Origin of the sequence: Lachnoanaerobaculum saburreum DSM 3986 (assembly GCF_000185385.1) — a bacterium.
GTDB classification, from domain to species: domain Bacteria; phylum Bacillota; class Clostridia; order Lachnospirales; family Lachnospiraceae; genus Lachnoanaerobaculum; species Lachnoanaerobaculum saburreum.
Genome location: NZ_GL622296.1, coordinates 205,530 through 291,030 on the forward strand (window position 1 = coordinate 205,530; position 85,501 = coordinate 291,030).

Here is an 85,501-nt window from a genome sequence, read left to right on the forward strand (position 1 = left end):
AATTTTATTGTTTTATTGCGAAAAGTTTTTATTCCTCACCGCTGATATTATGCACAATAACAAAAATATACTGTTATTTTTATGCTATATTAATATTTATTATTTTAATTACAGCTTATTGTATAAATTAAAAATTTTAATTTAAAAAAGGCATACCTTGTTTCCAAAGTATGCCTTTTATAATCTTTATTATAAAGTTTTATTATTACATCATTCCCATTCCGCCGCCTGCAGGCATTGCCGGAGCATCTTCCTTAATGCTTGCTACTGCCGACTCTGTTGTAAGAAGTGTAGATGCTACCGAGTTTGCATTCTGAAGTGCCGATCTTGTAACCTTTGCCGGATCCAAGATACCTGACTTAACCATATCTACATACTCTTCTCTGTAAGCATCAAAACCTACACCTACACTTGACTCTCTTACTTTATTTACAACAACGCTTCCTTCAAGACCTGCATTCTCTACTATTCTGTATAGCGGAGCCTCAAGAGCCTTAAGAATAATCTTTGCACCTGTTCTCTCATCACCTTCAAGTGTAGCTACAAGCTTTGAAACTTCCTTGCTTGCATGGATATAAGCAGAACCGCCTCCTGCAATAATACCCTCCTCAACTGCCGCTCTGGTGGCATTAAGTGCATCTTCCATACGAAGTTTAGCTTCCTTCATCTCTGTCTCTGTAGCCGCACCTACTCTGATAACTGCAACACCGCCTGAAAGCTTTGCAAGTCTCTCCTGTAGTTTCTCCTTATCAAAGTCTGATGTGGTCTCAGCCAGCTGACTCTTAATCTGAGCAACTCTCTTCTCTATATCAGCCTTTGCACCCTGTCCGTCAACGATAACTGTGTTCTCTTTTTGAACTTTAACACTCTTTGCACGACCAAGATCTGCCAAGGTGGCATCCTTAAGGTCAAGTCCGATTTCCTCACTGATAACTGTACCGCCTGTAAGTACCGCTATATCCTTAAGCATATCTTTTCTTCTGTCACCATATCCGGGTGCCTTAACAGCCACAACATTAAATGTACCTCTAAGCTTATTTACAATAAGAGTTGTAAGAGCTTCACCTTCCACATCTTCAGCTATAATGAGAAGCTTCTGACCTGACTTAACAAGCTCCTCAAGAAGAGGCAAAATATCCTGAATATTTGAAATCTTTTTATCTGTAATAAGGATATAAGGGTCATCAAGGTTTGCTTCCATCTTCTCCATATCTGTACACATATATGCAGAAACATAACCTCTGTCAAACTGCATACCTTCTACCAAATCAAGCTCAGTCTTCATTGTCTTTGACTCTTCGATAGTGATAACACCCTCATTAGTTACTTTCTCCATAGCATCTGCTACCAGACCGCCAACCTCATCATCACTTGCAGAAATAGCGGCAACTCTTGCAATCTGCTCCTTGCCCTTTATAGGCTCACTCATCTTTGCAATAGCCTCTACAGCAATATCTGTAGCCTTCTTCATTCCTTTACGTAAAACGATAGGGTTTGCTCCTGCCGCAAGGTTTTTCATACCTTCATTAATCATTGCCTGTGCAAGAACTGTAGCTGTTGTTGTACCGTCACCTGCCACATCATTTGTCTTTGTAGCAACTTCCTTTACAAGCTGTGCACCCATATTCTCAAATGCATCTTCAAGCTCTATTTCTTTAGCAATAGTCACACCGTCATTTGTAATAAGCGGTGTACCGAATGACTTATCAAGTACAACATTTCTTCCCTTAGGTCCTAATGTAACCCTTACTGTATCTGCCAGCTTATTTACACCGACTTCCAATGCTTTTCTGGCTTCTACGCCATATTTAATATCCTTAGCCATATTTACCTCCGTCTAATCTATCTAAAATTTTATTCAATCACTGCTAAAATATCATTCTGCTTAACAACGATATACTCTTCCTTGTCAAGCTCTACCTCTGTGCCGGCATACTTTGAATAAATTACCTTATCGCCAACCTTAACCTGCATTTTTATTTCTTTTCCGTCTACAACTCCACCGGGACCGACAGCCACAACCTCCGCCTGTGACGGTTTCTCCTTTGCCTGACCCGGAAGCACTATACCGGATGCAGTTGTCTCTTCGGCAACTAGCTGCTTTAAAACCACTCTATCAAATAAAGGTACTAACTTCATTTTGTATTCCTCCTAATAATTTATAAAATCAACTATGTAGTTTTATACCACTTTTTATTAGCAGTGTCAAGACTTGAGTGCTAATTTTCTAAATAATTTAAAAACAGCCATAACTTTAACAGTTAACGGCTGTTTTAAACTATTTCCTATTTAAAAAATTTATCATATATTCCAAACACAAATATAAATATAACTATAATCGTAAGTATATAGGTAAGATAAAATCTCATCCAATTCTTCATCTTCATACCCTCTCCCTTATCACATTCTTTGAGATAATTATCCCATCCCCAGCCATATCTGCTGACACAAAACAGTAGATATACCAAAGAACCCAGCGGCAATATTATATTACTTACCAAAAAATCTTCAAGGTCAAGTATTGTACCCCCAAAAGGAGTAAGCCATCCAAAACTCCATATATTAAATCCGAATACACATGGAAGTGAAAGTATTATTATTAGGATTAAGTTAAAAAGGCTTACCTTTTTTCTGGTTTTCTTTGTAAGATCCATACCACAGGATACTATGTTCTCAAATACTGCAAGCACTGTAGAGAATGCCGCAAATGACATGAATATAAAAAAGAAGCTACCCCAAAGTCTTCCAAGAGGCATTTTATTAAAGATATTCGGCAATGTTATAAATATAAGAGCCGGACCCGATGTCTGATCTACACCATATGTAAATGTTGCCGGAAAGATAATAAGTCCTGATACTATAGCTACAAATGTATCAAGTATAACTATTGTAACAGATTCTCCAAGCATACTCCTGTCATTACTTATATAGCTTCCAAATATCAGCATTGCTCCTATTCCAAGGCTAAGCGTGAAAAATGCCTGATTCATCGCACCTGTGATTACATTTCCGACACCGGTTTCTTTGATTCTGCCTATATTCGGTACCAGATAATACTTAAGCCCTTCTGCGGCACCCTTTAAAAAGAATGAGTTTACAGCAAGTATAATCATTACTACAAGAAGTATAACCATCACTATCTTTGTGATATTCTCCAAACCTGCTTCAAGTCCTCTTGATACTATGAACATTCCTAATGCTACTACTACCACCATCCAAAATATCATTATACCCGGCTGTTTAAGCATAGTGTTGAATGCATTTAACACTCCGTCAGAATCAAGTCCTTCAAATCTGCCTGTTACTGTCAGGTAGAAATAATGCAGCATCCATCCTGTCACTGTAGTATAAAACATCATCAAAAGATAATTACCTATAAGTGCCACTATTCCATGTATATGCCACTTAGTACCTGCCGGCTCAAGTTTTTGATATGCCAACACAGGACTCTTTCTTGCCGCTCTTCCTATTGAAAACTCCATTGTCATTATGGGTAGTCCAAGCATTACCAAAAATATCAGATACAGCAGTACAAATGCACCGCCACCGCCTTTTCCTGTCATATACGGAAACTTCCATACATTACCGATACCTATCGCACATCCGGCTGAAATGAGTATAAACCCAAGCCTGGACTTTAACCTTTCTCTTTCCAAAATATCCTCCTACTATTTACATTCTTTATAAATAACTTGAAAACAAGCCTTTAATTAGATGAAATCCGTAGGATTATAGCATAATTTATAAAATAATTCTATCTTATACATTAATATACCTGCTGATTTAATGTATTTCATATTTTTAATGTATTCCATATTGATGATAATAATATCAATATAAATAAATATATCGGAGTAAAGGATAATACAAACCAAAATATTCCATAGCTTAATTTTCTTCTATTCATTGCTTTAAATCTTACTATATTGAATAAATAAAACGGCACTATAGCCATCATATAACTAAAAATTATATAAATCATATGACTACCATTATCTATAGGCAATCTCTCAAATGGAAACCATGCAAATATTGCAATAAAAAACATATACGCAAAAATTATGTTGGCAATTATACTTACCGGAACAGACATAATTATTTTATATATAATAAAATCAAATATACTACTCTTCATCCAAACTGCCTCCTGTACAAAAAATTTCTTCTTATTATTTTACCGCAAAAAGGGTTTTTTGGCTTAACATTTTAATACACATTTCAGATCTTATAAATAATCTTTAATTCAAAGTATTGACTCTGACATTACGTCATAGTTTATACTTATCCTTGTTAGGAGGTTCTCAAATGTTTTTAATTAAAAAGGTTAGTGAAATAAGCGGTGTATCGGTGCGCACTTTACACCATTATGATGAAATAGGTTTACTTTCACCTAAAAAGCATGAAAACGGGTACAGATATTATTCCGAAGATGATATGTCTTTTTTGCAAATGATATTGTTTTATAAATATCTGGGATTTCCTTTAAAACAGATAAAAGAGTTATTAAAACAGGAAGATTCGGAAATACTCCATCATCTAAAGAAACAGCTCGCTTTGATGCAAAAAGAAAAGCAAAAACTCTTAACACTTATTGATACATTGGAAAAGACTATTGAGTCAAGAGAAAGGAGAATTACTATGTCAACAAAAGAAAAATTCAAGGGTTTTACATATCAGGACAATGAAAAATATAAACAGAAAGCAATAGATATGTATGGAGAGAAAGTTATTGAGGAATCCGTTAAAAAGCAAAAGGGAAGAGAACAGGAAATTGCCGACGGTTTTAATAATATCTTTTTTGCCATATCCGATAATATGTCAAAGGGACTTAAGGCTACATCAAAAGAAAATACCGAACTGGCTAAAAAGCTTCATAAACATATTTGTGAATACTCTTTTGACTGTAGTGCGGATGTGTTTTCAAGCATAGGCTATGGATATGTTAAAAATCCGGAATTTAAAGATAATATGGACAAATTCGGAGAAGGTATGGCACAGTATCTGTGTGATGCAATTCAACAGTATGTAAAAGAGATTTAATTGATAATTTTTTAATATATTTTCACCTCTAAGTATTATTTTATTGGACTTAGAGGTGAGAATCAAGCATTTTTATATACTTAATCCTAGATTATTCACGGTAACACCATGAAAGTGGCTGAAAGCCACATTATTACTATGTTATTACTAAATATTACCATTCACTTATCAAGTGAATAAAAAAAGAGCGTCCATTTGTGGTAAAATTAAGGTGCTTTAAACTTAACAAAATTACACAAAGGAGCCCTCTATGAGTATAGTAAACACCTTATCACTTGAAAGCAATATAAAAATTAAAATCAATTTCGACGGAGGCGATTTATCCTCTGATGCCGGCTTACTTCTTATAAAAGAATTCGTAAGTAAACTTGGCATTGATAAACTTTTCGGTCAATCATTTAAAACCAATGATTCTGCATTATTTTGTTATCATACTGATAAATAAAACCTTCTTCAGATGATATATATGATCATTGCAGGCTATTTTGAAAATGACACTTCAGATGAACTTACAAATGATCCTGCGTTTAAAGCAGTGCTTAATAAAGATACTTTAATCACAACCGACCATTTCAAGATTTCATAATCGAATGGATGAGGATTCTTTAAATCAGTTCCTTTCAATAAATCAAATCCTTCGAAAGAAAGTTTATAGCATTCAGATGCCTGAAGCTATCATTTTAGATTTGGACTCAACACTTCTTAATGCCTATGGCAAACAGGAAGGTAGAGCATTTAACTTCCACTATCAAAGTAAGGGTTACCATCTGCTTGTTTGCTATGATGGAATTACCGGAGATTTGATTAAAATTCAACTTCGCGATGGAACTCAGTATTCAAGTACAGGGGTTGTGGACTTTCTTCAGCCTATACTTGAAGATTTTCCGGAAGTTAAACTTCTTCTTCGTGGTGATAGCGGTTTTGCAACACTAAGTTTTATAAACAGTGTGAAGAAAACGATACAGACTATGTAATTCGGTTGAAAGAAAATGCTGTACTTCGTGCTAAGGCATCTTACCTTGTATATGAACTTGATGAAATTACAAAAAACAACAAAGTAGATTATGCTGTAGTTTATGGTGAATTCATGTATCAGGCAGGTCCTTGGCCTTGTGAAAGACGTGTTGTCTGTAAAGTTGAAAAGCCTGAAAACCAAATGACTTACATGTATACATTCATTGTTACAAACATGGAGTCATCCCCTGAATATCTTATCAAGTTCTATTGCAAAAGAGGCTTAATGGAAAACTTCATAAAGGAAAGTAAAACAGGTTTTGACTTTGCTTCTGTCAGCGGTCATACAAGGATTGTAAATACCAACAGGCTCCAAATACATGCACTTGCTTATAACATATTTAATTGGTTTAGACGACCCTCATTATCTACAAATATGAGAAAACAACGTATTGATACTGTCCGTCTAAAACTGCTAAAGATTGCTGCAAAAGTAATTCGTTCAACAAAGTATATAACATTCAAGCTGTGTAGCAGTTGCCCATATAAGGATGAGTTCTATGAGACCCTATCCAATATCGGCAAGCTATGTATACAGCTTGAATAACAACTAATAATGAACCTTGGCAGCTTGATAACTACTTATAAACCTTACCTAGGGGAAGTCTGCCCATTTTTAGGTGTATTAAGTCAATTACAGCGTCATGGGTTAAGTTTAAATATTTATAGCACGGTACTTAATTTAATTATTGTACCGTGAATAATTCAGGTTTAATTATTTTTGAATCTGATAATATTATAAAAAAATCTATGAATAATATAAATTATATTCATTGATATTCATCTTTATTAGGAGTATAATATCTATGAATAAGTATAAATATATTCATAGAATGCCAAATTTTAAGGAAATGTATGGGAAAAGCATTTAGTGAGGAAGAAAAGGAAAAAATAAAAGAAAATATTATGAATACTGCCATTGAGCTGTTTCATAATAATGGATTGAAGTCTTTAAGTATTTCGGAATTGACAAAAAGAGTCGGTATTGCACAGGGAAGCTTTTATAATTTTTTGGAAGGATAAGGATTCACTTATCATTGACCTGGCGGCATATAGATCCGGTCAGAAATTAAAAGCTCTTGAAGAAAAATTTTCAAACTCAATTAAAGATCCTGCAGGATTTTTAACTGAGGTCATATACAAATATTCTTTGGATTTGATGCAAAAGATAAAAACGCAGCCGGTATATGAAGAGGCATTTAAAATACTTAAGACAAAGAAATCTGATGAGATGAATCAAATAGAAAAACTGTATGGGGAGTTTTTAAAAAAGCTTGTAATTTACTGGAAGGAAAACTCTGCAGTAAAGACTGCCGATGAATGTGGTCTTGCAAATGCCTTTATAGGCAGCTTCCTACTCTGTACAGATTACTATCTTTTTGATGAGAAATATTTTGAAGATATACTAAAAACTTATATATCCGCAATAGCAACCAAGTATATAAAGGTTTGATATTTTAAGTTTCTAAATCTTTACAGGCTTTTTGCATACAACAATTTTTAATGAAACAAGGGGGAGATTATGGTACTTGATTTTATTGATATAAAAAAAGAAGATGTATCACTTGCCGGAGGAAAGGGAGCAAATCTTGGAGAGCTTATCTCTGCCAATATAAATGTTCCAAAGGGCTTTGTAATTGCCGCAGATTCCTATAAAGCTTTCCTAAGAGAAAACGGCATAGAAGAAATTATTAGAAATAAGCTAAAAGAAGTATCGGGTGATGAAAGGCAAATTTTAAAAGCCGCAGACTGCTTTCGTGAGCTGATAATGTCAGGTGATTTTTCCACTGAGACAAAAAAACTTATAGAAGATAAATATAAGAGTCTTGGTGAAAATATAAGAGTTGCCGTTCGCTCATCCGCCACTGCAGAAGATCTGTCTGATGCCAGTTTTGCCGGGCAGCAGGAAACTTATTTAAATGTAGTGGGCATAGATAATGTTCTATTACAGATTCGCAACTGCTATGCCTCTCTATGGGGTACCAGAGCGGTAAGTTACAGATTTCATCAGGGCTATGATCAAACTTCTTTAGCCATTGCGGTAGTGGTACAAAAAATGGTGGAGAGCGAAAAGGCCGGAGTTTTATTTACTGTAAATCCACTAAGCCAAAACGCAAATGAAATGCAAATAAATGCAAGCTATGGTTTGGGAGAAAGCATTGTAAGCGGCAGGATAACTCCGGACAGCTATATTGTCGACAAAAGCAGCAGCCTTCTTGAAACAACTATAGGCTCTAAGGAAACTAAGATAATATATGGAAATAAGGATACTGTAGAAATAGCTGTAAATGAAGAGGAACGAAAAAAGAGAGTTTTAGATGATAATGAAATATCTAAGCTTGTAAACTGCGGACTAAAAATAGAAAAACATTATGGTATGCCTATGGATATTGAGTGGGCTATCAAAGACAGTATTATCTATATTTTACAGGCAAGGGCTATAACCACATTAAAAAAAGATACCGGTAAGGATGCCATTATAAAAAATTACATAAAAGGCACAAAGCCGACTAAGAGTATGCGTAAAAACCTGGCATTTCAACTTGAAAAAATGCCCTTTGCCTACAGAGTTTTGGATTATGATTTTATTATGGCAATCAATGATCAAAAATCAAAAATATTTGCTGAAGCAGGCATAGTCTTTGATTCTGATCCTCAGATTGATAATGACGGCATACAGACTCTTCCAAAGGGCAAAAAGGGAATTAATAAAAATATTTTCCATTTCTTTAAGATACTGAAACAAATCAAAGCCTTTGATTCTTGTGCTGCTATATGTGAGAAATTTATGTGCAAATATAAAGAAGAGATTTCAATGCTTAAAGCCAAAGACTTTGAAAATATGAGTCTTCACGAATGTAGAGATTTTTTAGAGTACAGCTATAAACTTACCAAAGATCTTTCCTATGACAGATTCAAATATGCCCTCTTTCCGACAATGCTAGTATTTGATAAATACACTAAATTACTTCAAAGGATAAACCCAAAATATACCGCCTTTGACCTTTATAAAAATCTGGATAATAAAACCACAACTGTAAACACTGATATATCTGATATGGCAGAGAAAATATCAAAACACAGCAAATTAAAAGAAGCTATACTTTCCGGTGATAGCTATAAAAACTTATATACTAAGTTTGATGATTTCAAAACAATGGCGGATAGATTTTTGCAAAGCAACGGCTTTAAATCAGACTATAACTGTTACTGTCTGGAAGCAAAGACATTTATTGAAGATCCTGACAGACTTATAAATATTTTAAAACCGATACTGCTTTCATCTTCTAATCAAAACAAAAATTCAGAGAACTTTGACGATTTAATGAAGGAATTAGAAGTTGTTTGTGGCGGAAAATACAAGTCTATAAAAGCTGATATACAAAACTTCAGATATTTCCATATAGTTCGTGAAGAAAGCCAGTATTTATGGGAGAGTTTGTTTTACTATGTAAGAAAATGTGTACTAAGAGCAAACATAATCCTTATTGAAAATGAAGACTATAAAAGCGGCATAGCAAATCTTTTCTTTAATGAACTTATAGAAGTAATGAATAGAGGGTATCTTGATAAATCCGACCTTAAGAATATCAAAAACAGAAACGAAAAATTTCCACTCTCAATAAAGGTATGGGAAGCATCAAAGCTTCTTGTATTTGAAGCAGAGGGCGATATTTTAAAGGGTGTAAGCGGAAATTTTGGCAAGGCAGTAGGAAGGGCCTGTATTATTCACAGTCCGAATGAATTTTATAAAATGAAAAAAGGTGATATCTTGGTATGTCATCTGACAGATCCTGAATGGACTCCACTTTTTAAACTGGCAAGTGCGGTGGTGGCTGATACCGGAGCGGCACTAAGTCATGCTGCGATAGTTGCAAGAGAATATGGTATTCCGGCAGTACTTGGAGTAGGATTTGCAACAACAAAATATAAAGATGGTGATATGATCCAAGTAGACGGTGATAAAGGAACAGTAAGAGGTTTATGATATGGATAAAGAAATGAAAAGAAAGGCAATTTTAAATGATGCTCTTCTACCACTACTTATAAAGACTTCCATACCCACTATTATAGGAATGCTGGTAATGGTCATTTACAATCTTACCGATACCTTCTTTGTAGGTATATTAAACAATAAGTCTATGACTGCCGCAATCGGTATAGTATTCAGCTTTATGAGTTTTATACAGGCACTGGGGTTTTGGTTTGGCTATGGAAGCGGCAATATAATGTCAAAAAAAATTGGTGAGCAAAATGATAAGGAAGCTAAAAATATGGCTTTCATAGGGATATTCTTTGCAGTATCAACCGGATTAATTATCGCCTTTTTATCACTGATTTTTATTATTCCGCTCTCAAAGTTTTTAGGTGGCAATGCTTCAGATGATTTGCTTAAATTTACTGTAAAATATTTGCAAATAATTACTCTAAGTATACCCTTCGATATTTATTCACTTACGATTTATAATCAACTGAGACTATGTGGAAATGTGAAAGAAGGGATGACCGGACTGCTTTTTGGAATGATCACAAATATGATACTTGATCCTGTAATGATGTTTACTTTAAAACTTGGCTTCATCGGAGCCGGCTATGCTACTCTTACAGGGCAGATAGTAGGCTCTTTTGTACTGACATATTTCTCTTTAAAATCTGGAAATATATCTTTTAATTTAAATTTTAATAAAGAGAGAATATATCATATTCTGGCCGGAGGTATGCCGAACTTTTTAAGGCAGTCCATTACAAGTATTGCTCTGATTTTACTGAATATCACTGCTGCAAAATATGGTGATTCCCTTTTGGCGGCTTTGACAGTAAGCTCAAGAATATCCGCACTCGCCTATATGATAATGATAGGCTGGTCCCAGGGATTTCAACCAATTTGTGCAATGAATTACGGAGCAAAGAAATATACCAGAGTACAAGAGGCTTTTAAGCTTACTGCCATTATAGGCAGCATATTTTTGGTTTTTTCTGCTATACTTTTATATGTCTTTTCAGCTGAGCTTGTTAAGACGATGACCTCCGATATTGAGGTTATATCTATAAGTGTGTGGATTTTACGTATGCAATGTATAACTATGCCTTTTGTAGGCCTCTTTGCTGTAAGCAGTATGCTTTTACAAAATATAGGAAAATACCTTATGGCTTCCATACTCTCCGTTTCACGCCAGGGAATCTTTTTTATACCTTTACTTTATATTTTATCCTGCCTATTCTCTCAATATGGAATATATCTGTTGCAACCTTTTTCAGATATACTCTCCTTTGCTTTGTCTGTTTTTATGGTAAGAAGTGTTTGGAAATCTTTTATTAAAATAATTTGATATATACAAGTCTGTGATATAAATTAAACACTTAAAAACTATATTTATGTTACAATACAAATATAGTTTTTTAAGTTACGGCATATGAGGTTTTATATATGGATAAAATCAAGAAGGAATATGAATGAATATTTTAGTAATATTTCAAAGACTCTGTTCCTTGAAAAAATCTGGAGCTATGACAGTGATGCCACTGAAAATAATGTGGAGGTATATATCGGATTTTTAAGAAAAAAGCTTAAGACATTGTCATCAGATATATCAATCGTGGCCAGCAGAGGGCTTGGATATCATTTGGAAATAAGAGGTGATGAATGATTGAGAAATTACAAAAAAAACTTACATTACTTTTATCTTATGTAAGTATTTTTTTACTTGTTTTCATGCTTATATTCCCTTTTCTTTTTAACAGAAACGGCATTTACAGCGATATGAGGTCCACTCTTGCCTCCGCTATAAATACTCCCATGTATCAGGATTCCGTATCCGGATCCTATGCTGTTTTTCAAATGATGTTTGACTCTGACGGAAATATCATAGATACAAATAGAGCTGATTTTTTTTCTTGATAGCAAAATAAAACAGGATCTAATATCAGATACATTAAACAAAGTAAATAGAAATTCAAGCAAATTTTATTCATCAATAAATGGTGGAAAGCTTCAATATATCTGCGAAGTCAAAGCTCCACCGGATCGCTTTGATGATGAAGAACGGAATAAATCAAAGCCGTACAACCTTACCGGACCACCCACTTTGTATCGTGTTGCAGTGACGGATTTCAGTACGGAAATAAAAAACTTAAACAATCTTTTAGTTTTGCTTGTACTGCTGTTCTTTGTGCTCTCTACTGTGATTATACTTTTTTCAAAATACTTTGTTAAAAAGAGTATAAGACCGGTAAGTGATGCTATTACTTCGCAGCGTCAATTTATCTCCGATGCATCACATGAGCTGAAAACTCCTCTCACCGTTATAATAAATAATGTTGGAAATATTCAAAAGGCAATATCAAAGAATTTTATTCAAACAGAAAATATGGAATTGCTGAAGAAAAATATCAACGGTATTGATGAGATGAGTGAAAGGATGAAACATTTGACACAGGATTTGCTTGACTTAAGCCGCCTTGAAAACTGGCATGATAGAAAAGAACAAATGGTAAAAATAGTTTTATCAGATATTGCAACCAAAGAATGTCTGTATTTTGAACCCGTATTTTTTGAGAATAACAAGGAACTTGATTACAATATAGAGGATAATATTTCTGTTTTGGGAGATGCAAATAAAATAAAAGATCTTATCTCGATACTTTTAGAAAATGCTATGAAATACTCACTTTCACACACTACACTTACTTTAAATAAGAGAAAAAAGGATATTGTTTTATCTGTTGAAAATGACGTGGAAAAAGAACTTTCAAAAGAGGATACCGTCAATATATTCAAGCGCTTCTACAGACTTGATGAATCTCACTCAAGTAGCGGCTATGGACTTGGGCTTCCTATCGCAAAGGAAATAGTGCTTATGCATAAGGGAGAAATTAAGGTATTAAGCAAAAATAAAAAAGTATGCTTTGATATATATTTTCATATATAGTTTTAATTTCATATAATACTTACAAAATCTGTAAATAATAATAATTTAGGAGGATATAAAAGTATATTATATCCTCCCGTTTATTTTAAAAATTAAATATTATTCTCTCTTCTACACTTATATTTGCCCTTTTGGAAGCTTCAATTGTAGTTAATATACCATCATTTACCGGTGAAACAAGAGTGCTTATAATTCCTTTAATGCTTCTGTCATATCTTCTCCCTTACTATGAGCTGCTTTCACAATCTTTTTACACTCAAAACTATCATCAAACCATCCTCGTACCTGCAAGAAATAGCCCGGAATTATAAGAACTATAATAGGAATAATACTTTCAATTGAAGTTAAAAAAACATATTCTATACTACTTCCTAGTACTTTGGATACCACTTAAGTTCACTGACAGCTTTCTTCATATCGGTTTCTTGACTTTGTGCCAATCCCTGCTCTTGAGCTTTTTTAGCAACCGCTTCCGCTACTTTACTTGAAACTTCTGCCACATAAGCAAATGGCGGCAAGACAGGTGCACCCGGTTTACCTGAATCAACTATACCACTCAATGAATGTGCAGCTGCACCAATCATTTCATCTGTCAAGAGCTTAGCTTCTGAAGCAAGCATTCCAAGTCCCAGACCGGGATAGATGAGAGCATTATTAGCCTGACCAATCTGATAAGATACCCCTTTATAATCCACATTGTCGGAAGGTATTCCTGTCGCTACAAAAGCCTTTCCATCAGACCACTCAATCAAGTCTTTAGCACTTGCTTCTGCCAGCTCAGTTGGATTACTCAGCGGGAAAATAATTGGACGCTCAGTGTTTTGACACATAGCCTCAACAACCTCTTTTGTAAAGGTATTAGGCTGTGTTGATGTTCCTACCAAGATTGTCGGTTTAACCGTCTTTACAACTTCAAGCAAGTCTGTTAGCTTGTCAGCATTAGCAAAGTCAGAACGCTTCTTTGCAAATGGACGTTGCTCAGGTGTCAAATCATCCATATCATCAAAAAGAAGACCTTGTTTATCTACCATAAAGAAACGTTTGTAAGCCTCTTCTTCTGAGAGTCCTTCTGTAATCATTTCACTGAGAACACGTGATGCAATTCCTGCACCTGCTGTTCCACCGCCAAAGCAAAGATAGATTTGGTCTGTTAATTTTTCACCACTAATATCTAATGATCCGTAAATACCACCCAGTGTGACAATACCTGTTCCTTGGATATCATCATTGAAAGTAGGAATTTTATCCTTGTACTTGTTGAGAATATTGGCAGCATTTAGACGACCGAAATCTTCCCAGTGTAAGTATAGCTTAGGGAAAAGTCGTTCAGCTGTTTGTACAAACTGATCAATAAAATCATAATAACGGTCTCCACGTACACGCTCATGGCGGTTCCCAAGATAGTTAGGATTTTCCAGCAATTCTTTACGGTTAGTTCCGGCATCAATGACCAAAGGTAAAACAGTTGCAGGGTCAATACCGGCCGCTCCTGTGTAAACCATAAGCTTTCCAACTGAAATATCCACACCATTGGTTCCCCAGTCACCAATACCTAAAATTGCTTCCGCATCTGTCACAACAATAAGTCTAATATTACGGTCTCCGGCCGCATTCTTAAGGGTAGCTTCTATATTTTCAGGGTGGTTAATATCTAAATAGCCTGCATATTGCGTATCAACAAACAAATCACTGTAATTTTCAATCGTAGTTGCAACCGTTGGATCATAAACAATCGGATTGAATTCGGCAATATGTTGGCTAAAAAGATAGTAAAACAAGGTGCGATTAGTATTGAAAATTTCCATCAAGAACAAACGTTTTTCCAGGTTTGTTGCTTTTTTAGAAAAATGAGCATAGGTTTGTGCCGCTTGCTCCTCCAAAGTTTGCACATAAGGTGGCAAAACTCCAACTAAGCCAAGTTCTTTACGCTCTTCAAGTGTAAAGGCAGTTCCCTTATTTAAAAAGGGATTATTCAAAATATCATGTGCATTCATAATGCAACCTCCTTTAATTTTGTGTGCTCATTATAACACAATTGTATATAGAATATAATATCTTGTATCAGATAAAATTTTATGCCTTTTTTATAAAATCATTATTAATTCCATCTGTAACATAGGAGTTAAGCTTCCATATTAAGATATTATATAATTTCTTTAACAATTCAATCGTAATATCTACATCTATTCTAATATAAACTCTTTTTCCATACTTTAACCTAGATTATTCATGGTAACTCCATGAAAGTGGCTTAAAGCCACATAATTACTATATTTTAACAAAATATTGCGTTCACCTATTAAGTGACCCGTCTTCCGTCGAAGTACTATGAAAGTTCCGACGTTTTAAATTTCTAATAAGCTATTTAGTTTTATACAATTCTTTTAAATCCCTTATTTTAAAGGCTTTTCTGGCATAAAAAATATTTCAAAAAATTCGAAAATTTTTTTTGAGCATGTTATAATCATAGTACTTCATAGCACTTTACTTTTAGAGGTGTTTATGGCTTATTTTTTGAGAAAAGAAAAGAAGAAAAAAGGTACTTATCTCCAGATGTATGAATCATTTTGGGATAAGGATAAAAAGCAACCAAGAACAAGAAATGTAAAATCTTTTGGTTATGTTGAAGATTTGATTTCAGATGAGATTCCCGATCCGATTAAATTTTATAGCGATTATGTAAAAGAGCAAAATGAGAATAGAACAAAAGCTCTTTCTGAAGAATCACGTCCTCGTGCATTTTCAAATCCTGTTGAACTTAATATAGGACACTTCTTACTGTCCTCGATAATTGATGAGCTTGATGTTAAGGAAACTATTGATATACTTGCTTCTCAAATGCGTTTTCAGTTCTCTGTATTTGACTTAATTACACAACTTGTTTATGCAAGGATTATATCTCCATGCTCTAAGTCAAAGACAGTCTCTCGTGTATTTCCATACCTTTATGGCAGCTCAACCATCTCTGAAGACCAAGTATATGACGGGTATTCTTTCCTAGGAGAGTCCTATAAAAAGTATATTGATTTGTTTAATCACTCTTATGAAAGGTATTTTAAAAGAGATTTAATTGATAAATCTTTTTAATATATTTTCACCTCTAAGTATCGTTTTATTGTACTTAGAGGTGAAAATCAAGCCTATTTTTTCTTTATTTTAAAGAACGCTTATAAAGTTCTACAATAATTACTCAACACTTTTAATTATTTTCGACTTGCAATTTTACATATTTTGATATAGTATCAATATATGTTATATGTAGTTTTCGAAACTATGTAAATCTACATTAAGGAGGTATTTATGAAAGCAAAAAATAGAGAAAAAACAAGATTTGGTGTACTGCCGGGTACTATATCAATACAAATAAGGGAACCCGGATCTGCAATCACTCACTTTGTGGGACTTATACTTGTTTGGATAGGTGCATTTCCATTGATGCAAAGAAGTATAGAACATGGAGGCTTTATCACATCCCTGTCTATGCTTGTGTTTATTATATCCACTACACTTTTATATACAGCCAGCACACTATACCACTCTGTAGTGCTGGATCTGAAAAAAACGATGATATTCAGAAAAATAGACCATACAATGATTTCCGTATTGATAGCAGGAACTTATACACCTGTATGCCTTACAGCACTTAAGGGCTTTACAGGATATATGTTACTTACAGCCATATGGGCACTTGCTGTCGGAGGAATTTTTCTAAAAATCTTCTTTGTCAGCTGCCCAAAGTGGTTATCATCTATTATATATTTAATAATGGGATGGCTTTGCGTGTTTGCCTTAAAACCACTCTATAAGACGTTACCGCTTTCAGGATTTTTATGGCTGCTGTTTGGAGGTATTTCATATACACTCGGAGCTGTAATCTATGCATTTAAACTGAAAGCATTTAATGAAAAACACATCTACTTCGGTTCACATGAAATATTTCATGTGTTTATAATGCTTGGAACATTCTGCCACTATATGCTTTTATATACCACACTTTCATTCTATTGACAAATATTACTGCAAAATATATCAATTACTAAATAGGGCTGTTTATCAGCCCTATTTTATATTTATTTACTATAATTTCTATTTACTATTTTTTGTGCATTATAACAGAATTCATCAAGTGTTATTTCATCCAACAAATACTTTTGAAACAGCTTACCCATTTCTGAAATATCTATCATTGAACCGGAAGTTAAAGGTCTTGCCTTTAACTCAACATCCTTGACATATTCTCTTATAGTATCAATATCCGGAACATTTATATCTTCATTCAATATAACATCTACTCTTGCCGGAATCTGATTCATGGCATTGCTGTATTCTACGCATCCCTCTTTACTTGAAATATATTTTAAGAAACGCTTTGCAGCGGATTTATTCTTTGAAGCTTTATTTAATACATACTGCCATGTCGCAATATTTGTAGTCAAACTTTTTATCTTAGGAAGTTTGGATAAATGTATCTCATCTTTACCATATTTCCCGGAATTATAAAATACATTCATTGCACCGCTATACATGAATACACTCCCATACTTTCCGTCTATAAACTTCTGCTCCATTTGTTCATATCTGTCTATCATTTGACCTTTAGATGTATAGCCGTTTTTTAACATATCATGTAAGAATATTACGGCAGCTCTTGTATCACTGTTATTCCAATTATAATAATCTCCACCAAACATATTTATAAACTGTGATAAATCATTGTATATATATGTTTCTTCCCAAGCACCGCCATAAGCATATACAGCTGTACCATAATCATAATCTAAGAATAGTGAAAAATCCTCAATGTTTTTAATATCTTGGATCTTAGATTGTCCGGCATACTTTTCATTTACCCAAAACATCATAATATCCATCATATAAGGTACAGAAAAGATACTGTTCTTATACATTGATACTGATTCTACATAGTCCTTAGGATATAACTGTAATACATCTTTTGTTATAATATCATCCAAAGGCTCCAAATATCCTTTTGATTTAAACTCACTGACCATCTCGTCATTTACTGAAATCAAATCTATATCAGTGCTTCCTGAATAAAGTTTAGTTGATATTTCAGCTTGTCTGTTATTTGCATCTTCCGGACAAGGTACTACATTGATTTTTATATTTAATTTCTTTGAAATATTATCAATATACTTAATAAACTCGGGATTATCAGCCTCTATATGCATTATATTTAATTCTTCAAAAGAATCTGATTTGACTTCTTTTTTATTTTCTTTATTATTCGTGCATGACATTAAAAATAAACAAATGCATAAAATGATAATATATAATGTTTTTTTCAATTCCACACCTATCTTGGACGCCTGTACTCCCTGCTTAAAAGTGGTGAAAATGGTGTATGCGGCTCACTCTGATACCAATAAGCAACGCTTGCAACATCATCTTGTCGCTCAAACAGACCTCCATGTCCGACACCGATTTGTTGTATAGTAACCCTTAATTCCTCATCAAAACATATGGGATCCTGTATATGCCATCTATAAAATCCCCTCATAGGCAAGCAATCATCATTGTGATAATCATTGTGAATAAGTTCGTCATGTGAAGAATAATAAGGATAGCCCATATATGCAGTATTATAATTCTGTTCCACAGTCTTGCCGTCTATTTGCTTTGCAAAACTCCAAGATCCTCCAAAATAATCTTCAGTTCCGGTACCGCATATTGTTGGATATTCTATATCTCCGTCTATATAAAACTTCACTTCACCTTCACCCCACCAGTATCTTTCCAATGTTGTCAATGCTAAATATGTACCTACATAATGCCCTCTACCTTTAACATTATCAAGTATTACATAGTCCTTACCTATTGTGGTAAATCTCTCTCTTCTCCACTGTGCATGAAAATATGCCGTATCTTTTGGAAGATCATCAACCATACAGTAGTCTATTTGATAGAAGAAAGCCGGTATTGGGTTCACATGCTGATTTTCTAAGGTAATTCTTGCTCTTTTTTTAAAAGGCATCTGGAAATAGCTGTTCAATCCTCGATTCGGAATAACTGCTATAGGTATGGAGTTTACTGTGCATTCTCTTGCAAATCCACAGCAAAATAAATCTCCCAACGGACTCTCTACAGAAGGTACTTCCTCATCATCCCAATACATCCTTATTACCAGGTCACTTAAAACAAAGCAATCCGCTTCTGTAGTCTTATTCGTAACTGTAATCCATATATGATTTATGATACCGGGTCCTTTTATATCTGCAAGTGTTACTGTTGACCCGCTTGGTATATCTCTTAAACAGGGGCTTCCTTTTCTTGAAGGTCCGAGATTGCTTGCCGCCATCCCGCCTTTACCCTTTTCTCCTGTAGGGTTTTCTGCATTTATTGCCCTACTTTTTCTATTCTTTAAAATAGCTAAATTTCCTAAACTTCCATATAAATCGTTCATAAATTCTCCTCCAAATATAAACTATGATTTAACACCGCCTGCCATAATTCCGTCCATAATTTGTTTTTCAAAGATTGCTACAAATATTATTATCGGCAAAAGTATAATCCATCCCATAGCACTGACCAAATCCCATGGCACTCCGTACATGTTATCTCTTAAAGGAAGTTGAACAATTGCTACCGATAACACCTGAATTCCGTTTGAGTAATATAAAGGTGTAAAAAAATTATTTAAACAATTTATAAAATTGATAATACATACAGTTGCAATAGCAGGTTTCATTAAAGGTAAAACTATATAAAAAAGTATTTGTATAAAGTTTGCACCGTCTATTGAGGCCGCTTCTTCAAGAGAAATAGGAATCTTACCAACAAAATTATTTAATATCAAAACTGTAAAAGGAATCACTGAGCTTACATATAATAAGATCAATCCTTGATAAGTATCAAACAGCCCAACCTTTTTCATAAATTCATATAGAGGTCTTGCAGTTACCACTTCAGGAATAAGCAAAGTTGCAAGTATAAACGCAAAAGCTATACTTATCCATTTTGACTTAAATCTTGAAAATCCATATGCAGCCATTGTGCATAACATTGTACTTATTATTAATGTACTGCCTACAATCAGTATTGTATTTCCTATTTTACTCAATAATCCTACATTTTCAATGAGAAATTTATAACTGTCAAGTGTAGGATGATTCGGTAGATAATCTATAGGCTTCTTAAATAATTCTCCTGCCGGTGTAATTGATGAAATAAAAATCCAATAAACAGGAAATAGGATAAAAAAAGCAACTACAATAAATAATAACCATTTACACATAATGATACATTTCTTATATATTCTATACTTTATATTACTTTTCATATCACACCTCTTATTAATCATTGTATTTATTCATAAATCTGATGTTAACCCAACTAAACAATGCCATCAAAACAAATAACATAATAGCTAGAGTTGATGCATATCCTATATTTAAGTTGGTAAACGATTCCATAGCTATACGGTAAGCTATTAGAGATGTATCCTCACCCGGACCACCTGATGTCATAGCATATACCAAGTCAAATGATGTTAATCTCCACAATGTAAATGGAATACATAATGTAAGTATATTCTTAATTATCAGAGGAAGAGTAATTTTGAAAAATATTTGAACACTGTTAGCACCGTCCACCTTAGCTGCTTCATACACATCTTCTGATATGAATTGGAGTCCGGATAAAATAAGTATTGCAAAAAAAGGTAAATCTTTCCATAAATCCATGGATATGACTGCTCCCCTGGCAGAGCCTGTATTTATTAGCCAATTAAATTGAAAATCCGGTACAAATCTTCTTATTAAATCATTAATTAAACCATAGTCATTATTAAATCCCCATTTTGCCGCCATGCCGATAACAACTGCCGGCATAGCCCAAGGTATTAACACTATGGTTCTCAAAAAGCGTCTTCCTCTAAACTTCATATTGAGAATCAAAGCTAATACAGTACCTAATAAAACATGAAAAAGCATAGATACAACAACAAAAATTACTGTAAACTTTATTGATGAAATAATCTTATCATCCTTAAATACATCAATATAATTTTTAAATCCTATAAACTCATGTATCCCTGATAATACTTTAATATTATATAAACTGTTTATAAATGTTATTACTATAGGATATATTGTTGTAAAACCCCTTATTACTACTATAGGTATTATCAAAATTACAGGTATATATTTTTTTATCTTATTGTTAGTATTCAAAATGATCCTACCTCCACTTATATAAAAACAAATGCTACAGCTTACATTATGTTAAATCAAAATATACTGTAGCATTTAAAGTATTCTATTTATATTTGTTTACCAGTTCCTGTGCTTTCTTACAGAATTCATCAACGGATATTTCACCCTTCATACACGACTGATATATTGTTCCCATATCTGTAATAAATTCCATAGTTTGAGGTAACATAGGACGACCCTGCACATTGCACTCTGATGCGTATCTGCTGTACATCTCTTTTGCCGGATCTGTATCAGGCACAACCTTCTCGGCAACATCCTTTCTTGCAGGATAACGATCAAATGCCTTATATGATGCCTCCATTCCTCCTTCAGATGCCATATACTTTAAAAACTTTATTGCTGCATCCTTATTCTTGGAAGCAGTATTCAGTACATAGCTCCATGAATCTGTAAATATTGCCCTCTTACCGTCATCAGTCATTGAAGGTACCATAGCCATATGTATCTTATCTTGTCCTAACATACCTGCTTTTTCATAATCTGTTCCAAGTCCCCACATAAACCAACATCCATACTTTCCGTCATTTGCCTTTGGGTTCATCTGCTCATACTTATCAGCAATCTGATCAATAGGTGTCTGTTTATTCTGTACCATATCATATAAAAACTGTATTGCTTCTTTATTCTCCGGCCTTGTCCAATCAAAGTAGTCTCCACCGAACATATTTACAAATTGTGCAATCTCATTAAATACATATGTCTTTTCCCATGAACCGCCATATCCGTATCTTCCGTCTTTTGAAACAGCAAGCATATATTTCTTAAAATCTTCCTTTGTATCCAACTTATCTATTCCTGCTTCATCCAATATCTTCTGATTTACCCAAAATGCCAGATAACCTGCATAACCCGGAACTCCGATAATATTTCCCTGTTTATCTGTAATCATCTGATCTAAATAGCCCTTTGCAAATTCACCTCTGATATCCTCTGTCATAACAGTATCATTCAATCCGTCAAGCCACCCGGAATTTTTAAATGATGCACTCATCTCATCATTTATCTCAAGTATATCTACACTTGAATCACCTGTAGAAAGAATAGTTGTTATTTTTTGCTGACGAGTATCGGAGTCTGTAGGTGCTGCAATTACATTTATTTTTAAACCTGTAGCATCTTCGACATTCTTAAGCCAATCTCCAAAATCTGCATCTGTAGTATTTATACTATAAAGTGTTAAATCATATTTATTACCACTGTTATCACTGCCTGAAGATTCTTTTGCATTACCGCCACACCCTGATAATATACCTGTTAAAAACATTGTGCCTAACATTATTTTTGCGATTTTCTTCTTCATTTTCCCTCCATTTATTGTTATATATTGATTTTGATATATAAATAATAATAAAGTTTTTCATCTAAAAAAATACAATATATTACGAACCGTTTATATTATTTTTGTTTGTATTGTTTTATATTTTCTCTACGTCTATAATAATTTCTAGGTAAACAAGGAGGTATTTATGTATATTATAAGATATCTGAAATCTTTTATATTTTCAAAATATCATCATAGATTGGTATTCTCATTTTTAATATGTACATTATTACCACTTATTGTAATGGGATCTGTACTATACAGTATTACACATAAAATCGCAGGTGACAGTATATTAAATTCAATTATTCTTGCAGATGACCAGCTTAACATAAGAATAAATAATAGATTAAATCAAGTTCAAAAGGTATCAGATGCTATCAGATATGATATGTACTCATTGATGCAAAGAATGTCACATACAAGTGAGGACTTCTCTATACTTACAAATGTAAGAGATAATATATATCTACTGAAATCAACTTTTAATCTTTATCATATAGATATTTTCCTGGATGAAAAAAATATTGCTTCTTCAGAAGGATTATTCTTTCACCCACTATACAATTTAAAAGAATATGGGCTTGAAAATATTGTAAATATGGACTCTAAATGGATTTATAAACCGAACTATCAGTTACCCTATGTTTTAGATAACAGCAAAAAATCACAAGATGTAATAGGCTATGTGCATACACTAAATGATCAAGTCACCAAAGAAACTGAATATACATATATAGTACTGATAAACACAAGTGAGTTTTATGATATGTTAAATGAAAGTTTTGAGGGGGTTGATCTTACAGGATTTATTATGGATGCTAACGGTAATATTATCTCACATACAAATAAGGAACTTATCGGTAAAAAATTAGATGATGTTATACTAAATTTCATTTTAAGTAATACGAAAAAAATATATGCTGATAAAAATTTATATTATCATGCAGTTGCTCTGGATAATGGTTGGTATCATGTTACTGAAATTCCAAAAATATATGTCTATAGGAATATATATACTATACTTCAGACATTTTTTCTGATTATATTTATATCTATACCTATAATACTATTTGTAATTTTCCTTACATCTGCAAATTTAACAAACAGAATCAGCAAGCTTTCATCTGCTATGGATAATTTTAAACTTGGCAAAAAAAGTATCAGCTTCAGTTATTTAACAAATTTAAATAACTCTAATTATTATGATGAAATAGACAGGCTCGGTTTAACATTTTTAAATATGCAGAAATCTATAAATAGAAATATGCAATCCATACTTGATTTGACTGTGTCGGAGGAGAAACTTAAATATCAGCTGCTACAATCACAGATTAACCCTCATTTTTTATATAATATACTTGGTACAATAAAAACCTGCCAAACTATCGGTAAACCTGATATAGCCAATCAAATGATAGATAATTTAACAAGATTTTATAGAATGTCTCTTAGAAAATCAGGAGAAAAAATAACTATAAAAGATGAGCTTGAAATCTCAAGACTGTATCTTGAGATGGAGCAACTCTGTCGTAAAGATACGTTAAGTTGGAGTATAGACGCGGAAGATGGTATAGAGAATTATCTGATATGTAAATTTACATTACAACCGTTCCTTGAAAACTCTATTCTACATGGTTACTCTGCCGAACATCAAAGCATACATATATCTGTATCTGTATGTTATGGTGACGATGAAATAATTATTGTTATAAATGATAATGGATGTGGAATTGAACCGGATAAGCTGTCAAAAATCAGATACCAATTAAAAAATCATATAGTGGACTATAACCAACATTTCGGTATTTGCAATGTAAATAAAAGAATATCCAGCACAGAATTTGGTTCCGGGGAAATTACAATTAAAAGTTATTTAAATGAGGGTACTACTATTACTATAAAGTATGCCCAGATGGAGGAAAACGATTGAAAAAGGTAATTTTAATTGATGATAATTATATTGTCTCTGAAGGTATTAAAATGAATATTGACTGGAATTACTTAGACGCCGAAGTATCTTTTACCGCACAAAATGGTAAAGATGCTCTTGAATATGTAAAAAATGAACATATAGATCTGATAATTACAGATATAGAAATGCCAAATATAGACGGCATAACACTAAGCCATGAGATATTAAAAATAAATTCATATATAAAAATAATACTTATAAGTGCATATGATAAATTTGAATATGCAAAACAAGCTGTGAGGCTTGGAGTATGTGACTATATTGAAAAGCCTATAGACTATGTATTTTTAACTGAAAAAATAAAAAATGCTTTTGATAAGATAGATAGAGAACATAAAAATCTTTCTATTTTAAAAGAGAGTAAGCAACTTATGATAACTAAACTTTTTCAAGATATATTATATTTCTCATCAAATAAACCTTCAAAATATTTTGAAAAATATATTAGTTACCTTGACCTTAAAATAAATTATTCATTCTTTAATATAGTAAAATTGGAAATTGAAAGTCCGATATTGTTTGAAGAAGATGATGGCGTATTGACATTTCAGATGGAACTTTTAAATATATCAGATACTTTTAAAAAAGCATGTGAATTATTTGATAATATTTATTGCATTCAAGATTTAAATAACTTAATATTTATAATTGCACAAAACAGCAATACTCCTTCTCATTTTCAATATGTCATTCATAAAACTGTCTCAGCTTTTTTTGATTCCTACAAAAACTCTGTATTCAATATAAGCATTGGAATCGGAACTATTGTAGATAGTATATGGAAATTAAATATATCCTATGAAAATGCTTGCCACGCCTTAAAATATAGATTTTTTTACCCAAATAAAAATATATTTGATGCATTGGAAGCTACAGGTAAAGAATTCAGCTTACTGAATAACTCGGATTTTATTGAAGAGGAATTTATAAGTCTGCTATGCAAAAAAGATAATACTGCTATTGAGGAATGGCTTAGGCACTTCTTTGATGAATTATCTAAGAAATATGAAAATAAAAATATTATATTTATTCGTATATACTCATTGCTTGGAAAAATATTGAAATTCCTATATGAAATAAATATTGATACAAGCACTCTGGAACAAAAAATAATCTCGGTATATAGCGGATTTGATACCTTTCATACTTATGATCAATTCTTTCTGTGGATGAAAGAAATCTGTAATTTAGTATGTGATAAACTAAGTCTGTCTTTAAAATCATACCATGACCAAACTTATGAGCTTGTTGATAATTATATTAAAAATAATTTTGAAGATAATTCACTAAGCCTCAATGATATAGCCAGATATGCAAATATGAGCCCTTCATATTTAAGTGCATTATACAAAAAAAATAACAATAAAAGTATAAGTGATACAATCACTTCATATCGCATTGAAGCAGCTAAGGAATACTTAGTAAACAGTACCCTTTCACTAAAAGAAATAAGTATAAAATGCGGATATGCCAATCAGTACTATTTCAGTACTAGCTTTAAAAAACAACTTGGTATCTCTCCGTCAGTATACAGAGAAAAATACTCATCCCTACAATAACCCTTTTGTATAGACCTATACACTTGACTAATACCTTGGCTTTGTGATACAACTTAGATGTTTCATTGGAGGTAATATGAATCAATATTTAATAATTTCCTTTCAAGCTGTTGTACTGTTTCCGATAGTGGTGGCTGTTTTTACATTGCCTTATATTGCTTATAACTACCACAAATACGGATCTATACTCAGCTTAAAGGTTGTAATAGTTTACTCTTTTATATTTTATTTACTATGTATGTACTGCTTAGTTGTTCTTCCCCTTCCTACACCAGAAGAGGCGGCTGCTCTACATGGTCATAGGATGCAATTAGAACCTTTTTTATTTGTTAAGGATATAATAAAAAAATCTGATGTTATTCCGGGTGAACCGAAAACCTGGCTGACTGTAGTATTGAATAAGGCTTTTTTGGTTAATATCTTAAACTTATTTTTGGCAGTACCGTTTGGAATGTATCTTCGCTACTATTTCAAAAGATCATTTTCACAGACATTGATACTGTCATTTCTACTGTCTTTATTTTTTGAAATAACACAGTTAACCGGACTTTATTTTATTTACTCCGGAAGTTACAGACTCTTTGATGTAGATGACCTTATTGTAAATACTATAGGTGGAATATTCGGATATATACTTGTAAGACCGCTTATGATAATACTGCCGTCCAGAGATGAACTTGATGAGGTAAGCTATAAAAGAGGTAGGGAGATATCACTATTTAGGCGGGTTATTTCATTATTTTTTGATATAGCTTCGGTAAGTATAATCACTATATTAAACAGACCGCTGTTGCAACATTATCATATATTCAGAGCATTTGAAATAAACCTTTTACTGTATTTTTCTATTTTGCCGATATTTACTAAAGGCTTTACTCTTGGAAGTTTTATTACAAGTACAGCTGTAGTTTCAACTGACGGAGGTCATCCAAGATTTTTTGCATACTTTATACGCTATGGTTTATTCTTCGGAGTATACTTTTATATTCCTTTATATATACGCCGGATATTGGATAATTTTATCTTGATAAATACTGATGCTTCAAAGGATATGGGTGTTATTACAATAGAGATTTTGCTTTATCTGTTGTACTTCTTATTCTTGCTTGTAGCTGTAATAAAAGCCGCACTGCATAGGAGTCTCTTCTATGAAAGGTGGTCAAAAACAAGGATTGAAAGTACGGTAAAAGTAAAATAATACTGCCTATAATATGAAATATATCAAAAGCAGGATCGGCACAAAACACCGACCCTGTTTTTTTATACTGTGATTACTTTTATTTATAGTTTACAATCTTTCCGAAATCAGGCTTAAGACTTGCTCCGCCTACAAGACCACCGTCAATATCGGCCTCTGCAAATAACTCTGCGGCATTGCCTGCATTTACAGAACCGCCGTACTGAATTCTAATCTTCTCGGCTACATCATTTCCATAGACTTCTTTGATGCAATCTCTGATAGCCTTACATACTTCTTCGGCCTGTGCTGTTGTAGCAGTCTTACCTGTACCGATTGCCCAGATTGGCTCATAAGCGATAACTGCATCAGCTGCATTGTCTGCACTTACATTCTGAAATGCAATCTTTATCTGAGTTCTGATAAAGTCTATTGCAATGCCCTGTTCCCTCTGTGTAAGAGTCTCACCGCAGCAGATAATAGGTATGATACCATGCTCAAACGCCTTAAGTACTTTCTTGTTTACAGTCTCATCAGTCTCTGCAAAATATTCTCTTCTCTCTGAATGTCCGATAATCACATACTTTACACCTACATCTGTGAGCATATTTGGAGCAATCTCACCTGTATATGCACCGCTCTCTTCAAAGTACATATTTTCGGCACCGATTTTTATATTGCTTCCTTTAGCCGCCTCAATAGCAGGAATAATATCAATTGCCGGTACACAGAAAACAACATCCACATCAGTATTTGCAACCAAAGGCTTTAACTCATTTATAAGTGCGGTTGTTTCTGAAGGAGTCTTATTCATCTTCCAGTTTCCTGCAATAATTTTTCTTCTTGACATAAAGCTCTCCAATCTGTTTATCTATTGTCGGCAGCTGCAACACCCGGAAGTTCCTTACCCTCAAGGAATTCAAGTGAAGCACCGCCACCTGTTGAAATATGTGTCATCTTGTCTGCAAATCCAAGTCTCTTAACAGCATTTACAGAATCACCACCACCGATAACTGTTGTAGCATCTTTCAGATCTGCTACCGCTCTACAGATTTCAAGTGTTCCTTCTGCAAACTTCTCAAACTCGAATACGCCCATAGGTCCGTTCCATACTACAGTCTTTGCACCCTCAAGTGCTTTCTTATAGTTTGCAACAGTCTTAGGTCCTATATCAAATCCTGACCATCCTGCATCTATAGTATCTACTACCTTGGACTCGGTATCATTTGAGAATTCCTTGCCTTCTACATGATCTACCGGAAGTAAAAGATTAACACCCTTTTCCTTTGCCTTATTGATCATCTCAAGTGCGTAGTCAAGCTTATCCTCTTCACAAAGTGAGTTTCCGATTTCCTCACCTTTTGCCTTAAGGAATGTATATGCCATACCTCCACCGATAATAAGTGTATCTACCTTATCAAGCAGATTATTGATAACATTTATCTTATCTGAAACTTTAGCTCCGCCAAGAATTGCCACAAACGGACGTACAGGATTTTCTACAGCTTCTCCAAGGAACTTGATTTCCTTCTCCATAAGATATCCTACTACATTCTCCTTACAGAACTTGGTTACACCGACATTTGAGCAATGTGCTCTATGTGCCGTACCGAATGCATCGTTTACAAAGATATTGTTATCACAAAGTGCTGCAAGTTCCTTAGCGTACTCAACAGCCGCATCATCCTTGCCATACTTTGTCTCTTCAGCTCTGTAACGAGTATTCTCAAGTAAAAGAACTTCTCCGTCTTTAAGCTCACTTGCAAGTTTTCTTGTCTCTTCACCTGTTACCTTAGAATCTGAAACAAACTTTACCTGTACGCCAAGTCTCTCTGAAAGTGCAGGAGCTACAGGTGCAAGACTCATTTCAGGAAGCGGCTCACCCTTGGGCTTTCCAAGATGTGAGCAAAGTATAACCTTGGCACCGCCATCCAAAAGTTTTTTTATTGTCGGTATTGCACCGTCTATGCGGTTATAGTTCTGGATAACTCCGTCTTTTAGGGGAACATTGAAATCACAGCGAACTAATACTTTTTGTCCTTTCAGGTTCTTTAAATCATCTACTGTTTTCTTGTTAAGCATAAGTTTCTCCTTATTTATTAAAGTAGTGTATATCTGCCACACTTAATCCTATTTTACAAAAAACGGTCCGATCCAAATGACCGGACCGCCTTGGTCTCTTTATCTTTTATATTACTTTAACTCAGCGAAGTACTTGATTGTTCTAACCATCTGTGATGTGTAAGAATTCTCATTGTCATACCAAGATACAACCTGTACCTGATATAAATCATCAGCTATAGGTGCTACCATTGTCTGTGTTGCATCAAATAATGAACCGTACTTCATACCGATAACATCAGATGAAACGATCTGCTCCTCATTATATCCGAATGACTCACTTGCGGCAGACTTCATTGCGGCATTGATATCTTCTTTTGTAAGTCCTGCCTTCTTTACAACAGCTGTAAGGATGGTTGTAGAACCTGTAGGAACCGGAACTCTCTGTGCAGATCCGATAAGCTTACCGTTAAGCTCAGGAATAACAAGACCGATAGCCTTAGCAGCACCTGTTGAGTTAGGTACTATATTTGCAGCACCTGCTCTTGCTCTTCTAAGGTCACCCTTTCTGTGCGGTCCGTCAAGGATCATCTGGTCACCTGTATAAGCATGGATGGTACTCATAATACCGCTCTGAATAGGAGCAAACTTATTAAGTGTATCAGCCATAGGTGCAAGACAGTTTGTTGTACATGATGCGGCACAGATAACTGTATCACTTGCCTTAAGTGTCTTCTCATTTACACCATAAACGATTGTAGGAAGATCATTTCCTGCCGGAGCTGAAATAACAACCTTCTTGGCACCTGCGTTTATATGTGCCATAGACTTATCTTTTGATGTATAGAATCCTGTACACTCAAGTACAACATCTACACCGATCTGTCCCCAAGGAAGTTTTGAAGCATCAGCCTCTTTATAGATTGTAATTTTCTTTCCGTCAACTGTTATAGAATCCTCACCGGCCTCTACTGTATGCTTTCCTTCTCCGATACGGCCTGCAAAGCCGCCCTGTGTTGTATCATACTTTAACAGATGTGCCAACATCTTAGGATCTGTAAGATCATTGATTGCCACTACTTCATATCCGTCAGCCTCAAACATCTGTCTGAAAGCAAGACGACCAATACGACCAAAACCGTTAATTGCTACTTTTACCGACATTTTAGTTCCTCCTAAAATTAGTATTTATATGATGTTATCTCATTTGATAATTATTCATCGATCAATGTCAATTGTACAAAATTATAAACATAATTGCAAGTATATATTTGAAACTTCTTATTATATTTCATTTTTTAAATATCCTGCAATATTTGTAGCGTGGTCTGATACACGCTCCAAATTGCTTATAATATCAAGGAATGCAATACCCGACTGCGGCTTGCACTCTCCCTTTGTCAATCTGTCAATATGCTTTTCTCTCAACTCGTCTTCAAGCATATCCACCTTATCTTCAAGTTTGTTTACTTTTCTTACTGTACTGAGTGCATCAGTTCCGCCTGTATTTATAGATATTTCAAAGGCCTCTATAGCATCCCTTGCTATCTCTGCCAAATCTTCCTTGGCAAGTTCACTGAACTCCAGATTATTATCAATCATATACTTGGCATTTTCAGACAGGTTATCTGCATGGTCTCCGACTCTTTCTATATCGGTTACCATATTGAAAAGATTGTTTACATGCTTTTTCTGACTCTCACTTAGTGAAAGGTTGTCTACCTTTATAAGATACTCCGTCAGTGCTTCCTGCATATCATCTAAAGTCTGCTCACACTGTGCAACTGTTTTTAAATCATCCAAACTCTTAGTATTAATGGCACCCATTGCGGCATTCAAACTCTTTAGTGCAATACTTCCCATACGTGCCACCTCCACACTTCCTGATTGTACTGCAAATGCAGGTGTAAGGAGTACTCTTTCATCCACCTGTAATACAGGCTCTTTTTTAGTCTCCACTACCTCTTCATCCTTGCCTCTTACAAGCATTCCTGAAAGTTTTACAAGCAGATTTGCAAAAGGATACAGTAGAGAGGTCATTGTAAGATTGAAGAATGTATGAAATATTGAAATCTCTACAGCATTTATAGTGTGATTTGCAAGTTTTGTATTCACTGTAAATACGATAAATCCAAGTATACCGAAGACTATTGCACCTATTGAATTGAAGAGAAGATGTATGGCGGCCGCTCTCTTTGCCGTTCTTGAACTTCCTACACTTGAGATAATTGCTGTAACGCAGGAACCTATATTTTGTCCAAGTGTGATATATATTGCCGCCGCTGTATTTACTACACCGTTAAATGCAAGTGTCTGTAAAATACCTACCGACGCAGATGAGCTTTGCATCAAGGCGGTTACTACAATACCTACTATAATACCAAGTATCGGATTGCCTCCAAGTATTCTGAATGCTTCCGAGAATATCGGAGCGGTGGTGAACGGCTTTATATTTCCTGCCATAAGGTCAAGTCCCAAAAATAACATTCCAAGTCCCAGAACTATTTCACCAATGGTCTTTTTCTTATCGGCTTTTGAAAACAGTATAAATATTGCACCTATACCAATCATTAACGGTGCATAGAATCCGGGCTGAAAGAGCTTGAGCGAATCTCCTATTGTTCCAAGTGATACTATCCATGCTGTAATTGTGGTACCGATATTGGCACCCATGATTACACCTACAGCCTGTACAAGGCTTAACATTCCGGCACTGACAAAACCTACCACCATTACCGTGGTAGCACCTGAGCTTTGTATTATGGCTGTTATTACCGCACCTAATAAGATAGCTGTAAATCTGTTATCGGTTATCTTACTGAGGAACTGTTGCATCTTTCCGCCGGCAGTCTTTTGCATTCCGTCCGCCATTATATGCATTCCGTACAGGAACAGCCCAAGACCGCCTAAGAATCCAAAGAGATATGATATCTTATCAATCATTTCCATTCTCCTCTTAAAAATATATATCAAAAGATATAACTTAAAACATCTTGTACATTCTATCAATTTCTTAAATTTTAAGCAAGGTATGATTTTAAGATACATTTGAATAACACTAAAAAAGCACCCGACTCGGGTGCTTTCTTAAGGATTTCTATATATAGGATTCATTGTAAGTGCTTCTTTATGATGATGTAATCTTATCACACTTCACCGTAAAATAATTGAAATACTGTTAAACTTATTATGAATTATTTCTTAAATATATAAACAGTTTTAAATTAAATTTACTCCTTTGAGACACTCTCATCCCAGCTTCCGTCCGCTTTAAGTAGATAACCGTCCGGTGTTCTCCTGCTCTTAAGCATTCTTCCCTGTGTACCGTCGGAAACTGTATTAAAATAATACCACTTATTGTCGATTTGATGCCATCCTACACGCATAGCACCCTTGGTACCGTCAGATATATGATTCAGATAATACCATTCCCCACTCGCATCTTTAAGCCATCCGCTTCTCATTGCGCCTGAACCGTCCATAAAATACCATCTTCCGTCAACATTTGCCCAGCCGGTCACCATCTCTTCTCTATCGTTTAAAAGATACCAATTTTCTAAGATATATGCCCATGCGGATTTTGCCCGTGAACCGTCAACTTCAAGTCGCCATATGTTTCCTTCCTTTTTCCAACTGCCCTGACTATATACTTTACCGCCTGTTTGAATATAAGAGTAGGAATTGGATGAAGCACCACCATTCTTTAGCCCGGTACTTCTGCGACTATGTGAAGAAGATCCTGAATCTCTGCCACCTGAGCTTCCTAAACTGTCTCTTTTGCTGCGTTCCGGTACAGACGGTGTTGAGACACCGGTATTGTTTGTTACTCCGTTATTATTTGCTGCTCCGGTGTTATTAGTCGCTCCGTTATTATTTGCTGCTCCGGTGTTATTAGTTGTTCCGTTATTATTTGCTGCTCCGGTGTTATTAGTTGTTCCGTTATTGTTTGCTGTTCCGGTATTATTAGTCGCTCCGTTATTGTTTGTTGTTCCCGACTGTACCTGCAAAGTAAAGTTTTCTGTACAGACCCAGCCTCCTGAATCAGTCGCCCTTACCTGCAAATAGATACTTGACTCTGTAGCGGCATCTACACTCACACCCTCTTTTAACTTAAGCATACCGTCAGAACTTACTTCAAAACGTGAATCACTTAAAGTATAGGTATGTGTATCGCCTACATTAAGATCAATAGTTGTAAGCTTTCCTACAACTTCACCGGGAATACCTGATGTAACTGTATTTTTGGAAAGAGTAATCTTTTTTGGAGGTTGATTCTTAGGTTTTGTCACCTCTATTGTAAAGGCTTTTGTAAAAGAAGCACCAAGTGCATCTGTCGCCGTTACATTAAGAGTTATTGTTCCTATGGAACCGAACGGTATATAGTTGTCTCCTTTCAAACGCAAGAGATTATCATATACAACTTCAAAGCGCTCATCATCAACAGTATATGTGTGTGAATCTCCGGCATCAGGATCTGTGGTGCTCAAACGTCCCACTTCCGCCAGATATTCATTGCTGTAGATAAAAAGAGGATTGAGTGTGATATCTGTAGGTGCATGGTTTGCATAATTCACCGGCAGTGTAGGAGAACTTAGTGCATCTTCCGCATTTCCGGCTTTATCAGTATACTGAACCCTCACAGTAATCTTTTTTCCGGAGTCTGCTGCTGTAGGAATATAGCTTGACCCTGTTGCACTGTCAATTGCTGTTCCGTCTGCATACCACTGATAGGAAGAAATTGAAGATGCCGGAACAAGTATGGAATTATGAACATGAAGTTCTCCATAATCGCCGTCATATACCTTGGCACTAAGTGTTTTTCCGGCATGTGCTATACCGAGAATATATACCGCAGACTTAAAGGTATTGTTTTGAACTGTATTACTGCTCTCTCCTGTGCTGTCAACGATATTTCCTCCATATACAGTGTTTTCGCTGACTTTGACATTACTTGTTGAATAGCGTCCGTTATTGCGAAGCCTGATACCCCAATGTATATCGATTTCTGTTATGGTTTGATCATTATAAACTTTATTACCTGTAACCAGACCGCCTTTTAATCCTACCAGATTTACTCCGTATATATTATCACGAACAGTATTGTCGGCAAATGTAATATTTGCTGCAACACTGTTTGCATACTGATTGCTTACCACAAAGCCTGTAGTGTTCCCTTCAAATAAACAGCCACGTATTTCAATATCTTTTGCAATCGGATAATCTCCCTCAGGCTCAATATCAATTCCCGACTTTGGAGGTGTACCGTCAGAACGTTTAAACTCAGATTCAAGTATTTTAACATTCTGACCGCCTACAATCGACATTCCCTGACGACGGTTATGATCACAAATAACTTTGTAAATAGTAATATTTTTACTGTTTTCTCCTAAAAATACTCCGTCTCCCCAAAATTCACCGGCATACAAATCTTCAATAACCACATTTGTAGCATCAGTGATTCGGACACCGTATCCGGTCTGTCCAAGATTTCCGATATGATTATCACGGTCACCGATTAATCTACCCCCTATTATATGTACATTGTCAACATGTGTGATACTGAACATCTGATAGGACTTCTCTCCGTTCGGAATCGCATAAAGTGTTGCACCGCTTGCAATACGTACAATAATATTGCTTTTAAGTACCAGTCCGGCTTTCTCATAGCTGTTTCCTGTCTGATACAATGTGTTAATCATATAGTTTCCTGCCGGAATGTCTACGATTCCTCCACCTGCCGCAGAAACCGCATCAATAGCCCTTTGTATCGCCGCAGTATCATCACTGACACCGTCTCCTGTTGCACCATAGGCTGCATCCTTAACATTTGCCACAAAACTTGTTACAGGATCAGGAACATAAACTCCTGTTGATGCCGATGCTTTTTGTGAAAAGATAAACAGAAAACAAACCACTATTGACATAAAGCATACAGACCGATTTCTTTTAAAGATCATATTAACTTATCCCCTTTAATTTCTTATATTTCTAAAAAATATGCAGATCTTATTTTAAATATTTATCCATTATATTACAAAAATCAAAGGTTGCAAAATAGTCTTTATCGGTCTCCGCTCTTCTTATCATCTTCACACTTCCATCCTCCTGTAAGAGTAACTCCGCAGACCTAAGCTTACCGTTGTAATTATATCCCATTGCAAAGCCATGTGCTCCCGTATCATGAATATAGATATAATCTCCCTTTTCTATCTTCGGCAACTTCCTGTCTATAGCAAACTTATCATTATTCTCACAAAGTGAACCCACCACATCATAGACCTCACTTGCTTTCTCATTTTCCTTACCGAGAACTGTAAGATGATGGTAAGCTCCGTACATAGCAGGACGCATCAGATTACTGGCACATGCATCCACACCGATGTAATGCTTATATATATTCTTCTCATGTATCGCCTCTGTTATTAAAGCACCATATGGTGCAAGCATATATCTTCCAAGCTCTGTAAATATGGCTACATCCATGATAGCGTTTGCCTCAAGCACTTCTTCATACGCCTTCTTTACACCATTTGATATTTCAAAAATATCATTCGGCTCACTGTCGGGAGTATAAGGTATGCCGATACCTCCTGACAGATTGATAAACTCCACATTGATACCTGTTTCATTCTTTATCCTTACTGCAAACTCAAACAGCTCTCTTGCAAGTTTGGGATAATACTCATTTGTTACAGTATTGCTGGCAAGAAATGCATGAATACCGAAATGCTTTACACCCTTTGACTGCATTATCTTAAAGGCCTCTATAAGCTGATCGGGAGTCATTCCATACTTTGCATCTCCCGGATTATCCATTATACCGTTTGACATAGTAAAGACTCCACCCGGATTATATCTTGCACACATAGTCTTGGGCAACTTGCCGCATACCTCTTCCACATACTTAATATGTGTTATGTCATCCAAGTTTATTATCGCTCCAAGGTCGTTTGCAAACTTAAACTCCTCAATAGGGGTCTCATTTGATGAAAACATTATATCTTTGCCGCTAAATCCACAGGCATCCGACATCTCAAGCTCAACCATGGAAGAGCAGTCCACACCACATCCATATTCCTTTAATATATTCATTATAAAAGGATTCGGAGTGGCCTTCACCGCAAAATACTCTTTAAAACCTTTATTCCAGCCAAATGCCTCGTTTAATCTCTTGGCATTTTCTCTGATTCCCTTCTCATCATATATATGCCATGGTGTAGGATATGTCTTTACAATTTCCTTTACCTGTTCCAATGTCAAAAATGGTATCTTTTGCATTTTACTTCCTTTCTATTCATTGCTCTCTTCATCAGATTCGGTATTTTTTTCTTCTCTGATCTTTGCAATGCTTGCAATCTTGGTATCACTTTCTCTGTCTACGTTCATAAGCTTCACTCCGCTGGCTGTTCTGCCCAGTATTGATATTCCGCTGACCTCTATTCTGATAATAATTCCCTCAGTAGTTATCAATAAAATCTCTCTGTCTTCATTTACCAACTTTGCACCGACAAGCTTACCTGTCTTTTCATTATCCTTATAACATATGATACCTTTACCGCCTCTGTTTTGGACTTTAAACTCAGATATCTTTGTTCTCTTTCCATATCCATACTCAGAAACAAGAAGCAAATATTCCCCTTGAGATGCCAGTTGCATTCCTATGACTTCATCACCTGTATTCAGTCTCATACCACGAACACCTGTTGCACCTCTACCCACAGCCCTTATATCCTTGTCATTGATTCTGATGCACATACCGTACTTTGAAACAATGATAAGATCATCATCACCATGAGTAACTTTTACTTCTATCAGCTCGTCATCCTCTGTGAGGTTGATAGCCGCAAGTCCGTTCTTTCTAATATTGTCAAATAAGTTTATTTGACATTTCTTTATAGTACCGTTTTTTGTAACCATAAAGAGATAGCCGTCATTTGATTTTGCTTCACTTGGGATTATCGCGGAAATCTTCTCATCAGGCTGTAACTGCAATAAATTTACTATTGCAATACCTCTTGCGGTCCTTGAAGCCTCAGGAATCTTATATCCCTTGATAGTATAAACCCTACCTTTATTGGTAAAGAAGTATATATCATTGTGAGTGGTTGACATAACAATATCTTCAATAAAGTCATCATCAATGGTCTGCATACCCTTGATGCCCTTACCGCCTCTGTTTTGAACATTGAAATTGTCAGGACTCATCCTCTTTATATATCCGAGCTTTGTCATTGCGATGATAATATCTTCTTTTTGTATAAGATCCTCATCCTCCATATCATCATCCTGCATAAAGCCTGTCCTTCTGTCATCCTTGTACTTATCTTCAACTACAAGGATTTCTTCTTTTATAAGTGTAAGCAATTTTTTCTCATCTGCAAGTATTCCTTCAAAATACTCTATCTTTGCAAGCAGCTCATTGTACTCGGATTCAAGTCTTTCTCTTTCAAGTCCTGTAAGAGCTCTCAGACGCATATCCACTATCGCCTGTGCCTGTACATCAGAAAGTCCGAATCTCTTTATAAGCTCTTCCTTGGCAATATTTACATTTGCACTGCCTCTGATAATCTTTATGATTTCATCAATATTGTCAAGGGCAATCAGCAGTCCCTCTAAGATATGAGCTCTCTCTTTTGCTTTGTTTAACTCATACTTGGTTCTTCTGGTAACGACATCTTCCTGATGAGCCAGATAGTACTGAAGCATTTGCAAGATATTTAATACTTTAGGCTGATTGTCAACCAAAGCCAGCATATTTACACCGAATGTATCCTGTAACTGTGTATGCTTATACAATCTGTTTAATATAATATTGGCATTCACATCTTTTCTAAGTTCTATTACAACTCTCATTCCTTCACGGTTTGACTCATCTCTCAGATCTGTGATACCGTCTATTCTCTTATCTTTTACAAGTTCTGCAATCTTTTCAATAAGTTTTGCCTTATTTACAAGGTATGGAAGCTCACTGACCACAATCCTGCTCTTGCCGTTTGACATAGACTCTATTTCAGTGACCGCTCTTACCTTTATCTTTCCTCTACCTGTAGTATATGCCTCTTTAATACCTCTAAGCCCTAATATATTGGCACCGGTAGGAAAATCCGGCCCTTTTATAATGCTGATTATCTCATCAATAGTGGTATCTTTATCTTCTATCTTATTATCTATCAGCCTTACTACCGCATCTATCACCTCTTTAATATTATGTGGCGGAATATTTGTAGCCATACCTACCGCAATACCTGTAGTACCGTTTACCAAAAGATTTGGAAATCTTGACGGCAACACTGTAGGTTCTTTTTCAGTCTCGTCAAAGTTCGGAGCAAAGTCTACAGTATCCTTATTGATATCGGCAAGCATCTCCATAGCAATCTTTGAGAGTCTTGCCTCCGTATATCTCATGGCGGCCGCACCGTCACCGTCCACAGAGCCGAAATTTCCATGCCCGTCCACAAGAGTATATCTCATAGACCAGTCCTGCGCCATATTTACAAGTGCCCCATATATTGATGAGTCTCCATGCGGGTGATATTTACCCATTGTATCTCCGACAATACGAGCACATTTTCTATGCGGTTTATCAGGTCCGTTATTCAGTTCTATCATAGAAAACAGCACTCTTCTTTGAACCGGCTTTAATCCGTCTCTTACATCCGGAAGTGCTCTTGCTGCAATAACACTCATTGCATAGTCAATATATGACTTTTCCATGGTTTTCTTTAAGTCGATCTCATTAAACTTGTCGAAAACATTTGGTTCCATACTTTAACCTACCTTTTTAAATATCCAAATTCGATACGTATTTTGCATTTGCTTCTATAAACTCTCTTCTGGGAGCCACTTGATCTCCCATCAGAGTACTGAATACAACATCAGTTTCTGAAAGCATGGACTCATCAAGTACTACTTTCTTTAATACTCTACGTTCAGGATCCATGGTCGTTTCCCAAAGCTGCTCCGCATCCATCTCACCCAAACCTTTGTATCTTTGTATCTTATTATTCTGATCTCTGCCGACTTCCTTTAGAATATTGTTTAACTCCTCATCGGAATATGCATACCAAACTTTCTTATTCTTCTCAAGTTTATACAGTGGAGGCTGTGCCAGATATACATGACCTTCCTTTATAAGCTCAGGCATAAACCTGTATATGAATGTAAGCATCAGTGTATCAATATGTGCTCCGTCCACATCCGCATCGGTCATTATTATTATCTTATTGTAACGAAGCTTTGTTATATCAAAATCATCATGTATTCCTGTACCGAATGCGGTAATCATTCCCTTTATCTCGGCATTTGAATATATCTTATCAAGTCTTGCCTTCTCTACATTAAGTATCTTTCCTCTAAGCGGCAGTATAGCCTGTGTATCTCTTCTTCTTGCACCCTTTGCCGAACCGCCGGCAGAATCCCCCTCAACTATAAAGATTTCACATTCTTTCGGATTCTTGCTTGAGCAATCCGCCAGCTTCCCCGGTAAGCTCATATTATCAAGAGCTGATTTTCTTCTTGTAAGATCTCTTGCCTTTCTGGCAGCCGCCCTTGCTCTTTGTGCCGTGATAGCCTTCTCACTGATAATCTTAGCCACAGTCGGGTTTTGCTCAAGAAAATATGTGAGCTGTTCGCTCACTATAGAATTTACAGCCGTCTGTGCCTCTGAATTTCCAAGCTTTTGCTTAGTCTGTCCTTCAAACTGAGGATCCTCTATCTTTACCGATATAATGGCAACAAGCCCTTCTCTGATATCCTCACCCGATAGATTCTCATCACTGTCCTTTAAAAGTTTATTGCTTCTTGCATATTCATTAAATGTCTTTGTCAGTGCATTCTTAAAACCTGACAGATGCGTTCCGCCTTCAGGAGTATTGATATTATTTACAAAGGTATATATGCTTTCCGAGTAATTGTCATTATGCTGCATTGCAACTTCAACCATTACCTTTTCTTTAGTACCCTCACAGTATATTACATCCTCATATATCGGCACCTTTCCCTTGTTGAGATAGGTCACAAATTCCTTGATACCGCCTTCATAGTGAAAGGACATCTTTCTTTTTTCTTCTCTGTTGTCAATCAGGGTAATCTTTAACGCTTTAGTAAGGAATGCAGTCTCACGAAGTCTTATCTTTAGTATATCAAAGTCATATACCGTTTCTTCAAATATACCGGCATCCGGTAAAAAGCTCACCTCCGTACCTGTTTTTTGAGGATCGCACTCGCCTATAACTTCTATCTTCTCTACAACTTTTCCTTTTTCAAACCTCATATGATAGACTTTGCCGTCTCTATAGACTTTTACATCAAGCCATGTAGACAGCGCGTTTACTACCGAGGCACCTACACCATGCAGACCTCCTGAGGTCTTATATCCTCCACCGCCGAATTTTCCTCCGGCATGCAATATGGTAAATACCACCTCTAAGGCAGGTATCCCCGCTTTCTTTTGAATATCTACAGGTATACCTCTGCCGTTGTCCTTTACAGTTATAGAATTGTCTTCATTGATACTGACTTCTATCTCAGTACAAAATCCTGCAAGAGCTTCATCTACAGAGTTATCTACTATCTCATAAACAAGATGATGAAGACCTCTTGATGATATTGAACCGATATACATCCCGGGCCTTACTCTCACCGCCTCTAATCCTTCCAGTATTTGTATTTGGGATGCTCCATACTCTGTATTCATACTACACTCCTTTAATTTATCTTTAGGATCGCTCCTCATCTGCAATAAAAAATTTCATCGCTATATTATAACATTTTTTTTTGAAATATGAAACACCATATAATAAGAAAAAAGAGGTGCCGCGCACCCCTCAAATATACATTATTACAAAGCTGTTATAAAAGTCAAAAATCCGAAAACTACACCTGCCGCATTCGGTATAATAAGTATATAATCTATTTTATACTCATTGGTTAATCCGTATATAACCCATAATAAACAAGATACAGCCGCTACAAGCGGTTGTAGCGGCTGAGATTTTGCACCGCCTATATTTGCTATAATCTGTGGTATATAAGATAAAAATACTAAAACTCCGATAAATGCTCCGATTGATCCTATAAATGTATTAATCTTCTTTTTGCTCATTAAAAATATAACCTCCAAAATCAGTTTATAAATAGACCTATGTAAATCTATGGGCAGTACTATATCATAAAATTTTTAACGATGCAAATTTTAACTGAATTTTACAAAGATTTTAACATTATTTTTTATATATTACTTTAAAAAAAATTGTATAAATATATTAAAATTAAACAATTAATATATTTTCTCACTTATTTTGTATCTGTATAAAAATACATAAAGAAAAATGCATTTATGACTAATACAATTCTATTTACAAAATCTTTGTATACAATATTATTTATATTCAGATTCTTTTACAATACCGTTTGTTACATTAAACACCTTGCCGATATCCAAAGATTTATTCAAAAAATCTTCAACACCGGTACAGGTAATAAGGGTCTGTATATGCCTTATAGACTCAAGCAGATGACTTTGACGCTTGCCGTCCAGCTCTGATAACACATCATCAAGCAATAATACCGGAAACTCACCGTATCTGACCTTAATAAGCTCTATCTCGGAAAGCTTGAGTGACAGTGCAAGGCTTCTTTGCTGCCCCTGTGAACCGAACTTCTTCAGATCCATTTCATTATTTAAAAAAAATGAAAAATCATCTCTATGCGGTCCGACATTTGTAGTCTTATACTTTATATCATTTGTCCTTGATTTTCTCAACTCGGCTTCAAAATTATCTTTTTCTATATTTTTCTCATAGATTACTTTTATCTTCTCACCACCTGTAAGTCTTGAATGTATATCAAAAATAACTTCATTCAGCTTTTTTACAAACTCTTCTCTGTAAGAAATCAAATCCGTACCATACTTTATAAGCTGCATATCCCAGATGTCTAAAGTATCCTCCAAACCGGTCTTAAAACCTATTTCTTTAAGCAGTTTATTTCTTTGCTCAAGAACCTTATTATAAGTTACCAAGGTGGACACATAGACCTTATTCAGCTGACAAAGTTCCATATCTACAAAATTTCTTCTCTCCTTAGGACTTCTCTTAATAATATTCAGATCCTCCGGTGAAAAAAACACTACATTACAGGTACCGAAAAGCTCACTCAGCTTTCTGATTGGAATGCCGTTAATGGCCACTCCCTTAGCTTTGTTTTTCTTTATATGCATATCCATTCTGACAGACGCATCCATTCTCTTTATCATCAGTTTGATATGTGACTCACCTGCACCAAATCTTATTATATCCTTATCTTTACTACCTCTATGAGATTTTGAAGTGGTGGCAAGGTATATCGACTCCAAAATATTGGTCTTACCCTGTGCATTGTCGCCATAGAATATATTTACCCCGGTTGACAGTTTTATATTTAAATTCTCATAGTTTCTGTAGTCCTTAAGCTCCAATGATTCTATAATCATTGTTTTCGTATGTGAAAATATCGCCGTTTCTAAGCTTTTTGCCTCTTCTAAGCTCCACTTCGGAGTTTACCAAAACCTTACCGGCCTGTATTACCATCTTGGCTTCAGATCCCATAGATACGGCACCTGCAAGCTTCATAGCCTGTTCCAACTTTATATACTCATCTCTGATTCTAACTTCCTGCATAATACCTCTATCCGATAAAATTAACCGGCAATATAAGATATGTGTATGTATTCTCATTATCTCTTATAAAGCAGGGTGACTTTGCATTTGTAAAATATATATCTACAAAATCATCATCAATAACCTTAAGTGCATCTACAACAAACTTCGGATTGAAAGCAATCTTTAAATCACTTCCGCTTTTTTCAATATTCACCTTTGTATCCATAAATCCAAGTGATGAATTTACAGATATTTTGAGCATTCCGTTTTCAATATCAAGTATCATCGGCTTATGCTCATTCTCTCTGATAAGTATCATAGACTGCTCAATAGCACTCTGAAACTTAAGTCTGCTTACAGTCACCTTGGTGTCATAATCTCTTGAAAGCATACTCTCAATCCTGAAAAATTCACCGTCTAAAATCCTTGACAGCACCAAAGTTCTGTCAAATTCAAAAAGTATATGATCCTTTGAAAAATATATATTAACATTTTTTTGAGTATCACTGCCTATTATCCTCATAATCTCCTGCAAGGATTTTACAGGTACCACACATCTATGATCTTCATATTCGCCTATCAGATTAATATTTCTGATGGACATTCTGTGACCGTCCAATGTAACAAACTTTGCTACATTGTCCTTAACATCTATAAGCTCACCGCCCATCATTCTGTTTATATCGCTTATTGCTGTAGAAAACTCAGTCTGACGTATAACCTCCTTTAAACTGAACTGTGACATCTTGATAGAATCATCTCTTTTAATGTTCGGCATCGGAATAAATTCTACCGGGTCGATACCCATAATATTAAATACCGCCTGTTCACATTTGACTGTAGTTTTAAAGTCTTTGTCAACATCCAGTTCTATCAGAGATTCATTATCCTCAAACTTTCTGACAATTTCAGAAAAAAGCTTTGCATTCAGTACCACACCGCCTTCCTCGACTATTATTGCATCAACTTCTGTCTGAATTGATAATTCATTATCTGTAGCGTCTAAAACAACTCTGTTATCTGTAGCATTTATAAGTATTGATTCTAAAATAACACTTGCTGTTTTGGTAGATACAGCTTTCATAACTATACTGAGTGCATTTACCAATTGTGTTTTTTGAAATTTTAAATTCATTTTCCCTCCGGCTACAGCAAAAAGTCTGTGTGGCTTCGCCATAGCAAATATTTAAATATATTTTAGTATTAGTATTATTATAGGGTGTGGATAAGTGTAAAAGTCTTAAAACCCTTGTAAACACTGGATTTTCGGTCGATTTTTGTAAACATGACTATGTTTGCCGACTACCCGTATAATTTGGATTATTGTGGAGAAATCTTTTTTTTGATAGTTTCAATCGTTTGATTTAACTCACTGTCGGCAGTAATTCTTTTAGTTATTACATCCTCGGAATTGACTATTGTAGAGTGATCTCTGTCTCCTAAAAATTGACCTATCTTTGTCTGTGTGTCATTAGTCATTTTCCTGCAAAGATATACTGTAATATGTCTGGCAGTGGCTACAGGTTCTTTTCGTCCTTTGGCTTTCAGCTCCGCTACAGTGATATTGAAGTGATCCGCGACTACGGTAGCAATGTATTCTGAAGTAATTTTGGTAGGCGCATCCGGTGTAATCATGTCTTTAAGCACTGATTTTGCCAGATCTATATCTATTTCCTGGTTTTTGTTTAACCTGCTCATAGCATATAGTTTGTTAAGCGCACCCTCAAGCATTCTTATATTGCTCTTTATATTGGTAGCAATAAATTGTATTACTTCATTGTCTATGTTTTTGCCGTCTCTTTCTTCTTTGCTGCGAAGTATTGCCATTCTGGTTTCAAAGTCCGGAGAAAAAATCTCTACCGCCACACCCCAGGCAAATCTTGATCGAAGTCTTTCCTCAAGATTTTTCAGTTCCATTGGAGGTTTATCTGAGGAAAGTATAATTTGTTTTTTTTGTTCGTACAGTGCGTTAAAGGTATGGAAAAGCTCCTCCTGTATAGCATCCTTACCGCCGATGAACTGAATATCGTCTATCAAAAGTACATCAACATTGCGATATTTTGCACGATACTCCGCCAAATTGCTGTTTTTAAGTGCATCAATGTATTCATTTAAGAATTTTTCACTGCTGACATATAAAATATTGGCATCAGGGTTATGCTCCAATATATAGTGTGCAATGGAGTGCATCAGGTGAGTTTTTCCAAGACCGACACCTCCATATATAAAGAAAGGATTATAGTGTTCACCGGGATTTTGGCTTCCGGGTGATTCGGCTACAGCTATAGCGGTTGCATGTGCCAGATCATTACTTTTACCTACGACAAAGGTGTCAAAGGTGTATGCAGGGTTTAGATTGGAGCTTAAAAGCTTCAGATCGTTTACAGGATGCCTCTTGTTGTCTATTAACTTTTTTTGGACTTTTTTTGATTCCTGTTCTTTTTTTTCTTTAAAAACAACATTACACCTGATAAAGGTAATTTCCTCTATAGCAACTGCTAAAGATAAGGAATATTTTTTTGTAACATAAGTTTTAAAAGGCATCGAAGGAACCGTGATAATAAGTGTGAAATTTCCCCTTGAGTCCTTCTCAATAGATGTAGGAATCATGGGTTTTATCCACGTATTGAATGATACAGGGGAAAGTTCATAATCATCTCTTAAAAAAGTGATTATTTTTTCCCAACCGGATTTTATCTTATCTATCATCCTTTTTACTCCTTTAGGATACTTCTAACTGATTAAAGTATAGCAAAAAAATGTTATCATATCAATGTAAATCACAGCCGAAAAATAAAGTTATCCACATAAATGTTCACAAAAATATGGATAACTTAGTTTATAAATATATATCCTCAAATTATCCATAGTATTTTGTGGTTAAAAAGTGGGTGTAAATATACTTATACACAGAGTGTGGAAAACAATGTTGACAACATGAATGGCTTAAAATAAGCCGTTGGAGAGGATATCAACATAGCGATGAGCAAAGTTATCCACAAGTTATCAACAAAATGTGGATAACTAAGTTATTAACAGTTAACTGTGGAGAGCGATTTTAAAACTTGTAAATGTGGATAATTATGTTGAAAAGTTTTTTTATGTGGATAAATTTCAAACTTTTTTCTTCCTATTATATGGTGAAAGATACATATGAAAGAGTTGATATTAAAAACTGCCCGGTATCAGGTAATAATACTTGCTGAATTATAATAAAATTATTGATAACAAGGAGGTTTAAAGTTATAATATTAAGTGCATTATATCCAATAGGAGTAGTAGCGAGAGGAGAAAAAAATGAAGAGAGATTCTTATCAAAAGACAAGGAAAATGGTGATTATGGCTATCTTTATAGCAATCATTATAATTCAGACACTGATACCTATTTTAGGGTTCATACCACTTGGAATAATGAATGCGACAATCATTCATGTCACTGTAGCTATAGGTGCCATTTTGCTTGGTGTAAAAGAGGGTGCGGGACTGGGATTTGTATTTGCACTTGGCAGTATGTGGAAGAATACATTTATGCCGAACCCTACATCATTTTGTTTTTCACCGTTTGCACCGGCGATAGCAGGATATACAGGCGGAATAAGATCAATTATTGTATGCTTTGTTCCAAGAATACTTGTAGGTGTGGTGGCGGCACTTGTATTTAGTGCTGTCAGAAAAACCGGAAAAGTAAAGTTGGCACTGGCGGTATCCGGAGCTATGGCGGCGGTTACCAATACTATTTTGGTAATGAGCGGTATTTACTTCCTATTTGGACAACACTATGCTTCTGCAACAGGTAGAGAGTTGTCACAGCTTCCATATGTGATAGTAGGTATTATAGGCACACAGGGAGTGGCTGAGGCAATAGTGTCAGCAATTTTGACTTTAGCAATAGCAGGAACATTATTAAAAATCAGTGAAGAAAGATAAATCTATTGACTTGAGAGGCTTCTTTTAATATAATACTAGGGTGCGTTCTTTAGAAAGTGAAGAACATAGACTTGAGAAAGACTAGAAAATGAAAAGAAGTAAGGAGGTGCCGGATCATGAAAATGACATTTCAACCTAAGAAGAGACAAAGATCTAAGGTTCACGGTTTTAGAGCAAGAATGAGTTCTGCCGGTGGTAGAAAAGTTTTAGCTGCCAGAAGAGCAAAAGGAAGAGCCAGATTATCAGCTTAAAAAAATAAGGCAATAGCCAAAACAGATAGTGCTACTTTGTAGCAAAGGGTTTATCTGTCGAAGATTACGTAGGGATAGTCTTATGACTATCCCTTTAGTTTACGGCAGTATCAGTTTGGGATTAACAAATTTTAACCCAATATCAGTATATAGTTATATATGATGCAGATGCATTAAGGAGTTTGTGTGAAGAATTTTCCGTCTTTAAAGAGTAATACTGATTTTCAAAGGGTGTATAAGAATGGAAAGTCATATGCCAATAAAGCTCTTGTCATGTATGTATATGAGAATGCTCTTACCTATAACAGAATAGGTATATCAGTTTCAAAGAAAAACGGAAACAGTGTGGTCAGACATACATTTGTAAGAAAGCTTAGAGAGATTTTTAGGCTGAATAAGATAGAGAAAAAGGGATTAGATATAATAGTAGTAGTTCGAGTAGGTGCAGATGTGAAGGATTATCATAAACTTGAAAGTGCCTATTTACATTTGCTAAAATCACATAGACTGGATAAAGAAGATGTTGAAGAAAATAAATAGTTTAGTAAAAACAGGAATGATTAAGCTTATTAGGTTCTATCAGATATTTTTGTCACCTCTGAAGGTCAGAACACATTGTATTTATACTCCTACCTGTTCACAGTATGCTATAGAAGCTTTAAAAAAGCATGGCATAGTCAAGGGGACATGGCTTGGTATTTGGAGAATTTTAAGATGTAATCCTTTTGCAAAAGGTGGTTATGATCCTGTACCATAGAAAATAATAAGTTTATTTTAGAAAATCTAATAAATATTGGAGGTATTAGCTTGGACATTGTACTATTAACAAAGTCAAGTACGCCTATTATAGGTTGGTTTGCTGAAATACTTGGATTCATAATGAATCTGATATTTGATATAGGAATAACAAATATCGGTATCGCAATTATTGTATTTACAATAGTGATAAATGTTATAATGATTCCGTTGACCATAAAACAGCAAAAATCTCAGAAACTTATGACTGTAATTCAGCCGGAGATAAAGGCTATACAGGATAAGTACAAGGGCAAAACAGATAATGAGTCGGCAATGAAGATGAATGCTGAGACCAGAGCGGTATACAGTAAGTATGGTACAAGTATGACCGGTGGTTGTCTTCCGCTTCTTATACAGATGCCTATACTGTTTGGTCTATATCAGGTCATATATAGAATTCCGGCATATGTTACAAGTGTTCGTGGAGTTTTTGAGAATGTAGCCAATTCACTTATGCAACAGCCTGATTACATAAATAAAATCAGTGACATGGCAAAGGCGGTCAGACTTCCTGTAGAGAGCAACGATTATACAATTACAAATAAGGTTATAGATTTATTATATAAGTTTACACCTGAGAAGTGGACTAAGCTTGGTGAAACCTTCCCAAGTATGAACGATGTTTTAAATACAAGTGTTCCTCTTATCAAGCAGATGAACTCATTTTTAGGAATTGACCTGTCTGTAGCACCATGGCAGGGAATGAACCATATAAATATCGCCTGGATCATTCCGATACTTGCCGGTGTTACACAGTTTTTATCTACCAAAGTGATGACGGTCAATCAACCGCAGAGTTCGGGAAATGAAAGCGATATGGCAAAGCAGATGCAGAGTATGAATACTGTGATGCCGCTTATGTCTGTATTCTTCTGCTTCACTCTTCCTGCGGGTATCGGTATATATTGGATTGCCTCTGCACTTGCAAGAACAATTATTCAGCTTTTGGTTAATTATCAGTTAAAAGATATGGATATCGATAAATTAGTTGAAAATAATCTTGCAAAGCAAAATGCAAAAAGAGCAAAACAGGGTCTTCCGGCACTCAGTGCCAATAAGAAGGTAATTGAGAATGCAAAGCATATGGATGAGATTGAAAAGCAGGAAAAGGAAAATAAAGCAAAGAGGCATGAAGTGAATGTAAAGAATCTAAAGGATTCTACTGAATATTATAATAAGGATGCAAAGCCGGGATCACTTGCTTCTAAAGCGAATATGGTAGCAAAGTACAACGAGAAGCAGAATTCTAAGAAAAATAAATAGGAGGAATGAGATGGATAGTGCTAGAGTTTCAGCAAGAAATTATGATGAAGCTTTGACAAAGGCCTTGATAGAACTTGGGACCACCAGCGATAATGTAGATATTGAGATTATTGAGAGAGGTACAAACGGATTTTTGGGAATCATTGGTGTGAGGCCATGGACACTGAAGGTAACTGTAAAGAAAAAGACTGCAACTGTAGTTAAGGCTGCATCCGGTAATGTAACATCCAAGTCACCTGAGAAGTTACAAAAATCTCCTATTGAAAAGAAGGATACAGAAAATAAAGAGGTTTTTAAAAAAGAGTCTGTAGTTGAAAAGAAAGAGTTTAAGACAGAAAAGGCGGCAGTTAAAGAGACTTCTGTAGTTAAAGAAAGTGTTGAAGAAAAGCTCACAGCACCTGTAGATGAGTACACTAAGTTCTATGGTGAAGATAATGATGAAAGTTTTGCTAAGAAGATACTCACTAATGATGAGTTGGAGGCTGTTAGAGGTGAAGCAGACAGCTTTTTGAAAGATTTATTTAATGCTATGAATTTGCCGGCACATGCAAATTATAATTTCTCATTTAAAACAAATGAGCTTTCTATAGTGATAGAGAGTGAAGAGGACTTAGGTGTATTGATTGGGAAAAGAGGTCAGACGCTTGATTCATTGCAGTATATTTTAAGTCTTGTGGTGAATAAGAGCAGTGAAAACTATATAAGAATCAAGCTTGATACTGAGAACTACAGAAAAAAGAGAAAAGAAAAGCTTGAGCTGCTTGCAAAGAATATAGCATCCAAGGTAAAGAAAACAGGCAGATTTACAGAGCTGGAGCCTATGAATGCGTATGAAAGAAGAATCATTCATGCGGCATTACAGAGTGACAATATGGTGTCAACAAAGAGTGTGGGCGAAGAGCCTTTCAGGCATATTACAGTCTATCCGAAGAAAAGTTTTAAACAAAATAAAAGAAGCCCTAAAAGGGAAATACAATAAAAACCGGTCTTGTGAAAGAGGGCTGTTGATAACATAGTTATTGATGGCTCTCTTTTAGTATTATTATGGAGGAATATGAAAAAAACAGATACTATTGCTGCTATAGCAACAGCGCTTGGTGAAAGTGGAATAGGGATAGTAAGGATCAGCGGTGAAGATGCAATAGGAATAGCTGATAAGATATACAGTGGAAACAAAAGCCTAAGAGAAGTAAATTCACATACTATAAACTACGGTCATGTATATTTTGGAGATGAGATAATAGATGAAGTGCTTGTGATGCTTATGAAGGCACCAAGAACCTTTACAGGTGAGGATACAGTGGAGATAAACTGCCATGGAGGAATACTTATTTTGGAAAAGGTGCTTCATGCAGTATTAAGCTGCGGTGCAAGGATGGCACTTCCGGGAGAGTTTACAAAGAGGGCCTTTTTAAACGGTAAGATGGATTTAAGTCAGGCAGAGGCTGTAATAGATATAATAGAGGCAAAAAATGATCTGGCTCTTAAAGCCGGTATCAGACAGCTAAGCGGTGCTTTGACTGAAAGTATAAAAAAAATCAGAGCCAAGATTTTGGAGCAGATAGCTTTTATAGAGGCCGCACTGGATGACCCTGAGCATTATTCATTGGATGGATACAGTGCAAAGCTAAAAAAGATTGTAAAGAAGTTGCTTGGCGGAATAGAATATTTGCAGAAGTCATTCAAAGAAGGCAGCATTATAAGAGAAGGTATAAATACCGTCATTATAGGAAAGCCTAATGCAGGAAAATCTTCTATCTTAAACCTACTGTCAAGAACCGACAGAGCTATAGTAACAGATATAGCAGGTACTACCAGAGATACCTTAACTGAGAACATTAAGCTCTCAGGTATCAGTTTGAATATTACAGATACAGCCGGTATCAGAGAAACAGATGATGTGGTGGAAAGCATAGGTGTGAAGAAAGCTATAGAGGCAAGTAACAACGCAGATTTGAATCTGGTAGTAATAGACGGGCTTTTGCCTCTTGACAGTGAGGATATAAGTCTGTTTGAAAGTGTGAAAGACAAACAGGCTATAATACTTATTAATAAGTCGGATAAGGAATTGAAAGTAAGTGTGGATGATATAAGAAAGTACAGTGATAAGGATGTAATAATATTTTCAGCTAAGGACAATACAGGTTTGGATGAGCTTGAAAATATGATTAAGTCTAAATTTATTTCAAATGAGATAAATTTCAATGACCAGATTATAATAACCAATATCAGACATCAGGAAATAATAAATGAGGCAATGGAGTCACTTGATATGTGTCTTTCAAGTATTGAAGAGGGTTATGAAGAGGATTTCTTTACAATAGATCTGCTAAATGCGTATGAAGCACTTGGTGAAATTATTGGGGAGACAGTGGATGATGATGTGGTGAATGAGATATTTTCCAAGTTTTGTATGGGAAAATAGATAGAAGGAAGTTTTATGATAATAGAAAAAAAATATGATATTGTAGTAGTCGGAGCAGGTCATGCAGGATGTGAGGCGGCTCTGGCAAGTGCAAGGCTTGGACTTAAGACAATTATTTTTACAGTAAGTGCAGATTCTATAGCCATGATGCCTTGTAATCCGAATATAGGAGGCAGTTCAAAAGGTCATTTGGTAAAGGAGCTTGATGCACTTGGCGGTGAAATGGGTAAATGTATAGACAAGACTTTTATCCAGTCAAAGATGCTTAATGCTTCAAAGGGGCCTGCGGTACACTCACTTAGAGCACAGGCGGATAAACAGGAATACTCTAAGCAAATGCGAAAGACACTTGAAAATACTCCGAATTTGACCATTTGTCAAAAAGAGATTACAAAGCTGATCATCGAAGATAATATATGTAGAGGAGTTGAGAGTATATCAGGCGGTAAGTATTATGCCAAGGCTGTAGTACTTGCGACAGGCACGTATTTAAATGCGAGATGTATATACGGTGAAGTTGCCGAGTATACAGGACCTAACGGATTAAAGTCGGCAAATCATCTTTCAGATTCACTTTCTGATGTGGGAATATCTTTAAACAGATTTAAAACAGGTACTCCAGCCAGAGTGGACGGCAGGAGTATAGACTACACTGTAATGCAAGAACAATATGGTGATAATCCTGTGGTACCGTTTTCCTTTGAGACAGATCCTGACAGTGTACAGAAAGAACAGGTAAAATGTTATCTTGCCTATACCAATGAATATACTCATGAGATAATAAGAGAAAATATAGACAGATCACCGCTGTTCTCAGGTGCTATAAAGGGTACAGGACCAAGATATTGTCCGTCTATAGAGGATAAGGTAGTGAAGTTCCCTGATAAAGACAGACATCAGATATTTGTAGAGCCGGAAGGTCTTTATACCAATGAGATGTATCTGTCCGGACTGTCAAGTTCACTCCCTGAGGACGTACAGGACAAAATGATAAGAAGTATAAAAGGTTTTGAGAATGCAAATATTGTAAGAAATGGTTATGCTATAGAATATGATTGTATTGATGCCAGACAGTTAAAGGACAGCTTAGAGTTTAGAAACTTGGAGGGGTTGTTTGCCGCAGGACAATTCAATGGAAGTTCAGGATATGAGGAAGCCGCAGTGCAGGGACTGATGGCAGGAATAAATGCGGCTATGAAAGTGCTGGGACGAGAACCTGTAATAATAGGCAGAGATCAGGGATATATAGGAGTGTTGATAGATGATCTGGTTACCAAAGAGAGTCATGAGCCATATAGAATGATGACATCCAGATCGGAATATAGATTGCTTCTAAGACAGGATAATGCAGATCTCAGACTGACAAAGATAGGATATAAAGTAGGACTTATATCTGAGAAGAGATATAACAGTCTTTTAGAAAAAGAAAAGCAGATAGCAAATGAAGTAGAAAGACTGAAAAATATACATATAGGTGCTACATCAAAGGTACAGGATTTCCTTGTAAGAAACGGCTCTACTCCACTTCAAACATCGGCAAATCTGGCGGAACTTATAAGGAGACCTGAGTTGAACTATGATCTTACAGCAGAGTTGGATGATGACAGAAAAAAATTAAGAAAAGATGTCAGAGATCAGGTGAATATAAATATAAAATATGAGGGTTATATAAAGCGGCAGGAATCGCAGGTAAAGCAGTTCAAAAAGCTTGAGAATAAAAAGATTCCGCCTGATATAGATTACAGCAAGGTGAACAGTCTAAGGATTGAGGCGGTACAAAAGCTTGGTAAAGTAAGACCAAGCTCTGTCGGTCAGGCCTCAAGAATATCAGGAGTATCGCCGGCAGATATAACAGTATTACTTGTATATCTGGAAACCTATAAGGAGAAAAGAGATGTATAATGATATGGATAAGTACTTATCTGAGAGTAATATATTAGATACTGTACTTTCTGATGAGAAGAAGGAAAAACTATATAGGTTCTATAAAATTTTGATTGAGAAGAATAAGGTGATGAATCTTACATCTATTACAGATATAAGAGAATGCACATATAAACATTTTATAGACAGTATTGCTATTGAAAAGTTGGTAAAGGATATCGGAGAAAGGGAATATAGTGTAGCAGATCTTGGTACAGGTGCAGGCTTCCCCGGTATACCGCTGGCTATAGCATTCCCAAACCTTAGACTTGATTTGATAGACAGCCTGAATAAAAGAGTAAAATTTATACAGGAGGTCTGTGAAGCACTTGAATTAAAGAATGTAACTTCAATACACTCAAGAGCTGAGAATATAGCAAAAGATAAAAAATATAGAGAGAAATTTGACATATGCGTATCCAGAGCGGTAGCAAATCTGGCTTCGTTAAGTGAATATTGCCTACCACTTGTAAAAGTCGGCGGCAGCTTTGTATCATACAAATCAAAGGGATTTGATGTAGAAGTAAATGATGCCAAGAAGGCAATACAGGTATTAGGTGGGGAAATAAGTGATTCTATCAAGTTTAAACTGGCAGAATATGGAGAAAGAATTTTACTGGATATAAAGAAGGTAAAACCTACTGCAAGTAAGTATCCAAGAAAAGCCGGTCTACCAACTAAAGAGCCTATAAGATAGATGTTTCACATGAAACATAGAAAAACTAATGTTTCATGTGAAACATCTAGAAACTGATGTTCCACATGAAATGTAAAAAACTCTATGTTTCACGTAAAACATAGAAGAACTACTGTTTCATATAAAACATCTAGAAACTAATGTTTCACGTAAAACAGTAAAAAGTTAATGTTTCACGTAAAATATAGAAGAACTACTGTTTCACGTAAAACATATAAATCTCATGTTTCACATGAAACAATGACAATAAAAGCTCTATAGTAATGTTTTACGTGAAACATCATCTATAGGGCTTTTTATATATGATTTTTATAAGGTTACAGAATTTTTTTGAATAATCTTTGTGTTGATTCTATGTTATTTTTGATTGCGTTGTTTTGGCTCTTTATCAGGATTATTTTTAGTAATATTGATATGTTATTGTTTGTCTTTATAGTTATAAGTATTTAGATATCAGAGAGATATAAGCTTGTAGTGTTAAAATGCTAAGGAGTAAAAAATATATTTATTAATAGTATATTAGAGTTGAGAGTTTCACAAAGCGGGAATAATTAAATTTATATTTCATAATATGGAATGCTTATATTTCAGATTGCTTTATAATAGATTTTATACTCGTATAATAATGGTAGTATTTTTACTTATATATTTGATATAAGTATTTAATTATTCATATAGCCTTATGATTTTATACAGATTTTATTTGTTATTAATGCAGAAAAAATATATCATATAAATATCCAAGTAAAACTGTTGTATCCGCGTTCTTTATTATCAGTTGCAAAAGAGATATCTTCTATAATATAGTATCTTTATAATATGTATTTTAAAGTGCAACTTTATTTTTTATAATCATTATAAGCTATATTGATAAAAACTTAGGTATAGCTTAGCATTTTATGGTTTGGAATGTAATTTCATAGACGTATAAATAATTTGTTCGGCTTAAAAGTTAATATTTCAATGTTTCATGTGAAACATTGAAATATTAACTTTTAATTCATTGATTAGAAAATATTAGTATGATAGAATATAAATAAATATTTAGGATTTTCAAGTTTAGGCTTGCATTGTCCTGTAAAATAAGGGGTTTTAACAGTGAAAAAATACTTAAAAATTTTAACTGCCATGGTGATATCATCTTCTACACTTATAGGTGTATCACTGATAAATAAAATGATGAGTATGCATGCTATATCAAAGAATCTCCTTGAAAAAGAAGCAACAAAGGAATTTGAATGGAGATTTGGTAATATCAAGTATAGAAAAAAGGGTCATGGAAATCCTGTTCTGTTGGTTCATTCACTGGATGTAGCGGCATCTTCAGAAGAATGGTTTAGGATAAGAGATAAATTGGCAGAGTCACATACAGTATACAGTATAGATTTGTTGGGATGTGGATTATCTGAAAAGCCGTTTATGACATATACAAATCATATATTTGCACAGTTGATATGTGATTTTATTAAGGTAATAATAGGAAAAAGGACTACTGTAATATCAAGTGGAAACAGCTCTGCATTTGTTATTTCTGCCTGTGATAATGACAGTACATTATTTGAAAAGATAATATTGGTTTCACCTGAGAATCTGGACAAAGGCCAGCTTATACCGGGAAAAAGAGCCAGAACATATAAGGCTATTTTGAGTATGTCTGTACTTGGAAATCTTCTGTATAATATAGCAGTGTTCAGATGGAATATAAGTTACAATATCAGATCTGATTTCTATAGGAAAGATAGATTCACAAAGGATATACTGGATAAATGTTATGAAGCGGCACATAGGGGATTGTCACCAAGGTCGTTGTATTCCAGTATAGTTTGTTTCTACACAAAGAAAAATATAAAGTTTGAACTGTCTCAGATAAATAACAGTATAGTTATATTTGAAGGTAAACATAATAAAGAGGCTTCAAAGGTATTGAGGAAGTATATGAAGGTTAATCCCGCTGTAGAGACAGTGATTATTGATGACTCAAATAAATATCCTCATATTGAAAATGATAAGGGGTTTTTAAATGCTCTGAATATATATCTATAGTGATGTTTCACAGGAAACATAAAACATAAAACAGAAAGGACAAGCAGAATGCTTGAATAATATTATGACGAAAATTATTTCATTTGCAAATCAAAAAGGTGGTGTAGGTAAGACTACTACCGCAGTAAATCTTTCAGCTGCTTTGGCTGAAGCAGGTCAGAGTGTATTGGCAATAGACTTCGACCCACAGGGAAACCTTTCAAGTGGACTTGGAATTGACAAACTGAACACTGCAAAAACTATATATGAGGTAATTATCGGTGATGAAAATATAAATGATGCTATACTGAATACTGAGGTGGAAAATTTAGATATAATACCAAGTAATGTGGATTTATCAGGTGCGGAGATAGAACTTCTGGAGCTGGAAGATAGAGAAAGAACATTGAGAAGGAAAATTAGTGAATTATACAAGGAGTATGATTATATAATAATAGACTGCCCTCCCAGTCTCAGCCTTCTTACTATCAATGCTTTTATGGCATCTGACAGTGTAGTAATACCTATTCAGTGTGAATACTATGCATTAGAGGGGCTTAATCAGATGCTTAGAACTGTAAATCTGATCAGAGAGAGATTGAATCCTACATTAGAAATAGAGGGAATAGTATTTACTATGTATGATGCCAGAAATAACCTGAGCGGACAGGTTATAGAAGGCGTAAAGAGTGTTATATCTAATGAAAATATATTTGAAACTATAATACCCAGAAATGTAAAGTTGGCGGAGGCTCCAAGTTTTGGAATGCCGATAACAGAATATGATACTACTTCAACAGGAGCACAGGCATATAGAATGTTGGCATCCGAAGTACTAAGTAAGAGCGGGAGGTAAAAATGGCAAAAAGAATGGCACTTGGAAAGGGCGCAGATGCTCTTCTTAGAAATATAAATGGAACCAATACAGCTATTGACGAGGCAGTGGATAAGAATATAGAAGACAATACAAGCAAAAAAACTGGCGAATTGATGGTAAAGATTTCATTAGTAGAGCCAAATAGAAATCAGCCAAGAAAAATGTTTGACAAGGATAGCCTTGATGAGCTAACAAAATCAGTAAAACAGTATGGAGTGTTGCAGCCTATTATAGTAAAGAAGATAGGTAACAGATATGAAATAGTGGCGGGTGAAAGACGTTGGAGGGCTGCACAGGCGGCAGGACTTTCTGAAGTTCCGGTAGTTGTAAGAGACTATGATGACCAAAAGGCTAAGGAGATTGCTATTATAGAGAATATACAAAGGACAGATTTGAATCCTATTGAAGAGGCACTTGCATATAAGAGTCTTATAGAGGAATATAATCTGACACAGGAAGAACTGTCAGATAAGGTGTCAAAAAATCGCTCTACCATTACCAATTCACTTAGACTTCTAAAACTTAGCAAGAATATTCAACAATATATGATTGACGGTAAGATTTCATCAGGTCATGCAAGAGCACTGCTTAGTCTGGAGGATGAGGGCAAAAGAGAGCTTTTGGCACTTGATATAATGAAGAGAAGTCTCAGTGTCAGAGATACTGAAAAGGCAGCCAAGACACTATCAAAAAAGAAAAATGTAGAACTTGATGAGTTGACAGAATCAGTTAAAGAAGATACTGTAAGAGACTTGTCATTGTTCTATAAGGAGTATGAGGACAGTATTCAAGGGGTACTTGGTACCAAGGTACATATAAATCAAAAAGATAAAAATAAAGGAAGAATAGAAATAGAATATTATTCACAGGTGGAGCTTGACAGAATAATGGATATTTTTAAGACGTTAGTGTAATACGATGATAAATTTTACAATAGATAATAGGATTTTGTTTTGCTTTATCCTGGTTGTAGCTGTTTTTAATTTTATATTATTTATATCTATGATGAAGCATAGAATAAAATATAGAAGACTTTTTAAATCATATGATAATTTCATGACAGGAAGATCTGCGAGAAACCTTGAGGATATTATAATCCTTTTGAGAAAGGATATTCGCAGTTTAAAAAATGAGAATAAATTAAACAGGGAGGCTATAAGAGAGCTGAACAAGATACAGAGAGAATGTTATCAAAAAATTGGTATACTCAAATATGATGCATTTGACGGAATGGGAGGGAAACTTAGTTTTGCACTCTGTATTTTGAATTATAGAAATTCGGGATATATAATAAACAGTATACATTCCAGGGAAGTTACTTTTAATTATATAAGGATAGTTGAAAACGGTCAGACAGAACAGGTACTTTCAAGGGAAGAAAAGATTGTTTTGGAACAGGCTTTAGGATATAGAGACAGATAAAAGAGGCTGTTGCCTTAAGAGTATTATTCTTAAAGGCAACAGCCTCTTTCATTTACAGATTTAGGTGATTCAGTCTTTTACTGATCTGTGACCCAAGTATATATGCTACAAAAATCTTTATAATATCTCCTATCAAAAACGGTACAACACATAATGCCAATGAGGCAATGAAGCCCTTGCCCTGCTGATATGAGAACCATAATGTTCCGGGCAGGTAACAAAGAGCCAAACCTAACACCATTCCGATTACATCATAAAGAATACCTTTTTTCAGGTGAATAATCAGTGAACTTATATACACTGTAAATATAAATCCTATGATATATCCGCCTGTAGGTCCAAGGAGTTTGCCAAGACCGCCTGAATATCCTGAGAATACAGGTAATCCCAGTGCACCAAGCAATATAAAGATTATCACTGATATAAGTGCATCAATCGGTGTAAGTACATAGGCTGTCAGGTATACAGCCAGCACACCGAGTGATACAGGTACAGGACTTATAAATATAGGTATGGAAACCGGCGACAATATACATAGAACGGCCGCCATTAGGGCTATTACAGCTATTCTATTTATGGAAATATTTTTTGACATAACAATCTCCTGTTCAAAAATATAATTAACACCGGTCTAAAAAACAGTAATCCGGTATCATTTAATTAAAACATAAGAGAATAATATTATAAATATTTCTTAATGTCAACTAAAAAAATTTATAGGTTGACATATATGTGTTGAAATTATAAATTTTAAAAAGGGAGTATAAAAGTGAGCCGGGCGGAATTACATATATCAGAGAATGTGTAGATACCGATAAGGATTTGGCGGAGTCGGGTAAGAAAGAATTTGAAAGAGTATCTGTGAAGATAGGCGGTCGAATAAGGGATATACCTGATTATATTAAGGAAAGTATGTACAACGGATATATAAAACTGATTGAAGCATATGTCGGCGGTGAGACATTTGATGAAAAAACTTTTAAAGAAAGTAAAGCATATTTATATATTCTTAGATTTATTGACGGAACAAATACGACACTGGAAATGAAAAAGATGTTTATGGATACAAAAAAAGAAAATTTATATATAAAGATAGAATACTGATTTTAGCCGGAATAGGAATGCCGGCTTTTTAAGTTATACTGTCTGAAATAATCAAAACATAAAACGGACAGTAAATATTATATATAAAAAACGATTACGACATAACGTTAAATTTTGTACAAATATTAGAGGGCAAAAGATAATAAAAATGAATAAACTATAACTGAAGGAGGAAAAAATGAATATAGTAAAATCATTTAATAATACGATTGACTATCTTGAAACAGTTCTTGATGATGAGATAGACGAAAGGAAGGTAATTCAATTGTCAGGATATTCTTATTCTATGTTTAGCCGTTTGTTTTCTATTCTGACTGAAACAACTCTTTCGGAATATTTGAGAAGCAGGAGATTAACGGAAGCCGCTGTCAGATTAAGAGATACACATGAGAAGATAATTGATATTGCATTAAGATTCGGGTATGAGTCATCAGATTCATTCGGAACTGCGTTTAAGAATTTTCATAAGTCTACTCCTTCAGAAGTAAGAAACGGAAAACCGTTCAAATTGGTTTCACGAGTGCAATTGGCACTAAGTGTAAGAGGAGGAAGAAGCATGAATATTACGATTCAAAAAAAAGAAGCATTTACGGTTGCAGGATTAAGTAAACAAAATATCAATTCATCTGAATGTCCTGATATATGGGACAGGCTATACAAAAAATACAGTCATGATGAATTAGCAAAACTTGGTGAAGGAAAGAGTGTCGGTGTTTGCTATGATGTGGAAAATCCCGGCACAATAAATTATATGGCAGGATATATTATTACTGATATCGGTAAAGCTGAAAGTATGGGATTGGATATCATTAAAGTAAAAGAAGCGGAATATGCGGTTGTAGAACTGAACGGAAGTGTGCCTGAGTGTATTCATAAAGGTTGGAAGTATGTAATGGAAGTGTTTTTCCCTGAACATGGTTATATACATTCAGGAAGTCCGGATTTTGAGTACTACTATGAAGGAGATATGCACAGCCCTGAGTATAAGATGGAGCTTTGGATACCGATAAAAAAAGCTTAATTACAGTATAATCCATCTGTATCGGTTTTGAAACGGGAAAGTGGCTAAGCCTTGTAATCTGCAAGGCTTAGCCACATTTTTTTATATAATACAACAGTACATAAAGAAATTTGACCTTATAAATCCTTTATTTATAAGGCTTTACAGGCATTTTCAGATACCAAGTGTCAAAGAGCGGATCATATATCTTGTAAGAAAACTGTCAGAATTACAGGCATGAATAGTATTGACAACAGCCTCTTATTTTAGTAGTATTAAATACTGTGTAAGTAGGCGATGATATTTACACAAAGTGAATATGCAACAGTATTCACAGACAAAAATAAATGTAAGCAACCAATAAAAAAGGAGGAAAAAGGAATGCCAACATTTAACCAGTTAGTTAGAAAAGGCAGACAGACTTCAGAAAGAAAGTCAACAGCTCCTGCTCTTCAGAAGGGATTCAACTCACTTCATAAGAGGTCAACAGATATCTCTTCACCGCAAAAAAGAGGAGTATGTACAGCTGTTAAGACTGCAACACCTAAGAAGCCTAACTCAGCTCTTCGTAAGATTGCCAGAGTTCGTCTTTCTAACGGAATCGAAGTAACAAGCTATATCCCGGGAGAGGGACATAACCTTCAGGAGCATAGCGTTGTGCTTATCCGTGGAGGTAGAGTAAAGGACTTGCCGGGTACAAGATACCATATTATTCGTGGTACATTAGATACTGCGGGTGTCGCTAACAGAAAACAAGCTCGTTCAAAGTACGGAGCTAAGAGACCGAAAGATAAAAAATAATAACTGAAGATATAAACAGTCTTTAGAATTCAGAAGAAAGTAAAAAAACTTTCATAATTAGACAGTGCCGGATTTTTTGTTGGTTGCAAAAAATATAGGCACGAGGACGCAGTAAGCGAGTACCAAAGATCTAATTGAATATTAAGGAGGGAAGAAACGTGCCACGTAAAGGACATACACTAAAAAGAGATGTATTGGCAGATCCTTTATACAATAACAAGGTAGTTACAAAGCTTGTAAACACTATCATGTTGGACGGTAAGAAGGGTGTTGCACAAAAGATTGTGTACGGAGCATTTGATAAGGTTTCCGACAAAACAGGAAAGGATCCTGTAGAGGTTTTTGAGGAAGCTATGAACAATATCATGCCTGTACTTGAGGTAAAGGCGAGAAGAATCGGTGGAGCCACATATCAGGTTCCTATCGAGGTAAGACCGGAGAGAAGACAGGCTCTTGCTCTTAGATGGCTTACATTCTTTTCAAGAAAAAGAGGCGAGAAGACACAGATTGATCGTCTTGCAAATGAGATAATGGATGCGGCAAACAATACAGGCGCCGCAGTAAAGAGAAAAGAAGATATGCATAAGATGGCAGAGGCTAACAAGGCATTTGCTCATTATAGATTCTAATAGGAGGAAACCAATTGGCTGGAAGAGAATATCCGTTGGAGAGAACCAGAAATATTGGTATCATGGCTCATATAGATGCCGGTAAAACCACACTTACTGAGCGTATCCTATATTATACTGGTGTAAATTATAAGATTGGTGATACCCATGAGGGTACCGCTACAATGGACTGGATGGCACAGGAAGCGGAAAGAGGTATTACAATTACTTCAGCCGCTACAACATGCCACTGGACATTACAGGAATTTAACAAAGTAAAGCCAGGTGAGAAGGAAAATCGTATAAATATTATCGATACTCCGGGACACGTTGACTTTACTGTAGAGGTGGAGAGATCACTTCGTGTACTTGACGGTGCTGTCGGTGTGTTCTCTGCAAAAGAAGGTGTAGAACCGCAGTCTGAGAATGTATGGAGACAGGCAGATACATATCATGTACCGAGAATGGCATTTATCAATAAGATGGATGTTATGGGTGCCGACTATTATGCAGCAGTTGAACAGATTCATACAAGACTTGGAAAAAATACAATTATGCTTCAGATTCCAATCGGAAAAGAAGACGATTTTAAGGGAATTGTAGATCTCTTTGAGATGAAAGCTTATATCTACAATGATGACAAGGGTGATGATATTTCAATCGTTGATATACCTGACGAGGTAAAGGACGAGGCTGAATTATATCATGGTGAGCTTGTTGAGAAGATTTGTGAGCTTGATGATGACCTTACAATGATGTATCTTGAGGGTGAGGAGCCTTCAGTTGAGCAGCTTAAGGCGGCACTTAGAAAAGGAACTTGTGAGAACAGGGCAATACCTGTATGTTGCGGTACGGCTTATCGCAATAAGGGTGTGCAAAAGCTTATTGATGCTATTGTTGAGTTCATGCCTTCACCGCTTGATATCCCTTCAATAAAGGGTGTTGACCTTGACGGAAATGAAGTTGAAAGACATGCTTCAGATGAGGAGCCTTTCTCAGCTCTTGCATTTAAGATTATGACAGATCCTTTTGTAGGAAAACTTGCATATTTCAGAGTTTATTCCGGAACACTTAACGCCGGTTCATATGTACTTAATGCTACAAAGAGCAAGAAGGAGAGAGTCGGTCGTATCCTTCAGATGCATGCAAATAAGAGAACGGAGATTGACAAGGTTTATTCAGGAGATATTGCGGCGGCCGTAGGCTTTAAGCTTACAACTACAGGTGATACAATTTGTGATGAGCAACATCCTGTAATCCTTGAGTCAATGGAATTCCCTGAGCCTGTTATCGATATCGCTATCGAGCCGAAGACAAAGGCAGGTCAGACAAAGATGATAGATGCTCTTGCAAAATTGGCTGAAGAGGATCCGACATTCAGAGTTAAGACAGATGGCGAAACAGGACAGACCATCATATCAGGTATGGGTGAGCTTCACCTTGAGATCATTGTAGACAGACTTCTTAGAGAGTTTAATGTAGAAGCAAATGTAGGTGCACCACAGGTTGCTTACAAAGAAACATTTACCAAGGCTGTTGATGTTGATTCCAAGTATGCAAGACAGTCAGGCGGTCGCGGTCAGTACGGTCACTGTAAAGTTAAGTTTGAACCTATGGATCCGAACGGAGAAGAGACATTTAAGTTTGAGTCAACTGTTGTCGGCGGTGCTATTCCTAAGGAATATATTCCGGCTGTCGGCGAAGGTATTGAGGAGGCTACAAAGTCAGGTATTCTTGGAGGATTCCCGGTACTTGGTGTACATGCAAATGTATATGACGGTTCATACCATGAAGTAGATTCATCAGAAATGGCATTCCATATCGCAGGTTCTATGGCATTCAAGGATGCTATGAGTAAGGCGGGACCTGTACTTCTTGAGCCTATTATGAAGGTTGAAGTTACAATGCCTGAGGAATATATGGGTGATGTTATAGGTGATATCAACTCAAGAAGAGGTCGTATAGAGGGTATGGAGGATATACCAAGCGGTAAGCAGGTAAATGCATTCGTTCCGCTTTCAGAGATGTTCGGATACTCAACAGACCTTCGTTCAAGAACACAGGGTCGTGGAAACTACTCAATGTTCTTTGAAAAATATGAGCAGGTTCCAAAGTCTGTTCAGGAAAAAGTTCTTAATGATAAGAAATAATAAAGCTAAGATATAAGCATATTAACTTGCAAAATATCAGCTGATACTATATAATATAACAAAATTTACTATTAATTTAAGTTTAATTCAAGGAGGAATTAACAATGGCAAAAGCAAAATTTGATAGAACAAAGCCTCATGCTAACATTGGTACAATCGGACACGTAGATCACGGTAAAACAACTCTTACAGCAGCTATCTCTAAGGTTCTTGCAACAAGATTCCCTTCAGAGACAAATAAGATTGTAGACTTTGATAAGATTGATAAGGCTCCTGAGGAGAAAGAGAGAGGTATCACAATCTCAACAGCTCATATTGAGTATGAGACAGCTAAGAGACATTACGCACATGTTGACTGTCCGGGACACGCCGACTATGTAAAGAACATGATCACAGGTGCTGCACAGATGGACGGTGCTATCCTTGTTGTTGCAGCTACAGACGGTGTTATGGCTCAGACAAGAGAGCATATCCTTCTTTCAAGACAGGTAGGTGTTCCATATATCGTGGTATTTATGAACAAGTGTGATATGGTTGATGATGAGGAGCTTCTTGAGCTTGTAGAGATGGAGATCAGAGATCTTCTTAACGAGTATGAGTTCCCTGGTGATGATACACCTATTATTCAGGGTTCAGCTCTTAAGGCTCTTGAGGATCCGATGGGACCTTGGGGTGACAAGATCATGGATCTTATGGATGCTGTTGACAGCTACATTCCTGATCCTGAGAGAGATACAGATAAGCCTTTCCTTATGCCAATCGAGGACGTATTTACAATCACAGGTCGTGGTACAGTTGCTACAGGTAGAGTAGAGAGAGGTACACTTAACCTTAACGATACAGTAGAGATCCTTGGTATCCATGAGGATAAGAAGTCAACTGTTGTTACAGGTATCGAGATGTTCAGAAAGCTTCTTGATCAGGCTCAGGCAGGTGATAACATCGGTGCACTTCTTAGAGGTGTTCAGAGAACAGAGATCGAAAGAGGTCAGGTTCTTGCTAAGCCGGGTTCTGTAACATGTCATAAGAAGTTTACAGCTCAGGTTTACGTACTTACAAAGGATGAGGGTGGACGTCATACACCTTTCTTTAACAACTATCGTCCACAGTTCTACTTCAGAACAACAGATATTACAGGTGTTTGCAACCTTCCTGCCGGAACAGAGATGTGCATGCCGGGTGATAACGTAGAGATGACTATCGAGCTTATCCATCCTGTTGCTTGTGAGCAGGGTCTTAGATTCGCTATCCGTGAGGGTGGTAGAACAGTAGGTTCAGGTAGAGTTGCATCTATCATTGAGTAATCTGTGATTAAGGTCAAAAGTAAACATAGGTTTATTTAGACCGCCAATAGTAATTAACGGTATTATATCGGTTATACAGTGATGTATCTTCAGATACTAGGTAATTTATAATACCTTCATAAAAAACGGGCTCTCATTTGGGAGTCCTATTTTATTTGTTATTATACTCAATTATATATTAGAATATGTTATAATATAGGAAGTATTTTTTTGCCACAAGGCAGAACAGTTTTTATAGAGGAGGCGAATATGGCAAAGTATTTCCCGTTGTTTATTGATATAAACGAGAAGACATTTTTAGTAGTTGGAGCAGGCAATATAGCAGTCAGAAGAATCTTAAAGCTTAAGGAGTTTGGATGTAAGATAATAGTTGTGGCAAAGACTATAGCTGCAACTATCATGGACCAGCAGGATGATAAGCTTATCTTAAAAGAGAGAGCTTATGACAGCATGGATGTTGAGGATGTGGACTATGTGATAGCTGCTACAGATAATAAGGAACTCAATGAGAAGATTGTTTGGGACTGTAATAGAGCCGGTATTATGGTAAATGATGCATCAAACTATAAAAACTGCGATTTCTACTTTCCGGGTATTGTGACGGAAGAAGAGATGGTAATAGGAGTGACTTCATCCGGCAGCAATCATAGACTTGCAAGAAGAGTTGCAAGTGAAATCAGATATAATATAAAAGAAGTGGTTACCCGATGTAAGAAAGAACTTGAAGAAGATCCGAATGCGGAAAAATTTGACTGATGTGATTATTGTAAGAGGAGAAACATGTTTAGAACCAGAAGACTAAGGGCAAATTCAAATATCAGAAATATGGTAAGAGAAACCAGAATAAGCAAGGATTCTCTTATTTATCCTATGTTTTTTGAAGAGGGAGAGAATATCTTTGAAGAGATAGAGTCCATGCCCGGGCAATACCGTATGAGTATAGACAGATGTGACAATGTTATAAAAGAATTGCTTGAATCAGGGGTGAAGTCTGTAATATTGTTCGGTATACCGGGGCATAAAGATGAGTCGGGAAGCGAAGCATATCATGACCATGGTATTGTACAGGAAGCAATCAGATATATAAAGAAAAACTATCCTGAAGTATATATTATAGGTGATGTGTGTATGTGTGAGTATACTTCACATGGACATTGCGGAATATTAAAAGGCAATGATATTGACAATGACAGTACTATAAAATATCTGGCAAAGATTGCACTCTCACAGGTGGAGGCGGGTGCCGATATGGTGGCACCTTCAGATATGATGGATGGCAGAGTAAGTGAGATTAGAAAATTGCTTGATGCAAACGGCTATAAAAATATCCCTATAATGTCATATTCTGCAAAATATGCTTCGGCATTCTACGGTCCCTTTAGAGTTGCGGCAGATTCAGCACCTGCATTTGGAGACAGAAAAACCTATCAGATGGATGTGCATAATATAAGAGAGGCTATAAAGGAAGTTTATGATGATGTAGCGGAGGGTGCGGATATAGTTATGGTAAAGCCGGCTATGAGCTTTTTGGATGTGGTGGCCAAGGTAAAAGAAATCACAGATATTCCGGTAGCGGCCTATTCTGTAAGCGGTGAGTATGCTATGGTGAAGTCGGCGGCAAAGAACGGTTTTATAGACGAGGAGAAAATAATGTGTGAGATGGCAGTGTCGGCATTTAGAGCAGGGGCTGATATCTATATCACATACTATGCAAAAGAATTGGCAAAATGTATAGATAAGGGGGTAATAGGTTGAAAAGGGGAGTAATAGTTGCAAGTTTCGGAACAACACATGACGATACAAGAAAAAAGACAATAGATGTAATAGAAAATGATATTAAGGATACATATAAAGACAGTATTATCTTAAGTGCATGGACCAGTGATAAGATAAGGGCAAAGTTAAAAAAGAGATATAATTTACATATCAATGATATTAAAGAGGCACTTGAGGAGGCAATCAAGCTTGAAATTGAGGACTTGCTCATTATAAGTACTCATATTATGGACGGCATTGAAAATAATAAAGTCAAGGAAGCAGTCGCTTGTTATAAGGATAAATTTTCAAGGATAAGAATGGGTAATGCACTTCTTGAAAGCAATGAGGACTTTGAATATATTATAAAACAGCTTGACTCAATTTATGAAAGTAAAGAGGGTGAGGCATATCTTTTGATGGGACATGGTTCCGAGCATGAGTCCAATAAAATATATGAGTTACTTAGAAATAGATTTGTAGAGCATGGCAGAGATGATATTTATATAGCTTGTGTAGAGGGATATCCATATATTGAAGATGTATTGCCACAGCTTTCAAGCTATAATACACTACATTTGTCACCGTTTATGATAGTGGCAGGTGACCATGCAAAAAATGATATGGCAGGTGATAATGACAGCTTTAAGACCATACTTGAAGATATGAACAAGAATGTGGACTTTGAACTTAAAGGACTTGGTGAATATGATTTTGTGAGAAGGCTTATACTAAAACATGCTGATGAGGCAAGTTATGTTTCATAAGGAAATAATAAGGATTGGTACCAGAAAGAGTGCTTTGGCACTTGCACAGACTAAGTTGGTGGGGGATGCTGTAAAGAACAGCTTCCCCCATATAAAAATAGAATATGTTCCCATGAATACCATAGGAGATAAAAGACTTGATATCTCATTACAGGAAATAGGCGGAAAGGGGCTGTTTACAAAGGAACTTGAAGAAGCGCTTATAAAAGGAGATATAGATTTGGCAATACATTCAGCTAAAGACTTGCCTCTTGAGTTCGACAATAGACTTAAGCTTATGCCTGTACTGAAAAGAGGTGCTGTAAGAGATGTGCTGGTTGTAAAAAACGATTGCCCTGTTGATTTGCAGATAAAAGATTTGCCACGCGGATTTAGAATAGGTACAAGCTCAAAGAGAAGATCCGAACAGGCAATGCTTTTGAATCATAATATAAAAATAGTACCGATAAGAGGAAATGTGCTTACCAGAATCGGTAAGATATTTTCAGGTGATACAGACGGTGTTATCTTGGCAAGGGCAGGACTTGACAGACTTTTAGCCGATACAAATTGTGCAGGTGAGTGTGATAAGATTTTACAAAAAGTCAATATAACAGATATAAAGGAAACCGATATACTGCCGGCACCTGCACAGGGAATACTTTGCGGACAGTATGCGTCTGATTATATATCTGAAGTTTTAAAAAAGATACAGGATGAGGACTGCAATATTTTATTTAATGCAGAAAGAAAGTATCTGAGTGTATTGGAGGCCGACTGTCATACAAGTGCAGGTATATATATAAAAAAGGACAGGGACAATTACAGTATAAAAGCCTACTTTGAAGGTAAATATCAAATTGCATATAGTGACAGTAAAGGACTTTTTGACATGGTTGAGAATACGGCAAACAAACTTAAGAGGAAAAATGTTAAATAAAGAGGTAAAAAGGGTTTCACTTGTAGGTGTGGGGCCCGGAGATGAAAAATTGCTTACATTAAAGGCACTTGAATGTATAGAAAATGCAGATGTTTTGGTATATGACAATTTGATAAATCCTACAATATTAAATAAAGCAAGACTTACGGCCAAGCTTATCTATGCCGGTAAGATATCAGGGGATCATTATATGACTCAGGATGAAATAAATGAGACTGTTGCATGGCATGCCGGGGCCGGAGAATATGTAGTCAGATTAAAGGGGGGCGACCCTTATATTTTTGGCAGAGGCGGAGAAGAGGCACAATATCTTATAGAAAGAAATATTGATTTTGAGATAGTGCATGGAGTAAGCTCTTTTTATGCAGGTCTTGGGTATGCAGGAATACCTGTTACATTTAGAGGTGAGGCGACATCATTTCATGTCTTTACAGGACACAAAAAAAAAGGAGAAGTGCTTGACCTTGATTTTAAAAATATTGTCAAACTGGACGGCAGCCTTGTTTTTTTGATGGGAATATCAAATCTGTCTGTTATAGTAAACGGACTGCTCTCAAACGGTATGAACCCTTTTACTAAAGCGGCTGTTGTAGAAAACGGTACAAGATATAATCAAAGAGTTTTTAGAGGTGAACTTGGCAATATGGAAGAGATTGCCAAAAAAGAAAATATAGTTTCTCCTGCATTGATTGTGGTAGGGGATGTATGCAAGAAGAATTTGTCATTCTTTAATAAATACAGATTGCCGCTTTCAGGTAAAAATATACTTTTGACCGCTACAAGATTGTCTGCGGAAAAAATGACACCAAGATTTAAGGAGGTAGGAGCTAATATATGTGAGATGAGTCTGATTGCTACTAAGGAAATAGAGATTGGAAAGGACAGGCTTGAATGTGAGCTTAATAATTCCACACATATTTTATTTACCAGCTCAAACGGTGTAAATATATTTTTTGAACAGATAAAAAAATATGGTATTGATATTAGAAGTCTTTATAATAAGAAGATTTGTGTTATAGGCAGCGGAAGCGGTGAAGCTTTGAATAAATATGGGATAAATCCGGATTTTATTCCAAGCAGGTTTGATTCAAAAAGTTTCTTGGATGAGATTTTGCCGCAGCTTGATAAAAGCAGTAAGGTCCTTATGCTCAGGGCAAAGCTTGGAAGTGATGTTTTGCCAAATGGACTAAAAAGTGCAGGTATCGGTTTCAGTGATATTCCTATTTATGATACGGTTATTGACTACAGAAAAAAGTTTGAACTGAACAGGAATATAGAAAGTTTTGACTATGTAGTGGTAGCAAGTGCAAGTGCCGCAAAGGCTCTGGTTGAGATGATTGAAGATGATTCAGTACTTAACGGCAGGGTGGTTTCTATAGGGCCTGTGACTACAAAGGCACTTCTGAAATTAAATATAGAAAAAATAATTACAGCAAAACAATATGATGTAGAGGGAATAATAGATGCAATCAAGAAATTATAAAAAATCAGAAAAATATTTTGAATTATCAAAGAAATATATTCCGGGAGGGGTAAACTCTCCCGTTCGTGCTGCAAGGGCGGTACACTGTGACCCGGTTTTTATAAAATCGGCTCTTGGCTCAAAGATATATGATGCGGACGGCAATGAATATATAGATTATGTATGTTCATGGGGTCCTGCAATACTGGGTCATGCCTATCCTGTTGTATTGGAAAAGGTAAAAAAAGCATTGAAAAAGGGTCTAAGCTTTGGAGCTCCTACAAAAAAGGAATATATCTTGGCTGAGATGATAAATGAGGCAATGCCTGCTATGGAGCAGGTAAGGCTTGTAAATTCAGGCACTGAAGCGACTATGAGTGCTGTCAGACTTGCAAGAGGGTATACAAAAAAGGATTTGATTTTGAAATTTACAGGATGCTATCATGGTCATTCTGACGGACTTTTGGTAATTGCGGGAAGCGGTGTACTTACTGAGGCGATTTCTTCAAGCGCAGGTGTACCGAATGACTATGCAAAGAATACTTTGGTAGCGGAGTTTAATGACAGTGACAGTGTAAGTGCATTATTTGATAAGTATAAGGGAAAGATTGCCGCAGTTATTGTAGAGCCTGTAGCCGCAAATATGGGTGTAATTCCTCCAAAGGAAGGTTTTCTTGAATTTTTGAGAAAAATCACAAAAGAAAATGATTCACTTTTAATATTTGATGAGGTTATTACAGGATTCAGGTTGGCAAAGGGCGGTGCCTGTGAGTACTACAATATAGAGCCTGATATTGTCACGGTAGGTAAGATAGTAGGTGGCGGTATGCCTCTTGCAGCCTATGGCGGCAGAAAAGAGATTATGGCATGTATCAGTCCTTTGGGTAATGTATATCAGGCAGGCACACTTAGCGGCAATCCTATAGCCACTGCGGCAGGTATTGCTACACTTGAAGTACTTTTTGAACATCAGGAAATTTATAAACATATAGATGAGAGTGCAAAAACTCTTGCAGACGGCATTGAAAAGATAATGAATGCAGATACAAAAAGAGTGCATATAAACAGAGTAGGTTCTTTGATGTCTGTATTCTTCACTTCAAAAATTGTAAGCTGTTATAAGGATGTGCTTAGTTGTGATCTTGATGAATATGCAAGTTATTACAGTTTCCTTAGAGAAAACGGAATATATATTGCGCCAAGCCAGTTTGAAGCCGTTTTTATATCAGATGCACATGACAGTGAAGATATAAAAAATACACTTGAGGTAATAAAAAAGTTCGGGGGAGTAGAATGATTTTACTTCTAAGTCTAAGCTTTAAGAATACTCCACAAAAGATAAGAGAGTACTTTGCTTTTGGAGATGAGGAAAAGAAAAGGCTGCTTTCAGCTTTATGTGATGAAGAGCCTATAGACGAAGCGGCAATACTTGTTACCTGTAACAGAACAGAGATATATATAAGTACACACAAAGAGAATACAAATACACTGATAAGCCTTATTTTGAAAAATTGTGAAGATATTATCGGTATGGATATAGAACATTTGAGAGATTATATACTGTGCTATACGAAAAGAGGTGCGGTAAGTCATCTCTACAAAGTAAGCGCAGGGCTTGATTCAATGCTTATCGGTGAGGATCAGATACTGGGTCAGGTAAAGGATACTATAGAGTTTGCAAGAGAATGTAATACAGCACATCTGTATCTGAATACATTATTTAGAGATGCAGTCACAGAAGCAAAGAAAATAAAAACGGAGACACTTATTTCAAAGTCGGGAGTATCGACTGCAACACTTGCACTAAGAGTGGCAAAGGATGAATTATCAGGATTTGAGGGTAAGAAGCTGCTTATAATAGGTGCTTCAGGTAAGATAGGAAATATTGTGCTGAAGAATGCACTAAGCTATGATTTTTCACACATCTATGTTACAAAAAGAAGCCACAATATAGATATGTCTCCAAATGTCAGAGATAGAATAAGTATAATAGAGTACAATGACAGATATCAATATATAAAGGATGCAGATGTGATTATTTCCGCAACCGGTGGACCGCATTTTACATTGACTAAGGAACATATAAAAGATAATTGGGATACTGAAAGCAAAAAGATATTTGTAGATCTGGCAGTACCATGTGATATTGATGAGAGAATAGGAAGTTTAGACGGGGCATCTTATTACAGTATGGATGATATGAAAAAATATGCGGTGGAGAACAATGAAAAGAAAAAATTAAGTATTGAAAAAGCAAACGAGATGGTTAAAGAAGGTGTTGAAAAATTCTTAAAATGGGAATTATTTCAGGAAAATTGGAAGGTTTTTTCTGATGCTACAAAGAGCCTTGAGAAAGAAATAGCAAGAATCGGTGAGAAAAAAACATTGGAGCATCTTTTTTATAAAATCAGAGATAATGGAAGTCTTGAGGCTTTACAATCTTTGATTGATACTCTGTCAAACTGAATTTTAAACGGGCTTTATTGTGAAATATAAAGCCTGTTTTTGACTCTAAAAAACATCATTATATACAATTATATATAATAATAATATATATATAGCGAAAATATCTTTTTTAAAAAGTTTTTACAAATAAAAAATCGCATAAAAAATATAAATCAAATAATAAAATATTGAAAAATAGCTTAAAAGTATGCTATTATATAGATGCATGGGAATTTGCAAAAATTAACAGTAGATTAACTTGATATGCAAGACATAAAAAGGATAAACCGATCCTTATATTGAGGTATTTTTAATGGACGTAAAGAATACTTCGGTATTAAATTCATTTGGTTAGATTACAAAAAAACGTTAGGAGGTATAGTCATGGAGGACTATATTTTATCATGCAGCTCCACCGCAGATATGACTAACGGGTATTACTCTGGTAGGGATATTCATCATATTGACAATACATACTGTATTGAAGGACAGACATATGATGAAAGTATGGAAGAGGGCGTGCCTTTATCGGATTTCTATGAGAAGATGAGAAACGGTATAAATCCGACAACAAGTCAAATCGACATGGCAGATTACAAGGAATACTTTAAGAAGTTTTTGGAAGACGGTAAAGATGTATTACATATTTGTCTTTCATCAAGTATATCCGATTCGTATCAGGCCGCGATGGCAGCAGTGAAGGAACTGAAGGGGGAATATCCTGAAAGACAGTTATATGTAGTAGACTCTTTGTCCGCATCGGCAGGTATGGGTCTGTTGATTGATATTTTAGCAGACAAAAGAGATGAGGGAATGCCTATTGAAAGACTGAAGCTCTATGCGGAGAATTCAAAAAAGTATATCAATCATTGGTTTTTTTCAACTGATTTGACCACCTATCTGAAAGAAGACAGATTAGCCAACTTTACATATAAAATAGGCAAGTCACTTAACTTCTGTCCGCTTATGTGTGTGGACGGTGAAGGAAAGCCGATTGTGATTGAGAAGGTGAAAACAAAGAAAAAGACTATGGAAGCTATTGTTTCCAGAATGGAAGTTCAGGCAGTTGACGGTAAGAGATATACAGGAAAATGTTTTATCAGTCATTCTGATTCGGAAAAAGAAGCTGTAAAGCTGGCAAGTATGCTTGAGGCCAGATTCCCAAATCTAAAGGGGAATGTTGAAGTAAAAGAGATAGGTCATATAATAGGTGCACACACAGGTCCTGAAACAGTGGCGGTATTTTTTGTAGGAGACAAAAGATAATTAAAATTTAGGTTGTGAAAAGAAGCTTAGGCCGGTACCGAAAGAATTATTCTTGGTACCGGCCTAAGCATTTTTGTTTGTATTCTTGCTATTGTTACATTAGTGTTTAGGATATATAATAATAGTGTTTGGATTGTAGGATTATAAGTGCAGCAAAATGATATCAATTTGACAGGAATACAAAAAGAACAGGGAGAAGAAATGGAAGCGTTTGCACTAATAGAAAGAAACAGAGCAGAGATTATAGATTTACCTAAGCCGGTGCTTGGCAGTCCATACAATGCAGTATTGACTCCGGTGGCGGTATCGGTATGCACATCAGATGTAAATACTGTATACGGTTCGGGGGCAAAGAAGCCGGACAACCTTATTCTGGGACATGAAGCGGTGGCAAGGGTAATAAAGACAGGTGAAAAGGTTAAGGATTTTAAAGAAGGAGATATAGTGGCGGTTCCTTCCATGACTCCGAATTTTCATGACAAGGATATACAGGACGGTAACTTCTTACATGCAGGAGCAAACTTCAGTGCAAATGCTTTAGGCAGAAGTACTCCGGGAGTCTTTGCAAGAGAGTTTGAAGTAGCCGATGCGGATTTGAATTTAGCAAGGCTGCCCGAAGGAGTAAGTCTTGGAAACGGACTTATGTGTACAGATATGGCGACCACAGGATTTACAGGTGCCGAAAGGGTAAATTTTGGAGATACCGTAGTAGTACTCGGTACAGGCGGAGTGGGACTGATGGCTATATGTGGAGCCGCACTTCGCGGTGCAGGCGGAATCATTGCAGTAGGCAGCAGAAGGGCAAGTATTCCTCTTGCATATGAGTATGGTGCAAGTGAAGTAGTATCATACAAAGAACACAATATAGTGGAATATGTCCTTAAAGCTACAACCGGTAAAGGTGCGGATGTGGTAATAATTGCCGGAGGTAATGACAGGACTTTTTCAGATGCTATAGATATGGTAAGATATGGTGTCGGAAAGGTTGTAAATCTGAAACTGTTTACAGGAGACGGAAGTATGGAAATACCGAAGTTTTCTTCCGGAAGAGGCATGTCGGGTAAGAGCATATATATGGAGCTTGGAAAGGGCGGCAGAGTCAGGATGGAAAGACTCTTAGCTATGGTGAAGTATAAAAGATTTGTACCTGAGAAAATGATTACACATACATTCAACGGATTTGAGAATGTGGTGGAGGCATTACAGCTTATGAAAGATAAGGGTAATGATGTCATAAAGACGATGATACTTACAGGATGGTAGAATGAAAAAAATAAGTATAGTGGTACCATGCTTTAATGAAGAAGAAAATGTGGTACCTATGGCAAATGCCATAAGAGAGATATTCAAAAATAATCTTTCTTCCTACAAATACGAGATTATTTTTATTGACAATGATTCAAAAGACGGAACAAGAGAATTGATAAGAGAGCTTTGCAGGAATGATAAGGATATAAAGGGGATATTCAATGCAAAAAACTTCGGACAATTCAACTCTCCATACTATGGAATGTTACAAAGTACCGGAGATGCGACTGTTTTGATGGCGGCGGATTTTCAGGATCCGGTGGAAATGATACCCAAGTATGTGCAGGCATGGGAAGACGGCTATAAGATAGCTATCGGAATTAAAAAAACCAGTCAGGAAAATAAGATAATGTATCACTTAAGAAGTCTTTACTATAGAATGATAAAGAAGCTTTCCGAGGTGGAGCAGATAGAGCATTTCACAGGCTTCGGACTGTATGACAAGGCATTTATTAATGTGATGAGAGAGCTTGACGACCCTGTACCTTTTCTTAGAGGAATAGTGGCGGAACTTGGATTCAGAAGAAAAGAGATTCCATATGACCAGCCGCAAAGGAGAGCCGGAAAGACAAGCAATAATTTGTATAAGCTTTATGATGCGGCGATGCTTTCATTTACCGCATATACGAAGGTAGGACTTCGTCTTGCAACTTTTGCAGGTATTATACTCTCCGGTTTATCTATGATAATAGCGGTAATGTATCTGATTATGAAGTTATTATATTGGGACAGATTTCCGGCAGGGATGGCACCCATTCTTATAGGTATGCTTTTTTTAGGTTCCATACAGATATTTTTTATAGGACTTGTCGGAGAATATATAATGACCATAAACCAAAGAGTGATGAAAAGACCGCTTGTAGTGGAAGAAGAAAGAATTAATTTTGAAGAATAAAAGGAAAATACTTTATGAAATATAAGGTGGATTATGTTCGTATACGTGAGAACTATATTACTTTAAACGGTTGGGTTGTGGGTAAGAAGCCCACTTCACAGCCCTCTTTTCATGTCTATAACAGTAAAATGGAAAGTATCGAGTTCAAATATGTAAAGACCAGAAGAGATGATGTAAGTCAGACATATTTTGGCAAAGTATATGATGAGGACTATGGCTTTGATATAAAGTTTGACTACAAAAGGGGTGATGACTACTATATTGAAATAGCAGTTGACAAGCAAAAAAAGAAAATAAAATATAATGAAGAACTGATATATAAACGTTCAAGTGTTGCTTATAAGAGGATGGAGAAGTTAAAGGACCTTTGCAATATGGAGACTGTAAGGGTGGCATTTAATTTTCTGAAAAAACATGGATTGACTGCACTTATCAGAAAGTCAAAGAGCAAGATTCAGGGTATGGACAATGACTACGAGTATGCCGAGTGGTATGAGAAAACCAAACCGACTAAGGAAGAGCTGGATGCACAAAGAAGAGCTGTTTTTAAGTACTCACCGTTATTTTCAATAGTGGTACCGCTTTTTTCAACACCCGACAATTTTCTTGGCGAGCTGCTTGACTCTATAATAAATCAAACTTATCAAAACTTTGAAGTCTGTCTGGCAGACGGCTCTGAAAACGGCAAGGATAAAGAGGAATTTGTAAAAAAATATATTGAAGAAAAAAATACCGGAAGTAAGATAAAGTATAAAAAGCTCGGGAAAAATCTTGGGATTGCAGGCAATACCAATGAGGCACTTAAAATGGCAACCGGTGACTATATAGTCCTTGCAGACCATGATGATGTGATAACACTAAATGCACTGTATGAATGTGCAAGGGCAATAAATGAAACAGATTGCGATTGTTTATATTCTGATGAGGATAAACTTGATATGGATGGCGGTTCACTGTTTGACCCACATTTTAAACCGGACTTCAACATTGATATGCTTGAGAGTGTAAACTATATCTGTCATCTTTTTGTAGTAAAGAAAGAACTTGTGGATATAGCCGGAATGTTTGATGAGGCATATGACGGGGCACAGGATTATGACTTTATTTTCAGAGTGACTGAAAATGCAAAAAAGATTGTGCATATACCGAAGGTGCTGTATCATTGGAGATGTCATATGAACTCTACAGCATCCAATCCTCAAAGTAAGTTGTATGCATTTGAGGCGGGTGCAAGGGCGATAAAGGCACATATAGAGAGAACGGGCAATTCTTTACCTGTAGAGAAAATAGAAAAAGGGGTTGACTACGGTATCTATCATAAATATTTTATTATGAAAGAGCAGCCGCTTTTGTCAATTATTATCCCGAACAAGGATCACAGTGATGACCTTGACCTTGCCGTTCGTTCTATAATGACAAAAAGCACTTATAAAAATCTTGAGTTTATTGTGGTGGAGAACAATTCTACAGAGAAAAAAACTTTTGATTACTATGAAAAGATTCAAAAGGAATTTGACAATGTGAAAGTGGTTTTTTGGGATAGGGAGTTTAACTACTCACTTATCAATAACTTCGGTGTAGGCTATGCAAGCGGTGAGTATCTTTTCTTTTTAAATAATGATATTGAAATGATAAATCCAACTTCTATTGAGGAGATGATGTGGTATGCTTTTAGAAAAGATGTGGGAATAGTGGGTGCCAGACTGCTTTACAATGATGATACCATACAGCATGCAGGAGTGGTGGTCGGATTCGGCGGTGTGGCGGGTCATACCTTCATAGGTCTGTCTGATGTGGAAAACAGTTATTTTCACAGAGCACTTACATTGCAGGATTATTCCGCCGTAACAGCGGCGGCACTTATCACAAAGAAATCTGTTTTTAATGAAGTGGGCGGTTTCAGTGAGGAACTTGCGGTGGCTTTTAATGATATTGATTTTTGTATGAAGGTAAGAGAAAAAAACTATCTTGTAGTTTACAATCCTTATGCACTGTTTTATCACTATGAGTCAAAGTCAAGAGGACTTGAGGACAGCCCTGAAAAGATTGAAAGATTCAATAAAGAGTCTGCCGTATTTATGAAGAGATGGTCTGAAATTTTGGCAAAGGGTGACCCGTATTACAATCCGAATCTTACGCTTAGAAAGTCAAACTTTGCACTTAGAGATTTGCTGCATGAAAAGATTGGTGAGCCTTTTATTGATGAAAAGATGAAAAAATACCTATAGGTATGGGAGAAATATGAGTAAAGTAACAATAATAATACCGAACTACAATGGTGCCGACTTCCTTGGAGAATGTATAGAATCTCTAAGATATCAGACATATAAAAACTTTGATGTGCTGGTGATTGACAACGGCTCAAGTGATGATTCCTTAGAGTATTTAAGAGATTTGGAAAGTTATGAAAAAAATTTGAATGTAAAGGTAATATATTTAGATGAGAATCTCGGATTTGCAGGCGGCGTGAATGTCGGTCTGGCTGCAAGCGACAGCAAGTATATTATTTTATTAAACAATGACACACAAGTTTTTGGCGACTATGTGGAAAAACTTGTAAATGCAATAGAAAAGTCGGAGAAGATATTTGCAGTAAATCCGCTTATGATAAATGCACATAATAAGGAACTTGTGGATGATGCCGGTGACGGATATTCACTGCTTGGATGGGGATATCAGATAGGCGTAGGAGAGAAAGTAAGTGATTTTACAAAGAAAAGGGCTGTATTTTCAGCCTGTGCAGGTGCAAGCATATATAGGAAAAGTGTCTTGGATGAAGTCGGCTACTTTGATGAGATGCACTTTGCATACCTTGAGGATATGGACTTAAGTTTCAGAGCAAGACTGAAAGGATATATAATAGGTTTTGAACCTGATGCAAAGGTATATCACCTTGGAAGTGCGACATCAGGTTCAAAGTACAATTCATTTAAGGTAAGACTGGCTGCAAGAAATAATATTTATCTTATATATAAGAATATGACCAACTTGCAGATAGGGTTTAATATTTTGCCTATTGCACTTGGTACATTTATAAAGATGGGATTTTTCTTAAAAAAGGGATTTATAAAAGATTATATCAGCGGACTTATTGAAGGATTTAAGAATTTAAAAGAATGTGACAGAGTAGATTTTGGTGAGATAAAGAAATCAAATATATTGGCTTTAGAGGGTGAAATTATATTCGGAACCTTTGAGTATGTGTACAGATTTATAAAAAGGCATACCGGTTAAGAACTGTTACTAAAGATTAAATAAAATGTAATAAATGATTTTGTTTTTAGTTGTAAAATTGAAGTAGAGTTTTACAATAATTTAGGCAGAGATCGGACACTGAAAGTGCGATACGGAGCGATATATGATTAAAGAAAATCAAAAGAGGCTGAATAGGCTGCATGTACTCTTAGATGCCCTTGTTATATTTATAAGCTACTTGATAGCTTATCTTATAATGTATTACAATGATGATGCTATACTGGCACTGTCGGCACAGGTGTACTTTAGTGCGTTGATTATTATAATACCTTTATTTCTTATATTGTATGAGTTCTTTGAATTATATACACCTAAGAGAATTTCGGGTAGAAGAAGTGAGATAGCAAATATTTCCAGAGCCAACACCATCGGAGTTTTGATAGTTACTTTGGCACTGTATCTTGGCGGTAAGAATATGAATATGCACCACTTCTCAAGAAGGCTGGTAATTATCTTTTATATTCTTACAAATGTACTTATGGTATTTGAAAGAGGCTTTATAAGAAGCTTTTTGATGAGTATCAGGACAAAGGGCTACAATCAAAAGCATGTCTTGTTGATCGGATATTCCAGAGCGGCTGAAGGCTATATAGACAGAGTAAAGCAAAATCCTGAGTGGGGTTACAATATTAGAGGTATTTTAGATGACCACAAGGAAAGAGGATATTGTTACAACGGGGTTAAGGTAATAGGTACAATATCAAATCTGCATATGATTCTTGAGATGAATGTGCTGGATGAAATTGCCATTACACTTAGTATAAAGGAGTATGAGCATCTTGAGGCGATAGTAAATGACTGTGAAAAATCGGGTGTGCATACAAAGTTTATACCCGATTATAACAACTTTATACCGACAATTCCATATATAGAAGATTTGCAAGGGCTTCCTGTTATAAATATAAGACATGTACCGCTTACAGAACTTCATAATGCATATATAAAAAGAATTGTTGACATATTCGGGGCATTATTTGGTATAATAGTATTCTCACCGGTGATGATAGTCACCGCGATACTTGTAAAGCTGACAGACGGTGGACCGATAATATATGCTCAAGAAAGAGTAGGTTTACACAATAAGCCTTTCAAGATGTATAAATTCCGCTCTATGGCTGTTCAAAAGCCGTCAGAGGAGAAGTCAAAGTGGACTACGCCCAATGACCCGAGGGTCACAGCGGTAGGCAGGTTTATAAGAAAGACAAGCATTGATGAAATGCCGCAGTTTTTCAATATATTAAGCGGCAATATGTCACTTGTCGGACCCAGACCGGAAAGACCGTTCTATGTGGAAAAGTTCAGGGAGGAGATACCGCATTATATGATAAAACACCAGGTAAGGCCGGGACTTACAGGTTGGGCACAGGTCAACGGTTTTAGAGGAGATACTTCCATACAAAAAAGGATTGACCATGACTTATATTATATTGAAAATTGGACTCTTGGTTTTGATTTCAAGATAATGTTTTTGACAATATTTAAGGGATTTATAAATAAAAATGCTTATTAGCAGGAGGAATATAATGAGCGAAGATAATCAGAAGAAGCCTAAAAAAAAGAAAAAATCTAAGATTGTTTTTTTCTTTACAATGCTTATAGCGGAAGTTTTCGTACTGGGTGTAATATTTGCATACGCATATGCACTTAAGCAATATTCTAAGATACAAAGACCTGACTATGATGTGGAACAGGTTCTAAATACAGATCTGTCCGAGAAGAAACTGGCAGAGATGAGAGGGTATAAGAATATTGCGGTATTTGGAGTGGACTCAAGAGACAGCAGTGTGGGCAAGGGTAACAGATCGGATGTTATTATTATCTGTTCGATAGACCAATCAAGCGGTAATATTAAACTGGTTTCCGTATACAGGGATACATATCTTGATGTAGGAAAGAATTCTTTCCAGAAAGCAACACATGCTTACAGCTATGGCGGTCCGGCAAGAGCTGTAAAGATGCTGAATGACAGCCTTGATCTCAATATCACAGACTATATCACATTTAACTGGAAAGCGGTTGCAACCGCTATAAATATCCTTGGCGGTGTGGACATAGATGTTACAAAGCCTGAGTTTAAATATATCAATTCATATATTACAGAAACTGTAAAGGGAACCGGTATCGGTTCTGTACAGCTTAAGGCACCGGGTATGCAGCATCTTGACGGTGTGCAGGCTGTAGCTTATGCAAGACTTAGATATATGGATACGGATTACCAAAGGACTGAAAGACAGAGAAAAGTGGTTGAGCTGGCTTTTGAGAAGGCAAAGAAGGCTGATCCGAAAACTCTCAATGATTTGCTTGGAAATGTATTGTCAATGGTAGCTACAAACCTTACATGGCAGGATGGTCTGGATGTAATCAATGATTTTGGAAAGTATAAACTTGTAGATACACAGGGATTCCCGTTTGACAAAGATGATATGACAATGGGAACAAAGGGATTTATAGTGGTTCCGGTAAATCTTGAGAGCAATGTGGTAAAGCTTCACAGTTATCTCTTCGGAGATGAAGGCTATGAGGCATCTGCAAAGGTTAAGGCATACAGTGAGCGGATTTCAGAAGATACAGGTTTTTACAAAGACGGTGATAAAGTCAAACGTGTAAAGACAAGTGGCGGATATAAGTCAAATAAGAGTTATGATGATGAAGATGAGACTAAGAGCAAAAAGAAGTCCAATAAAGAGGAAGAGAATCAAAAAAGCAACAGTGTGGATGTCTATACAGATAATAATGGCAGATATTACCGGTTGGATGATAACGGCGAGACAGTCTGGATAGACAGAAATGAAGGTGAGGACTACTACACAGACGGTGCCGGCAATAAGTATTATATGCAGCCTGAAGAAAAAGACGGCAAACGTAAAGAAAAGAGTACAAAGGCAAAGGCAAGTGTAGAAGAGCAGGCTGAACCTACACAGGCTGACAAGGGTTCAAATGTGGAGATAATAGAGCCTCATACAAAGAGGAATACAGGTGAAACCGAGACTGTAGCTCCGAAAAAGAAGCCGAACGGTCCGGGTGAGACTGTTCCTGAAACTACTACTGAAGAACAGACTAAAAAATCAATAGGTCCGGGTGAGACTGCACGTAGCACTGAGGAGCAGACAACTAAGGAAAAAGAAAAGGTGACAAAGGAGCCTACAGTGGAGTCGATACCTGCTGCTACAACGGCTCCCAAGGAAGAGACTGTGCCTTCAGTGCCAAGCGGGGGGCCTGTAGTCGGTAATACACAGACAGTGGAGCCTAGGCCGGAATAAAAAATATAATAAAAATCATAAAATAAACTTATTTTGTACACAAAGTGTACACAAAGCATTGGTAGACTTATAACCATCAAAGGAAAGCTGCCGATGCTTTTTTATTGTAAAGGCGGCAAAGAATTTATCACACTGTGGCAAATATACTTGCTATAGGGATGATTATTTAAATAAATGAAAGGAGAGTACATTTAGTACAAAGATATTATGGAATTTGATAGAGATGAATTTGACAATGAAGTTAACGCAAGTATAGAGAATACAAACGATGCCGATATAAATGACACAGGCTCAAACGATGAACCGAGGGATATAGACAGCATTATAAGAAGACATAGTGAAAGCCTTGCAAAGGCGGCGGAAGATATAGCAAGAAATGAAGGAAGTTCTGCCGTTTCCTATGATAATACACAGAATGAAGATGGTGCAGAAAAACAAGTCGTATCAAGTTTTGCTTCTAATGCAAGTGTAGATGCAAGTGCAGATACAGGTGTAGATTTAGAAAAAACACAGGATATACAAAATAATATAAATAAGGAGACAAATAATGCAGACAATAGCGGAAGTTTTGGAGAAACTGATAGAGGAGCTCAGTCAGAAAATGTACGAACACAGGCTTTTGCCACACAGCCTCAAAAAGGCAAGGGTAAGAGTAAAGAGCGAAAAAAATCAAAAGTAGGCAGGGCATTCGGTCTGGTAGCAAGTGCGGCAGTATTCGGTCTGGTAGCCGGAGGTGTAATGGTAGGTGTAAACAATGTTGCAAGCAGCTATGTCGGAACCGGTGCAAAGACAAAAGTAGATGATATAGTAATAGGAAATCAGGATAATACTAAGAGTGAGAGTACTGCGGCACCTGCAACTAATCTCTCAAGTATTGATGTGTCACCTATAGTGGATAAGGCAATGCCTTCAGTAGTATCTATCTATGGAAAGGAGCAGGTTACACAAAACAGCTTCTTCGGTCCGCAAAGTTATGAGGCACAGTCAAGCGGTTCAGGTATTATAGTCGGAAAGACAGACAGTGAACTTTTGATAGTAACAAATAACCATGTTATTGCCGATACTACCAGTCTTGAGGTTGAATTCACAGACGGTAAGAAAGCCGCCGCTTCCGTAAAGGGTGGTGACAGCGACAATGATGTGGCTGTAGTGGCTGTAAAACTCTCCGATATGGGAGAGGATACCTTATCAAGAATCAGTATTGCAAATATCGGAGACAGCGATTCCGTTAAGGTAGGTCAAGGTGTTGTGGCCATAGGAAATGCCCTTGGATATGGTCAGTCGGTAACGGTAGGATATATTTCAGCACTCAACAGAGAGGTAAAGACTGAAGGCGGTACTTCAAAAAATCTCTTACAGACTGATGCGGCTATAAATCCGGGAAACTCAGGCGGTGCGCTTCTTAATATGCAGGGTCAGGTAATCGGTATCAACTCTGCAAAGTATTCAGATACTGCTGTAGAGGGAATGGGCTATGCAATTCCTATTTCCACTGTAAAAGATCTTATAAAGGAACTTTCAAGTAAGGAAACAAGAACCGTAGTGGCACAGGAGAATCAGGGCTACCTCGGTATACAGGGTAAGGATATTGATGAGGAAATGGCAAAAGCCTATGATATGCCGCAGGGTATATATGTATACAAGGTGGTGGAAGGCGGTGCTGCTGCCTCTTCAGATTTGAAAGCAAAGGATATCATCACCAAGTTTGACGGACAGAGCGTAAGAAGTATGGAAGAACTCAAAAATATGCTTACATACTATGAGAGCGGCAGAAAAGTCGATTTGACAGTTCAAAGACTTGATGACAGCGGTAAGTATGTTGAGAAGACTGTAAGTATTACTCTTGGCAAGAGAGAAGCACAGGAGCAGTAAATAATATAGTTTTAGAATATATACTTTTTTAGCAACAGGTAAATGCCTGTTGCTTTTTTTAATGTTTTTACTGTATACTAAATTGCTATATAGGAAACGGAGTATATGATATGAGACTTAGACATATAAAAGGCTGTGAGGACTTTATTACTGATGCGAAGGAATGTATCAGAGAGGATAAAGCAATTGCCCTAAAGGGTAAAATACAGAATATCTTTGATATAAGAAGACCGCTACAGATAGAGATAGGCATGGGTAAGGGGCAGTTTATAAGGAATATGGCAATAAAACATCCTGATATCAACTTTATAGGTGTTGAAAGATATGAGAGTGTCCTTATGAAAGCTGTTCAAAGAAAGAGAAATCTTGAAGCGGACAAAACAATAGATAATCTAAGATTTTTATGTGCAGATGCAAGAAAACTTGCAGAGATTTTTGAGGCCGGTGAAGCTGATAAGATCTTTTTGAACTTTTCAGATCCATGGCCGAAGGACAGGCATGCCGACAGAAGACTTACTTCTCCATACTTTTTGGATATATATGACAGGATATTAAAATCTGACGGTGTAATAGAGTTTAAAACCGATAATGTGGGGCTTTTTGAGTATTCACTTAAGGTTATTAAGGATTCAAAGTGGAGGTTGGATTTTTGTAGTTTTGATTTTCACTCTGAAAAAGAAAGTGAGGAGAATATAATGACTGAGTATGAGGAAAAATTTGCAGGCCAAGGAAATAAAATCTGTAAGATGATTATAAGCAGATAAAAAGAAAA

General features: G+C 36.0%; 70 protein-coding genes and 3 pseudogenes. 49 read left to right on the forward strand and 24 right to left on the reverse strand.

Features of this window, described 5'->3' with window-relative positions; genetic code table 11:
- Positions 1–205 precede the first annotated feature (205 nt).
- From groL to HMPREF0381_RS01060, 4 genes are all read right to left on the reverse strand, one after another.
- Positions 206–1,825, reverse strand: coding sequence for a chaperonin GroEL (gene groL / locus HMPREF0381_RS01045; RefSeq protein ID WP_008749994.1), 1,620 nt, complete (start codon positions 1,823–1,825; stop codon positions 206–208).
- 29 nt (positions 1,826–1,854) lie between these two features.
- The gene (locus tag HMPREF0381_RS01050; protein ID WP_007594995.1) at positions 1,855–2,139 is read right to left on the reverse strand and encodes a co-chaperone GroES; all 285 of its coding nucleotides are present in this window, start codon (positions 2,137–2,139) and stop codon (positions 1,855–1,857) included.
- 146 nt (positions 2,140–2,285) lie between these two features.
- The gene (locus tag HMPREF0381_RS01055; protein WP_008749995.1) at positions 2,286–3,656 is read right to left on the reverse strand and encodes a sodium-dependent transporter; all 1,371 of its coding nucleotides are present in this window, start codon (positions 3,654–3,656) and stop codon (positions 2,286–2,288) included.
- 137 nt (positions 3,657–3,793) lie between these two features.
- The gene (locus HMPREF0381_RS01060; RefSeq protein WP_008749996.1) at positions 3,794–4,135 is read right to left on the reverse strand and encodes a hypothetical protein; all 342 of its coding nucleotides are present in this window, start codon (positions 4,133–4,135) and stop codon (positions 3,794–3,796) included.
- Between the two features lie 170 nt (positions 4,136–4,305).
- Between HMPREF0381_RS01060 and HMPREF0381_RS01065 the strand changes: the two genes are divergently transcribed.
- The 9 genes and pseudogenes from HMPREF0381_RS01065 to HMPREF0381_RS15255 all read left to right on the forward strand — a co-directional run bounded on the left by HMPREF0381_RS01065 (position 4,306) and on the right by HMPREF0381_RS15255 (position 12,983).
- A complete protein-coding gene (locus HMPREF0381_RS01065) occupies positions 4,306–5,040 on the forward strand; it encodes a MerR family transcriptional regulator (RefSeq protein WP_008749997.1) in 735 nt (244 codons plus the stop codon).
- Between the two features lie 250 nt (positions 5,041–5,290).
- A pseudogene (locus tag HMPREF0381_RS14430) lies at positions 5,291–6,601 on the forward strand (IS1380 family transposase).
- Positions 6,602–6,909: 308 nt separating this feature from the next.
- On the forward strand, positions 6,910–7,077 hold the full coding sequence (locus tag HMPREF0381_RS15650) for a TetR/AcrR family transcriptional regulator (protein ID WP_008750002.1): 168 nt from the start codon (positions 6,910–6,912) through the stop codon (positions 7,075–7,077).
- The gene (locus HMPREF0381_RS01090) at positions 7,040–7,507 is read left to right on the forward strand and encodes a hypothetical protein (protein ID WP_008750003.1); all 468 of its coding nucleotides are present in this window, start codon (positions 7,040–7,042) and stop codon (positions 7,505–7,507) included. Before HMPREF0381_RS15650 ends, HMPREF0381_RS01090 begins: the two co-directional genes overlap by 38 nt.
- A gap of 69 nt (positions 7,508–7,576) precedes the next feature.
- On the forward strand, positions 7,577–10,042 hold the full coding sequence (locus HMPREF0381_RS01095) for a PEP/pyruvate-binding domain-containing protein (protein ID WP_008750004.1): 2,466 nt from the start codon (positions 7,577–7,579) through the stop codon (positions 10,040–10,042).
- Position 10,043: 1 nt separating this feature from the next.
- Positions 10,044–11,384 (forward strand): MATE family efflux transporter, encoded by a 1,341-nt coding sequence (locus tag HMPREF0381_RS01100; protein WP_008750005.1) that lies wholly within the window; start codon positions 10,044–10,046, stop codon positions 11,382–11,384.
- A 132-nt stretch (positions 11,385–11,516) separates the two neighbouring features.
- A pseudogene (locus tag HMPREF0381_RS01105) lies at positions 11,517–11,702 on the forward strand (helix-turn-helix domain-containing protein); the annotation flags it as partial.
- Positions 11,699–11,953 carry a hypothetical protein gene (locus HMPREF0381_RS15250; protein ID WP_008750007.1) on the forward strand — a complete coding sequence of 85 codons (255 nt, stop codon included), beginning with the start codon at positions 11,699–11,701 and terminating at the stop codon, positions 11,951–11,953. The pseudogene HMPREF0381_RS01105 and the gene HMPREF0381_RS15250, both read left to right, overlap by 4 nt.
- A 202-nt stretch (positions 11,954–12,155) precedes the next feature.
- The gene (locus HMPREF0381_RS15255) at positions 12,156–12,983 is read left to right on the forward strand and encodes a sensor histidine kinase (RefSeq protein ID WP_242824374.1); all 828 of its coding nucleotides are present in this window, start codon (positions 12,156–12,158) and stop codon (positions 12,981–12,983) included.
- A gap of 371 nt (positions 12,984–13,354) precedes the next feature.
- On the opposite strand, the gene HMPREF0381_RS01120 is transcribed toward HMPREF0381_RS15255, so the two are convergent.
- Positions 13,355–14,977: a malolactic enzyme gene (locus HMPREF0381_RS01120; protein WP_008750010.1), complete on the reverse strand. Its 1,623-nt coding sequence runs from the start codon at positions 14,975–14,977 to the stop codon at positions 13,355–13,357.
- 508 nt (positions 14,978–15,485) lie between these two features.
- On the opposite strand from HMPREF0381_RS01120, the pseudogene HMPREF0381_RS01125 reads away from it, so the two are divergent.
- Positions 15,486–16,067: pseudogene (locus HMPREF0381_RS01125) on the forward strand (IS1634 family transposase); the annotation flags it as partial.
- Between the two features lie 216 nt (positions 16,068–16,283).
- A complete protein-coding gene (gene trhA, locus HMPREF0381_RS01130; protein WP_008750012.1) occupies positions 16,284–16,991 on the forward strand; it encodes a PAQR family membrane homeostasis protein TrhA in 708 nt (235 codons plus the stop codon).
- A gap of 62 nt (positions 16,992–17,053) precedes the next feature.
- Here the strand turns inward: trhA and HMPREF0381_RS01135 are convergent, their stop codons facing one another.
- From HMPREF0381_RS01135 to HMPREF0381_RS01155, 5 genes are all read right to left on the reverse strand, one after another.
- Positions 17,054–18,244, reverse strand: a complete 1,191-nt coding sequence (locus HMPREF0381_RS01135; RefSeq protein WP_242824375.1) for an ABC transporter substrate-binding protein — start codon at positions 18,242–18,244, stop codon at positions 17,054–17,056.
- A 56-nt stretch (positions 18,245–18,300) separates the two neighbouring features.
- Positions 18,301–19,407: a glycoside hydrolase family 172 protein gene (locus HMPREF0381_RS01140; RefSeq protein WP_008750014.1), complete on the reverse strand. Its 1,107-nt coding sequence runs from the start codon at positions 19,405–19,407 to the stop codon at positions 18,301–18,303.
- 21 nt (positions 19,408–19,428) lie between these two features.
- Positions 19,429–20,283 (reverse strand): carbohydrate ABC transporter permease, encoded by an 855-nt coding sequence (locus HMPREF0381_RS01145; protein WP_040460997.1) that lies wholly within the window; start codon positions 20,281–20,283, stop codon positions 19,429–19,431.
- Positions 20,284–20,296: 13 nt separating this feature from the next.
- The gene (locus tag HMPREF0381_RS01150) at positions 20,297–21,175 is read right to left on the reverse strand and encodes a carbohydrate ABC transporter permease (protein ID WP_008750016.1); all 879 of its coding nucleotides are present in this window, start codon (positions 21,173–21,175) and stop codon (positions 20,297–20,299) included.
- Between the two features lie 85 nt (positions 21,176–21,260).
- Entirely contained in the window at positions 21,261–22,520 is a 1,260-nt protein-coding gene (locus HMPREF0381_RS01155; RefSeq protein ID WP_008750017.1) for a sugar ABC transporter substrate-binding protein, read from the reverse strand.
- 166 nt (positions 22,521–22,686) lie between these two features.
- Between HMPREF0381_RS01155 and HMPREF0381_RS01160 the strand changes: the two genes are divergently transcribed.
- The 3 genes from HMPREF0381_RS01160 (at position 22,687) to HMPREF0381_RS01170 (ending at position 27,273) form a co-directional block, all read left to right on the forward strand.
- Positions 22,687–24,474, forward strand: coding sequence for a sensor histidine kinase (locus tag HMPREF0381_RS01160; RefSeq protein ID WP_008750018.1), 1,788 nt, complete (start codon positions 22,687–22,689; stop codon positions 24,472–24,474).
- Entirely contained in the window at positions 24,471–26,075 is a 1,605-nt protein-coding gene (locus HMPREF0381_RS01165; RefSeq protein ID WP_008750019.1) for a response regulator, read from the forward strand. The genes HMPREF0381_RS01160 and HMPREF0381_RS01165 overlap by 4 nt, the downstream gene beginning before the upstream one ends.
- A gap of 76 nt (positions 26,076–26,151) precedes the next feature.
- A complete protein-coding gene (locus HMPREF0381_RS01170) occupies positions 26,152–27,273 on the forward strand; it encodes a VanZ family protein (RefSeq protein ID WP_008750020.1) in 1,122 nt (373 codons plus the stop codon).
- 79 nt (positions 27,274–27,352) lie between these two features.
- Here the strand turns inward: HMPREF0381_RS01170 and tpiA are convergent, their stop codons facing one another.
- The 13 genes from tpiA to dnaA form a co-directional block, all read right to left on the reverse strand.
- Positions 27,353–28,102, reverse strand: a complete 750-nt coding sequence (tpiA, locus tag HMPREF0381_RS01175; protein ID WP_008750021.1) for a triose-phosphate isomerase — start codon at positions 28,100–28,102, stop codon at positions 27,353–27,355.
- Positions 28,103–28,119: 17 nt separating this feature from the next.
- Entirely contained in the window at positions 28,120–29,334 is a 1,215-nt protein-coding gene (locus HMPREF0381_RS01180) for a phosphoglycerate kinase (protein ID WP_040461000.1), read from the reverse strand.
- 111 nt (positions 29,335–29,445) lie between these two features.
- Positions 29,446–30,477 carry a type I glyceraldehyde-3-phosphate dehydrogenase gene (gene gap, locus HMPREF0381_RS01185; RefSeq protein ID WP_008750023.1) on the reverse strand — a complete coding sequence of 344 codons (1,032 nt, stop codon included), beginning with the start codon at positions 30,475–30,477 and terminating at the stop codon, positions 29,446–29,448.
- A gap of 120 nt (positions 30,478–30,597) precedes the next feature.
- Positions 30,598–32,256, reverse strand: coding sequence for a Na/Pi cotransporter family protein (locus HMPREF0381_RS01190; protein ID WP_207635174.1), 1,659 nt, complete (start codon positions 32,254–32,256; stop codon positions 30,598–30,600).
- A 287-nt stretch (positions 32,257–32,543) separates the two neighbouring features.
- A complete protein-coding gene (locus HMPREF0381_RS01195) occupies positions 32,544–35,270 on the reverse strand; it encodes a right-handed parallel beta-helix repeat-containing protein (RefSeq protein ID WP_040461003.1) in 2,727 nt (908 codons plus the stop codon).
- Positions 35,271–35,319: 49 nt separating this feature from the next.
- On the reverse strand, positions 35,320–36,591 hold the full coding sequence (locus tag HMPREF0381_RS01200; RefSeq protein ID WP_008750026.1) for a diaminopimelate decarboxylase: 1,272 nt from the start codon (positions 36,589–36,591) through the stop codon (positions 35,320–35,322).
- 12 nt (positions 36,592–36,603) lie between these two features.
- Positions 36,604–39,078: a DNA gyrase subunit A gene (gene gyrA, locus HMPREF0381_RS01205; RefSeq protein WP_008750027.1), complete on the reverse strand. Its 2,475-nt coding sequence runs from the start codon at positions 39,076–39,078 to the stop codon at positions 36,604–36,606.
- 16 nt (positions 39,079–39,094) lie between these two features.
- Positions 39,095–41,008 (reverse strand): DNA topoisomerase (ATP-hydrolyzing) subunit B, encoded by a 1,914-nt coding sequence (gene gyrB, locus HMPREF0381_RS01210; protein ID WP_040461006.1) that lies wholly within the window; start codon positions 41,006–41,008, stop codon positions 39,095–39,097.
- Positions 41,009–41,152: 144 nt separating this feature from the next.
- The gene (locus HMPREF0381_RS01215) at positions 41,153–41,416 is read right to left on the reverse strand and encodes a SemiSWEET family transporter (RefSeq protein ID WP_008750029.1); all 264 of its coding nucleotides are present in this window, start codon (positions 41,414–41,416) and stop codon (positions 41,153–41,155) included.
- A 276-nt stretch (positions 41,417–41,692) separates the two neighbouring features.
- On the reverse strand, positions 41,693–42,784 hold the full coding sequence (recF, locus tag HMPREF0381_RS01220; RefSeq protein WP_008750030.1) for a DNA replication/repair protein RecF: 1,092 nt from the start codon (positions 42,782–42,784) through the stop codon (positions 41,693–41,695).
- The gene (locus tag HMPREF0381_RS01225; RefSeq protein ID WP_008750031.1) at positions 42,759–42,971 is read right to left on the reverse strand and encodes an RNA-binding S4 domain-containing protein; all 213 of its coding nucleotides are present in this window, start codon (positions 42,969–42,971) and stop codon (positions 42,759–42,761) included. Before HMPREF0381_RS01225 ends, recF begins: the two co-directional genes overlap by 26 nt.
- 7 nt (positions 42,972–42,978) lie before the next feature.
- The gene (dnaN, locus tag HMPREF0381_RS01230; protein WP_008753913.1) at positions 42,979–44,088 is read right to left on the reverse strand and encodes a DNA polymerase III subunit beta; all 1,110 of its coding nucleotides are present in this window, start codon (positions 44,086–44,088) and stop codon (positions 42,979–42,981) included.
- A 185-nt stretch (positions 44,089–44,273) separates the two neighbouring features.
- Positions 44,274–45,662 (reverse strand): chromosomal replication initiator protein DnaA, encoded by a 1,389-nt coding sequence (gene dnaA / locus HMPREF0381_RS01235; RefSeq protein WP_008750033.1) that lies wholly within the window; start codon positions 45,660–45,662, stop codon positions 44,274–44,276.
- A gap of 588 nt (positions 45,663–46,250) precedes the next feature.
- Here dnaA and HMPREF0381_RS01240 point away from each other — a divergent pair.
- The 13 genes from HMPREF0381_RS01240 to HMPREF0381_RS01300 all read left to right on the forward strand — a co-directional run bounded on the left by HMPREF0381_RS01240 (position 46,251) and on the right by HMPREF0381_RS01300 (position 58,558).
- Positions 46,251–46,880, forward strand: coding sequence for an ECF transporter S component (locus tag HMPREF0381_RS01240; protein ID WP_008750035.1), 630 nt, complete (start codon positions 46,251–46,253; stop codon positions 46,878–46,880).
- A gap of 116 nt (positions 46,881–46,996) precedes the next feature.
- Positions 46,997–47,131 (forward strand): 50S ribosomal protein L34, encoded by a 135-nt coding sequence (gene rpmH, locus HMPREF0381_RS01245; protein WP_007594921.1) that lies wholly within the window; start codon positions 46,997–46,999, stop codon positions 47,129–47,131.
- A 186-nt stretch (positions 47,132–47,317) separates the two neighbouring features.
- A complete protein-coding gene (rnpA, locus tag HMPREF0381_RS01250) occupies positions 47,318–47,671 on the forward strand; it encodes a ribonuclease P protein component (protein WP_008750036.1) in 354 nt (117 codons plus the stop codon).
- On the forward strand, positions 47,652–47,888 hold the full coding sequence (gene yidD, locus HMPREF0381_RS01255) for a membrane protein insertion efficiency factor YidD (RefSeq protein ID WP_008750037.1): 237 nt from the start codon (positions 47,652–47,654) through the stop codon (positions 47,886–47,888). Before rnpA ends, yidD begins: the two co-directional genes overlap by 20 nt.
- Before the next feature lie 50 nt (positions 47,889–47,938).
- Positions 47,939–49,192 (forward strand): YidC/Oxa1 family membrane protein insertase, encoded by a 1,254-nt coding sequence (locus tag HMPREF0381_RS01260; RefSeq protein ID WP_008750038.1) that lies wholly within the window; start codon positions 47,939–47,941, stop codon positions 49,190–49,192.
- A 10-nt stretch (positions 49,193–49,202) separates the two neighbouring features.
- Complete coding sequence (gene jag, locus HMPREF0381_RS01265) at positions 49,203–50,171, forward strand: RNA-binding cell elongation regulator Jag/EloR (RefSeq protein WP_008750039.1); 969 nt, start codon at positions 49,203–49,205, stop codon at positions 50,169–50,171.
- A gap of 75 nt (positions 50,172–50,246) precedes the next feature.
- A complete protein-coding gene (mnmE, locus tag HMPREF0381_RS01270) occupies positions 50,247–51,617 on the forward strand; it encodes a tRNA uridine-5-carboxymethylaminomethyl(34) synthesis GTPase MnmE (RefSeq protein WP_008750040.1) in 1,371 nt (456 codons plus the stop codon).
- Positions 51,618–51,632: 15 nt separating this feature from the next.
- A complete protein-coding gene (mnmG, locus tag HMPREF0381_RS01275) occupies positions 51,633–53,519 on the forward strand; it encodes a tRNA uridine-5-carboxymethylaminomethyl(34) synthesis enzyme MnmG (protein ID WP_008750041.1) in 1,887 nt (628 codons plus the stop codon).
- On the forward strand, positions 53,512–54,237 hold the full coding sequence (gene rsmG, locus HMPREF0381_RS01280) for a 16S rRNA (guanine(527)-N(7))-methyltransferase RsmG (RefSeq protein WP_008750042.1): 726 nt from the start codon (positions 53,512–53,514) through the stop codon (positions 54,235–54,237). Before mnmG ends, rsmG begins: the two co-directional genes overlap by 8 nt.
- A gap of 1,098 nt (positions 54,238–55,335) precedes the next feature.
- Positions 55,336–56,280 (forward strand): alpha/beta fold hydrolase, encoded by a 945-nt coding sequence (locus HMPREF0381_RS01285; protein WP_008750044.1) that lies wholly within the window; start codon positions 55,336–55,338, stop codon positions 56,278–56,280.
- A 64-nt stretch (positions 56,281–56,344) separates the two neighbouring features.
- Complete coding sequence (locus HMPREF0381_RS01290) at positions 56,345–57,115, forward strand: ParA family protein (RefSeq protein ID WP_034772902.1); 771 nt, start codon at positions 56,345–56,347, stop codon at positions 57,113–57,115.
- A gap of 2 nt (positions 57,116–57,117) precedes the next feature.
- A complete protein-coding gene (locus HMPREF0381_RS01295; RefSeq protein WP_008750046.1) occupies positions 57,118–58,050 on the forward strand; it encodes a ParB/RepB/Spo0J family partition protein in 933 nt (310 codons plus the stop codon).
- Between the two features lie 4 nt (positions 58,051–58,054).
- Entirely contained in the window at positions 58,055–58,558 is a 504-nt protein-coding gene (locus HMPREF0381_RS01300; RefSeq protein WP_008750047.1) for a DUF4446 family protein, read from the forward strand.
- Between the two features lie 52 nt (positions 58,559–58,610).
- Here HMPREF0381_RS01300 and HMPREF0381_RS01305 read toward each other — a convergent pair whose 3' ends face one another.
- Complete coding sequence (locus HMPREF0381_RS01305; RefSeq protein WP_008750048.1) at positions 58,611–59,153, reverse strand: biotin transporter BioY; 543 nt, start codon at positions 59,151–59,153, stop codon at positions 58,611–58,613.
- 227 nt (positions 59,154–59,380) lie between these two features.
- Here HMPREF0381_RS01305 and HMPREF0381_RS01310 point away from each other — a divergent pair, with 227 nt between their 5' ends.
- The 22 genes from HMPREF0381_RS01310 to trmB all read left to right on the forward strand — a co-directional run bounded on the left by HMPREF0381_RS01310 (position 59,381) and on the right by trmB (position 85,493).
- Positions 59,381–59,662: a hypothetical protein gene (locus HMPREF0381_RS01310; RefSeq protein ID WP_008750049.1), complete on the forward strand. Its 282-nt coding sequence runs from the start codon at positions 59,381–59,383 to the stop codon at positions 59,660–59,662.
- A gap of 178 nt (positions 59,663–59,840) precedes the next feature.
- A complete protein-coding gene (locus HMPREF0381_RS01315) occupies positions 59,841–60,683 on the forward strand; it encodes an AraC family transcriptional regulator (protein WP_008750050.1) in 843 nt (280 codons plus the stop codon).
- 360 nt (positions 60,684–61,043) lie between these two features.
- Positions 61,044–61,463, forward strand: coding sequence for a 30S ribosomal protein S12 (rpsL, locus tag HMPREF0381_RS01320; protein WP_008753923.1), 420 nt, complete (start codon positions 61,044–61,046; stop codon positions 61,461–61,463).
- A gap of 158 nt (positions 61,464–61,621) precedes the next feature.
- Positions 61,622–62,092, forward strand: a complete 471-nt coding sequence (rpsG, locus tag HMPREF0381_RS01325) for a 30S ribosomal protein S7 (protein ID WP_007594900.1) — start codon at positions 61,622–61,624, stop codon at positions 62,090–62,092.
- Positions 62,093–62,106: 14 nt separating this feature from the next.
- The gene (gene fusA, locus HMPREF0381_RS01330; protein ID WP_008750054.1) at positions 62,107–64,221 is read left to right on the forward strand and encodes an elongation factor G; all 2,115 of its coding nucleotides are present in this window, start codon (positions 62,107–62,109) and stop codon (positions 64,219–64,221) included.
- Positions 64,222–64,325: 104 nt separating this feature from the next.
- A complete protein-coding gene (gene tuf / locus HMPREF0381_RS01335; protein WP_008750055.1) occupies positions 64,326–65,525 on the forward strand; it encodes an elongation factor Tu in 1,200 nt (399 codons plus the stop codon).
- 249 nt (positions 65,526–65,774) lie between these two features.
- On the forward strand, positions 65,775–66,281 hold the full coding sequence (locus HMPREF0381_RS01340; RefSeq protein WP_040461015.1) for a precorrin-2 dehydrogenase/sirohydrochlorin ferrochelatase family protein: 507 nt from the start codon (positions 65,775–65,777) through the stop codon (positions 66,279–66,281).
- A 24-nt stretch (positions 66,282–66,305) separates the two neighbouring features.
- Entirely contained in the window at positions 66,306–67,280 is a 975-nt protein-coding gene (hemB, locus tag HMPREF0381_RS01345) for a porphobilinogen synthase (RefSeq protein WP_008750057.1), read from the forward strand.
- A complete protein-coding gene (locus tag HMPREF0381_RS01350) occupies positions 67,277–68,047 on the forward strand; it encodes a sirohydrochlorin cobaltochelatase (protein ID WP_008750058.1) in 771 nt (256 codons plus the stop codon). The genes hemB and HMPREF0381_RS01350 overlap by 4 nt, the downstream gene beginning before the upstream one ends.
- On the forward strand, positions 68,037–68,966 hold the full coding sequence (gene hemC, locus HMPREF0381_RS01355) for a hydroxymethylbilane synthase (protein ID WP_008750059.1): 930 nt from the start codon (positions 68,037–68,039) through the stop codon (positions 68,964–68,966). Before HMPREF0381_RS01350 ends, hemC begins: the two co-directional genes overlap by 11 nt.
- Positions 68,956–70,449: a uroporphyrinogen-III C-methyltransferase gene (cobA, locus tag HMPREF0381_RS01360; protein WP_008750060.1), complete on the forward strand. Its 1,494-nt coding sequence runs from the start codon at positions 68,956–68,958 to the stop codon at positions 70,447–70,449. Before hemC ends, cobA begins: the two co-directional genes overlap by 11 nt.
- Complete coding sequence (gene hemL / locus HMPREF0381_RS01365; protein WP_008750061.1) at positions 70,430–71,725, forward strand: glutamate-1-semialdehyde 2,1-aminomutase; 1,296 nt, start codon at positions 70,430–70,432, stop codon at positions 71,723–71,725. The genes cobA and hemL overlap by 20 nt, the downstream gene beginning before the upstream one ends.
- On the forward strand, positions 71,722–72,894 hold the full coding sequence (gene hemA / locus HMPREF0381_RS01370) for a glutamyl-tRNA reductase (RefSeq protein WP_008750062.1): 1,173 nt from the start codon (positions 71,722–71,724) through the stop codon (positions 72,892–72,894). Before hemL ends, hemA begins: the two co-directional genes overlap by 4 nt.
- 363 nt (positions 72,895–73,257) lie before the next feature.
- Positions 73,258–74,139 (forward strand): DegV family protein, encoded by an 882-nt coding sequence (locus tag HMPREF0381_RS01375; RefSeq protein WP_008750063.1) that lies wholly within the window; start codon positions 73,258–73,260, stop codon positions 74,137–74,139.
- Positions 74,140–74,340: 201 nt separating this feature from the next.
- Positions 74,341–75,402: a zinc-binding dehydrogenase gene (locus HMPREF0381_RS01380; protein ID WP_040461613.1), complete on the forward strand. Its 1,062-nt coding sequence runs from the start codon at positions 74,341–74,343 to the stop codon at positions 75,400–75,402.
- Position 75,403: 1 nt separating this feature from the next.
- Positions 75,404–76,342, forward strand: coding sequence for a glycosyltransferase family 2 protein (locus HMPREF0381_RS01385; protein ID WP_008750065.1), 939 nt, complete (start codon positions 75,404–75,406; stop codon positions 76,340–76,342).
- Positions 76,343–76,356: 14 nt separating this feature from the next.
- Entirely contained in the window at positions 76,357–78,570 is a 2,214-nt protein-coding gene (locus tag HMPREF0381_RS01390; RefSeq protein ID WP_008750066.1) for a glycosyltransferase family 2 protein, read from the forward strand.
- A 13-nt stretch (positions 78,571–78,583) separates the two neighbouring features.
- Positions 78,584–79,576, forward strand: a complete 993-nt coding sequence (locus HMPREF0381_RS01395; RefSeq protein WP_008750067.1) for a glycosyltransferase family 2 protein — start codon at positions 78,584–78,586, stop codon at positions 79,574–79,576.
- Positions 79,577–79,700: 124 nt separating this feature from the next.
- Positions 79,701–81,107, forward strand: a complete 1,407-nt coding sequence (locus HMPREF0381_RS01400; protein WP_008750068.1) for an undecaprenyl-phosphate glucose phosphotransferase — start codon at positions 79,701–79,703, stop codon at positions 81,105–81,107.
- 13 nt (positions 81,108–81,120) lie between these two features.
- The gene (locus HMPREF0381_RS01405; RefSeq protein ID WP_040461016.1) at positions 81,121–82,857 is read left to right on the forward strand and encodes an LCP family protein; all 1,737 of its coding nucleotides are present in this window, start codon (positions 81,121–81,123) and stop codon (positions 82,855–82,857) included.
- Positions 82,858–83,064: 207 nt separating this feature from the next.
- Positions 83,065–84,729: a S1C family serine protease gene (locus HMPREF0381_RS01410; RefSeq protein WP_008750071.1), complete on the forward strand. Its 1,665-nt coding sequence runs from the start codon at positions 83,065–83,067 to the stop codon at positions 84,727–84,729.
- 110 nt (positions 84,730–84,839) lie between these two features.
- A complete protein-coding gene (gene trmB, locus HMPREF0381_RS01415; protein WP_008750072.1) occupies positions 84,840–85,493 on the forward strand; it encodes a tRNA (guanosine(46)-N7)-methyltransferase TrmB in 654 nt (217 codons plus the stop codon).
- The last annotated feature ends 8 nt before the right edge of the window (positions 85,494–85,501 follow it).

Bases quoted from the DNA above. Each gene is read 5' to 3' on its own strand.
- HMPREF0381_RS01315 (WP_008750050.1), top strand. From the start codon at position 59,841: ATGAATATAGTAAAATCATTTAATAATACGATTGACTATCTTGAAACA.
- HMPREF0381_RS01060 (WP_008749996.1), bottom strand. From the start codon at position 4,135: ATGAAGAGTAGTATATTTGATTTTATTATATATAAAATAATTATGTCT.
- HMPREF0381_RS01240 (WP_008750035.1), top strand. From the start codon at position 46,251: ATGAAGAGAGATTCTTATCAAAAGACAAGGAAAATGGTGATTATGGCT.
- HMPREF0381_RS01095 (WP_008750004.1), top strand. From the start codon at position 7,577: ATGGTACTTGATTTTATTGATATAAAAAAAGAAGATGTATCACTTGCC.
- mnmG (WP_008750041.1), top strand. From the start codon at position 51,633: ATGATAATAGAAAAAAAATATGATATTGTAGTAGTCGGAGCAGGTCAT.
- HMPREF0381_RS01190 (WP_207635174.1), bottom strand. From the start codon at position 32,256: ATGATTGATAAGATATCATATCTCTTTGGATTCTTAGGCGGTCTTGGG.
- cobA (WP_008750060.1), top strand. From the start codon at position 68,956: ATGTTAAATAAAGAGGTAAAAAGGGTTTCACTTGTAGGTGTGGGGCCC.
- HMPREF0381_RS01135 (WP_242824375.1), bottom strand. From the start codon at position 18,244: ATGTCATGCACGAATAATAAAGAAAATAAAAAAGAAGTCAAATCAGAT.
- HMPREF0381_RS01215 (WP_008750029.1), bottom strand. From the start codon at position 41,416: ATGAGCAAAAAGAAGATTAATACATTTATAGGATCAATCGGAGCATTT.
- HMPREF0381_RS01300 (WP_008750047.1), top strand. From the start codon at position 58,055: ATGATAAATTTTACAATAGATAATAGGATTTTGTTTTGCTTTATCCTG.
- HMPREF0381_RS15650 (WP_008750002.1), top strand. From the start codon at position 6,910: ATGGGAAAAGCATTTAGTGAGGAAGAAAAGGAAAAAATAAAAGAAAAT.
- HMPREF0381_RS01225 (WP_008750031.1), bottom strand. From the start codon at position 42,971: ATGCAGGAAGTTAGAATCAGAGATGAGTATATAAAGTTGGAACAGGCT.
- groL (WP_008749994.1), bottom strand. From the start codon at position 1,825: ATGGCTAAGGATATTAAATATGGCGTAGAAGCCAGAAAAGCATTGGAA.
- rpmH (WP_007594921.1), top strand. From the start codon at position 46,997: ATGAAAATGACATTTCAACCTAAGAAGAGACAAAGATCTAAGGTTCAC.
- HMPREF0381_RS15250 (WP_008750007.1), top strand. From the start codon at position 11,699: ATGATTGAGAAATTACAAAAAAAACTTACATTACTTTTATCTTATGTA.
- HMPREF0381_RS01395 (WP_008750067.1), top strand. From the start codon at position 78,584: ATGAGTAAAGTAACAATAATAATACCGAACTACAATGGTGCCGACTTC.
- trhA (WP_008750012.1), top strand. From the start codon at position 16,284: ATGAAAGCAAAAAATAGAGAAAAAACAAGATTTGGTGTACTGCCGGGT.
- HMPREF0381_RS01050 (WP_007594995.1), bottom strand. From the start codon at position 2,139: ATGAAGTTAGTACCTTTATTTGATAGAGTGGTTTTAAAGCAGCTAGTT.
- HMPREF0381_RS01380 (WP_040461613.1), top strand. From the start codon at position 74,341: ATGGAAGCGTTTGCACTAATAGAAAGAAACAGAGCAGAGATTATAGAT.
- tpiA (WP_008750021.1), bottom strand. From the start codon at position 28,102: ATGTCAAGAAGAAAAATTATTGCAGGAAACTGGAAGATGAATAAGACT.
- tuf (WP_008750055.1), top strand. From the start codon at position 64,326: ATGGCAAAAGCAAAATTTGATAGAACAAAGCCTCATGCTAACATTGGT.
- gyrB (WP_040461006.1), bottom strand. From the start codon at position 41,008: ATGAATACAGAGTATGGAGCATCCCAAATACAAATACTGGAAGGATTA.
- HMPREF0381_RS01155 (WP_008750017.1), bottom strand. From the start codon at position 22,520: ATGAAGAAGAAAATCGCAAAAATAATGTTAGGCACAATGTTTTTAACA.
- HMPREF0381_RS01390 (WP_008750066.1), top strand. From the start codon at position 76,357: ATGAAATATAAGGTGGATTATGTTCGTATACGTGAGAACTATATTACT.
- hemA (WP_008750062.1), top strand. From the start codon at position 71,722: ATGATTTTACTTCTAAGTCTAAGCTTTAAGAATACTCCACAAAAGATA.
- HMPREF0381_RS01200 (WP_008750026.1), bottom strand. From the start codon at position 36,591: ATGCAAAAGATACCATTTTTGACATTGGAACAGGTAAAGGAAATTGTA.
- HMPREF0381_RS01160 (WP_008750018.1), top strand. From the start codon at position 22,687: ATGTATATTATAAGATATCTGAAATCTTTTATATTTTCAAAATATCAT.
- gap (WP_008750023.1), bottom strand. From the start codon at position 30,477: ATGTCGGTAAAAGTAGCAATTAACGGTTTTGGTCGTATTGGTCGTCTT.
- HMPREF0381_RS01375 (WP_008750063.1), top strand. From the start codon at position 73,258: ATGGAGGACTATATTTTATCATGCAGCTCCACCGCAGATATGACTAAC.
- hemL (WP_008750061.1), top strand. From the start codon at position 70,430: ATGCAATCAAGAAATTATAAAAAATCAGAAAAATATTTTGAATTATCA.
- HMPREF0381_RS01400 (WP_008750068.1), top strand. From the start codon at position 79,701: ATGATTAAAGAAAATCAAAAGAGGCTGAATAGGCTGCATGTACTCTTA.
- HMPREF0381_RS01295 (WP_008750046.1), top strand. From the start codon at position 57,118: ATGGCAAAAAGAATGGCACTTGGAAAGGGCGCAGATGCTCTTCTTAGA.
- HMPREF0381_RS01410 (WP_008750071.1), top strand. From the start codon at position 83,065: ATGGAATTTGATAGAGATGAATTTGACAATGAAGTTAACGCAAGTATA.
- HMPREF0381_RS01195 (WP_040461003.1), bottom strand. From the start codon at position 35,270: ATGATCTTTAAAAGAAATCGGTCTGTATGCTTTATGTCAATAGTGGTT.
- HMPREF0381_RS01100 (WP_008750005.1), top strand. From the start codon at position 10,044: ATGGATAAAGAAATGAAAAGAAAGGCAATTTTAAATGATGCTCTTCTA.
- rpsL (WP_008753923.1), top strand. From the start codon at position 61,044: ATGCCAACATTTAACCAGTTAGTTAGAAAAGGCAGACAGACTTCAGAA.
- HMPREF0381_RS01340 (WP_040461015.1), top strand. From the start codon at position 65,775: ATGGCAAAGTATTTCCCGTTGTTTATTGATATAAACGAGAAGACATTT.
- HMPREF0381_RS01145 (WP_040460997.1), bottom strand. From the start codon at position 20,283: ATGAAAAGTAATATAAAGTATAGAATATATAAGAAATGTATCATTATG.
- HMPREF0381_RS01065 (WP_008749997.1), top strand. From the start codon at position 4,306: ATGTTTTTAATTAAAAAGGTTAGTGAAATAAGCGGTGTATCGGTGCGC.
- HMPREF0381_RS01405 (WP_040461016.1), top strand. From the start codon at position 81,121: ATGAGCGAAGATAATCAGAAGAAGCCTAAAAAAAAGAAAAAATCTAAG.
- recF (WP_008750030.1), bottom strand. From the start codon at position 42,784: ATGATTATAGAATCATTGGAGCTTAAGGACTACAGAAACTATGAGAAT.
- mnmE (WP_008750040.1), top strand. From the start codon at position 50,247: ATGAAAAAAACAGATACTATTGCTGCTATAGCAACAGCGCTTGGTGAA.
- HMPREF0381_RS01385 (WP_008750065.1), top strand. From the start codon at position 75,404: ATGAAAAAAATAAGTATAGTGGTACCATGCTTTAATGAAGAAGAAAAT.
- HMPREF0381_RS01180 (WP_040461000.1), bottom strand. From the start codon at position 29,334: ATGCTTAACAAGAAAACAGTAGATGATTTAAAGAACCTGAAAGGACAA.
- HMPREF0381_RS01140 (WP_008750014.1), bottom strand. From the start codon at position 19,407: ATGAACGATTTATATGGAAGTTTAGGAAATTTAGCTATTTTAAAGAAT.
- yidD (WP_008750037.1), top strand. From the start codon at position 47,652: ATGTTGAAGAAAATAAATAGTTTAGTAAAAACAGGAATGATTAAGCTT.
- HMPREF0381_RS01305 (WP_008750048.1), bottom strand. From the start codon at position 59,153: ATGTCAAAAAATATTTCCATAAATAGAATAGCTGTAATAGCCCTAATG.
- HMPREF0381_RS01290 (WP_034772902.1), top strand. From the start codon at position 56,345: ATGACGAAAATTATTTCATTTGCAAATCAAAAAGGTGGTGTAGGTAAG.
- hemB (WP_008750057.1), top strand. From the start codon at position 66,306: ATGTTTAGAACCAGAAGACTAAGGGCAAATTCAAATATCAGAAATATG.
- jag (WP_008750039.1), top strand. From the start codon at position 49,203: ATGGATAGTGCTAGAGTTTCAGCAAGAAATTATGATGAAGCTTTGACA.
- HMPREF0381_RS01170 (WP_008750020.1), top strand. From the start codon at position 26,152: ATGAATCAATATTTAATAATTTCCTTTCAAGCTGTTGTACTGTTTCCG.
- trmB (WP_008750072.1), top strand. From the start codon at position 84,840: ATGAGACTTAGACATATAAAAGGCTGTGAGGACTTTATTACTGATGCG.
- dnaA (WP_008750033.1), bottom strand. From the start codon at position 45,662: ATGATAGATAAGATAAAATCCGGTTGGGAAAAAATAATCACTTTTTTA.
- gyrA (WP_008750027.1), bottom strand. From the start codon at position 39,078: ATGGAACCAAATGTTTTCGACAAGTTTAATGAGATCGACTTAAAGAAA.
- HMPREF0381_RS01120 (WP_008750010.1), bottom strand. From the start codon at position 14,977: ATGAATGCACATGATATTTTGAATAATCCCTTTTTAAATAAGGGAACT.
- dnaN (WP_008753913.1), bottom strand. From the start codon at position 44,088: ATGAATTTAAAATTTCAAAAAACACAATTGGTAAATGCACTCAGTATA.
- rsmG (WP_008750042.1), top strand. From the start codon at position 53,512: ATGTATAATGATATGGATAAGTACTTATCTGAGAGTAATATATTAGAT.
- hemC (WP_008750059.1), top strand. From the start codon at position 68,037: ATGTTTCATAAGGAAATAATAAGGATTGGTACCAGAAAGAGTGCTTTG.